Below are 115,343 nucleotides of genomic sequence, written 5' to 3'. Positions count from 1 at the left end.
CCAGCGAACCAGGTACTGCATGCAATGAACAGGGCAGGGGGGAGATCCGCAACCGGTGAACAACCTATATGCGCCAAGCCTTCATCAATATTCTCAGGAACAAAACCGGCATCGATTCGCATCACATACACGCTACACAGGCGCTCGTAGCTCAGCTGGATAGAGCATTGGATTCCGGTTCCAAAGGTCGGAGGTTCGAATCCTCTCGAGCGCACCATTCGCCCATCGCCGGTACAGCACGTCATTACAGCACCCCCCGATCCCGAGGCGCTGCGGTCACTCCGCGGGGCCTCGTGCTGTTTCAGGTGATGCCCCGCTGTTCGGAGGCCCGCCTTCGCCGTTCTCTGTCCTACCGACCCGCACTCCCATGATCCAATGTGGTCCCTACGCCCTGCATCCCCTTGAAACCGGCACCTTCAAGCTCGATGGCGGCGCCATGTTCGGCATCGTGCCGAAACCGCTCTGGGAGAAGCGGATCGCTGCTGACGATCGCAACCGGATACCGCTTGCCGCGCGCTGCCTTCTCATTCAGGGCGCAGGCCGCTGCATCGTCGTAGACACCGGCATCGGCGACACGTTTTCGGATAAAGAGCAATCGATCTTCGGGGTCGACCACAGCACCCACACCCTCGTCGGTAGCTTACGCGCAGCCGGGGTGGAGCCGGAAGATGTTACCGATGTCGTGTTTACACATCTGCACTTCGACCACAGCGGCGGAGCCGTAACGAAGCAGGGGGATGCGGTCGTGCCGCGCTTCCCCCAGGCCACCCACCACGTGCAGGCTGACCACTGGGAGGCCGCCCGCGCCCCAAATCCCAAAGAGCAGAACTCGTTTCGTGCTTCTATTTTGGATCCGCTGGCTGAGCGCGTTGCCTGGACGCTGCACGACGGGCCAGGACCGTTTATGCCGGGTATCGACCTGATTCGCGTAGACGGACACTCTCGTGCCCAGCAGCTGGTAAAGGTGCGGGGCGAGGACAAAACGTGCGTGTTCGTCGGCGACCTGCTGCCGACCCACCACCACCTGGGCGACGCCTGGACCATGGCCTACGACATCGATCCGCTACAGACGATCGACGAGAAGGCAAGATTCTTGCAGAATGCTACAGCGAACCACTGGCTCCTGCTCTTTGAGCACGACCCCGACGTAGCCGCTGGATACGTAGAGTCTGCCGACGATAGATTGCGCGTGGAGCCGGTGTCTGTGTACTAATTCCTCTCCCTTGTACGGTACCCCACCATGGAAGCGCCCGATCCCGACGAAATGCACGACGTGTTGAGCACGCTCTTGCATGATTTGAACAACCCTCTTTCCATCATTGATGGGAACGCTCAGTTCTTGCTTGAGGTAGCCCGCGACGAAGAGCAGGACGGACCGGTGCAGGAGGCGCTGCGTGACATCCATGACGCCACGGGCCAGCTCTCGCGCCGCCTGAAACGCCTGGAAGAGCTCCGCGACCGCTTTGCGCAGGAGGATAGCGCGTAGGGGCTGTGTCGTTATTCCCGGGGGGGCATTGCGAGGCGAGCGCGTGAGCGACCGACGTGGCGATCTTCGCGTCTCACGGAGGCAGTTCGGCCCGAACAGGGACGTATGAGATTGCACCTCAAGAGCACCTCCTCCCTACGATCGGGGCGCCGCGATCCATCCCCCTAAATCCCCCTCCGCCGAGGGGGACTTGATGGGTTCCTTCTCCGACCGTTCCTACAGAAGTGCCACGCTGCAGCGTCCCTCCTACCGGGCACCAGCCCGGAAAGGAGGGGTGCCCGAAGGGTGGGGGGGGGCTTCCCCGTACAAAGATCCCGGGTCTTCGCGCTGCTCCGCCCGGGATGACTTGTAGTTGTGGGTGTTTTCCGGATCTGTGCGTCTCACCAAGGAAGTCCAGCTCGAACAGGAGCGTATGAGATTGCGTCGTCCTGCGTCCTCGCAATGACAAGGTGAAGGGTGGTTCTTTCAGAGTTGCCATCGCGCAGAGAGAGCTTGCGACCGACGTGGCGAGGCTGTGCGTCCCACGAAGGTAGCCCGCCCCGAACAGAGCCGCATGAGATTGCCGCGCTCTCTTCGGTCGCTCGCAATGACAAGGTGGGGATTCTGCCGGGGTTGTTATCGTAGGGAGAAAGCACAGCGACCCATCCCCCTAAATCCCCCTCCGCCGAGGGGGACTTGATGGGTTCCTTCTCCGACCGTTCCTGCAGAAGTGCCACGCTGCAGCGTCCCCTCCTACCGGGCACCAGCCCGGAAAGGAGGGGTGCCCGAAGGGCGGGGTGGTGCTTGCTCGGATAAAGATCCCGGGTCTCCGTGCTGGTCCACCCGGGATGACGTGTGGTGTAGGTATTCCCCGGATTTGTCATCGCGAGGAGGGAGCCTGCGACCGACGCGGCGCTGTGAGCGGAGCGAACGAGTACTCCTGGGGTGCGATCTTTGCGTCCCATTGAGGCAGCCACTCCGAACAGGGCCGCATGAGATTGCGTCGTCCTTCGTCCTCGCAATGACAAGGTGGGGGCGATGCTGTGCGTTTTGCCAAGTTAGTTCGCTCCGAATTACTGATACCACCACCTAACGCCATGCGTATGATGGCCGTACGGACATACTACGTATACATCATGACAAACGCCGGATATACAGTTCTCTACACGGGCGTGACCAACAACATTAGACGTCGGGTCAATGAACACCGTACGGGGCAAGGCGGACGGTTTACGCGGCGCTACAACATCAAGAAGTTGGTATACGTGGAGCGCTATCACGACGTACATGCAGCCATCGCGCGGGAAAAGCAGATCAAGGCAGGGGCGCGCCGTAGCAAGTTAGACCTAATCAGGGATCAGAATCCGGACTGGGTGGATTGGGGGGAGCAGTTGGAAGGGTAGTGTGGCGCTGTGCGCTTCACAGAGGCAGTCCGTCTTGAACAGGGGCGCATGAGATTGCCGCGTCGCTGGCGCTCCTCGCAATGACAAGGTGAGGGATTCTCCCAGTGCTGTGCCTGTAGGCATGTACCAGGCGTGTACGGGGGCGCTGAGATCCTTCCGCGACCTTTCTTGCAGAATTGCGGCGCTACAGCGTCCCCTCCTACCGGCGCAGCCGGAAAGGAGGGGTGCCCGAAGGGCGGGGTGGTCCTTCCTCGGATAAAGATCCCGGGTCTTCGCTGCGCTCCGCCCGGGATGACTTAATCTATAGGCTTTTCTCAACTGGAGGGCCTTACGCTTTATCTTTGTGTTCTCTTCAGCATCAAGTCACCCCGGCCTACGAGCCGGGGTCTCCCCACATTTGTAGCCGCGACCGTTTTCAGTGCGATTACTATGTGTGCTGCTGGGCGAGAATCTCCGGCGGGGCGCTGTAATTTAGTGTGCTCGGTCTAAACAGGGGCGCATGAGATTGCACCCCAAGAGCACCTCCTCCCTACGATCGGGGCGCCGCGATCCATCCCCCTAAATCCCCCTCCGCCGAGGGGGACTTGATGGGTTCCTTCCGCGCCCTGTCCTGCAGAGGGGCTCCGAAGGGCGGGGTGGTCCTTTCCCAGAGAAAGATCCCGGGTCTTCGCGCTGCTTTGCCCGGGATGACTTAATCTATAGGCTTTTCTCAACTGGGGGCCTTACGCTTTATCTCCGTGTTCTCTTCAGCATCAAGTCACCCCGGCCTACGAGCCGGGGTCTCCCCACATTTGTAGCCGCGACCGTTTTCAGTGCGATTACTATGTGTGCTGCTGGGCGAGAATCTCCGGCGGGGCGCTGTAATTTAGTGTGCTCGGTCTAAACAGGGGCGTATGAGATTGCACCCCAAGAGCACTTCCTCTCTGCGGTCGGGGCGCCGCGTCGTCCTGCGTCCTCGCAATGACAAGGTGGGGGTGTTTCTCGGGGTTGTCATCGCGAGGAGGGCGCGCAAGCGACTGACGCGGCGATCTGTGCGTTCCATCAAAGCCGGCTGCTCCGAAATAGTGATGTACACGGTTTTCCGGATGCACTTCCTGAGAAAGACGGCCATACCCGGTTGGGGGCACCGGCTCCCTGGCTGGCGCCCATCCCTCCGAACAAAACAGGAGGCCCCGCATCCAACAGAAAACCAGGGACGAATGTGTTGTGAAACACGGTATAGTTTTGGCACAACATATTAAACAGAGCAAAAGGCCCCTGCGAGAAGGCGGTGCGTTCTTGCGTTTTACAGACGCGTTGCCTACTCTTTGACAGTACGTAGTCTTCTACCAGATACTCTGCGCTCTATCGACATATACCGATACGCACCCCCCATGGCTTGCTACGCCGCACCCCATGTGCACGGCCGCAAGCCGTTTGTACGTACCATCGATAACGCAGTCAGCCTGTGCTCATGACCCGACCTCCTGCCCGCCGGTTCATCCGTTGGATCGGCTTCCTTGGAACCGCCCTTCTCCTGTTTACGCTTACCACCACCGCCCAGGCACAGCTCGGACAGTCGTCCGCGCTCTTCCTGCGCATCGAACCCGATAGCCGGGGCGCGGGCATGGGCAACACCGGCGTGGCTATCGCCGATAACGCCAACGCCATGTTCTGGAATCCGGCTGGACTGGGGTTTCAGAACAATGCGCAAGTAGGAATTACCCATGCCAACTGGCTGCCCGAGTTCGACGCGGGGCTCTTCTATGAGTATCTTGTGGGGACCTACCACGTCGACGACATCGGTACCTTCGGTGCGAACCTCATCTTTCTGAACCTCGGAGAGCTGGAAGTGGTCGACGGCGACGGACAGGAAGTCCGCGTCGATAACGCGTTCGAAATGGCGGCCGGGCTCTCGTACGGGCGCCAGCTCAGCGAGACGTTTAGCGTGGGCGCAGGCGCACGCTTCATCTATTCGAAGCTGTCTGAGGGCGATGGCGACATCGACAGCGGCACCGCCACCACCGGTACGTTTGACCTGTCGGCGCTCTACCGCAGCAGGTCCTTTGACCTCTTAGGCGCTCCTACGACGTTCTCAGCCGGGGCCAACCTTGCAAACATGGGCACCTACATCCGGTACTCCGAGGAGAAGCAGGCCGTGCCTACAAACCTGCGTGTGGGATACGCCTTCACGTTTAACTTCGACGAGTACAACAGCCTCACGTTTGCGAACGACTTCAACCGCGAGCTCATCAGCGTCGACGAAGACGGCACGAACCCCGATCCATTCTACCAGTCGATCTTCAGCTCGTGGGGGGCGGTCCCCGGCGAGCGGCGTCCGGGCGATGACGAGGCATCCGAGCTGGGCGTAGTCGACCAGTTCACTATTGGCACAGGTCTTGAGTACTGGTATGCTGACCTGTTCGCTCTCCGTACCGGATACTTTTACGAGCATCCCGAGAACGGAAACCGGCAGTTTCTGACGTTCGGAGCGGGTGTGCGCTGGAATATCGTAGGAATCGACTTTTCCTACCTCTACACGCTCGAAGAAGATAACCCGCTCTCGGATACGTTGCGATTTAGCCTGTTGCTTTCGTTCCAGTAGATCCGTAGGTTCGTGGATAGCGTACGCCGCCCGGTACGGGGCCGGAGCAGATTCTTCGGACGTGTGCCAGGGCGGCCACACGCTCGGTGAGTAGCTGTCACGCAGCACTTTATCGTGCAGCCCCTGCCGTACAGCCCGCTGATCTGGTGTAATACATATTGAACGATCGCACCATCCACTTGTATTTATACGCCTCGTCGTCCACCTTACGGTGATTCCCAATTACACGCCCCTTAACGGTATGAAACGTTTCTACAGATACGCTACTGCTGCTTGCTGCCTTGTGCTCATGCTGAGCACGGGGCTCCTTGCCGCCCCCGCTACGGCCCAGTCGTCGTGGGGACCGGCCCCTGAGGCAGCCCCCGATGAGCGTACCTGGACCGACGAGCCCCGCACCTACGACGGCACTCCCCGCCTCGACGACCCCGCCTCCACCCGCACCCCCGACTGGGCGGACTCGGGGGCGTCTGAGTTCGAGAGCGGTATCGAGCGATACGATTTTGGGGCGGAGATGAACAACGTACCAACGCAGCCACCGCCAAACCCGGATGATCCTACACAGGAGATTCCTATTGATGGAGGGTTAAGTCTTCTTGCTTTGGCAGGAGCTGGATATGCAGTTAACCGGCTGCGCAAGCGTGGTGACGATGAGGACGATGAGGATACCATGCCGTAGTTATTCGGTTGCCGTTTGGTGAACTTCTACGAGAGCGTAGTTGCCTGAATGAGGGCTGCGCTCTTTTCTTTTCGGGGATGCGGGGCGTTGCGGCTACGTGATGGGCTGCTGCGAACAGGAAACGAGGTAGTTCTGTTGGAAGAGGGTCTTATTGCGGGCATTAAGGCAATCCATGCATGCTGGTTCGCTATTCCCGAAGCGCCACGCTGCAGAGTCCCCTCCTACTGGCGAAGCCGGAGAGGAGGGGGCCCGAAGGGCGGGGTGGTGCTTGACCGGGGAAAGATCCCGGGTCGTCGCTCCGCTTCGCCCGGGATGACTTGTGGTGTGGGAGGCGGTGCCTCGGAGTGTGAAACGCCACTCTCTTTTTCAGTCATGCTGAACGTAGTGAAGCATCTCAACGCCTTACGGTCGGGGCACCGCGCTCCCTTCGGTCGGTCGCAATGACGCGGTGAGGGCGTTTCCTGTTGCGATGATCTGCGACTTGCACATGCCCCGAACAGCACCGTCCAGGCCTCACACAATTCCATCCCTACCCACACCCCCTACAAAAATACACGTAGCATAGGATGGGTATTCCTTCAAATCCCATTACCAACTGTGAGGGGTACATTTGTGCAAGGTCTGTATGGAACGGTACGTTCTTTGTGCACTTAATACAGTAAGTCACAGAACGCTTGATTACGCCCCTGCAATCTTTTGGCAAAAGCACAAGATGAAGTGATAAAGCCACAGCAAAGGTTGCAGGTGTAAGCGCTACACGTTACATTAGCAATGTTGAACCCTACCGGCAGTCCCAGGCCGCTGCTAACAAACGTACACACAGCAACCTTTATGAAAGAGTATATAGCTGCTCTTTTAATGACCTCCCGCTCCTTCTGTCTAAAAGGCCCTTATGTTATGAACTATACCGATACGCGCCTCGCATCGCCACTGGCTATGAATCCACTCTCTTCGTTTCTGGGCAGCCTTCGTGCCCTCGTTCTACTCGTCGCGTTGGGGCTGTTTGCCTTTGTGCCTGGAGAGGCTCTGGGTCAGAATGCAACGTGTTACTCAATACCTTCAGGAGGGGGCACCATTGACTGGGATGATAGTGCTGCATGGTCTGACACGGATGGGGCAATATCGGGTGGGACCTGTAACGGGAATAATGGGAAAGGCTATCCCAATGAGAATGACAAGGCTGTCATCCAAGACGAATCACGCGTCAAAATCCCATCAGGTACTTTGGGGTTAGATTTATCATCTTCAGGTGAAGGACCACTCCATTCTATAGATATCCGAGGGGGAACTACGACGGAGGGAGACGGGGCAGCCCTCTTTAGTGGCAGTGGCACGGTGGATGTGACGAACGGAGTGGTTAACAATGCCGGTGGTCCGTCCAATGGACTATCCATACGTGTCGCCGGTGGGTCAAGTGGTACCCTCAATATAGGGGCAAACCTTGACAACACAGGTCGTGTGGAGCTGGCAAACAGTTCAGAACTTGACATATCAGGTAACATGAATGACATGTCTGGAACCATTGAGGGAGGAGGCTCCAGTTCTCAGATAATCGTTTCAGGGACGATCAATAACATGTCGGGCTTCATTGAAACGGGTGGGGGGGATCTCACTGTTGAAGGGCGTTTCGAGAATAAAGGGCGTATAGAGATGGAAGGAGGATCTCTCATTGCTAATGATCGCATTGTTAATAATAACGACCGAACTGTCACTAATGAGCGAATTAGGATAGGGTCAGGAGGCAGCTTAACAACTCCACTGTTCTTCGCTGAAGCGGGTTCAAATTTCGAACTGGGTGGTGGGACGGCTGATATAGATGGACTTACTATGCGAAGCGGCAGTGAAGGAGCTTCTCGTTTCGCCTTAGGTACTGACGGTGAGCTGACTATCCGAAAAGAAATGAATAGATCAGAAAACGCTGAATTTCGGGCTTCTGAAGGTAGTAGAGTTTTTTTCGATTTTGATGATGCTGATAAGAATCTCCCCCTCATCGGGTCATTCTTGGAAGACAATGCATTTCGAGATGTGGAGATTCGCCCAGGAACTACTCTTGACCCCAACAGCCAAATTCAAGTAGATGGTGACTTCAATGTCAAGGATACTGGCAGCTACGGTATTGATGACAGTGATGAGAATATCCCTGATGATGTAATATATGAGGGCACAAGCTTTACGATAGAAGAGGGGGGAAGCTTCTTTTCTGAGAGAGTTGTATTTGGGAGGAGATTTAACGATGACGAATCTAATGAAGTGGGTGTACAGGGAACCGTTTTTGCTGAAGTCCAAGTCACGAATAATGCAAAGGTTGGGCTGGCTGGCACATTTACGATAAATGGGAAGCTTGGAATTGCAGACGGTGTCTTAGCTATCCCAAGTGGACGTTTTTTACGTCTGACAAATGACTTGGATGTAGGAAATGATGGCGACATTGATCCAGGAGGTGGAACCATCATCTTCGAAGGTTCTGGCACGGAAACCGACAGCGGGAGCAATACCCAGACTGTGACTGGTGACACAATTATCAAGCTGGGAAATGTGACTGTTCAGAATAATTCAGAAGTGGGGGATGGCGACACCGAGGTTGACATCAGCATTAGTGGTGAAAGTGTAGAAGTGGGCGACCTTGAATTGAAGGAAGGTGTACTGGTCGACTCATCTCGACCGATACGAGTTGCAGGAGATATAACCAACGACGGTGGTGAAATCATCTTTGATGACCAGGCTGGAGCGAGCCAGCGCCGGATTATCCTTGATGGCTCGAGCCAGCAAACAATCTCAGGGGATACCCCATTCATTGTGGGTATCCTGGAAGTTGAGAACACTCGTGCACTTGACCTTACTCCCGCCGGAGTTCAGATTAATGATGTCGAGGTGAGAATTGAGGATAAGCTGGTGTTGACTTCGGGGCGGGTTCAGTCCAATGGAAATATAGTTCTCCGTTCAAGACCCGATGGACCGCTCCTGCGTGGCACGATTGAGTATAATACGGATGGGGGTGAGCTTCTCGGCTTTGTCGAAGACGAAGTTGTTGTAGATCGTTTCCTAGATCGAGATTCGGAGTCATGGTATCACATGACGGTGCCCACAGTCAGCGAAAGCTACAACTCATTCCTCCGGCAGGGAAATGCAAACAACCTTTGGATCCAGGGTCCAGCGAACTCGGACGCGCCAGCAGTAAACAATCAAGAGAATGGAAACCTCTTCACGTATGATCCAACCCTCAACACCGCGAACAAGGTGGATCGATGGGTGCCAGTAGATGATGTCACTAACAGCATATCTGCAGGTGCAGGATTTATTACCTATGTTTTCAGCAATGACGATCTCCGAGACGACAACAGTACAAGTGGGCTCCAAAAGGGCCTCAGTGTTACGGGGATACTTCAAGGAATGGATGATGCAAACAACCTTGATTCAAGCTTTGACTTTGCTCTCGATTACGATGATACTACCGATGGTTCTAATGAAGACGATGGTTGGAATCTGTTAGGAAATCCCTTCATGGCCAACCTCTCATGGGACGCCACAGATGGAGACAACAATCGGGTGATAACTCGTTCAAATGTGAACGATGTAATATACGGCTGGGATGGTACTGAATACAGAATCTATAATGGTCCTGATTCAGGTTTTGACGATCCGAGTAGTCCCAGCGGGGATTTTGAAACACAGGGGCTCATTCCACCCTTCCAGGCATTCTTCGTTCAGGCTACAGGTGCTAATCCCTCTGTAAGTATAAGTGACATCGGGGCGGCACAAGCAGACGGAAATCAGACCGATCCATTTTTCCAATCTGAAGGACCGCCTACATACCGTATTGCTGAATTGGGATTGAACATTGGTTCGATTGAGACGAGTACACGGCTCACCTTTCGCGAAAGTGGGGAGATCGGCCGCGATAGTCGCGATGGTCTTTTCCTGCGTTCATCGGGAAGCGGTAGCCAATCAGAGTCAGACGCCCTGCTTGAACTATACACGTTGCTTGAGGATGGTCTCGCCCTTGATGCGAACAACCTTCCGTTCAACCCTTCAGAATCTGTAGACATACCACTCGAGACAGTCCTCCGCGGATGTGACGGGAGTGACCCCTTTGTTGGAGATGTCACACTGTCAGCTAACCGTTTAGACAACATCCCAGAAGATTGGGGCGTGTTTCTGATCGATCAAGAAACTGGTGAGCAAGTTGCTGACCTGCGTGCTGAAGGAGGCTACACATTCACAATCGAGTCCGACACCCCAAGTGAGGAATGCGGCACCTCTTCGCTGCGCCTCGACGACTCGTCTCAGAACGGGCTTCAGCGTCCCATGCCGCAGAGTGTCCGCCACAACACCGAAGACGGCAGCACCCCCGACACCCGCTTCACCCTCACCATCGACCCCGAGGCCGGGCCGCTGCCCGTAGAGCTGAACAGCTTCCTCGGTCAGGTCGAGGAGCAGGATGCGCTGCTTGAGTGGGAGACGGCGAGTGAGACGGACAACGCCGGGTTCCATGTGCAGCAGAAGGTGCGTGATACCGAGCGCTTCGAAGACATTGCGTTCGTCGAAGGCGCCGGCACCACCGATGAGCCGCAGAGCTACAGCTTCCGCGTAGCTGACCTGCAGCCCGGCGAGCACACGTTCCGCCTCCGCCAGGTAGACCTCGACGGCACACCGACGCTCTCCGACCCGATTGACGTGCGCGTTGGCATGAGCGATGCCTACCAGCTGTCCACCTTCCCGAATCCGGTGCGCGACCAGGCTACGGTGCGCTTCGCGGTGCAGGACGCCCAGCCGGTTACGATTGAGGTGTACAACACCCTCGGTCAGCGGGTACGGACGCTCCTTGACGAAGGCGTAGAAGGCGAGAGCGTACGCGAGATCAGCCTCGACGCCAACGGACTGGCCAGCGGGCTCTACATCGTGCGCATGCGCGGTGAAGGCTTCAGCACCACGCAGAAGGTTACGGTTGTCCGCTAACGGCGCGGTCTTATACTTAAGACAATACCACATCGCCGGTGGGGCTCACGCCTCATCGGCGGTTTTTTTGTTGGGGTTTTTAGGGGTGGACGGGTGGATGTATGGGAGGGGGCTGCTGTGGTGGAGCGTGTAGATCGCTCCCCAGGAGTACTCGTTCGCTCCGCCCACAGCGCCGCAAAACACCCCCCACCTTGTCATTGCGAGCGACCGAAGAGAGCGCGGCAATCTCATGCGGTACTGTTCGGGGCAGACTGCCTTCGTGGGACGCAAAGATCGCACCCCAGGAGTACTCGTTCGCTCCGCTCACAGCGCCACGTCCGTCGCTCCGCTCCCTCCTCGCGACGACAAATCCGGCGAATGGTGCCACTGCCGACAGTTCCTGCCACCAGTCATCCCGGGCGGAGCGCAGCGAAGACCCGGGATCTTTCCCCAGTCAAGAACCACCCCTCCTTTCCGGGCTGGCGCCCGGTAGGAGGGGACGCTGCAGCGCGGCGCTTCGTGCTCCGAGGCAACGCCCCCACCAATGCGGGCCTGGCAAACGTGTGCTGGCAACGCGAGGAGCACTCGGAATGCGTTGAGAGTGCGCAGCGAGAGGCCGGGTGGGCGTTGCGAACGCCGCGGCGTCTTTGTATGATGAGAACACGTTTCCTCATAAATGATGTCCACCCGCATTCCCCTACCCCGACCATGATTAAACCCTTCCTGGGCGCTACGCCGCAGTACGATGCCACGAACTACATCGCGGAGACGGCGGTGGTGATTGGCGATGTGACCCTCGGTGCGAACGCCAGCGTCTGGCATCACTGCACGGTGCGGGGCGATGTGAACTGGATTCGCATCGGGGAGGCCTCGAACGTGCAGGACAATACGGTGGTGCACGTAACGCACGGCAGCGCGCCGACCGACATCGGGGCGTATGTGACGATCGGGCATGGGGCGATCATCCACGGGTGCACGATCGATGACACGGTGCTCATTGGCATGGGCGCGACGGTGATGGACCATGCGCAGATCGGATCGCACAGCATTGTGGGGGCCGGGGCGCTCGTTACAAAAGGCACCGAGGTGCCGCCGCGCTCGCTGGTGCTGGGCCAGCCCGCTACAGTGGTACGGGAGCTGACCGACGACGAGGTCGACACGATTCGTCCGTATGCCGACAACTACGTGCGCTACAGCGCAATTCACGACGGACGCGAAGCGCCGGATGCGAATCCGTACTACACGCCTCGGACCGACGAGGGGTAGCCTATGGCAAGCAGGCAAGCGCCCGAGGCGGTCGTGGTAGCAAATGCAACGGCGGGAGGCGGGGCGCAGGTGCCCCGGCTGCAGGCGTGGGTGGCGGATGCGGAGGCCGTGGACCTGTGCACGACGCACACCCTGAAAGAGGCGCGAGCCTGCGTCCGGGCCCACTGGGAGCGCGGCGTGCGGCGCTTCGTGGCAGCGGGCGGCGACGGCACCGTGCATTGCCTGCTGAACGCCCTCCACGCGGTGGGGCCGCTGTCTTCGTTGGAGGCGCTGGGCATTGTGCCGGTAGGGACGGGCAACGATCTGGCGCGGACGCTGCGGCTCCCCGAATCGCTTGCTGAGGCGCTCGACATGGCAGTCTATGGGGCGGCGCATCCGGTAGATGCGATCGACGTAGTGATGGCGGACACGCGTGTCCTGGCCCTGAACGTGTGCGCGGGCGGGTTTGGCGGATACATCGACAAGGTGGTGTCGGGCGATCCCAAATCGCTGCTTGGGCCGTTTGCGTACGTGATGGGCGCTGCCCGCGTGCTGCCTCGCCTGCGCCGCTACGACACGACGCTCACGCTCGATGGCGTGCCCGTGCGCACCGATCCGCTACTCAACGTGGTGGTGGCTAACGCGCAGTACGCCGCAGGCGGCGTCCACGTAGCGCCCGGCGCCGACCCGTGCGACGGGCTGCTCGACGTGGTGACGGTGCGGGCGGGGCGCACAGGCGCGGTGGCGGGCGTCATCGCACGGGTGCTTGGGGGCGACTACACCACGCATCCACTGGTCGACCACTATCGGGCGCGCCAGGTGCACATCGAGGCCGCCCCGCCGATGTGGTTCAACGCCGATGGCGAACTGCTCTCCAACGAGCCCGTCACGTTCACCGTGCGTCCGGGATGCCTCCCCGTTGCGCGTCCGCCCGAGGTCGAAAGAGAAGCGATAGCGCGCGACATGTAGCAATCCCGTTCCAAACCCACAGGCGGATGCAGGGTACAGACACACAGTGCAATTCCCTCAACCCTGCTATGCTGATGATCCGCCCCGTGCTCCGTCCTGTATTTCGCTCGTTCGCTGCGTTTGCCGTTCTCCTTGTTATTGCTGCCGGATGCACCGGCTGCGGGTCCATTCCGATCGCTGAAGAAGACGTGTTCATGCCGAAGCCGTCTATCACCCCGGCTACGTTTCAACAGGAGGGCGTAACGCTGCAGGAGCACACGATCATGTCGCCCGGCACGCAGCGCGACTCGGCTGCACTGGACGCCTGGTGGCTCGTGCCCGACGACGCCGAACCGGTCGTGCTGTTCTTTGGGGGCCAGGGGTTCTACCTGGTGCAGTCGAGTGGTTATGTGGATGCGTTTGCGTCGCTCCCAGCGCGGGCGCTGCTGTGGGACTACCGGGGCTATGGTAAGAGCGAAGGCGCGCCCGACGTGCGCACGGTAAAGCGGGATGCGCTCGCGGTCTACGACTACGTGGTGAACGAACTGGGGGTTGCCCCTGACCGGCTGGTGGTGCACGGGCACTCGCTTGGGGCGTTTGTGGCTACCTTTCTGGCGGAGCAGCGCACAGTGGGCGGCGTGGTGCTCGAAAACCCGGCCACGAACGTTAGCGAATGGGGCAACACGGTTATCCCGTGGTATCTGCGGGCCTTTATCGGGTTTGAGTTTGCGGATGCGCTGCGTCAGGAGAACAACCGGGCACGCATCGCCGACCTGCAGGGGCCACTTCTTATTGTAGGCGGGGCCAACGACATGATTACCGCGCCTGAGATGGCTGAGACGCTCTACGAAGACGCTACCACCTCAAGGAAGGAGCTGGTTATCGTAGAAGAAGGCGGACACAACGAGCTGTATGCCACCGAGGCGATGCAGGAGGCGTACCGGGCGCTGCTTGAAGCGGTGATGGAAGGGCACGCTGCGCAAGACGAAGTAGCAGGGGCCGGAGAATAGCGGGGTGATTGGTGCACCCTACCAAGGAAGCCCCGCCTGAACAGGGGCGTATGAGATTGCGTCGTCCTTCGTCCTCGCAATGACAAGATGGGGGTGTTTCCCCGCGCTATGCCTGTAGGCGTGTGCCCGGCGTGTACGGGAGGTGCTGCGATCCTTCCGCCTGCGGTGTCAGGATGACGTGTGTCGGAGCATGAAACGCCCCACTGCAAATTCCCCTCCTACCGGCGCAGCCGGAAAGGAGGGGTGCCCGAAGGGCGGGGTGGTGCTTTGCCGGACAAAGATTCCGGGTCTTCGCGCTGCTTCGCCCGGGATGACGTGTGGTGTTGGGGGATGTTGGCAGTGGCATCATTCCCTGGGTCTGTTGTCGCGGAATAGAAGAGGAGGTAAACGACCAACAAACAAGACGAAGCTGTGGTACTCAGTAGCTTGGTGACGTAGCATCTATACACCACCCCGCAAACAAACCGGCCCCCTGCCGAAGAGGCAGCGGGCCGGGCGTGCTTGTGTGTTACGGGTCTATTTGTGAAGGTGCGTTATGCGCGTCCGCGAAGCATGCCGTGCCAGTACATCTGCGGCAGGCCATATGCCTTGAGAGCGTACATGCTATAGCGCTCCTGGCTGGTGTCGAACGAAAAGCTTGGGTCCGGTTCGTTGTTATAGTCGAACTCGGCGAGCACCAGCTTGCCGTATCCGGTAACGAGGGGGCACGACGCGTAGCCGTTGTACTCCTTCGGATCCGCGATGTCGCCGTCGTGCATGAGCTGAAGGAGGTTGTTGACCACGGTGGGCGCCTGCTTGCGAACGGCAGCTCCGGTTTTGGCGTTGGGCGTGCTTCCGGCATCGCCTAACCCGAAGATGTTGTCGTACGTGTTGTGTTGCAGCGTGTGCTTATGCACATCAACCCAGCCATCTTCATTTGAGAGCGAACTCTCTTTGATGAAGTCGGGTGCGCTCTGCGGCGGAGTCACGTGCAGCATGTCGTACGAGACGACCTGCTCGGTAGGAGCGCTGTCGCCGCCGGTGGCGCGGAAGACCGCCTCGTTGCGGTCGGGACGAATCTCGATAAGTTCGCTGTACAGGTTCACGTCGATGCCGTAGCGGTTGACCACCTTACGGAGCGTGCGCGCAAACTTCTCGACGCCGAAGATAACCGTACCGGGCGTAAAGAACTGCACCGATACGTCGTCGAGGATGCCGCGCTTGCGCAGATGGTCGGCGGTCAGGTACATGATCTTCTGCGGAGCGCCGCCACACTTGATGGGCGTAGCCGGCTGCGTAAACAGCGCCGAGTCGCCGGGCTGCAGCTTCTGCATGACATCCCATGTGTCCTCGCAATACTCGTAGGCGTAGTTGCTTACCACACCTGAGCGGGGGTCTTCGATCGACTCGGCGAGTCCGGGAATGGCATCCCAGTCGAGCTGCAGACCTGGAGCAACAACCAGATAGTTGTACTCGACGGTCTCTCCGTTAGCGGTTGACACCGTATTGGCATCCGGATCGAAGGCCTGGGCGTAGTCCTGAATCCATGTAACGCCTTCAGGAATGAACTCGGCCATGGGCCGTTCAGAGATCTCCTTGTCGAAGACCCCGGCGCCCACCAGCGTCCAGATAGGCTGGTAGTAGTGCGTATCGGAGGGTTCGATGATCGCAATGGATTCGGGGGCGCGCTCCGCCTGTTGCAGTTGGGCGGCTACCGTGATTCCGGCAGTGCCACCGCCTACAATGACGACATCGTACTTGTGTTCTGTACTCATAGCGTTGAGTGACCTGGTAGTGAGGGCAAAAGGGAAGGTGTTGGGTATTGCAAATGCGGTGTTATATTTTAGCCCTTCAGTTTGCGGCCAAAGTGCTTACCAAAGGTTGTCAGGAAGCCGAGTGCGCGGCTTGTATCGGGATCGCGAAGTGCTTTGAAGAGGCCCCATATTCCGACCTTAGGCGGTTCGTCTCCGCACTCGCGTCGGCAGTCAGCGAGGGCATCACCGGCCTTACCGACAATCGATACGGCTTCGGGATCGAGTATGCCTGAGGTTTTAAGGGCGGTAAACTCATCGGAGGCCACAAAGGCGCTGAGTTCGCTCATGGCTTCGGCGGTGCGGCGCAAGACCAGTTCAGGATCGTGGCCTGAGGCTTCGGCGGCGCGATAGGCATCATCGAACATATCGACAACCATGTTTGCAAAGCCGGGCGCCTGGTCGGCGAGGTCGATGAGCTGGTCCACATCGTCCATGCGGTTGATGAGCCGCGTAAGCGTACCAACCGTTTCGGGCGCGGTGAGGCGCTCGGTAAGCTGCAGAGCAAGCTGCATCCGCTCATCGAGGTCCACGCCGTGTGCCTCGGCTGTACGATAGGTATCGTCGACCATATCGGTGACCATGTTAGCGGCCTGCGGGGCCTGGTCGACCGCTGTAGCGAGGCCGTCGACGGCCTCTTCGATTGCGTCGAGCCGGTCTAAGATGCGATGCAGCGCTTTCGTAGTCTGAGGGTCGTTGAGGCGCTCCTCAAGCGAGGCTGCGCCGTTGGTAGAAGCAGGAGATGTACTCATGGCATCAGGAGGGTGTGAGTAGGAGCGTGTGACAAGGGAGGATTCGGCAAAAGCGCTTCCGCGTCGAAAGCGATAATACGTGTCGAGCGTATCGGGGCCATGGAAGAAACAGCGGGAAACGGTGGCGAGAATCAGGGCAGCGAGGCATGCGCCATTAGACTATCGGACACGAACACCGCGTACAGTCCGCGCAGGTCGCCCGGCTCAAATCCGTATGCACGGTCGTCGGGGTATCCTTCCTTCACGAAACCAGGGCGGTTGGCTTCGGCGCCGTGGCAGGCCAGGCAGGTTTCCTCTACCGTGATGCGCTGGAAGAACCGTTGTCCTGAGGTGCCATTGAGCATCGTATCTTCGTGCCAGACACGCTTCAGATCAGGATTCTCAGCGAAGCGCTCGTGTACCGCGCGTGCCTCATCGTCGAGTGTATTATTGGGGTTGCGATTCCGGTCGGCCAGTTGCTGCACAACCCATCCGTTCGCCTGAGCCATCTGCTGCGCCCGGCGTCCGACCGGCTGGCAGACCTCAGCGAAGGTAGACCGGTCGACAGATTCCGGGTCATCGACCTGCTGAGCAAGTCCCGAGCGCATGGCATCGAGGCGTGCAATCTGCTCTTCCACCTGTTCCTGGGTTGGGGAGCGCTCATCGGTGTCGGGGGCGCTGGTGCAAGCAAAAAGCAGAAGCGGAGCGGCTATGAGCAAAAGTGCTCCTATTGCCGGTGATAAACGGGATGAGGCGGGGCAGTTTGTCGAGCACATAGCGGCATCCAGTCAGGGAGAGAGTTTGGGCACGCCTGCGAGTACGCACGCGGGGTACGCCGGGCAGTGCATGCATAACACCGTAGTCACAATTAGTTGTAGCTACAAGTGGTGCGGTTGTTTCGAGCGGTGTTTATAAAAAGTTGTCAGGCCTAATGGAAGAGGGGCGCTTCCCAGTGTTATGGACGTGGCGAGCGCGTGCACCACGATCATGTCTCTTTGCGGTCAGACCCCTTGCCAGACTCGTAGGAGGCTTGTAGAGCATGTCATGGTGAGCGGACGGCGAAGCCGGAGTCGAACCATCTCCTGCTCGGTAGGCAGGGGCCCACGCGTGCAAGGTCGTAGCGGACCTGTGCGTCCCGCCAAGGAAGTTCGCCCCGAACAGGGGCGCATGAGATTGCGTCGTCCTGCGTCCTCGCAATGACAAGGTGTGGGTGGTTCTTTCGGGGTTGTTATCGTGGGGAGGAAGCGCAGCGATCCATCCCCCTAAATCCCCCTCCGCCGAGGGGGACTTGATGGGTTCCTTCTGCGACCGTTCCTGCAGAAGTACCACGCTGCAGCGTCCCCTCCTACCGGCGCAGCCGGAAAGGAGGTGTGCCCGAAGGGCGGGGTGGTCCTGAGTTGGGCAAAGAGCTCGGGTCTTTGCTGTGCTTGGCCTGGGATGACGTGCGGTGGTGGGTGTTTCCCGGGATTGTCATCGCGAGGAGGGAGTTTGCGACTGACGCGGCGCTGTGAGCGGAGCGAACGAGTACTCCTGGGGTGCGATCTGTGCGTTTCACCAAGGAAGCCCCGCCCGAACAGAAACGCATGAGATTGCCACGTCGCTGGCGCTCCTCGCAATGACAAGGTGGGTGCGGTTCTTTCGGGGTTGTTATCGTGGGGAGGAAGCGCAGCGATCCATCTCCCTAAATCCCCCTCCGCCGAGGGGGATTTGATGGGTTCCTTCTGCGACCGTTCCTGCAGAAGTACCACGCTGCAGCGTCCCCTCCTACCGGCGCAGCCGGAAAGGAGGTGTGCCCGAAGGGCGGGGTGGTCCTGAGTTGGGCAAAGAGCTCGGGTCTTTGCTGTGCTTGGCCTGGGATGACGTGTGGTGTGGGGGGAAGCCAGCGTAAAAAGGATTAGCCGCCCAGCACCTGATCGATAAACGCATCGGTATCTTGCAGTGTGTCGAAGAGCACATTGGGATTGTACGACGAGAGGTCGTTACGGCTGTAGGATCCTGTGCAGACCCCGACTGAGAACGCTCCGATACCGCGTCCGCACTGAATGTCGTGCTGCGTGTCACCGATGATCACGACATCGCTACCAACGAAGGTGCGTCCGGTATGCTCTTTCGCGCGCCGCACAGCTACCGGTGGTAGATTGCGACGTTCGCCATCGTCTGAGCCAAAGGCGCCAAACGAGAAGTGTGGATCGAGTCCCACCGCTTTCAGCTTCCAGAAGGCGGTAGAGCGTATGTTGCCCGTGAGCAGTGCCAGCATTACATCCGACCGGTTGGAGAGGCGATCAAGCAGCGGCGGTACGCCGGGGATGAGCGTCACATCGTTGGGGTCACCGGTTTCAAGCACCAGCGATTCGTACGCCCCGATGGCCCGTGCGATGTTGGATGTGGTTGCAGCAACGCCATTCTGCGTAAGAATGTCGCGCATGATACCCGGATCGGTGCGTCCTGAGAACGTAATGTCCTCAGTCGAGATCGACCGGTCGAACACGTCCGAAAGCGCCTGCTCAAGGGCCTGGCGTCCAGACCCATTTGCATGAAGGAGGGTGCCGTCGATGTCGAAGAGCAAGAGTTTCATGGGCGCGCCATCTATGGTAGAGATACGTCTTATGTACGTGCAAGCTATGAATAAAAACCGTAAAAGTGAATTGATATACGGCTGTTGAGGCATTGTAACAGCTTAAGGAGACGACAAGCAGAGCGAAATGTACAGGTTCGTTGTAGCCGCAACGCGTGGCGAGTCCGTTATGTAAAAAGAACATACAGGCGGTAACTGAGACACGCGGTTGCCTCACCAGGTGCCAAGCGCATCTGGACACCAGATTTAACGAGAACGCTGCATCTGCCAGCCGATCGGGCTTGTGCATCCTTTCGAGAATCGATACGTTATCTGTGCTATACGCACTTGCCGCGTCCTCTATAGCCGTTATTGAAGAAAATATATGCCGGAAACCGAATCGATTTCGCTGCACGAGACCGCACGCAAACGGTATCTCAACTACGCATTATCCGTTATTACCAGTCGTGCGCTGCCTGACATCCGCGACGGACTGAAGCCCGTGCAGCGGCGCATCCTGTATGCGATGTTTACCAACTTGACCCTCTATCCTGACGGGCGCCACCGCAAGAGCGCCACTATTGTAGGGGAGACGATGGGGAAGTACCATCCCCATGGCGACACCGCCATCTATGACGCGATGGTGCGCATGGCGCAGGACTTCTCGCTGCGCGCGCCGCTGGTCGACGGACACGGCAACTTCGGCTCGCTCGACGGCGATAATCCCGCCGCGATGCGTTACACCGAGGCCAAGCTGCAGCCCCTGGCCATGGAACTGCTCACCGAGTTGCGCCAGGACACGGTGGAGTACCGCGATACGTTCGACGGTACGCTCCAGGAGCCGGTCGTGCTGCCCGCCAAGGTGCCCAACATGCTCGTGAACGGGGCCAGCGGCATCGCGGTCGGCATGGCCACGAACATCCCGCCGCATAACCTGGGCGAGGTGGTGGATGCGGGGCTCCACCTGATCGACGACCCTGATGCCTCTGTTGAGGCGCTCTGGCAGCATGTAAAGGCGCCCGACTTTCCTACAGGCGGAGCCATCTTGAATACCGAAGAGGAGCTGCGCGAGATCTACGCCACCGGCAAGGGCACCATTGAGATGCGGGGCAGCTACCGCATGAAAGGCAAGACGCGCGCGATTATCGAGTCGGTGCCGTACGGGGTAGATAAGAGCAAGATCGTGGAGTCGATCGCCGACCATATCGCCGATGAGAACGTGCCGCAGCTCTCAAACGTGCGCGACGAGTCGACCGACGATGTGCGCATTGTGCTTGAGCTGAAGCGCGGCTCCGACGCCGAGGCAGCTATGGCCTATCTCTTCAAGCACACGCAGTTGCAGCATCGCTTCCACGTGAACATGACGTGCCTGGTCCCGACCGAGCGGGCCGACGTGGGCACGCCCGAGCGCGTGAATCTGCGCACCATTCTGCAGCACTTCTTGCAGTTTCGGTTGCAGGTCGTTACGCGGCGGCTGAAGCACGAGCTGCAGAAGCTGGAGAAGCGCATCCACCTGCTGGAAGGCTTCGAGACGATCTTCGACGCGCTCGACGAAGCCATCGCTATGATCCGTGCCTCCACCAATAAAAAGGATGCGCAGGACCGACTCACCCGCCGGTTCGGACTCGACAACACCCAGGCCGATGCGGTGCTCGACACGAAGCTCTACCGCCTGTCACAAATGGAAATCGAGGCGATTCGCGACGAATTGGAGGCCAAGCAGACGCGTGCCCGCGAAATCCGCACCCTGCTTGATGACGAATCTGCGCGGTGGGATATGGTGCGCGACGAACTGCAACAGGTAAAATCTGATTACGCAGACGACCGCCGCAGCGAGATTCGCGGTCCCGATGCCGCCATCGAGTACACCGAGGCCGATTACATCATCGAGAGCGACGCCTACGTCATCGTGACGCGCGACGGCTGGGTGAAGCGGCAGGGCTCGTACTCCGACATTGAATCGATTCGCGTGCGTGATGGCGATGAGGTCGGCTGGGTGCTTGAAGGATCGACGCGCGCTACGGTGGGCTTCTTCACGAATTACGGCACCTGCTACACCGTGCGCATCAACGACATTCCGAGCACCACCGGCTATGGCGATCCGGTGCAGAAGCTCTTCTCGTTCGACGATGGCGAGCGCGTGGTGGGCGTGGTGGGCTTCGACGCCCGCGTGCTGCCGCCGGGGCGTCCGGAGGAGCCCGACCAGCAGCAACTCTTCGACGAAAACGGCGTGGCTGAGGACGAGGAGGCGCATCCGCCCTACGTGGTGGCCATCTCGAAGACAGGGCAGGCCACGCGCTTCACCGTTGAGGGATTCATGGAGCCGTCCACCCGCGCCGGGCGCATGTTTATGCGGCTGGAGGGGGACGACGAGGTCGTGCGTGCCATGCTGGCGCAGGGCCACGAGCACGTCTGCGCCGCTTCGCACGGCGGACGCGTGCTCATCTTTCCGGTCGAGCAGGTATCGGTCTACAAAGGACCGGCGAAAGGCGTTATTGGCATGCGGATCCAGGATGATGATCGCCTTCTGGGGGCTACGCTGTCGGATGCGGCACGTGAGGGGCTCGTGGTGGTCACCAACAACGGACGTGAGGAGATTGTGCGCACGACCAAGTACGACATCACCAATCGTGGCGGCAAGGGTCACATTGTCATCAAGCGCGGTTACTTTGCGGAGGTGCACTACGAGCCCATTGAGGTGAAGGTGGATTGAGCGGGCTTCTTGCTCGGTTGGCAGATGCCTGACGGGGTGCGAGGTGGTGCCCGGCATGGGGGAGATCCTTCGGCTGCGCTCAGGATGACAGCTTACAAACGACTGTCATGGTGAGCGAGCGGCGAAGCCGGGAGTCGAACCATCTCCTCCACCGTTGGCAAGCACCTGCGGGATGTGATGCCTACTCGCTACACGTACGGGCCCTGGATCGTCTGCAGCGTGGGGTTCTGGCGGCGGATGAGCGCCAGCTTCTTCGCGCGGGTCCACCGCTTGAGCTGTTTCTCGCGACGCAAGGCCTCATCAATGTCCGCATACGGCTCAGCGTAGATCAGATCGGTCACGTTGTAGCGCTTCGTGAATGCGCTTCCGGTGCCGTCTTGGTGGACGTGCACGCGGTGGGCCAGATTGCCCGTCACCCCGATGTAGAGCACGGTGCGGTGCCGGTTGCTCATGATGTAGACGTGGTACGTGCGGGCCATCGCGTGGGGCAGCCGTTGCTGACGGAAAGCGTGGAACGACATGACCCGACACGCCCGCAATCGTAACGTGCCACGACCCGCACCGTGGTGTCATGGTGAGCACGCAGAGCCCCGACGCAGGAGCCCCGACCGCTGCCGGGTGGTAGGCCGTGCCGGGCATGTAGGAGATCCTTCGGCTGCGCTCAGGATGACAACTTACAAACGACTGTCATGGTGAGCGCCCTGACCGGAGGGAAGAAGTGCTTTTAGAGTGTAAGCGAAGCGCACCGAACCATCTCCCACTCCGTTGGCAGCCGCCTGGCGGGATGCGAGGCGGTGCCGAGCGTGCGGGAGATCCTTCGACTCGGCTGCGCCTCGCTCAGGATGACAGCTTACGAACAACTGTCATGGTGAGCGTAGCCGAACCATCTCCCGCTCATGTGGCGGGCGCCTGGCGGGCTGTGTTGAGCGCGGGGGAGATCTTTCCTCCGACAGGAGTCGGAGCGACATTCGTCGGACGGTGCTCAGGATGACAGCTTACGACCGGCTGCGTGCTGTGAAGTTCCTCGTTATGGAGAAACTGATTATTGGTTCAAGGATGATAATGTCCAAGTATATGGATAATTAAGTAAGAAAGTAGAAAGGTAGGTGTAGAGTACAAAGGTTTTCTTTGTACTCATAGTTCTTTTTTTGTTTTAGAGGCTTCCGTTTGTTGTGTAGTACAACTGTAACATAAAATTCATATCCCTATTAGGAACAACTACGCCGCTACCTTCAACAGTATCATAGCCTTCAAAGAAGTCGTCTTTACCATTCATAGACTCATGGTACTCATTTGTGAACCTATTTGGATTATCTTCTCCTTCTACTACGTTAGCAAAAGAATTAGTCTTAAGATACTCATTTGGAGGACGTATAAGGTTACTTGGAGTTCCTTGATCCTTAAAATATACGTAGTTAATGTTCTGCGCTGTTTGAACATCTTCATCTGGAGATCTAGCTCTAAGAGCATTACCTATTTCCGCGAAGTCTCCTTCCCTCACCTCTACATCGTATGGGTACTCTGCACTTATGATTTCTACTGCGTCTCTCCACTTTTGCAGTTCCTCATCAGGAACAGCATTATCTGAGTTGAGGACTTCTGTTGAGATGTATGTAATCATGTTGTTTAGTTCTTCTCCATCTAATTCTCGAGGTATGAAGATTCCGCTTCGATTGTCTTCGGGGTCGTTGACAGCGAACGCATACGTATCCACTGTGTTCTTTCCTTCAGGGCTAACACTTGGCATGAGTTGTACTTGTAGTTCTTTTAGGTCTTCTATCTCACTACTTGGTATGATGATGTTTGGAGATGCGTCTGGGTTGTCAGCTGTTGGTCCTGCTGCGTAGTCGACTTGTCGAGGGATTTCTCCTCCTTTCCAGTCTTGTGGGATTGGTTGTCCGGGTATGTCTTGTCCGAGTTGTTCGTTGTATGCGCTGAATCGTTGGATGAAGTCCGTGCTTCCTTCATTGTTTAGTTCCACGCTGTATCCGTCCATGACTCGTAGTGTGTCTCCTTCTGGGTTGAGTGCGTACGTTGTCCCGTCGATTGTTGCAGTTACTTCATCTGTGAGTTGTGGTGCGTCTCCTGCTTCGTATTGTTGTTCTCCGACGACTCGTTGTGTGATGACTGGTCGTTTCATCGCGTCATCCAGAATGCCCACATGCTCGGCGATGTTATTGACAAACGTCGCATTCGGCGCGCCGAGAAAGGTCACGTCGTAGTCTTGCCCCTGCTGGGTCTGCCCGCCGTCGAAGGTATTTAGCACCACCGCATGCGCGGCCTCGCCTTCGATGTGCAACTGCCCGCCCACGCTGGCGGTATTGCCCACCAGCTTGCTCGCTTCCAGGCGCACCGTGCCGGCCGGCGCGGTTGCCCCCGACGCCACAAACAGCCCGCCGCCCGCTTCGGTCGCGGTGTTTTGCAGCAGTTGGATGCGCCGGAGCTCCACATCTGCGGGCGGGTCCTCAACGAGGATGCCCCCGCCACGCCGGGCCTGTCCGTTCTGGAAGGCCACGTTCAGCGCGCCCCCACCGTAGAACCGCACCAGCCCGGTCTGCCCCTGCCCGTCGAGGGTCGTCGCGTCCGTGTCCGGGTCGATGCTCGACGCCGTAGTCGGGTTCGGGAACGGGTCGAAGTCCTCCGCCTCATCGGCGCCCGGATAGCCGCCGATCAACTGCGCGGCGGTATGCAGGCGCTCGGTGAGCAGGTAGCGTCCCTTCTGCAGCTTGATGGTATCGCCGAGGCCCGCCTGGTCGGTGGCATCTTCGATGGAGGCGGCGTCGGCCCAGCTGGAGCCGCTGCCGGTGCCGCCGGGCGCGGCAAAGTAGGTGGTTTGTGCTGCAGCGGGGGCGGTGCCCATCACGCAAAGCACGAGCGCCCATCCCAGCATCCATACCGGGCGGAGCCATGCAAGACGACGGGACGTGCGGGTCGAAAGCATACGGGTAGCAAACCGAGTAGCAACCATGATAGGAGCGAGCGTGCTATGGAAAGAGGTTCGGGATGTAGGCATGAGATCGGAGGGATCTGTGCGTGGTGTGTTGGGGATGGTTGTTGGGGCGTGTCGGCGGTGCCGGGCGTGCGGGAGATCCTTCGGCTGCGCTCAGGATGACAATAGTGACAACAGGTCGAGAGGCGTATCTGCTACCGCACAGCGCTTGCTACCGCAGAGCGCTTGCTACCGCACAACGGTGAGGCGGCGGGTGTAGGCCTGGCCCGCCTCCGTTGTCATGCGCAGCACATACGTGCCCGAGGGCACCTCCAGCGTCCAGTCCGTCTGCGCGTGCCCATCGCGCAGGCGCACCGTGCGCTGCTGCACGCGGCGGCCCAGCAGGTCGTAGAGCGCGACCTCCGCCTCAGTGGCCTGCTCGGGCCCAGCGACCTGCACCGTCACCGCCCCATCGGTCGGATTCGGCCAGGCGTGCACCCCGGCCTCCGGGCGATACGGATTCTCCGCCTCCAGTTCGGCAATGACGGCGCGGGTGCCATCCAGGTCCGTCTGCACCACGCGGTAGTGTAGCTTCGGCCCGCGCACGTCCAGCTCCGTGTCGGTGGCCGTGTAGGTTTTCGGCTGGTCGGTGGTGCCGCGCCCCTGGATCTCCGCAATGGGCGTCCACTGCGCGGCATCAGAATCAACGGGGGCCTCGTCATCGGAGGCCGCTTCGTTCACATCCACGGTGAACCCCGCGTTGTTGGTTTCGCTGTAGACGGCAAATCGGATCTGGGCGGTGGGGTTGCTGCCGCCGCTGATCTGCAGCGAGGCCTCCGCCAGTTCCACCGGCAGCGGCGTGCCGATCGCGCCCGCGGCCCCCATCGCCGGATCGTCGGGGTCGAGCGCCTCGCCGTAGAGATTGATTTCGTCGCCGACAAACGACGGATCGGCGCGGTAGGCGTTCTGCGGAACGTGCTCGTCATCGAGGGTGCCCAAGGTCCCATCGGCCCCGGCGGGCGCGAGGTAGTTCGGGTCCTCATCAAACGCCGCCGTGCCCGGATACGTCCCGGTTACGTGATTCTCGCCCAGCGTCTGCGCTGACGCTGCGGGCGCAAGCAAGCCTCCTCCAATCAGCACGGCCCCGGCCAAACCCACGCGTGCTGCGCGGGGGGCCACTGCACAGCCAAGGGAGCGCAGCAACGTGAGAACTTGAAGAGCAGGCGAGAGGCGGCGCGCTGTTGCAACGAGGCGAGCGAGCACGCTGGGGGACGCATCGGTTGTAGCAGCAGTCATAGCAGCACATTGAGCTGTTTAAAGTGACGCTCCAGCGCGGGTCGTCTCAGCGCGATCGCCGCAGGAGATACGACGGGCTGGACGCGACGAGCTGGAGGCAACGATTTGTCAGATGTTTACATAGAATAAAGTAGGCGATATGTTGTTTATGTGCAAGCGCGCACTTGTAGAGCTGTATGCGTACAGGGCCGCAAGTGAGAGATCGTGCTGAAGGTGCGGGTATCCGCCGGGTGCGAAGTGGTGCCCGGCATGGGGGAGATCCTTCGGCTGCGCTCAGGATGACAGCTTACAAACGACTGTCATGGTGAGCGAGCGCAGGGCCCTCCAGGCCCGAAGCGCGCCGAACCATCTCCTGCTCAGTTAGCAGATAGTTCCTCGCCTTGCCCCGCTTGCGTCTTCGTCATGCATCATGCTAATCACCGTCCGATGAGTCCACAGGAAGTCTACAGACGGGGCAGAGCCCCTAAACAAATGCGTCACAAGGCAGAGTATCTGTTTAGCGGGCTTCAATGATCGCCCGGGATATCCGCACCCCAGGAGTACTCGGTCACTGCGTTCCCAGCGCTTCGCTCCTGATCCCGGGCTAAGGGGACCCATAGCCGGGGACCGCTCGCGTCCCCGGTGCCCTATCCGGCGAATGCTATCGAAACTGAACGCGTACCGGGCTACAAGTCGCTAAACACGCACAGGCAGAGCCTTGCGACGAGCGATAACCGGGTTGAAGTGGTCCCATTTTTGCGGATCCGATACAGCTTTCATACTACAACGCTGGACGACATTCGGCGATTAATCTCACAGTATCACAGGAAACCTGTCCGGTCGCATGCCCCCGGCCACCAGTCATCCCGGACGTGATCCGGGATCTCCTCCTCTCACTCGAAACCCGTACCGCTGGGGGCGTATCCTTCTGCGCTGCGCCGGACAGGCGGACCTGAAACGAGAGCTCGACTTGTGCGATTGGAGCCCCAATGCGGCGATGGAGCCCGCGCGGTGCGCATCCGTATGTCGGGATGGCACGATGATTCGCATCCCCCTGTATTCTGACTCACACGAACAGACGGTTCATGGCAGATACGACGACGTACACCGGCAAAGATATTCAAGTGCTTGAAGGGCTGGAGCCGGTGCGTAAGCGGCCCGGCATGTATATTGGTGGTACCGGCAAGCCCGGGCTGCATCATATGCTGTGGGAGGTGGTGGATAATGCCGTTGATGAGGCGACGAATGGCTATGCGTCGTATATCGACGTGGTGCTGCATGAGGATGGCCAGAGTATGACGGTGCGCGATAACGGGCGGGGGATTCCAGTGGATACGCATCCGGAGAAGGGCATTTCGACGCTGCAGTTGATTCTGACCACGCTCCACTCGGGCGGCAAGTTCGACGGCAGTAATTACATCACGTCGGGCGGACTGCACGGGGTGGGGGCGTCGGTTGTGAATGCGCTGTCGGTGGAGATGGTGGCGACGGTGAAGCGCGATGGCGGGGCGTTTCGGCAGCGGTACCGGGCGGGGACTCCGCTGGGGGACGTAGAGCAGATTGAGGACGACCCACACGGCACCGGCACCGAGATCTTTTTTCGTCCGGATTCGGAGATTTTTGAGTCGACCACGTTCGATCCGGCCTGGATCAGGGAGACGCTGGAGGTGAAGACCTTCCTGAATCGGTCGCTCAAGATTGTGTTCAAGGACGAGGTGAACGACGAGCGCCACGTCTTCCAGCATGAGGGCGGCATCGTGGAGTATCTTGAGCACATCCTGGAGGATCTGCAGGTGGCGCCGATCCACGACGATGTGTTTTCGCTGGTGGATGACGACTTTGAGGGCGACGGGCGGCTGGAGGTGGCCTTGCAGTGGACCGATGCGCCGAAGCCGAAGATTCTGTCGTACGTGAACGGCATCCCCACGCAGGATGGCGGCACGCACGAGCAAGGGCTGCGCCGCGCGGTGCGCACTACGCTGCGGGCGTACATGGACACCCACGATCTGGTGCCGCACCGGCTCGACATTGCCAGCGATGACACCCGCGAGGGGCTCGTGGCGATTGTGAACCTGTTTCATGTGGACCCGCAGTTTCAGGGGCAGACAAAGGACAAGCTCAACAACCCCGAGGTGCGCTCGCAGGTGAGCAGTTCGGTGCGTGTGGAGCTAGAGCAGTACCTGAACGACCATCCGACCACGGGCGAGGCCATTGCGACGCGTGTGATTCAGGCGGCCAAGGCGCGGAAAGCCAGCCGCAGCGCGGCCTCGCGAGCCCGCAAGAGCAGCAGCAGTTCGCGGCGCCTGAACCTGCCCGGCAAGCTGGCCGACTGCTCATCGGACGTCCCCAGTGAGTGCGAGCTGTTTATCGTAGAGGGCGACTCGGCGGGTGGGTCGGCCAAGCAGGCGCGCGACCGCGCCACGCAGGCGGTGCTTCCACTCCGCGGGAAGGTCCTGAACGCCGAGCAGGCCTCGCTGAAGCGGGTGCAGAACAACAAGGAGCTGTCGAACATCGTACAGGCGCTGGGATGCGGCCTGGGTGAGGGCTTCAACCTGAACCATCTGCGCTACCACAAGATCATTCTCTTGATGGATGCGGACTCGGACGGCCACCACATCTCAACCCTGCTCCTGACGTTCTTCTACCGCTATCTGACGCCGCTGATTGAGGGCGGCTATGTCTACATCGCCCAGCCGCCGCTCTACCGCATTGATGCGGGCAAGGAGACCCACTGGGCCCTCGACGACGCCCAGCGCGATGCGATCATCGAGGAGATCAAGAGCGACGGACGCAATCTGAATGTCGATATTCAGCGCTTCAAGGGTCTGGGCGAGATGATGCCGAAGACGCTCAACGCCACGACGCTCGACCGCGATAAGCGCCGCCTCCTGGAGGTGACAATTCCGGATACGGAGCGCCTGCACACGGAGCAGACTATCACCGACCTCATGGGCCGCGACACCTCCGCCCGCTTCAACTTCATCATGCAGCACGCGACGGAGGCGGATGAGTTGGATGTGTAGGGGGCTCCGCACGAATATTCCGATCTTGCCCGACACGACGGTGTTCGACAGAGGGACCTGGAAGCGTTGAGCATTACGGTGCTCCGCTTCACGACGAAAGATGTCCTGCAGGCACGGCATCCCGTCGTTGAAGCTATTGCGGGGCGGGTCGCTGAGCGAGTGGACTTGGAGTCTCATTTGCGAGGAAACCCCTCCATCCTACCCTTCCTCCCCTCGAGGCATCTGTTTAGCGGGCTTCAACGATCGCCCAAGATATACGCTTCGCTCCTGATCTCGGGTTACGGAGAGGTACGATGTTGGGCAACGCCCATAGCCGGGGCTCGATTACATCCCCGGCGGTCTTTAGTCTCAATTGCTATCAGCACCTCTCGCTGTCGGGGTGGGAAGTTGCTAATGCAAGGTCAACCCGTCTGTTTGGAGTAGTTTAGGTTACAGGCTTCATGCCTCCCCGCGGTCCTCTCCACGACATGGAAATGGACCCCGTGTAGGAAGCCCGTTGGGCCTCGAAGAAGTGGGCCGCCCGGACGAAGCCCGGAGGGACGCGCCCAAAATTGATCGTGTTTAAGCGAGCTTCGCGAGTGAGTTTGATCAATTTTAGCGGACCGAAGGGCGCAGTCAGGCCCAGTTCTTCCAGCCCTGATCTTTTTGGTTCGTTTTTAGCTCCCTACGGTCGTGAGTCGCTTCGCTCGTCTGCATCAAGGCAAAAATGAACGTGCCCCTCCAAGTTGGACGCGGCACCTTGTGCTACACACTCAAAAGAACATCTTGAGTATACACTAAACACACCCTACCCGGGGAAGAGGGGTATTTAGGGGAAAGGATTAGGATTAGCCGTCGCTAGGAGGCTCAAACACTATATAAATCAGTAGGATGCGGAAGCTGCCTTAAGATATAAAGCCTGCGTCCGGTAGCGCTAAGGCTCCGCACGAATATCCCGATCTTGCCCGACACGACGGTGTTCGACACGACGGTGTTCAACAGAGGGACCTGGAAGCGCTGGGCATCACGGTGCTCCGCTTCACGACGAAAGATGTCCTGCAGGCACGGCATCTCGTCTTGAAGGGCTTGCTTTATGTCTGCGAGGGTCGTTATGGGACTGGAGATGCCATGTTATGCACGCTTGTTCGTTGCCTCCTCTTCGATCGCAGCCGCAGAGTGTGACACTGAGGCGCTGAAGGCCTGCGGACGGGCTGCGAACATTGGTTTTACGGTCGCCCACGCCGCCTTGAACAGATCGCTCTGCCGGTAGGTCTGTAGAGCGGCATTGTCGGTCCAGTGGCTGTGGGTGATCATTACACTCGGATAAGAGGCGTCGGTCCACAGCTCCAGGTGGGTACATCCAGGCTGTTGGCGGATTTTCGGGGCTACCTCGGCAAAGTGAGCCTTGAAGTCGGCAACGCGAGACGGGTCGAGCGGCAGGCGTACGATGCGAATGAGCATGGCAAAAGCAAGTCAGTAATAATCATTGGGCGTGCCCATAAGATAGCCGCCCGTGCATACCAGGCGCTACGAATTGCCAGTGAGAATCGACGTGCCGATGTCACATTGTAGGCAGCGCCCCTCGGTGCAATACGCTCGATACAGCTCATGCATCCCCTGCGCCATCACCGTGTCGTCGGCCCGCGTGCCCAGCTCGCGATAGAGGCGCGTCACGCGGTCGGAGGCTACAGGCAGCGCATTGAGCGTGCGCCAGACCGGGTCGAGCGAGGCCCCAGCTGCACGGCGGTGGCGCAGCAGCACCGGCACCAGCGCGTTCAGGATGAGTGTGTCGCGGCGCCGCGTGCCGAGCGTGGGGCGGTACGGCTTGGATGTGCGATCGAGGCGCCGGTGGGTCTGCCAGAACGGACCGGGCTCGCTGGCAAGCATTGACTGTAGCGCAGCGCGCGGGTCGGGCGCCTCAAGCGCGCTGTTGGCTGTGTTTATGGGATGCGCACGCAGCCATCCTCCTGGTGCGATCCACTGAGCCAGCTGGGCAATTCGCAGGGGCGGCACGTTATTCGGGCGGAGGCGGAAGAACGTCCAGCGCTCGGTAGACAGCAGCGGTGCGTTGTGCGTCTGGCGCAGGCGGCGGAAGATGTCGCGAAGCTGCATGGCATAGTCTGCGGTGGGGCGGTCGGCCTCAACGAGATCTTCCGGACCGGGCAGGAGTCCGGCCCAGCCGAGCAGGGCCGCTTCGATGGTTTCGGCGTTGGGCAGCGTGCGCAGAAAAGAGAGCGGGCAGCGAGTCGCCAGGGCGCTCATGGCCTCATCGTTCTTCGCGTAGCCCATGCCAGCACAGACACGCTCAAACAGCGCCGTCTCCAGCGGGTCTGTGAGTGCATCGGCTTTCTGGCGGATGCGCGCGTGTCCGAGCTGGCGCATCCAACGAGCAGCAACGTCCGTATCCACCTGATCCCATTGCGAGGCGCAGAGCAGGGGCGCATCCGGCTGCGTTAGAAAGCGGTGCAGGGCCGACCGTAGGGGCACGTTCAAGGCCCGGTCGAGCACCATTTCGGGGAGCGGAGAGCCATCAGACCGCCGGAGCCGGCCAGTCCACATGTCGGTGGTAAGGGTTACGTGCAGGACTACGCTGTTGTAGCGTGGGTCGCGATCGTGCTTGTGGGCGATCCAGCCGTGCGATTGGTTGTGGATCTCGACATCGCCGCGCCAGGTCATGGTACCGATGCGAAGGTGGGCATCCCGAAAATCGGGGCCGGCATCGGTGTTGAGCGTGCCGGGATCGAGGACCTGAACGAGGCGTCCGTTCACGGTCTGGCACTGGTCCGGGTTGACCGATTGGCGGGCCCACAGGTCCTGCACGAGTGCTTCGGGAACGCGCTCTGGGAGCGACGGGGTAGGCTCGTGCAGCGTAACGGCGACCTTCGTGTCCTCGATGGTATACAGATAGGCGCGCGGTCCTGAGGACATAGAGGCGGGCGGAGGCGCAGAGCGGGGGTCCGTAGGTAGATTCATGATACCGGGAGGAGCTTTTTCCACATAGGGCTACTATGAAGACTCCAGGTATCTATAAAACGCAACGTTTCAGACCGCTACGACTTCACCCGGCTCACGAAGCTCACTCGGCGGCTCAACGGGGCGGTACCGGAGGCTGCGGCCTGGACTGCGACGGCGGCTCAATGCCGGGGCGGTCTTGGGAGGGGGGGTGATCGGCCAGGCGGAACGGGACAGTCAGCTCCATGGCTACGTAGGCCGGGTTGCCCTGATAGCGACCGGGTGTCCAGTCTACCTGCTGCAGCACGCGCATCGCCTCGCGGTCCAATCCGGGAGAGACCGACTCAACGACATCGGGCTCGTAGACCAGCCCATCGGGTCCTACGACAAACGAAACGAGCACGACGCCCTCCACGTCCGCATCATAATCGACACTGGGATAGTCAATCTCACGGATGAGTGCTTCGGTATCGCCGTCTATATCGGGCACCACATTGGCTTCCTCAGACGTATACACGGAGGCATCGTCAGGCACTGCGCGGTAGACGACCGGGGCGTTGTCGGCGGTGTAGGTCACATTGTCGGCGGAGCTTCCGCATCCCCCGATTGCGGTAGCAAGGCCAGCAAGGGCGATGCCGATAAGCAGTGGGATACGAGCGAGCAGGGTATGCATGGTAGAGAGCTTGGGGAAAGAGGACAAGCGGCAAGTGGGTACACGGAGGCACCGCTGTAGCGATCCGAGACGGGCTACTCGCTGTCAGTATTAAGAATCAGGTCATCGCGCAAAACAGGAAGCAACTGCGGCTCCCCCTGAAACTGTCCGACAACACCTTCATAGTCGAACGTTCCTTCCGGAATGGCCGTGCCGGGCAGTTCGGTTTCTGAGGGGCGCTGCACACGGAAGGTTGCGGTGCGATCGTCTTGTACGACCACGTAGTTGGATTGCTGCTCAAACGTTGGGCCGCCGGTGCGAAGCTGTAAGTTGCTGAGGCGCACGAGCACGCTTTCGTAGGCAAGTCCGTCGCCAGCAATCGTGGCAAGGTCGACCTCGATAGGCGCGGGGGTGTCGCCTGTATCGCCAACCTCATAGTCCTGTAGGTTCTGCTCGTTGATCTGGAGCAGGCCGTTGAAGTCGGAGAGCGTGCCGCTTACCCGCACGGCAGTGCCGGGAGCAAGCTCGCCGCTGTTTATGGCATCGTGAAACGGACCGGCGGTACGGCGCACCACGACACCGTTTGCGCCAAGCGGTCCGCTTTCATCCTACAGGCGCACGTAGTCGCCATACGCGCGTGTGATGATCCCTTCTACGGTGACCTCTACGGGCCGCTCGTCCTGGTAGGTAGCGTAGCATGTGCGGGCGTCGTTAATGGATACCGATGCAAACCCTGTGCACGCATCGGCTTCCTCACCGCCAAAGACCAGCCAGGCGGCGAGTCCGGCAATCAGCATCGCGGCTACGGCACCGATGAGAAGAGGGGTTTTGCTGCCCGCGGTGCTTTCTGCACTTCCTTCGCTAATCACGGTGGCTTCGGTGGGGCCACGGTCGTCTTTGACCGGCACCACAACGTATGCGTCGTCGGAATCGTCGTAGCGCTTGGATGCGCGGACGAGCGTCTCGCGCAGTGCGTCCGCCGACTGGATGCGCTTAGAGGGGTCGACCCGCAGCGCCTCCAGGAGCACATCGCGGACCTCGGGAGAGGTGAAGGCGTCGGCATCTTGCACGAGCAGTTCCATCGGGTCGGCAGTCTCTTCCGACAGCCGATCGGTGGCTTCGGGCGGGGTAGTGCCCGTTACCATCATGCAGATGGTGGCTGCTGCTGCATACACATCGGTTGCAGGACTCTGCTCGGCGCGGGGCGTGTACTGCTCGATGGCGCTCGTGCCCGGCTGAATAAATGCATCCAGCGTATCGAGGTCGCGAGCAAGCTGCAGATACGCACCGCGAAAGCCCGTAACGAGAACCTGTCCATCGGGTAGCAGCCGGATCGTCTCGGGCGAGATGCCGCCGTGGTAGAGGCCCTTCTGATGCGCCAGGTGCAGGGCTTCAAGCACAGGCACCATGATGGTGAGTGCAGCTTTTTCCGGGAGCGTGCCCTTTGCAGAGAGGCCCTCCGCAAGCGACATGCTCGGATGCTGGTCGCGCACCCGGTAGAGCGTACCGTTCGCCTCAAACACGTCATATCCTTTGGGAAGCGCCCGGTGCTGCAACTGACTCAGAACGGTAGACTCTTTCTCGAAGTAGTCGAGCCCTTGCTCGAACGCCTCTTGCTGGTCGCTTCCGGTAAGCTCAATGGAGGTTTTCCCAGCGCGGCGGCGCACCAGGGGAGCCGGAAAAAACTCGCGTATGATGACCTCCGCACTGCTGTTAAATCGCTCGCCCAGATACTTGTAGTCGAACGGGCTGGAATCTTCGAGGGTGCGCCGGACAGTGTACTTTTTGTCCAGTACGGTAAGCGGAGTCAGTTCCATGGTGGGTGGGTTAGATATACGGAAGGTCGGTTCGGGAATAGGGGGCCACGTGGTACATCCAGTAGCGAGTGCTGCCAGAGAATATCTCTATACAGCCGGTTGCAAGGCACAAGCCAGGCATCGAGCCAGTGGTGGGACGGGCAGAGCCCGGCGGGATGGCGCGCCAATGCAAGGGCCTATGTTAAAGTCTACAAATGTAAAGCCCACAAAAATAAAATGACCTCGCACGTTTTCACGCAGCGAGCAGCCCTGCTTTTTGCGAAGGAGCGTACAGGAGACGCCGCCTCAATACGTAAAAGTACCAAGTAGGACGTATAGGCTGTGTTAACAAACGGAAACGATCTGACGAGAGCGCAAGAAAGACCCATCAGGAAGGATCCATGGAGACCCACAGGGCAGCTCCGAATTTGTGTTAAATACGGGCATGGGTCATCCTTGAATCTCAGTAGACAGATCGATCTCCTTCAGTACAGATTGCACTTCGAAGCACGCCTGGAAGTCCCCTTCGTACACGCGGGCTTTGCCGTTGGTATGCACACGCCACGTGAGCGACTCCGCTTTCGCGCGTGAGCATCCAATGGCCTTTACGAGCTGCTGGGTAACCTCTTGAAAGGTATGCACATCGTCGTTATACAGGATGACCGACCAGGGCGAGTCGGTGCCGGTGCCATCATCTTCCTTTTCGATGACCTCCACATCGGGAGTCGCCGTTTCAGGAGCGGCACAAGCCAGCGAAAAGGCAGACGATAAGACGGGGTGTTCAGAAACACGCATAGAGATCAGGGAGCCAAAACCGAACAAGAGCGCCACACGCGCAGCGAGGACAATACGAAGACCACGGACAGGGGTGTCCGTGTGCGTTTGGTTATCGCGGCTGCCAGGGCCGAGACTATCAGGCTGATACTTCGGCGGGGGCTTCCACTTCGATGGCGTAGTTCTCCATCACCGGGTTCGCGAGCACGTTCTCGCATGCTGTTTCGGCGATGCGGTACGCCTCGCTCTCGGTGTCGGCTTCAATATCCATTTCAAAGCGTTTGCCCACCCGCACGTTGGCGATAGACGTCTGCCCCAGGTTCTGCAGGGCCTGGTGTACAGCCTTGCCTTCGGGGTCAAGAATCGACGGACGGAGCGTAACAGAGATCGTTGCGTGGTAAGTCATGCCAGGCACAGGGTCCAGAAAGCAGAAGGAGAAAACAGAAGAAAACCAGGAACTCATTTCAGCAATACGTTGCAACGGGCCCACACGTTCGCGGGGCAGACAGAGAGCGGCTACGATGCGCTTACCGGCGTCATGAGCGCCTTTCCAAGCCGATAGGCCGCTTGCCCCATGCCATGCATCACGTAAAGGGTTAGTGCAACCAGCAGGCCTACTTCTTGCAGCGCCATCACGAGCAGTCCGGCCAGCACGTAAGCGAGCACCTTCTGAGGGCGTTTGCGGATGTACGCTACGGTCGGGCGTGGAATGGCGTCGAATTCGATGCTCGACACCATGAGGGCCGACAGCACGATCACGGCGGGCACGATCACCTGAAGCTGGGCGAGCAGCGCCCCCCATGCGGCGTTCTCGGCGGTCAGAATAAAGGCGACCAGTGCAACCGCCTGCACAGGGATGGGCAGGCCCTCGAAGTGGTCTTTTTTCTCTCCGTCGAAGTTCATGTTATAGCGTGCCAGGCGTACCGCCCCACAGAGGGCAGGAAGCGCAGCCACGATAAACCCCAGCGGCCCAAATTCGTGCAGGCTGTACACGTACACCAGGAAGGCGGGCGCCACGCCGAACGAAACGACATCGCTCAGCGAGTCGAGCTCTACGCCAAACGGACTCACCGCGTTGGCCAGGCGGGCCATCATGCCGTCGAGTAGATCCAGGAAGCCGGCCATTACGATTAGCCAGCAGGCTATCACAAAATTACCCTCCCAGACCTGCGTAAGCGCAAGAAACCCGCAGAACAGGTTGAGCAGCGTAAAAAACGACGGCACCGCGACACGGGGCGGCGGCCGTTCGCTGCGCGATTCGCGCCGGGTCTCGCGGTACGCGTTAAATCGTTTTCGAATCTCCCGGCGACGCGACGCGCTGTCGGGCGAGGCACTGGGGGAGGCAGAGGCGGTGGCGCGCATGGGAGAGGCGCTGGTGATGAGCGGGTACAGAGACTATACAGAGACTACACGGAGAAGGGGGCTACGCCGACGATGCCGAGGCGCGTGGCGCGGATGCATCATCGGTTGCAGGAGCAGGCACATACCCGATGATCGTTTCGCCGGCGCGCACACGCGTCCCGATGTCAACCGTCCAGGACACCGAACGGGGGACCAGGATGTCCATGCGCGACCCAAACTTCACAATGCCGTAGCGCTCACCTGCCTCTACGTGGTCGTCGGCCTCCAGGTGAAACTCAATGCGCCGCGCCACCGCTCCGGCAATCTGCTTGAAAATGATCGGGATGCCTGAGGTATGATGCATTCCGATCTCGGAGCGCTCGTTCTTCTCGCTGGCCTTCGGATGCCAGGCCACCAGATACTCTCCCGGAATGTAGCGCGTCCAGGCAATGGTCCCCGTTGCCGGAGCCCGGTTCACGTGCACGTTCAGCGGCGAAAGAAAGATCGACAGGCGCCGCACGGGGCCCTCGATGAAGTCTGACGACTCATCCTCTACGATCTCAACGACTTTGCCATCGGCAGGGGCTACCAGCGCAGTGCCGGTGCGCGCCTCGCGGGGCGCTTCGCGCTCGGGGTCACGAAAGAACCACACCGTAAACGCCAGCGCGGCGCCTCCCACCGTGGCCAGCAGCACCAGCCAGATGCCACCCAGCCACAGCCCAATGCCAGTAAAAAACGCGGCGAGTGCCGTAGCACCGCCAATAAGAGAATAGCCTTCAGGAGCAAGACGCACAGAACCAGGAAGATCTTATATAGGAAAACAGAACGCGGGGCCTCCGGGGGCCAAGAGATTCCTGTACTCCCGAAGAGCCCCGCTATGTAGCTACGATACAAACGCAGCAGAGTTACCCGAGAGTTACTCGCTGGCCGGTGCATCAGTGATGCGCTCCACACGGTACGTGTTTTCGCTATCGATAGCCATATCGATCTCCATCACCTCGTCCTGGCCGGGCGCCGTAAACTCAGCAAACCCTGAGATCGATCCGCCCTGTTCATACGTCATCATAAGCCCCGACTGCAGGTCCACCGTCATCGTACCCGTCTGCGAACCGGTCAGGAACGCCTCGGCGGTGGCACCAGGCCCCAATTCCATGGGGGCTCCTTCCGAATCCATCTCGATGGTCACATCAAGGGTCGCGAGTCCGTCGTCGACCGATGTCAGCGTGTAGACGCTCACGACCGAAAAGGGAATGCCCACGTTCATCTCGGTGTCAGCGGTCCAGCTGTCGCCAACCGACACAGGGGCTTCGGTGTAGAACTGAAACTGACTCAGGATCGGGTCAATCAGCATATCCGCCGATACCATGACATTTTCACCCGCATCACCCATCATCGACGCGATCTCCGCCTCCAGCGTGTCGCGGTCGCCTACAAACGTACCTGATGCGCTAAGCTCCAGGCGGAGCGTCTGCTCGATCATCGGATCAAACTGCGCGGCGAGGGGACTGGCTTCGTCTTCGGCTGCGCTGTCGTATGAAGCGGTCTGCCCCATGCTGCCGCCTTCGGCCTGAATGCGCTCTATGGTGTTTTCGATCACGGTAATGCCGTCGGCCGTGTAGTCGGCAATATGCATCCGCTGGGTGATGGTCTGGTTCTGGGTCACGTCAATCTCGTTGCCCGCAACAACCATGTTCATGTCGCTCATCTGCTGCTGCGTAACGCGGTAGGCAGACGCTGCTTCGGGGGCAAGACGTAGCATGTACGTGCCATCCCCCAGATCCCAGGCCGGCCGCTCAGCAACAGGGGGCTCTGTCCCAGTGGCAGACTCTGTGCTGCTACAGGCCGTAAGTCCGATGAATAGAAACGCTCCAAGAAGCAGGGGAACGATGGATGTATAGGTCTGGGATAACCGTGTCATAAGAGGCTCGAAAAAATAATAGTATGTAATGGGTGCCGCACGCAATATAGGCGCTCGAAAGCAGAAAGTCAGAGTTCGTTATCGGAATATTTATAGAGGGATGCACACGCATCTGCTTCTTAGTATGAAGAAGCCGTATTCCGTCGCCTTACAGCCGAATAGAATGGCCCGTATCGCGCAGGTGCAGGCTCCCGCAGTGCAAAGAAAGAGGCAAAGCGAACAGGAGGCTTTCGAGAGCGCTTGCGATAAATAAAGTGCGGCCCCCTGACTTGCTCTTGGGGTAGAATCTTATACGTCGCTGTTCGGAGTGGAGCTGCCCGGGTGGAACGCACAGATCGCCACACCCCAAGTCGTCCCGAGCGAAGCGGAGCGGAGACCCGGGATCTTCCCGCGGCGAAGGACCACCCCGCCCTTCGGGCACCCCTCCTTTCCGGGCTGGCGCCCGGTAGGAGGGGACTCTGCAGCGCCGCAATTCTCTCTCCAATAGAAGGTCGCGAAAGAAGCCCATCACCTTCACCCACCTGCCCTCCACCACAAGTTATCCTGACGTCGCAGGCGGAAGGATCTCAGCGTCTCCGTACGCGACGGGCACATGCCCATCAGGCGTAGCGCGGAGCGGGTTGCCGTAGTGGGACGCACAGATCGCCGCGTCCGTCGAATTCGCTCTCTCCTCGCGATGACAACCCCGGAAGCTACGCTCACCATGTCATTGCGAGGACGAAGGACGACGCAATCTCATGCTTCGCTGTTCGGAGTGGACTGCCTTGATGGAGCGTAAAGATCGCCGCGTCCGTCGCATCCGCTCATTCCTCGCGATGACAACCCCGGGGAATGGCGGCTCACCATACTGGCACGTCCCCACACCCCAAGTCGTCCCGGGCGAAGCGGAGCGAAGACCCGGGATCTTCCCGCGGCGAAGGACCACCCCGCCCTTCGGGCACCCCTCCTTTCCGGGTTGGCGCCCGGTAGGAGGGGACTCTGCAGCGCCGCAATTCTCTCTCCAATAAAGGTCGCGAAAGAAACCCATCACGTTCTCTTCAGAGGAGAATGTGGGGGCATCGGTCGTGACGACCGCGACACGATCCTGAATCAGGTTGTAGGTCGGCGAAGGCAGTGGATGAAGGCCTGCCCATACCATTAGCAGGACGCTCCAGACAGGCGCTCACCACAGACGCTCACAATCGTTGCTCACGCCGCGTCGGCGACGGTCATGGTGCGCATCGGATACGGCTGCTTGAGATGCTCCTCTGTCATCGTGTCGGTGAAGACGATCGCCTCGCCGGTGGAGCGCATCTCGGGGCCGACTTCCTGCGCGACCTCCGGAAACTTATCCCACGAAAAGACGGGGCGCTTCAAGGCATAGCCCTGGAGCGTGGAGTCGAGCAGTCCCTCAGCACGAATGGTGGAGAGGGAGTCGCCGAGCATGACGCGGGTCGCGATGGCAGCGACAGGGGCGCCGGTGGCTTTTGCGACGAAGGGCACGGTGCGCGAGGCGCGCGGGTTGGCTTCGATCACGTAGACGGAATCATTCTGCACCACGAGCTGCACATTGAGGAGGCCGCGAACATCCAGTGCGCGGGCGATCTGGCCCACGTAGTCGCGAATAGTGTCCTGAATGCGGGCAGGGAGACTGTGCGGGGGCAGCACAGCGGTCGAATCCCCCGAATGCACCCCGGCGGGCTCCACATGCTCCAGGATGCCGCTGATCCACACGTCGGTGCCGTCGCAGATAGCGTCCACGTCGACTTCGATGCCGCCTTCGAGGAAGCGGTCGAGCAGGATGGCGTTGTCCGGCGTACGCTTTAGGATGCGAGCTACATGCTCCCGAACCTCGGCAGCCGTGTGGGCGATGCGCATGTCCTGCCCGCCCAGCACGTAGCTCGGGCGGATGAGCACGGGATAGCCGATGTCGGATGCGCGCTGCACGGCGTCGTCCACGGTCTGTGCCATGCCGTAGGCCGGAAATGGGATACTAAGCTCCTGCAAGAGTGTAGAGAAAGCACCGCGGTCTTCGGCGCGGTCCATGTCGGCGGGGTCGGTGCCCAGCACGCGGATGCCGTGCTCCTTGAAGCGCTCGGCGTACTTCAGCGCCGTCTGTCCGCCCAGCTGCACAATGACGCCCTCGGGCCGTTCGTGGTCGATCACGTTCATGATGTGCTCCCAGTAGACCGGCTCCACAAAGAGGCCGTCGGCCACATTGAAGTCGGTCGAAACGGTTTCGGGGTTGCAGTTGAGCATGAGCGCCTCGTAGTCCATGGCCTGCGCGGCCCGCACGCCGTGCACGCAGGCGTAATCGAACTCGATGCCTTGCCCGATGCGGTTGGGTCCGCTGCCCAGAATGAGCACCTTGTCGCGGTCGGAGGCGGGGCGCTCGTTGCCGGCGTCGTAGCTGGAGTAGTAGTACGGCGTGTCGGCGGGAAACTCGCCGGCGCAGGTGTCTACCACCAGAAACGACGGCGTGATGCCTGCTTTTTTGCGATGCGCACGCACGGTGTCGTCGTCGAGGTCGCCTTCAAGCAAGAAGGCAAGTTGCGCATCCGAAAAGCCGTAGCGCTTGGCCTCGCGCAAGAGGTCGGCGGGAAGTGTGTCGAGCGTATGCGTGGCGATCTGCCGCTCCATGGCGACGATGGATTCGATCTGCCGCAAGAACCACCGGTCGATCTTCGTAACGTCGTGAATCTCTTCGACTGAGGCGTCGTGGTAGAGCGCGTGGCGCACATGCAGGAGCTGATCCCAGTACGGCGCTTCGAGGCGTTCGCGTACGGTATCGCGGTCGGGAATCGGGCGGTCGGCGCCGAGCCCGTGGTAGCCAATCTCCAGGCTCTGCCACGCTTTCTGCAGGCTTTCGGGGAAGGTGCGTCCGAGCGCAAGCACCTCGCCGACCGCCTTCATCTGCGTGGTGAGCGCCTCGTCGACGCCCTCGAACTTGTCGAAGTTGAAGCGCGGAATCTTGGTGACGACGTAGTCGATCGATGGCTCGAAGCAGGCGCTCGTGCCGGTGATCTCGTTCGGCAGTTCGTCGAGCGTGTAGCCAACGGCCAGCCGGGTGGCGACCTTTGCGATGGGGTAGCCTGTCGCTTTTGAGGCCAGTGCAGAGGAGCGCGACACGCGCGGGTTGATCTCAATCACGATCATGCGCCCGGTCTCCGGATCCACCGCAAACTGGATGTTGCATCCGCCCGCAAACGTGCCGATGGAGCGCATCGCCTTGATTGCGGCGTCGCGCATGGCCTGGTACTGGCAGTCGGTGAGGGTCTGCTGCGGAGCGACGGTCACGGAGTCGCCCGTGTGCACGCCCATCGGGTTCACGTTTTCGATAGAGCAGATGATGACGACGTTCTCGTTGGCATCGCGTAGCAGCTCCAGTTCGTACTCTTTCCATCCGAACAGGCACTCCTCGATAAGCACCTGATGCACCGGACTCATCTCCAGCCCGCGCGATACCATGCGCTCGAACTCGTCTTCGGTACGTACAATGCCGCCGCCCGAGCCGCCCAGCGTGTACGACGGGCGAATTACGACGGGTAGTCCGCCCAGGTCGCGGGTCACGGCGGCGGCTTCGTCGACGGTCTTGGCCGTCTGACTGCGGCCCTGGTCGAGGCCGACTTTTTCCATCAGATCGCGAAAGCGCTGGCGGTCTTCCGTGCGCTGCACCGCGTCGAGGTCCACGCCGATCAGCTCCACGCCATGCTCAGCCCACACGCCCGCCTTTTGCACGTCCTCGGTCAGATTCAGCGCGGTCTGTCCGCCCATGGTGGGCAGCACCGCATCCGGCTGCTCTTTTTCGACGATGCGCGTAATGGATTCGACCGTGAGCGGCTGTAGATACACCGCATCGGCCATCATGGGGTCGGTCATGATGGTGGCGGGATTGGAGTTTACCAGCACCACGCGGTAGCCTTCGTCCATCAGCGCCTGTGCGGCCTGGCTACCGGAGTAGTCGAACTCGCACGCCTGGCCAATGACGATGGGGCCAGAGCCGATGAGCAGGATGGTGTCGATGTCGGTGCGTTTGGGCATTGGGGGATTCGGAGGCGGTAGTCAGAGAATCAGAGTTCGGGCGTAGGGGAAACGTAAGTGCATCCCAAAAATTAACCCGTAACGGTGAGACCGTGGCGGGCAGTGCGAAGAGCGGGAGCGTGATTGGGAATCATCTCCAGGAACGCGTCGAAGAGATAATCGCTGTCGTGCGGGCCGGGTGATGCCTCAGGGTGGTACTGCAGTGAGAACGCCTTATGCTGAGGATAGCGCAGCCCCTCGATGGTATCGTCGTTCAGGTTGCGATGCGTGACGATGGCACCTTGGTTGGGAATCGACGCTGCATCGACGGCAAATCCGTGGTTCTGCGTGGTGATCTCAACACGGCCCGTCGTGAGGTTCTTGACCGGATGGTTGGCGCCGCGATGGCCCACGCGCATCTTGTAGACCTGCATGCCCTGTGCCAGCGCCATAAGCTGATGGCCCAGGCAGATGCCGAGCACCGGCAGGTTGGAGTCGAGGCAGGTTCGGGCGTGTTCGACCGCTTCGGGCATGGCACGCGGGTCGCCGGGGCCGTTCGATAGGAAGAGCGCATCAGGCGCATAGGAGCGCAGCTTGTCGAGCGGTGTAGCGGCGGGCACCACATGCACCGTGCAGCCGCGTTGCGCAAAGGCTTCGAGCAGGCTGCGCTTGGCACCGTAGTCGACGACCACAACTGTGGGTCCGTTATCTCGGTTGTATGTGTAGGCGTACTGGGTAGTTACCTCGTGCGCGCAGGCACGTCCAGCCATATCGGGGCAGTTCCGGGCGCGGGCCACAAGCGTATCGGCGTCGGCCCCGCTGCTATCGATGACCGCGTTCAGCACGCCGTCGGTGCGAATCTGCCGGACGAGGGCACGGGTATCGATATCGGTGATGCCTACCACACCGTGTTTAGCAAGGTAGTCGTGCAGCGCCTCGCGGCGGGGCGGTCCGCTCGGCGTGTCGGTGCACGAGCGCACGATGAGTCCGGAGGCCTTGGGCACATGCGACTCGTTCTCGGCAGGCGTGGTGCCGTAATTGCCGATGTGCGGGTACGTCATCATCACCAGCTGGCCGTAGTACGAGGGATCCGTAAGGATCTCCTGGTAGCCGGTCATGCTTGTGTTGAAGCACAGCTCACCGCGTGTGGTGCCTCGGTGCCCGATTGCACGGCCCGAGACTACCGTTCCGTCGGAAAGGGCGAGCGTGGCGGTAGGTTGGATTGGCATAGCCAGAGGGTGGTTGTTGGCGAGAGGGAGTAGCGAGAAGACAGCTGCTGCACTCTTGCGCCAACCGTGCATGTGGACCTACCGCACATAAAAAAACCTTTCCGCCAATGACGGAAAGGTTAATAAAACGAGGCAGGTAGTTGCTCTGTGTTCTGGACAGAGCACGCCACAATAGCAGGAGCCGGTTGGGGGGCGCAGGTATAGACATTACAGGGTGTCTTCGATAATTTCCATCACAAAACGTAGAAGATAGCCCGACGTTCCGCAAGCTACCCCTTTCGCATTAGCGGTTTGTTCACATAAGTGTGGGGGAGGGGCGAGTCTTCATGTGCTGGTGCACACCAGATAGTCACGTAGACAGCTTATACAGGCTGTGTATTTCGTGCCGTGCCACTACGCTCTGGAATAATGACTGCTCCACGTCGTACCCTATGGTGCTACCATGCAACCGGCAAGTGCAGCCGGCACACATCCGGATGAGTCCAGCCCTTGCCCAATCGCGCACTGCTTTCCCATACACGATTCTACTCCTGTGAGCGTCGTTTTCCGAGATTCCTCGTGGCGATCGTCGCCAACGTACCGGCTCCGTGTACTATGGGGATGCGTGGCGGCACTGCTTCTGTGCATCGGGGTCGTGCGATACTGGCCGTCTGGTACGGTTCCGGCTGAACGTCTATACAGTGACGCAGGCAGCGACCGAATCGAGCTGGAGGAGGTGCAGCCTACCGACCATGACCTGCGCCGCCAGCCGCCGCCACCTGCTCCACTGCCGCCAGTAGTCGTTCCCGAAGATGTGCTCGTCGATGTCGAGATTGACTGGAGCGACACCGCGCTCGATGTCGACGACCCGGGCGACGACGCCGAGCGGCGCGACGGACTTGCTGAGGAAGCGGTTGCACGGGCTGTTCCCACAACCTCGGCCCGACTGGTACAGGCGCCACAGCCTGCCTACACCGATGCCGCACGTGGAGACGACGTTCGGGCGCGGATTGAGGTGATCGTTGACGTGAATGCGCGCGGGGTGGTGGAGTTTGCACGTATCCGCAGCCGCTGGTACGTAGAGGACGACGGGCGTGAGCGCGAGGTAGAGATGCTCGGGTATGGATTGGAAGAGGCCGCGATTGAGGCGGCCCGCCGTGCCCGATTTCGTCCGGCAACAGAAGCAGGAGAGCCGGTTCCTACGCAGACGCTACTCACGTTTCGATTTGGGCCAAGCGACTAATGCCAACTCCGCATGCTTCGTTGGCATATGGGATGTATTGGAGGGATGAGCGAGCATAACGCCCCGTTTCATCGATCCATTAGGTAGCGTCTGAAAAGTGGGCGTGCAGGTGAGCGTCGAGCGAGAGCCGCTCCGTAGCCCAAATTAAGAAATCAAAACAGGTTCTTAGTTCATCTTCCGGCGGAATGAGGTGCGCTTCATCTTGTAGCAGGACCACGGGTTACAAGCTGAGGCTATGACTTGATGGTGTCGTTTGGGTCTTCGTCGGGCAGATCTTCCCAGGACACATCTTCTACGTCGCGGCCCCAGAATCGAGGTGAAGCTTCGTCTTCTTGCAGCATGCGGTCGGCATGGCCGTTCCGTCGTCCGAAAGAACCGCTGCCAGGCTGTCCCCCGTATCCACGCCAGATGCGCACCAGGTTGGCGGCCACCTGCAGGATGAAGTAGATAATGATGCCAATGATGACGTATTCCATAAGGGGCAGGGCAGCAGGCACAGCATGAGGAGTCAGAGGTGCCGACGGAGGCCCCGGGTAACCTCTCGAGCGGCACACGCCACGGGCAGGAGATCCGCTATGTGAATGTATTACAGAGTATTGCGGCAGAGTTGTTACGGATAACGAGTTACGGATGGCGCACGTGCGTCGTGCCCTGCGTTTCTGCGGAGGTAATGTGACCGATTAGAGCATCCAGGTCCTTTTCGTGCTTTACAAAGTCGATGTCAGTTGCGTTCACGATCAGAAGGGGGCTCTTCGAGTAGTGAGAGAAGTAGTGGTCGTAGGCCTCGTGGAGCGACTTGATGTAGTCGGGGTCCATGTCTTCCTCATACGGGCGCCCTCGTTTCGCAATGTTCTGCAAGAGACGTTCGGTTGAAGACCGTAGGTACACGATCAGGTCGGGCGTGGGGGTGTTCGGCTCCATGTGTTCGTAGAGCGTTTCGTAGAGCTGCAGCTCATCGCCGGAGAGATTCTGGTGGGCAAAAATGCGGTCCTTATCAAAGGCATAGTCGCTGACCGTGAGGCTATGGAACAGGTCACGCGCGCCAAGCTCTTTCTGCTGACGGAAGCGACTGGCGAGAAACGCAAGCTGCGTCTGAAAGGCCCAGCGCTCCCGATTCTCGTAGAAGCGCTCCAGAAACGGATTGTCATCAAACTGTTCAAGCACCAGGCGCCCGTCGAAACGCTCGGCCATCAGGCGGGCCAGGGTGGTTTTGCCTGCACCGATAACACCTTCAATAACAACGTAGTTAAGATCATCAGGCAATGCAGTCACAGACGCGAGGGGGGTGTTTCTGGGAGTGAGAGATACGTTGAGAGCGATCGGTCGACCCGGCGAATAGCGTGCGGGTCGGCACAAGCCCGGTACAGACTTTCAACGGTAGCGTCGAACGGGTCGGGCACCCACAGGTTCGGGGCAAGTTCGGCCCAGGGAGCAAGCACGAAACGCCGCTGGTCCAGGCGGGGATGCGGAAGAGTGAGCCGTTGTGTAGTCTGCGTGGAGGCCCCGACTACGAGCAGGTCGATGTCGAGGGGCCGGGGAGCCCAGCGTGCCGCCCGTACGCGCCCGGCATCGGATTCGAGGGCTTGCGTGCGATGCAGGAGCGCCTCGGGGGAGAGGGTTGTACGTATGTGAGCAACGGCGTTCAGGAAAGACGGCACCGGATCCTGGTCGGGCAGGCGGTGCGCTTCCGTCTCGTAGGGCGAAGACACCCGCCGCACAGAGATATCGTTCTGGGCATCCAACTGTGCCAGGGCACGGCCTACCTGCTCGTACCGCCGGCCAGTATTAGCGCCGAGTCCGAGGTAGGCGTTCGTCCATGAAGAAACAGAAGCAGACATAAGTTGAAAGACCGCCGTGGGTCCGACGTTCTGTATGAGAGATGTTCGTTACAGCAGGCGCTACAGCACCACCTATCAAAAGAACGCAGTTGGGCGCATGTGGGGCCATGAAAAATGGGCGTATGGAGACGTGGATTACTTGTAGTCTTCCATAGCCGTTACAGCCAGCGAATCCACGTAGTTGTTGAGTGCATTGTCGGCATGTCCTTTGACCCAGACCCACTTAACGTCGTGCCGTTCGTTCTCAGCATCCAGTGCTTCCCACAGGTCTTTGTTTTTGACTGGTTTCTTAGACGAGGTGCGCCACCCATTCTTTTTCCACCCAGCAAGCCATCCATCGTTGAAGGCACGCGACACGTAGGCACTGTCGGTATGCAGCTCCACTTTGGAGGGCGCTTCAAGCGACTGAAGGGCCTTCAGCGCTGCGGTTAGCTCCATGCGGTTGTTCGTCGTCTGCAAGGCCCCGCCAGTAAGCTGCGTGGCATTGTCGCGATCGCCATCGGGCATGAGCAGCGCACCCCAGCCTCCGGGTCCTGGATTGCCGCTGCATGCGCCGTCGGTATACACAGTTATCGTGTCCATCCTCAAAAGTAAAGCCAAGTCGAGAGAGTAAGCAAAGCGTGCCTTGGTACAGCCGGCCTGATTTAGCGTTAGCACCGTTGTAACCTATGGGGCAGAGCTCCACCGATGCAGCGCAGCGCCGTCAAGCCCCGGTGAAAACTATTGGGGAGACGTATCGTTGCGTATCCAAATGCATACAGGCGCTTCCAACACACGTTGCATTTACGCAGTGACATCTGTCTACCAGATACGCTATGTCTTGCGTCAGAAGCAACGCACTCCTTCAGCTATCCAGTTTAGGCACAGACACGCCATGAAGTTTGTAGATCACGTTGTAATTACAGTGCGCAGTGGCGACGGTGGGCGCGGCCTCGTATCGTTCCGCCGCGAGAAGTTTGTTCCTAAAGGCGGTCCGGCCGGAGGAAATGGCGGGGAGGGAGGATCGGTATATGTAGAGGCAGATCCGCATCTCTATACGCTCATGGATCTGCGGTACAACACGCGTCACGAGGCCGGCGACGGCCAGCCCGGGGGCAGCAACAATAAAACGGGCAAAGACGGCGACGACGTTGTGCTGCGCGTGCCGCCTGGAACGGTAATCCGCGACCGCACCAACGATACGTTAATTGGCGAGGTGGTCGAGCCCGGCGACCGCCTGTTAGTGGCTGAAGGGGGGCGTGGAGGGAAAGGAAATACCTTCTTCAAGTCCTCAACCAACCAGACGCCCCGCCATGCGCAGCCAGGCGAGCCGGGTGAAGAGAAAGAAATTGCACTTGAGCTGAAACTCTTGGCGGATGTCGGCCTGGTCGGTTTTCCGAACGCAGGCAAGAGCACGCTTGTGTCGTCGATTTCGGCAGCCAAGCCTGAGATTGCCGACTATCCGTTTACGACGATTACCCCGTCGCTGGGGATGGTCTATCTCGATGAGTATACCTCGTTCGTGATGGCCGACCTGCCGGGCATTATCGAAGACGCGCATGAAGGGCGAGGGCTCGGACTCCAGTTTCTTCGCCACATCGAACGCACAGCGGTCCTGTTGTTCGTCATTCCTATAGATGCCACCGACCTGGGGGCCACCTACGAGCAGCTGCTGCACGAGCTGCGCGAGTACGACGCCTCGCAGCTTGACAAGCCGCGCTTTGTCGCGCTCTCAAAGATCGACCTGCTACCGCCCGAAGAGCGGTCGCTGCTTCCGGAGGTCGTCGAAGAGCACTTTCCTGAGGACGTTGAGCTGTTTCCCATCAGTGCTGTAGCACAGATGGGACTCGACCCGCTGAAGCGCCGCCTCTTTGAAACCGTAGATGCTCACAAGCGCCGTACTGCGGCGGAGGTGACCCGCTCCTAATGCTGTTCGATGCCGATTCGCTGCCTGATGCTGATGCGCCTGACGTGGACTCCGATGCGGAGCGGCGTGCGCTTGTGGCGCTGATGCTTGTGCCCAGAGTAGGGTGGCAGCGCACCCGCATGCTGATTAACTATCTGAAGCGCCCGACTGCAGTCTTTGCAGCGTCGCGATCGGTGCTTACGAACGTACCCGGCATCGGTCCGCACACGGCTGAAGCCATTCGGGCATTTCAGGACCACGAAGCGGTCGACCGGCAGTTTGAGCGCGCTGCGGCAATGAACGTGCGTCTCCTTACGCTGTGGGACGATGCCTACCCGAAGCGACTGCGCCATACCTACGATCCGCCGCCGTGCCTGTGGATGCGGGGCGCGATGCAGGCGGCCGACCGGCATGCCATTGCGGTAGTCGGCACGCGGCGGTGCACCGACTACGGCAAGCGGATAACACGTATGCTGACTGCTGCGCTTGTGCAGAACGGCTACACCATTGTAAGCGGCCTTGCATTCGGAATTGACGCTGTCGCACACAAAACGGCGCTTGCAGAAAACGGCCGCACCATTGCTGTACTGGGATCAGGACTTGCACGAGTGTATCCGCAGCAGCACACGCGCCTGGCCGACGCTATCGCAGAGTCGGGGGCCGTGCTTTCTGAGTATACGCTTGACGAGGACCCGAACGCATCAAACTTCCCAGAGCGCAACCGCATCGTGAGTGGGCTCACGCTTGGTACACTTGTCATCGAGTCGCATGAGAGAGGAGGCGCACTCATCACCGCGCGCCTCGCTGTGGAGCAGAACCGGGAAGTGTTTGCCGTACCGGGTCCGGTCGGGTCCGGGGCGTCGGAAGGTACGAACCGGCTGATCCAGCGCGGACACGCGAAGCTTGTGCTGGACGCAGACGACATCCTCGCCGAGTTGCCTCCGCTTCCCCATAGCCACGAACGCCGCAGCTCCGCGAAGAGCGACGGGGAGAGTTCCGCAGGCCCCGCATCCCCAAAGCGCCCTATGCCCGATCTGACAGAGAAAGAGGCCCAGCTTTACAATATACTGACGCGCACCCCGATGCATATCGACGTGCTGTGTGCACGAGCCGGGGTTCCTGCGTCGGAGGCGCTCGTCCATCTGCTCCAGTTAGAGTTTAAGGGCATTGTAGAGCAGACCGCGGGCAAGCAGTTTCTGCGTCGCTAATGAAAGCTCAGGAAGGTGCTGTTGCAGGGGTAGCGTAGAGCGACGAGACAGCCTACACAGCCTGATTGTATTGCCTACACTGCTTGCACAACGTGCCCTTCGGCAGGCAAGTCCACCCTCTTACTCTTTCACTGTCAACGATCGTTTACAGTTTGAGGAGCAGTTCTCGTTATCCGATCAAAGAGCCTGTATCCCCGGGTAAGGCGCATCTCCGTCAAAGTGCAATTAAATGGCAACGGAGGCGCTCGATTCAGGAACGCCCCACTCCAGTCCAGGTTGTAATCCTGTGTTTACACCATGGGCCCCGGTCGTAAACTTGCGTTTACACAGGCAAGATTCACGCATCGTAGGCCTTAACTCCTTCGCGCCCTGTACGATCACGTATTCCGAAGCCCCATGAGTACCTCCGAAACCGAGTATCTTCAAAGCGTAGCCGACCAGGAGTACGAGCATGGTTGGCGTACCGACATTGAGTCTGAAACGCTGCCGAAAGGACTCGACGAAAACATTGTCCGCTACATCTCTGAGCGTAAGAACGAGCCGGAATGGCTGCTGGAATGGCGCTTGAAAGCATTTCGCTACTTCGAAAGCCAGGTCGAAGCCGGTAACTATCCGGACTGGGCCCATCTCGACTATGTGAAGCCCGACTTTCAGGACATGCGCTACTTCTCGGCGCCGAAAAACAAGGCCAACTACGATAGCCTTGATGAGGTGCCCGACGAGATTCTTGAAACGTTTGAGCGTCTGGGTATTCCGCTCGACGAGCAGAAGGCCCTGACCGGCGTGGCCGTCGACGCGGTCATGGATAGCGTGTCGGTTGCTACGACCTTCAAGAAGAAGCTGAAAGAGGCCGGCGTCATCTTTATGTCGTTCGGCGAAGCCGCCCGTGAGCATCCCGAGATCGTGAAGAAGTATCTCGGTCGCGTGGTGCCTTACACCGACAACCTGTTTGCCGCGCTCAACTCGGCGGTCTTCAGCGATGGCTCGTTCGTCTACGTGCCCGAGGGCGTCACCTGCCCGATGGAGCTGTCGACGTACTTCCGTATCAACGAGCAGAACACGGGGCAGTTTGAACGCACCCTGATCATTGCGGAGCCTGATAGCTACGTGAGCTATCTTGAAGGCTGCACCGCGCCGATGAACCAGGAGCACCAGCTGCACGCTGCGGTGGTCGAGCTCATTGCCCACGAGGACGCCGAGATTAAGTACTCCACGATCCAGAACTGGTACCCCGGTACCAAAGAAGGAGAGGGCGGCGTTTACAACCTTGTGACCAAGCGGGGTATCTGCGAAGGCGATCGTTCCAAGATCAGCTGGACGCAGCTCGAAACCGGCTCTGCCGTCACGCAGAAGTATCCGTCCGTTATCCTGAAAGGGGATGAGTCGGTCGGCGAATTCTACTCGGTGGCATTCACGAAAGGCCATCAACAGGCCGATACGGGTACGAAGATGCACCACATCGGCAAAAACACAAAGAGCACAATCATCTCGAAAGGGATCTCGGCCGGGGTTAGCAACAACAGCTACCGCGGACTGGTGAAGGTTGGCAAGAATGCCGAGGGGGCACGTAACTTCTCGCAGTGCGACTCGCTGCTCCTGGGCGACCAGTGTGGCGCGCACACCTTCCCTTACATCGAGATCGGCCACCCTTCCGCAAAGGTCGAGCATGAAGCAACCACCTCGAAGGTGGGCGAAGACCAGATGTTCTACTGCCATCAGCGCGGCCTGGGCGAGGAAGAAGCGCTCAAGCTGATCGTGAACGGCTTCTGCCAGGAAATTCTGGCTGAGTTGCCGATGGAGTTCGCCGTAGAGGCGAAAGAGCTGCTCGCAATTGAGCTCGAAGGCAGCGTCGGGTAACCCAACCCGCGGCTACGCCACGCATCTACGTGGCTTCGCACACTGATGATACCGAACATGCGCAGCGGTCAGGGGCCGGAGAAAAGCTGCCGGCCCTGGCCGTGCCTGCGCATCCAACATTCCCACTACCACGTACCAACCGATTATACAGCACATGGCACTCCTCGAAGTAAAAAACCTGCACGTAAGCGTGGAGGACGAAGATATTGAGATTCTGAAAGGCGTCGACCTCACCATCAATGAAGGCGAGGTCCACGCTATTATGGGTCCAAATGGATCAGGCAAAAGTACCCTGGCTGCGGTGCTTGCCGGACGTGAAGAGTACGAGGTCACAGAGGGCTCGATTCGCTATAAAGGCGAAGACCTGCTGGAGCTGGAAGCAGAAGAGCGCGCTGAGGCAGGTGTCTTTCTGGCATTTCAGTACCCGGTCGAGCTTCCGGGCGTAAGCATGACGAACTTCCTTCGCGAAGCCGTAAACTCGGTGCGCGAGGCGCGCGGTCAGGACGAGTTGAGTGCGGCGGACTTCTTAAAGCTGGTGCGTGAGCGCTCGAAGCTGGTTGACCTTGACCCCAGCCTCGTGAAGCGCTCGGTGAACCAGGGCTTCTCAGGCGGCGAGAAGAAGCGCAACGAGATCTTCCAGCTCGCTATGCTGGAGCCGACGCTCGCGGTGCTCGACGAGACCGATTCGGGGCTCGACATCGACGCCCTCCGGACGGTATCGGACGGGGTGAACAAGCTGCGCGCCAACGACCGCTCGTTCCTCCTCATCACGCACTACCAGCGCCTGCTTGACTATATCGAGCCGGATCATGTGCACGTGATGGTCGACGGACGCATTGTCGAGTCGGGCGACAAAGATCTCGCCATTCGTCTCGAAGAAGAAGGCTACGAGCGCTTCCAGCACGAGCCTGCCGCCGCTTAACGGATGCTGCTGACACCTACCTGGGGGCGTATGCTGCCAGGTAGGGTCTCTGTATCGCCACCCGTTATACCAGCATTCCCCAACTATTTATGTCTACGACTACCCTTGATACCAGCGCCCAGCCGATCGACCGATTCGTGTCGGCTTTCCAGGTCAACCATGGCCAGGCGCTTAACGGCACCAACGCTTCCATCGCCAAGCACCGCACGGCCGCCATCGAGCGCTTCAAAGAGCTCGGCGTGCCCACGCGCAAGCAAGAAGCCTGGAAGTACACCGACATTGCTTCAGTACTCAGCCGCCCTTACACGCTGCCACTGGGAGCCGGTGAGGCTGCGGTTTCGGCTGCGGATCTGGATCCGTACTTCATCGACGATCTCGATGCGCACGTGCTCGTGCTCGTAAACGGGCGCCCCGATCTCTCGCTCTCGCAGCTGGACAACCTGCCTGATGCGGTTACGGTAGGTGCGCTGAAAGATGCCGGCGAGCATCCAGCCTTCGAAGCACACTACGGCGCATACGCCAATACCGAAAAGGAGGCGCTCACGGCGCTCAACACGGCTTTTGTACAGGATGGTGCGTTCATCCACGTGCCCGAAGGCGTTACTGTAGAGCAGCCCATTCTGCTACTGCACGTAAACGCAGCACAGGAAGATCTCTTCATGCAGCCGCGCCACCTGTTTGTGATAGAAGAGGATGCGAAAGCCCATGTCATCGGGCGACAGGTCAGCCTCACCGATGCACGTACGTTCACCAACACGGTGATGGAGATGTACGTCGGCGAGCGTGGCTTCCTCGACCACTACCTGATTCAGGAAGAGGGCGAAGGCGCCTCGCAGGTTCTGAGTCGCTTCGGCTACCACAAGGATAACAGCACCCTGTCGACCGATACCTTTACCTTTAGCGGTGAGGTGGTGCGTAACAACATGACGCTGACCCCCGACGGGGCCCACTGCGAAACCAACCTCTACGGGCTTGTTATCGGATACGGCGACATGCATGTCGATAACAACACACTGGTCGACCACGTGCATGCCGACTGCGTGAGCAACGAGCTGTACAAGCACATCCTGAACGACCGCTCCACGGCGGTCTTCAACGGGAAAGTGTTTGTGCACCGCGACTCACAGCGGATCGACGCCTACCAGTCGAACGACAGCCTGGTGCTGAGCAACGAAGCCGACATCTATACGAAGCCCGAGCTGGAGATCTATGCCGACGATGTCGTCTGTAGCCATGGCGCTACGGCCGGACAGCTCGACGAGGAAGGGCTCTTTTACCTGCGCTCGCGCGGCCTCGACCAGAAGCGCGCTCGCATCCTCATGATGCAGGCCTTCGCACAGAAGGTAATCGACGTTGTCGATGTTGCACCGCTGAAAGCGCTCATCGAAGACCGTGTGCAAGAGCGTTTGCGCACATTTTCGTCGTAAGATGCGCACCGTACGTCTCGCATCTGTGGGTCGCTTACGCGGCCCACGATGTTTTTCTCTCGACCGACTCCTGCTTTTGCTATGCCTGTTTCTGCGCCTACACGGTTCAACGTATCTGCTATGCGCGATGCATTCCCCGCACTACATCAGACGGCGTACGATGAGCCGCTGGTCTATCTCGACAATGCGGCAACCACGCAGAAGCCGAAGGCGGTGCTTGATCGCTTAGAACGATACTACGCCCGCGAAAATAGCAACGTGCACCGTGGGGTGCACAAGCTGAGCCAGGAGGCGACCGATGCGTTTGAAGAAGCGCGTTCTGCTGTGGCTCGCCTCATCAACGCGCCATCGTCCGACCAGGTCATCTTTACGCGGGGATGCACCGATTCGTTAAATGTCATCGCTCACACGTTTGCACGGCCGCGCCTCGGCCCCGACGACACAGTGGTCGTAACGCACATGGAGCATCACTCCAACATCGTGCCCTGGCAGATGGCTTGCGAGGCTACCGGCGCGACGCTCAAGGTGTGGCCCATTCACGACGACGGCACGCTCGATATGGAGGCTGGCATGCGCCTCATCGAAGAAGAGCCGTTCTTGCTGGCTATCGGACACGTGTCGAACGCGCTGGGTACAATCCATCCGGTTAAGTTCATCATTGAGACAGCCCACAGTTACGGCGTACCCGTCGTGGTCGACGGGGCTCAGTCGATGGCGCACCTGCCGGTTGACGTGCAGGCGCTGGATGCTGACTTCTATGTGTTCTCTGGGCACAAGATGTTTGGCCCCACAGGCATTGGGGTGCTCTACGGGAAGTACGACCTGCTGGATAGCCTGCCACCGTACCAGGGCGGGGGCGATATGATCGACGAGGTCTCCTTCGATGGCACGACGTACGCCGATCTGCCCCACCGGTTGGAGGCCGGTACGCCCCACATTGCGGGCGTAATCGGCCTGGGCGCAGCAGCAGAGTTCATCCAGCAACTCGACCACGAAGCTGTGCAGGCCCACGAAGACGACGTGCTGCAGTATGCCCACGAGCAGCTCTCCGAGATTGACGGACTCCGCCTGATAGGCACCGCCCCGCACAAGACAAGCGTATGCTCGTTTGTGTTCGACGATATCCACCCCTACGATGCCGGCACGATCCTCGACCGCCTGGGGATTGCTGTGCGTACAGGGCATCACTGCACCCAGCCTCTCATGGAACGGCTTGACCTACCCGGGACGATTCGGGCCTCTTTCGCGCTGTATAATACCCGCGAAGACGTGGATCGCCTCGTTCAAGGGCTGGGCCGCGTGCAGACTATGTTTGGATGAGCCAGTGAGCGCAGGATGCGTAGCGGATCGCCTTCGGTAGGTGACCCGTTTGTGTGCGTTGTGCACCCTGCTGTGCGTTCCCGAAACGAAACCCTGACAAGCTATCTCTACGCCAAAGAAAAGTTGCTCATGGCAAACAACGGTACAAACACAATTGAAGAACGAGCCCGAGCGGTTGTTGACGACTTTGCGCTCTTTGACGACTGGATGGGCCGGTACGAGTACATCATCGAGATAGGCAAAAACCTGTCACCGATGGATGAAGCGTACAAGAATGATGATACCCGTATTCACGGCTGCCAGTCCAAAGTGTGGATTCATACCGCGCTTGACGCCAACCAGATGCATCTTGAAGGCGATAGCGATGCCATGATCACAAAGGGCCTCGCGGGCCTGCTCATCCGCGTGCTTGACGGACAACCGCCGGAAGCCATTCGAGATACCGATCTGGCGTTTATAGACGAGATCGGGATGCGTGAGCACCTTTCGTCAACCCGCAACAATGGACTGCATGCCATGATTGAGCAGATCCGCAATCGAGCTGATCAGCATGTCAGAAAGACGAACTCCGCTGCCGACGCCTGATGGCGTTTTGCACTGCACGCCATCGCATCACACACCGCGCCCAACCTGCGCCATACAACCTACCTCGTTATGTCTGAATCCGAAGCTGCCGACCCACGTCTCGACGAAAACCGCGAGCTGGAGCGCCCCGAAACTATTCCTGCTCACATGCAGGAGCCCCCAGAGACACACACGGAGCTGTACAATCGCATCGTGGAGTCGCTCTCTGAGATCTATGACCCCGAGATTCCGGTCAATATCTTTGACCTGGGGCTCATCTACAATGTCGACATCCACGACGACAAGCATGTTGACGTGCTTATGACGCTGACTGCGCCCAACTGCCCGGCTGCAGGTATTCTGCCAGGCCAGGCTGAAGACGCAGTGCGTTTTACCGGTGGGGTAGAGAGCGTTTATCTGGAGCTTACGTTCCACCCACCGTTCACCCCACAGATGATGTCTGAAGAAGCACAGCTGGAGCTGGGATTCATGTAGCAGGAGGGCTTCACGCAGCCCGGCTGCGCGCAGCCTCGTTACGTTGCAAGCATCGCGACCAGACCTTACGCACTGTACCCACACCACACCGCACGCAACGCCGTGAAATATGCATCTACCATTGCGATGGCATCGAGCCTGCTCGCTGACGGGCGGGTTGATGATGTCGTACACATGGTGGAGCCCCTGGTGGATGCGAGTACACGCGGCGAGGCAGACAGCGCATTTCACATATCCGGCCAGCCGTCTGGGACCGTGCGTCTGCATGCGCTCTGGGCACAACTGCTCTGTACCGCACGATTTGCCCCCACTGAAGCACGTCAGCACCTGCCAACTCCGGACGAGGACCTGCAAGAGCACCCGCCTCGCGTGCAGGCCGACGTGGCGCTCTGGCAAGGCTGGACCGACGTGCTCCAGGGCGACACCAAAGATATTCTGGCGCGCGGACTCGCACGCCTCGATCGGGCCGATCGCCTGTTCGAAGCCCTTGCTCACCGTCCCGGACGCTCCTGGGTGCGCCTGGGGCAGGCACAGGCCTACTTTGCTCTCGACGAGTATCACCTCATGCGTCATATGCTCGACGAGGTGCACGAGCTGGGGCAGCACCGGACTGACCGGGTGGCCAGGCTATGGCTGCATGACATGTACGCCCCTGCGCTCCGTTTCCAGGGACGCTACGACGATGCAGAGGTGCACGCAGCACGCTTGAAGGAAACAGCCCATCGCATGGGGCGCTCCCGATGGGTTGGGCATGCGCAGGCGCAGGAGGCGGCGCTGGCGTACGACAAGGGAGCCCCGCCCGACGTTGTGATCGACCGGGCAACTACAGCAGAAACGCGCTTGCAGGGCGCAACCGACTGTCGCCCCTACCCGCTGCTCGCTGCATATCATGCTCACGTCGGGGCGCTTCTGCGCGCTGGGCGGTGGGACGAGGCAGGCGCGTGCATTGGCGACGCGCTCTCGGCGATGCGCGGATACGCTCTGGGAGAGGCGCACCTGCACTCGCTGCGCGTTCGCCTCTCGCTGCGTCAGGGCGCTATCGAGCAGGCCCGCACGCAGCTCGACGAGGTTATAGAACGTGCCGAACGTCTTCCGCACGGGCTGCACCGCTCGCATCTCGCCCTCCTGCGGGCCAACGTAGCCCACCGCACCGGACAGGCCGACGCGGCATACACCTGGATACGCCGCGCCCACAAAAACGCACGCGAAACAGGGCACCGAGGCAATCAGGTGCAGGCCCTGCTTACGGAAGCACGTGTTGCGGCGAGTAGGGGACTTCTCGAAAAAGCCGAGCGAGCGCTTAAAAAAGCAGACACCTACACGGTATACCGAAGCGTTCTTCCATTCGCTGCCGTGTGGAGTGAGAGCGAAGCCGCTCTCGCGGTCGCATACGCCACACATCCCCAAGACGCCCCCAGAGACGAGCAGGCGGCCCGGTATGCAGTAGAGCAATATGCACAGGCGCATACGTCGTACCGGCTGTACGGCGACCGCGTGTCTGCGTCGGAGATGGCGTTGCAGGCTGCGGAGCACGCTCCAGAAGGACACCGGCCCGATACGCTGCGCCCTATGCTGGAAGAAGCAGAGCAAACGTTTAAAACGCTCGGCTGCGATGAGCAGCGCATGCGTACCCATGCTGTGCTGCAGGAATGGCCTGAATACGATTCCAGCGATCTCTCACATTGGAGCGTTACGCTCTGCACGGCATGGGCCGAGGCGCCTCCCGAACAGCGAAGCGTAACCGCTGTGTGTGAGGCTCTGCTGGGAGCCCATCCCGATGTTGAAGGGGTCCGGATCACGCATCGCCTGCGACAAGCCCAGGCATCCTGCGTTGTAACCGATATGGGTACGATGAAAGGCCACATTACCACACTCCACTATCCGGCGCCCTCGAATGCCCGGCTTGTGGTATCCTACGCCTCCAGTACGTCCTTGCCCGCTGTAGAAGAGACACTGCAGCCCTATCTGCCGGTGCTTCTTATGGCCCTTGACCGCGCGTCGAAGGCGCCTGCCAGCCCGCTCGACCTGCCCCACGAGAGCCGCTTCCCTGATGGATTCGTTGCGGAAAGCGCTTCGATGAAAACGCTAAAGCGGCACATTGAGCGGATCGGGTCGAGCCATAGTCCGGTGCTGGTTACCGGGGCACCGGGTACGGGCAAGACGCTTGTAGCCCGAGCCGTACACGCGCTGAGCGAGCGGCGCGACGCTCCACTCATGGTCGTGGAGCGGATCGACGTGCAGCAGCGAGACTGGGCCGCCCACCTGTTCGGACGCCTTGAAAACGAGACCTATGTGCCTGGAGTGCTCGACAAGGCAGAAGGGGGATCGGTTTTGCTCAAGGCGGTACACCGGCTCCCGCACGCCGTTCACGAACAGCTGCTACGTATGCTCAACACAGGGTGTGTCTTTCCGGTTGGAAGCGACCGCTGCCGTTCTGTAGACGTGCGGCTGCTATCGACCGCGCCCAGCGATGAGACACTTCCGTCTACAGACGGAATGCCTGATGCGTTGGCACACCGGCTTGGGATCATCACCCTTCAGGTTCCTTCTTTAGAGCAACGGTGCGAAGACATCCCGGTACTCGTACAACACGTACTCGACGAGCTACGCACGCCCCGCACCCCTCTTGCAACCATCACGCAGGAAGCGCTCGACGCGCTGCTGGCATACGAATGGCCGGGCAACGTGCGTCAGCTTCGCAATGAGGTGGAGCGCGCCTTTCAGAGCGTGCGAAGCGAGCCGGCTCCACAGGTTACGCTGGATGCCTTCGCTGCGCCCATCCGCGAGGCCGCTCGCCCGCACGCCGACACGCCACACCCGTACGACACGCTTTTGAACGACGACTCGCTCGCGCTGCGCGAAATTTTGGCGCGCACTGAACGCGCAGCGATTGAGCATGTGCTGCGCGCTCACGACGGCCATATCTCTGCATCTGCAGAGGCACTCGGCATATCACGACAAGGCCTGTACAAAAAGATGAAGCGCTTAAACGTAGATGCCGACTCGGCTATCGCTTCCTCATGACGAAGCTCCTGTTCAACGATCTATTTTCGAAGTACCCTACGCGCTTATGATACGCCTGGACCACGCCTCCATTATGACCTCAGACCTCAACGAGGCCGTTGACTTCTACGTCGACGTGCTCGGGCTTACGCTGCGCGTTGTTGAGGATGATCCTATTCGTGAGGGCCGCCGCCGCGCGATGCTCACCGACGACGAAGAGCGCGACATTCTCGAGATTATGGAGGTGACCGATATGGAGCATCCAACCGTGCCGGGGCGCGGTGGTATTCACCACCTTGGGTTTGCGTTGCCTACAGACGCGTGGCACGCGCTGCGCAGTCGCCTCGATGCAGAGTCGTACCCGTACCAGGAGATGCAGGATTGCCTCTTCATCCGCGACGCAGACGGCCTGGTGCTCGAAATCGAGTCGCGCTGAGATACGTTGCGATACGCTGAGATACCCAAAGCGAGTACTACCAAGGCCACCTGCTTCATTTAGGAAAGCGATAGGCGTGGGGACGGCTAAACGCGTACAACGTCCCCCTGCATTTCTCTGTACGTCTACGCTCAAACACAGCGTGTCCCATAGAAACAGCCTGGCAAAAAAGCATCCTTCCCAAAGATTTAACCGGCTCAAACGTACAGAAGGGATAGCCTGCAATTCCACGATGCCCCTACAAGGCTTCTACCGGGTACCTGTCTGGAAGAGTTGTGGCGCTACGGCGACTCTGGTGCTTCCTCAGAAGCACGCTCTTTGGAAGGACCCTCTGCAGTGCCGGTTTGATGCTGATTGTGTCGTTGGTGCTGCGCATCATCATCGCTGTGAGAGGTGGTGTTTGCCCTATCCGGTCCACTCGCGTCTTCTTTGGTATGGGACGATTGCTCACGTTTGGCGTCGATCCGCGACGGGATCTCGCTTATGCGGCGTGCAAGCGGGCCTTTCTCACGCTCACTGTAAGTAGGCATCCGGCCCAACAAAAAGCCAAAGGGCTTAAGCGATTCTACCTCATCGCAAACAACCTTAAGAATGGCTCCAAGCGGAATGAACAAGATCATACCTGCCAATCCCCATATCTGCGCGCCTGCAAACAGCAAGAAAAGAGTCACCATTGCATTCATGCTCACCTGGCTTCCCACAATAGTCGGTGTAAACAGGTTGCTTTCGAACAGTTGAATGACGTAGAACCCACCCAGAATGAGGACCGGATATATGAGGGAATCCATGGTAAGCAGCGCGTAGAGGATAGGCAAGAACGAACCCAGGATAGGTCCCAGAAAGGGAATAACGTTCAGGAGGGCTGCGAAGACGGCAAAAAACACAGCGTGCTCAACGCCGATAGTCAGCAGCAGAATAGAGTTGAGGAAGGCCAGAATGGCGATGACGATCAGCATACCGGTAATGTAATGCTGCACAACGCTTTTTACCTTACCAAGAATGGCAGAGACCTGCCTGGTGCGTGCATGGTCACCGCGTCCGAAGATTTGCAAGAGGAAGGTTCTTAAAAAAGACCGTGATATCAGAAAGAAGAAAATAAAGACAGGTACCAGAAAGACAGCTGTGATGGTACCCGCTGCTCCGGCCAGTCCACGGGCTAAGTCGGCGGCGTTGTCGCTTATATATTCAGCGACTGTGTTTCCGATGGTGCTGAGGTCAATTAAGTCCTCCACGCCGAGCCAAGTAGCCAGCAAAGGTTCGACGCCAGCGAGCATCTCCTCAGAGCGTGCCCGAATGCGATCAGCATCCTCAACGAACGAGGCAAACTGCGTGTAGAAGAAAAAACCGATGCCTACGAGCGCCATAGTTGCCACCAGCATCGCAAGCAGCGAAGAGACAATGCGTGGCATCCCATAGCGCTCCATCCAGCTGCTTACAGGGGCGAGCAGAATGGCAAGAAAGCCTGCGAAAAGCAGCGGGATGAGCGCGGATTTCGCCACGATCATAGCATATATCGTGAGCACACCGCCTGCCAGGGCGATGGTGTATTTAGCATACCAGGGATAAGGGGCAGACATGGGGGCAGGAGCGTCATGAATAATGAAAATGAAAAGCCTCCTTTGCCTGTAAACCAGTCAGGGTAGATGCAGGTTGCCTTGCATCTACCCTGACCTGCTTATTCCGAATACAGGTTGCCCTCTAATATAGCTAATACAGCAACAGGCTGCTCCCGGGTCAACGCCCTGTGTTAAGGAGTCGGAAATGCAGGGACATCGCCTTCGGTGTCGCCATTAGGGGTCGGGCTGGGCATGCCTTGAGGCGGAGCGCCGCCCTCTTCGCGTACGCGCTCTTCTTCTTCGCGTGCAAGCGTGATGGCCCGGTCGGCGCGCTCATAGTACGGCGATCCTTCCCCGACGATGCGCTTTACCTCCTCAAACTCAGCCACGGCCTCATCCACACGGCCGATGTACAGCTGCATAATGCCTTTATTGAAGCGCGCTTGGAAGTGGTCCGGATCTTCGTCGAGGACGCGGTTGATCTCGTCGACGCCGCGCATCGGCGATTGCGTCTGTAGCAGGGCCGTAGCCATGTCTGTGCGAACGTCAAGGTTGCCGGGCTCCTGGTCGAGTACTGCTTCATACGCTTCAACTACATGAGGGGCTACCTGCGGGATGGCTTCGCCTGCCCCTTGCTGGCCAAGCTGTTCCATCCAACTGTAGAGCAGGTCGCCGGTGCGCCGCCAGGCGTCGGGACTGTCTACCGACTCGGCAAGCCGTTTTTGCTCCTGCGCGGCGCGGCCAAGTTCGCCGTTTCCAATGTACAGATTGATAATCTCCTGATGCAGGCTCTGTGCCATGATGCCGTTTTCAGACTCCATCTCGGCGCGGAGTTCTTCAATTTCAGCTGTTAGCTCCTCTGAGGGCTCATCGCTGTAACGCCCGACCAGCGCGTCGACCGACACGTTCGCGACATTTGCAGGGCCGCCTTCGTTCGACTCCATGCCGATGTTGTCTCCGGCATTGCGCTCGGCTGCGGTGCGGGCCAGCGGGTCGCCGCCACGTTCGCTCAGGAGCGTGCCGACAAAAAGAAGGGCGATGACTGCCACGGCTCCACCTACAAGCCACCCCAACTTGCGATTGACGGTCGACTCGTCTAAGCCACCGTCTTCATCGGGTTCAGCGTCGGCTGTGTCCGCATCAGAGGGGGCCTGTGCAGCAGCGCCTTTGGGCAACTCGGCAGCTACCGGACGAGTGCCCTCCTCGGCCAGCTCCTTGGTGCCATCAGCGGGAGCGTCCGTGTCTTCCTGATGACGCGGGGTGCCACACTCGCTACAGAACTTGTCGGTAGGGCCAAATGCGCTGCCGCACTGGGTGCAGTACGAGACGCCATCCGCTGAAGCTGGCGGTTCGTCGGTAGGGGAATCGTCGTTGTTGCCGGGCGATGATGAGCCAGAGGCATCACTTAACGCATATCCGCAGAGGTCACAGACGCCTGCATCAACAGGGATGCGTGCGCCGCATGAAGGGCAGGGGATTTCAGAAGCCATCGGTACACAGCCGGATCGATACAAAGAGAAAAGAGCCAAAGCGACTCCGAAGAGTACGACGCTGCAGAGCAACCTTGCCTACATGCATAGAAACGAGTCCTGCAAGTCCTTGATTCCGAATGTTGTGCAAATCCGAAGGCGCACCAGGGCAGGCGTAGCCGATCGGTCAGAATTGCATGGATACGCCAATCGTCGGGATGATCATGTTGGTTGTAGAGCGACGGACATCCGGATTGTCGGGGTCGTAGCCTTCGCTCACATACAGATACTCAGCTTCGCGACCAAGTACATACTGAAAGCCAAGATTCAGGTAAATGCCTCGGAAAGGGGTTTCTGCGTTTGGTGGAGCGCGAAGCAATCGGATGTCGGTGCCCGCTCCGGCGCCCCCGCTTAGCGTGAAGTCATCGAAGTTGCGCGAGCTGGCGATCTCTTCGCGTTCACGCCGCTCATCCTGCACCCTTGTATCAGTGAAGAGGTACTTGAATCCAAAGAGCCCTTCAAGGTAAGGGCGAACCATCCCTTCGTCAGGCTGCATCCGAAATACGAGATGGGGCTGTACAATGCTACTTGTCGTAATAACATCGACCCGAACGGCCCCCCCAACGGTTTCGCTAAACGGTACGTTGCGGGTGCTACGTCCGAATGTGAAAAACGAAAAGTCGAGGCCAATCCCAAAAGGGGAGCCCGCAAATGCGGCGCCGATGTACGCATTGATCCCGTAACCGAGGTTCTCCACGTTCTGGTTAAACGCGCCAGTGGGAACGCCCAGTGCAAACCCCAGGCTGCCCTGTGCTGTCACCGGCGACTCGGTGGTCTCCTGCGACTGGGCGTGCACAGGAACCGTAGCGGTGAGCGCTAAAACGCATAAAACAAGTGCAAGGGATGCGAAACGTTGTATCATGTTGATATAGCAAGCGTGAGTACAAAGGGGTTTCCGGAAAATACTGCTCTACGTTACAATGCTTAAAAGGTACGCTGATAGAGCTGCAAAAGTAACATAGTAGAGAACGGGCAGATAAGCTACATGGCCAATAAGCTATACAAGCAATGAGCGTGAGCGCGCCTGAACGGATGCATCCGATAGAACCCAGCAGAACCCGGGGCAAGGGGGGCACTAAACGATGCGCAATGCATCGCCCGCTCCGGACACCAGATTCGATTGGGGGAGGTAGTCCGTTCTTCAGGAGGGGCCCGAGTAGGGCTGTTACGCTACCGGCTACAGGACTCGCCCGCCATAAAAAAGATGCCTCGTGGCGTGTGGTTTATCTTTTGCATCCACCAAAAAAATACGGTGCGAGCTACTTCACTTTAGGCGAAAACGCGGGCGATGTGCGGACATCCTTTCCGGGACGTACGGGTAGATCCGTAGGCAAAACAGAGAAAAGAGTACAGTGTCATCAGTTCCACCGTCTGCTATATCGAATGCATTGCACCTATGGTACAGCCTCCCTATGTTAGGGAGCGTAATCGCCACGGATACTGCGTGGGTTTGGCTTCAAGACGGGCGCAGATGAAGCCAGACGCGCGCATCCCCCAAATTTTTAGCAGACCCCACAGACGTATGCAATGCAAGAGGATAGGGCTGGTGCTGCTTGCAGCGGTCGGCCTCCTGGGCTGGATGGCCGTCGACACGCTGCACGCACAGGATCAGCCGCACGTATTTCAAGGAGCTACGCTGTACCCAACCAGCAGCGAACCCATTGATGAAGGCGATCTCGTTATTCACCAGGGCGAGATCGTTGCGGTTGGACCGACAGGCACGGTCGAGATACCGGCGGATGCGGTCGCGATCGACGCGTCGGGCCAGGTCATCATGCCGGGACTTATTGACACGCACTCGCACATCGGCGGCGTATCAGGCGGAGACGGCTCTGACGCGCTCCACCCGGACGTGCGCACCATTGATGGGATCGACGTACGGAATTCGGGCATCATGCGAGCGCGGGCAGGTGGCATCACGACAGTGAACGTGCTGTCGGGTTCAGGCCACCTGATGAGCGGGCAGACGACCCATCTCAAGCTGCGCGACGGCCGCATCATTGACGACCTGCTTCTCTGTTATGACGATGCGCCGGAGATCTGTGGCGGGATGAAGATGGCCAACGGCACGAATCCGCAGCGGAGCGCAGCGCCCTTCCCGGGCACACGCGCCAAAGCCGCCGCACAGGCCCGTGAGCTGTTTCTGGAGGCTGAAGCCTATCGCGAGCAGCTTGATGCGGGCGAAGCGCCCGACCGCGACCTGCGCATGGAGGCGCTTGTTGAGGTGCTCAACGGCGACCGGATTGTGCACTTCCACACGCATCGCCACGACGATATCATCACGATTCTGCGTCTGCAGGAAGAATTCGGGTTCGAGGTCGTCCTGCACCACGTCAGTGAAGGCTGGCGCGTAGCCGACGAAATCGCCGAGGCGGGGGTGCCGGCTTCAATTATCACGCTCGACTCGCCGGGTGGTAAGCACGAAGCGGCCAAGCTCTACTTCAAAAACGGACGCGTGCTTAGCGAGGCAGGGGTAGACGTATCGTACCACACCGACGATCCGATTACCGACTCGCGGCTCTTCCTGCGCTCGCCTGCTATTGGCGTGCGTGCTGGCATGGACCGTGCCGCGGCGCTTGAGTCCGTCACACTGGCGGGCGCGCGCCAGTTGAGACTCGAAGACCGCATCGGCTCGCTGGAGTCCGGAAAAGACGCCGACTTCATCCTGCTCTCTGGCGACCCATTGAGCGTCTACACCCGCGTTAACGAGACGTGGATCGAAGGCGCGCGCGTCTTCGACCGCTCCAACCCCGACGACGACGCCTACTTTACGGGCGGCTACCGCATCTTCGATGGCACCATGCACCATGTCCATGACATCCATGAGTAACCTACCTTGTAACACCGCATTAAACGACTTCACGTTTTGGGGGATGCGTGGCGCAGCTGCGCTTCTCGTAGGGCTCCTTGCGTGGGTGGCAGTTGCTGCGCCGCTGTCGGCTCAGGTCGCCGTGCGCGCCGATACCGTCTACACCATGAACGGCGATCCGATCGTGGATGGAGTCGTGCTCATTGAAGGGCGCACCATCACAGACGTAGGCCCGGCCGACGCGGTCACTATTCCTGCGGGAGCTACGGTCTATGAGGGGACCGTTGCCCTGCCTGGCCTGGTCGATCCTCGGGGTACCGTGGGGCTGAGCGGCATCTACAACGTCGAATCTGATCAGGACCATCTCGACACGTCGGCTCCGATGCAGCCTGAGCTTCGCGCTATCGACGCCTATAACGCGAAGGAAGAGCTGGTCGAGTTTGTGCGCGACCAGGGCATCACCACCGTACACACCGGGCACGGTCCGGGGGCGCTCATCAGCGGGCAGATGGGCACGTTCAAGACAACCGGCGCCACCGCCGACGCGGCTGCACTGGAAGCGTTCTCAGCGCTTGCGATGACGCTCGGGCCGGCTGCCTCGCAGCAGTTCAGCTCGCCGGGTACTCGTGCCAAAGGGGCCGCCATGCTTCGCGATATGCTGCTGCAGGCAGAGCGCTTTCAAGCTCAGGATGAGGAGGAGCGCGGACGCAATATAGGCATGGAGACCTTGGGCCGTGCTCTCGATGGAGAGGTGCCTGTCTTTATTCAGGCGCACCGCAGCCACGACATCCTCACAGCGATACGCATTGCCGAGGAGTTTGGGCTCGACCTCGTGCTAGAAGGGGCCGCTGAGGCCCACCTCGTTGTCGATGAGATCGCGTCAGCCGGTGTCCCCGTCGTGTTGCATCCGCCCATGATCCGTCCGTTTGGGGCGGCTGAGAATGCGCAGCTTACGACCGCCGCGCAGCTCCACGAGGCAGGCATCCCTGTCGCTATCCAGAGCGGATACGAGGCCTACGTGCCCAAGACACGGATCGTGCTCTTCGAGGCAGCCATCGCTGCAGCAAACGGGCTACCCCGCGATGCTGCGCTTGCGAGTATCACGCGTACAGCGGCTGATCTCATCGGGCAGGGCGACACCATTGGCACGCTCGAACCCGGAAAGCACGGCGATGTGGTTCTCTATAACGGCGATCCGTTTGAGTATGTGACCAATGCCTGTACCGTGATCATCGAAGGCAACGTGGTCAAAGAAGACGGCTGTCCGTAACTCCAGTAGCAACGCCGCTTGGACGGGCATCTATGCGGATACGGTCTTTCGGTAGTGGATAGACGCTAAGTGGTAAAACTAAGGGGCATCGCACCCTCTTTTTGTTCGAACCCCCTCTCCCTGCGGGTGTCTCCCCCTTTTCCAAGGGAGAGATGTCGACAGACAGAGGGGGTTGAGTGGACGACGATGATGTAGCCGACATCACAATCACTTACCATTGAACCACTACCGGTCTTCCTATGCTGTATACGCCGCAGTAGGGCGTGCCCCAGCGGCGCGCCCTACACGCGCTTACGCCCAGAACGCACCCGCCTGGAACGCATCCGCTCAACGATTCCACGTACTCACCGACCTAACCAATTATGTTTCGTGCTCTACTGCTTCACGACACCGACGACGGGGTAACCCCTCGGCTCGACGAATGCTCAGAAGGCGACCTGCCACCTGGTGACACGCATGTGCGCGTCCTGTATTCGAGCATCAACTACAAAGACGCGCTGGCCGTGTCGAACCGGGCACCGATCATTCGGGGTGACTTTCCGATTGCTCCCGGCATTGATCTGGTGGGGGAGGTGCTCTTCAGCACCAGCGACCGGTGGGAGGCAGGCGACCGCGTGGTCGGCACCGGATGGGGCCTTGGCGAGAACGTGTGGGGGGGCTACACCGAAGAGGTGCGGGTACAGGCTGATCAGCTTGTTGCGCTCCCCGAAGGCCTCTCCCCGCAGCAGTCGATGGTGATTGGCACCGCCGGGGTCACCGCTATGCTTTCGGTGATGGCGCTCGAAGACCATGGGCTTACGCCCGAGGGCGGCGAGGTGGCCGTGACGGGCGCGTCGGGCGGAGCCGGGAGCATGGCCGTTGCACTACTGGCTCGGGCGGGATACGAAGCCGTCGCCTCAACTGGAAGCGAAAATGCGCACGCTTACCTCAGGACCCTCGGAGCCAGCCGCATCGTGCATCGAGACGCGTTTAGCGGAGGGCCATCGCGTCCGATGGAGTCCGGGCAGTGGGCCGGAGCCGTCGATGCAGTTGGAGGAGATACGCTGGCTACGCTCATTGCGCAGCTGAAGCGGCATGCGAGCGTGGCTTCATTCGGAAACGCAGGTGGACACGAGCTGCATACGACAGTGCTCCCCTTTATTCTGCGTGGCGTAAACCTGCTGGGCATCGACTCGAACACGTGTCCGAACGATCGCCGCCGCGCGGCATGGGCCCGTCTTGACGCCCTGCTCACCGATGAGCTGCTGGAGCGTATGACGTACGAGGTCGTGAACCTCGGCGACGTGCCTGAGGCCGTCCACGAAGTGCTCGACGGCGCCTCGCGCGGACGCATCGTGGTCGATGTGCAGGGCGGGTAACGATCAGGAGTAACGCGTAAGGGTAACGCGTAAGGGTAACGCGTAAGGGTAACGCGCAGGATTCATGAGCAGCGCAGCTTTCTCTGGCGCAGCTTTCTCTGGCGCAGCTGCCCGGCACGTTCAAGGTCAACTGGAGACGAAGATCGTCCTTTCGCGAACTGCGTGCAGCCAGTAGGGGAAGAGCGCTACGGACCCGCATCCACATTGGGTGTAGTAGCGACGGGGGCCTTCGCCTGAGCGATACCGGGCCAGCGGGCAGGCAATAGGCGGGGCGAGATGGCGACGCATTGGCCGTGGAGGCACGCCGGCTGCGTATCCCTCCTGCACCTCCTGTCCTGCACCTCTTCCTGCACCTCTTGAAGACAGGCACGTGGTGTGGGCCTGGTGCGCTGGCTGGCATGCCCTGTAACAGGAACGTAGCCTTGCATGGCTCAGTACACTACACTTGAAAACGCACCCCCTTATATTGCATCTGGATGTATTGCATCTGAATACAGGATGGAAGCGCTTTCACCCTTTCGTATCTTCTCATCATCAACCGTTTAGCCTGGTATGCCTGATCCTTCTACCGCAGCGGCCCCTGCTGCTACAGAGCCCGAAGACTTTCTGCCGATTCAGGGCACCGACTATGTCGAATTTTACGTAGGCAACGCCCGGCAAGCGGCGTTCCATTACGCGTATCTGTTTGGTTTCGACATCGTCGGGTATCGCGGCCCCGAAACCGGTCATCGCGAGGCGGCCAGCTATCTGCTTCAGCAGAATAAGATTCGTTTTGTGCTGACTACCGCGATGCACCCCGATTCGATGATTGCGGAGCACGTGCACAAGCACGGCGACGGCGTGCGCGACATTGCCCTCTGGGTTGACGATGCGACCAAGGCGTTCGAGGAGGCGACCGCACGCGGTGCGGTGCCGGTGCAAGAGCCCCACGAGTTGTCGGACGACGAGGGTGCGGTTGTGCACGCGGCCATCGGTACCTACGGCGACACGATCCACTCGTTTATCGAGCGGGATGCGTACGACGGTCTCTTTCTGCCCGGCTTTGAGCGCTGGGAGAACCCCGACTGGCAGCACCCCGGTCCGGTTGGCCTGAAGTACGTGGACCACTGCGTAGGGAACGTGCGCCGTGGCGAAATGGACAAGTACGTGCAGTACTATGCCGACACGATGGGCTTTTACAACATGCTGCAGTTCACCGACAAAGACATTTCGACGGAGTACTCTGCGCTGATGTCGAAGGTGATGGCCAACGGCAATGAGCGCATCAAATTCCCGATCAACGAGCCGGCTGATGGGAAGAAGAAGAGCCAGATTGAGGAGTACCTGGAGTTCTACAATGGGCCGGGTGTGCAGCACGTGGCGATGGCGACCGACGACATTATCAGTACGGTAGCGGAGCTGCGCAGACGCGGCGTGCAGTTTCTCGACATTCCGGATAACTACTACGACAAGGAGGTGCTGCGCGAGCGCGTAGGCGATATTGACGAGCAGATTGATCAGCTGCAGAAGCTTGACATCCTGGTCGATCGCGACCCGGAAGGGTACCTGTTGCAGATCTTCACGAAGCCGGTGCAAGACCGTCCCACTGTCTTTTACGAGATCATTCAGCGCAAGGGGGCGCGTACCTTTGGCGAAGGCAACTTCAAGGCGCTCTTTGAAGCGATTGAACGCGAACAGGACCGTCGCGGTAACCTGTAGCATTGTCCTCCGAATCCGAAATCCTCCAATCCAACACCCCAAATCATCATGCCCCACTACACTCGCATGGGCGAGGTGCCCGACAAGCGCCACGTCCAGTTTCGCCGTCCCGATGGAGAGCTCTACACCGAAGAGGTGATTGGTGCTGAGGGGTTTAGCGGCATCTCATCGATCGCCTATCATATCCATCCGCCTACGCTGGTGGAGAAGGTCGATGACCCGGTTGAGTATGGCATTACCTACGCCGACGACGAGGCGCTGAAGCACCGCCACATTGAGGGGTTCAACCTGGAACCTGGGGGCGACTGGCTTTCGGGGCGTACGTACATCATGGGCAACCAGGATGTACAGCTGGCGCTCTGCCGTCCGACCGATGCCATGGAAGGCTATTTCTACCGCAATGCGGCTGCTGATGAGGTGGTCTACGTGCACGAAGGCGCGGGTACGCTCGAAACGCCGCTCGGCAATGTAGACTTCACGGATGGCGATTACGTGCATGTGCCACGCACGCTGGCGCATCGCTGGTCGTTCGAAAACGATGTGCAGCCGCGCCTGCTGGTGATCGAGTCGAACTCGGGTGTGCAGTTTCCGAGCAAGTACATGAACGAGTTCGGGCAGCTCTTAGAGCGGAGTCCGTTCCACGAGCGCGACGTGCGTCCGCCCACCGAGCTTAACGTGATCGACGAGGAGGGGCCGTTCGAGCTGCGCATCAAGAAGCACGGAAAGATCCATTCCTACTGGATGCGCTATCACCCGTTCGACGTGGTAGGATGGGATGGCTACATGTATCCGTATGCGATCTCAATTCACGACTTCGAGCCGATTACGGGCCGCATCCACCAGCCGCCGCCGGTGCACCAGATGTTCGAGGCACGCAACTTCGTGATCTGCTCGTTCGTGCCGCGCCTGTTCGACTACCACCCGAAGTCTATTCCGGCGCCATACAACCACTCGAATATCGACTCAGACGAGGTGCTGTTCTATGCAGAAGGCGACTTCATGAGCCGGAAAGGCATTTCGCGCGCATCGTTTTCGCTGCATCCGGGCGGCATTCCGCACGGGCCGCATCCGGGCTCTACCGAGGCTTCGATCGGTAAAGAGGGAACCGAAGAGCTGGCCGTGATGGTTGACACGTTCCGTCCGCTCAAGCTTACGCAGGCCGCGCTCGACTTGGAAGACACCGGCTACATGGACTCGTGGAAGCCAGAGCTGCATGCGGGCGGGGATGGACAAGCCCGCACAGAGGAGCCTGCGCAGCCGTAGGGTCGAAGACCCAGGTTACCCAGGTTTGTAGATTCAAGTTTTGCAGACAACAGGGCAGGAGCGCTGCTCATCTGTATACTGCATAAGAAAGCCCGGAGGCCTTTCACGGCCTCCGGGCTTTTCTTGCGTTGGTAGTAGGTTTTGCGTAGCACGCGTTCCGCGTGGGGCCATGCTACGTCGTGCCGCTGTTACGAAGCGGGCTTCTGGATGGCCGTAACGAGCATCGTGCCCTGGCCGTCCATGATGCGGAGGCGAAAGCTCTGGCCCTCCTCGACTGAAGCGTAGACCTCTGCGAAGGCCTCAACCGAGGGCGTAGGCTGCCCAGCGGCCTGCACGATGAGCTGGCGGGGCTGAAGACCGGCGTCGCGCACAGCCGGGTTGCGCACGTCTACGCGCTCGATTAGTACAGCGCCGTCGAGGTCGAGTCCGAGCTGTTCGAGATCACTTTCGGATACGGTTGAGAGCGAGAGCCCGAGTTCCTCCTGCAGCATTTCGGCTGATGAATCGCCCGGACTACCGGAGTCCGACGGATCAGCATCGGCAACGGCCTCGTCGTCCTCAAATCCGCCAAGTGTGACGTCCATAGTCATCGTTTCGCCATCGCGGTTAATCGTCACCTCAACGGTATCGCCGGGCTGCTTAGCTCCGATGATGTTGCTGATCTGCAGCGCATCATCGAGCTCCTGACCGTCAATGGCCGTGATGAGATCGCCGGCTTCGAGTCCGGCTTCCTCGGCTGCGGTGCCGTCCATCACTTCACTAACCTGTGCGGTACCGCGCGGGAGGTTCTCGCTGCGAATGAGCGACTGGCTGGCACCCATGTACTGCACGCCGAGACGGGCGCGCTGCACGCTGCCCCGCTCAATAAGCTGATCGGTGACGCGCTTCACCGTGTTTGAAGGGATCGCAAAGCCGATTCCCTGAAACTGACCGGTGCGCGTTGCAATGGCTGTATTGATGCCTACGAGACGCCCTTCAAGGTTTACAAGTGGCCCGCCCGAGTTACCGGGATTGATGGAGGCATCGGTCTGGATGAAGTTCTGCACGCCGTAGTCTTGCTGGCCGGAAGGCTGCAGCCGGCCCTTTGCGCTCACGATGCCAGCCGTAACGGAGTTGCTGAGCCGCTCGTTCAGAGGTGATCCAAAGGCCATAACCCACTGGCCGGGACGAATCTCTTCGGAGTCGCCAAAGCTTATTTCGCGCAGGTTGTCAGCATCAATCTTGATTATAGCAAGATCGCTGAAGTCGTCGGTACCTACGACCTCGGCATCATACACCTCCCCATTGAACAGGCGTACGCGGAGTTCGTCGGCTCCCTCTACGACATGGTTGTTTGTGATGATGTGCCCGTCGGCGCGTGCAACGACGCCCGATCCAAGCCCTTGCTGGCGGAACTGCTGCCCGTCACCGTTGCCAGGGGGGCGCCCGAAGAAGTCCTCGAAGGGGGTGCCTTGAAAAGGGCTGCGGCGCTCTTGCACACGCGCGGCGCGAATCTGCACCACAGCGGGATTCACCGACTCAGCAACATCCATGAACGCCTGCTCCAACGAGATAGCGCGCTCGAACCCATCGCTATTGCTGATCGCGGTTGTGCCGCCTGGGCCTGAGGCACGGCTTTCGGTGCCTACGCTGTCGCCCAGACCAAAGAGGTTGGCTCCGGCGGTCGTAAAGAGCACGCCGGCAATGAATGCAGCTGCCAGGAGGACAGCTACCGATGCTTTTCCTTTAGCACTCATGAATGGCTCGGAATTGGTACATGAAAACAACTCTGTCAGTTACAACGGATGCATATGTACGGCCTGCCGTTCTACACGTGTGTGAGCTATACGAGCTATACGTATGTGAGGGGGCAAGAAGAACATCTGCACCACATGGAAAACAACGTGTGAAGCCACGGTTTCGTATAGATGCGTATACATATGTAATCGTTTGGCGCTTATCACGTTTGAAGCCAGCTAAAGTCCCTCCATGGCTGCGGTCTACACATGGTAGCCGAAACGCCCCGTGCCGACACAGGGCGGGGGCCCGGCGTCGGCACGGTGTGGAGAGAGCACGCGTTAAGCGTACATACCCGGTCTGTTACGCTGTTACGCTGCAGGATACGTAGCGCCTGTGGGCGCGCGCAATGGCAATGTCCGTCTCTGTCTATGCTATTATGTGTTAGGCTATGTGGCCATGTGGTTAGGCTGTGTGGCTTGTCTACCTACGTTTGTTACTCACCAGGCACGCCAGGCTCGGTCATCGCGCGAATATCCAGGTAATCGTTGAGCTCCTCTTCGCTCAGCAAGTCCATCTCCTGCACCACCGTACGCACGGTTTTGCCCTCTTTGACCGCTTTCTTTGCGACTTCAGAGGCTTTATCGTAGCCAATGGCACTGTTCAGGGCGGTGGCAATGGATGGATTGAGCTCAAGCAGCTCCTGGCAGCGTGCGCGGTTGGCTTCGATGCCCGTCACGCACTTCTCCGTAAAGGCGGTGACGCTTCCGGTGAGGATGGAGATGCTCTCAAGCATGGCATGGGCCATAACCGGCATCATCACGTTTAGCTCGAAGTTGCCGTGCTGTCCGCCTACAGTGATAGTGGTGTGGTTACCCATCACGCGAGACGCAGCCATCATCACTTGTTCGCTCTGCACGGGGTTTACTTTGCCCGGCATGATCGACGAGCCCGGCTGAATCGTTGGCAGCGTGATCTCGGCAATGCCACTGGTTGGACCACTCGACAGGAGCCGCAGGTCGTTGGCGATCTTGAGCAGCGCCGTGGCAGTCGTGTTTAGAGCGCTGTGAGCCTGCACATACGCGTCCTTGCCGGCCTGTTCGGCAAAGTGGTTGCTCGTCTCTTCGAACGGGACCCCGGTGAGTCCGCTAATGTGGGCAATGGCGCGCTCGGGAAACTCGGTGTGCCGGTTGAGTCCTGACCCGGTGGCGGTGCCGCCCAGCGCCACCTCGGTAAGCTCATCGGCCCCTTGCTGCACACGTGCGATGCATTTCTGCACCTGCGCGGCGTACCCTCCGAACTCCTGACCGAGCCGGATCGGCGTAGCATCCATCAGGTGCGTGCGGCCGCTCTTGAGCACATCGTCGAACGCCTCGGCCCGGTCGAGCAGGGCACTGTGCAGCTTAGCAAGGGCTGGCACAAGCTCGTCGAGCAGGGCCGTGCGAGCGGCCACGTGCATGGCGGTGGGAATCACGTCGTTCGACGACTGCGACATGTTTACGTCGTCGTTCGGGTGAACGGCTTTGCTGCCTCGTTCGGCACCAAGCATCTCGGAGGCCTGATTCGCAATGACCTCGTTGGCGTTCATGTTGGTTGATGTGCCGCTTCCGGTCTGAAAGATGTCGAGCACAAACTCGTCGTCGAGCAGGCCTGCAATGACGTCGTGGCCAGCCTGCTCAATGGCAGCAGCCTTGTCGTCGTTAAGCAGCTCCAGTTCGTTGTTAGCACGGGCTGCAGCGACCTTGACGATTCCCAGTGCGCGAATGAAGGCACGCGGAAAGCGGAGGTCGCTGACAGGGAAGTTGTCGCGGGCGCGCTGTGTCTGAGCGCCGTAAAGCGCATCCGACGGCACCTCGACGGCACCCAGTGAGTCGTGTTCGGTGCGAAAATCATCAGCCATGGCGTATCTGGAGAATGTGGAAGTAGAACGAGCAAACTAGAGTGATTGTCTGTACGGTAAAAGATAGCCGATAGCACGCGATGCTGCGCGCATCCAAAAGAAAGATTTGGTCATTTATGGAAGCGGTGCCAAACGGCCAAATGCAGTACAATAGCAGTATAATGGCAGTGCAGTGGGCAGCAACTGGCCGAAGCATGCATTACAGCACTGAATGCTCCATACATTTGCAGTGATCGTGTGGTGATCGTAATAAGGCGTTATGCCGAGTGTTGCGCGTCATGCTTGCGTCCGTTAGATTACAACGCCCGGTACAGCCGGGGGCCCACCCGCCTATTTCTTTCCTTGTAAGTTCTGGTTCTTCATGAATGTTATCACCGACGTGTCGGCTATGCAGGCGTGGTCTGACATGCAGCATAGAGATGAGCGTACGGTCGCGCTCGTGCCGACCATGGGAGCGCTCCATCAAGGACACCTGGCGCTGGTCGAAGAGGCGCAGGAGCAGGCGGATGCGGTGGTCGTGTCCATTTTTGTGAATCCCACGCAGTTTGCTCCCGACGAAGACTATGAGGCATACCCACGTACGCTGCAAGCAGACCGCGAGGCACTTGAAGCATATGACGGGGTGGAAGCGATTTTTGCACCGACGGTTGAGGCCATGTATCCGTTCGGGGCGTCGACCACCGAAGACCCCTACATATCGGTCGATGTGCACACGCTGAACGACCACCTCTGTGGCAGGTACCGTCCGGGGCATTTCGAAGGCGTCGTAACAGTCGTAACCAAGCTGCTTAACGCGAGCAAACCCGATGTGGCGGTATTTGGGCGGAAGGATGCCCAGCAACTCGTCATCCTGAAGCATCTGGTGCGTGCCTTGCGGTTTGATGTCGACGTGGTGGGCGTACCTACGGTGCGTGAATCTGATGGACTCGCATGCTCCTCGCGCAACGCGTACCTCAGCGAGGCCGAGCGTGCTGAGGCGCCGTGCGTCTACACAGCAATTCAAGCCGGAGTGCGGGCGATTGAAGGTGGGGAACAGCAGGTAGATGCTGTGGTTCGAGCGATGCGAAAACCGCTCTCCGCAGCGGAGCATGCACGCATCCAATACACGTCTGTCGTTGATGCGGAAACGCTTCAACCCAAAACTCAGTTGCATGCAAACGACGATGTACTAATCGCTGCTGCCGTGTTCTTTGGCGATACACGGCTCATTGACAACGCCTTTGTACGCGTCCCCTCTTCGTTGTAAGCTGACTGACTGCTTTCTTTCTGATGACCATCACGATGTTCAAGGCGAAGCTGCACCGGCTTCGTGTTACCGAAGCTGACCTGTACTATGAGGGCTCCATCACCATCGATCGGGAGCTGTTGGATGCGGCGGGTATTCTACCGCATGAAAAGGTTCAGGTGGTGAACGTTAACAACGGCGCCCGTCTTGAAACATACACCATCGCCGATGAACCCGGATCGCGCACCGTGTGTCTGAACGGTCCGGCTGCGCGACTTGCGGCCAAAGGCGACCAGGTTATCGTGATTGCGTACGCCGAAATGACGCCCGAAGAGGCGGAAGCCCACACGCCCAACGTGGTCCTCGTTGGCGAAAATAACGATCCCAAAGAGCAGATCGAGGCCGAGCAGCCGGGTACCGTGCGCGACGATATGCTGATTGCGTAACGGTCTGCCTAGCAGGCGATGGCATCAGTCCGTGGCATCGGGCGGTGGAACGTATCCACGCCCGTGCGACGAGCTCTACAGGGACACCACAGGGACACCACAGGTGCGATCTGCAGGATGCAAATTTCTGTATGCAGGTCTCTACCAGTTACTTTCGCGCATTCTTTGGTGGATTCAAGAACGCCCCTTTCCTACGTTGGAAGCACATTCGCTGAAACCGCTTCCAACTAATCGACGCTATGTCTTTTTCTACCACTGCTGTTGTTGGCGCCGGTACCATGGGAAATGGTATCGCCCATGTGCTTGCTCTAAACGGGCTTGACGTTACGCTTATCGATGTAAGCGAAGACGCTCTCGACAAAGGGACCGACACCATTGCAGCAAATCTTGCGCGCCAGGTCAAAAAAGAGCGCATCACCGCAGACGAGCGTGAGGCTACGCTCGACCGCATCCGCACGCACACCGACCTCGCAGAAGGCGTAGCTGATGTCGATCTCGTTATCGAAGCTGTGACGGAGACGACGGAGGTGAAGGGGCCCATCTTTGAAACGCTTGATGAGGCTGCGCCTGACCATGCGATTCTGGCGTCGAACACGTCGTCGATCTCCATTACATGGCTGGCCGCACAGACCAGCCGCCCTGAGCAAGTCATCGGCATGCACTTCTTCAACCCGGTGCCTGTCATGAAGCTGGTGGAGGTCGTACGCGGTCTTGAAACGAGCGAAGGTACGCACGACGCGGTCCAGGCGCTCGCCGAAGATCTCGGCAAAACCCCGGTCGAAGTAAATGACGCTCCCGGGTTTGTCTCCAATCGCGTACTGATGCCGATGATAAACGAGGCGGTGTTCTGTCTGATGGAGGGCGTGGCCAGCGAAGAGGACATCGACACGGTCATGACGCTCGGCATGAATCATCCGATGGGCCCCCTCACGCTGGCTGACTTCATCGGGCTCGATGTGTGTCTTGGCATCATGGAAGTGCTGCACGGCGAACTGGGCGACGACAAGTACCGTCCGTGCCCACTGCTCCGCAAAAAAGTGACCGCCGGTCATCTCGGGCGTAAGTCCGGACAGGGCTTCTACACCTATGACGGTTAAAGCGGCCTACGAGGACGTACCTGTTGCGGTGCCAAAATTGTACGATGCCCGAAGCCCGGGGCTGTCCCCTTGACAGCCCCGGGCTTTTAAACGTTTAAGGCGGCTTTTATGCCGGACTTTGTGCTGCTATATCGGTCTCGGTATTTTGAGATGAACGAATATCTGAAAGCAGGAGCGCTGGGCCAGTGGTAGGTTGAACCAAGGTGGAAAAGGAATCAGGACGCGCCACAGTTCAGCGCCATAGTCCAGGGCGAGGGCTCAGCGCCACAGCTCGGCGGCAAGCGCCCAGAGTCGTCGGAGCAAGGAAGGGGCGAGCATCCACACAAGCATTGTGTAGAGAAAGGCGCCTGAACCAATCGCCAGCGTGACCCAGAGGCCAAGCGCGAGATCGGGCAGCAGGATCATACGGGCCGCCACGAGTCCCGTAGCCATGACGATAGCTGCTGTGGCCGGCGCGGCGATGTTGCGCAGGTACGTGCGTACCCGAACGTTGATGAGGCGGCGGAGCATCCACAGTTCGAGGGGGGCCAGTACGTAGCCACGAATCACGAACGCTGCAGCTACGGCGACGATGCCGAACTGCACGGCGATCGTGTATGCAACGACATTGGCTACCGCGTTAAGCGCGTTTAAGGCAAGCCGCCACGACGGCTTATTGCATGCCAGAAGCACCGCTGGATTGAAGTAGAAGAGCGCGTGCAGCGTCCCGATGAGAGCGAGCACCTGAAAGACGTGGGCGCTCTCGGGCACCCACTGCGTGCCAAACACCAGCTCGATGAGCGATGGGGCGATCGCCGCGGCACCCAGAAACGCCGGAAACGCCACCACGCTGGCGGTCTGCGTGCCCTTGTAGAAGGCTTCCCGCATCTGGTCGCGGCGGTGCTGAAGCTTCGAAAACGTTGAAAAGGCGACCGATGACACCGTTTGCGTAACGAGGTCGACCCCGGCGGTGTACAGCTTGTAGGCTACGTCGTAGAATCCGAGTGCCGTGGGCCCCAGCACATAGCCGATGATGAGGTTGTCGGCCCGGCGGTTCACATAATCGAGCAGGTTGGAACCGACGAGGTGAATGCCAAACGAGAAGAGATCTACAAAGTGGCGCCGGGTAATCGTGCGTCCGGGGCGCCACGGACTGGCTGTCCACAGTACGACGACGGCGGCTGTGCGCTCAGCGAGGAACCATCCAACCAGGCTCCACACGCCCCAGCCGTAGAGAGCCATACTTACGCCAACGATGCCGCCGGTCAGGCTCGCGACAAACTCTCGGATGGCGAGCACGCGGTACTGCATCCGCCGTTCAAAGAGCGCCTGTTGTACCCCAGCCAGCGCTGCGAGCAGAAAAGCCGGGGCCAGCGCCTGAATGACGGGAGCCAGGAGCGGGGTGCTGAAGAGATCTGCAATGGGGGCGGCCAGTGGAAGGCTCGCCAGCATCAGCACCACGCTGCCGACCAGATTGACTACAAACGCAGTATCGAGATGCCCGGCCTCCAGTTCATCGCGCTGGATGATTGCAGCGGCAAACCCTTGGTCAACGAGTACGCGCAGCAGGGCGATGTACGTGCCCGCAAGCGCCAGCACGCCAAACGCCTCCGGATCGAGCAGCTGAGCCAGCACCGCAAACACCACAAACGTGATGAGGCGGCTCCCCCAATTCTGCACGGCCGACCACGCCACGCCCCGAAGCGCACGGTCGCGCAGATTCGACCACGAGCTATCCACGCGTTTGCAGCACCTGACGATACAGGTCGATGGTGCGCTCAGCCAGCACGTCCCAGCCGAACAGGTCGAGCGGAGCCTCGCTGTCGCGCGGCGTATGCATCGCCCAGTTGAGCCCTTCAGAGAGCTTCGACGCCAGGAGGCGTCCGTCAAACGTATGCACCCACTGCGAGCCTACGTACTCCTGCAGTTCGCGCATCGCGCCGCGGGCAGGCACCATGACCGGACGGTTAAACGAGAGCGCCAGCAGTGCTGCGCCTGAGTGCAGGACGTTGTCGTAGGGCAGGGCAACCAGGTCGGTCGCAGCCATGTAGGTGGGAACCAGATCGGGCGGAATGAAGCGCAGGTCGAGTCGCACCCGCGGGTCGGAGGCGGCGACGTACTGTAGCGACTCGCGAAGCGAGGAATCGACCGGGTTGCCGGCGACAACAAGCCGCGCCTTCGGACGGTCCATCGTTTTGAATGCACGGATGAGCCGTCCTACGTTCTTGTACGGGCGGATGCGACCGATGTACAAGATCACGGGCATGTCGGATTCTAACCCGAGGGCTTCGCGCCCCTCAGCACGAGAAATCGGGTCCGGGTAGGCCGCTCGGTAGTGGCCGTGTGGCACGACCTTCGAGGGGATCTCATTGAGCATCGGGTGCTGCGCCCGCGCCATCTCGCGCCCCGTAGCGCTGAGGCTGATGAAGCCATCTACCTGCGGAATGAAGCCGTTCCAGAAGATGCGCTCCAGTAACGGGTGGTAGTTGTCGTGCGGGCCCAGGTCGTGGACCGTCCACACGATGCGGGTGCCGCGTATCCGTGCCCAGGCCATCAGGGCCAGCACGGCGCTCATCATTCCAGCAGCACGTGCGGTAGAAGGGTAGCTGAGGACGTCATCGGGCCAGTGCATATGCCACAGGTCGTAGCGTCCTTTCAGGGCACGCTCGGGCGTAAACTCGTGCACGTCTACGCCCTGCGCTTCCAGCGCGTCGCTAAGCAACCGGTTGTACGGGTTGCCCGTGGTGTTGGCGTATGCCGGCCAGGCCAGAATCTTCATGGAGCTCGAAAACAGATGAGTAGAGCAGTGGGGCGCTGCAGGGTGCTGCGAGAAGTACCACACAGCGTTCTGCAACTTCGATCTTGCATCGCTTAAACGCAAGCCGCTTGTGCGCCCCAGCTCTGATTTGTGATGAGTGTTCACCTGTAGAGAGGATCGCGGGGGCCTCTGCTGGCGGATCAGATGAAGTGCCTCTGTTCTACACCGATGTGTTACGCTGCAGCGCTTTCGGAGAGGGCAGACGCACGAGCCGGTTGGAATCCCTGGCTGCGCAGGGCATCCTTGCCGCGCACTGTCAGATCGGTGATAAAAGGAAACTGGTCGCGAGGGTCGACCGGATACGCTTTCAGCCGGTAGTGGGTACCCCACGGTTTTTCCTGCACGACAACCGCGATGGGCTTTGTAACCTGCAAGTAGGGGCTGGTCAGGGCTACATCATGGAGTAATTGTCGGGCGTGGACGGCTGAGTGGTCTGGATCCAGGTAGAAGTTGGCCACGCACTGTAGGTTCTGGGTGCCGTTGTTACCGTTGTAAATTAGCTCCGTCCAGAGCTTTTGATGAGGCACTACCACAACCGTGTCGTCGGGCGTGATCATTTTCATGGATCGCATTCCAACCGACTGGACCTCACCGTAGCCGCTCCCGACAGATACCCAGTCTCCGGGGCGGTAAGCGGCTTCGTATACAACGACGATCCCGGCGATCAGGCTGCTTGCGTAGTCCTTCAGCGCGAAGCCGAGTGCCAGGCCAGCAGCTCCCAGAAATGCTACAAGATTCTCGAATGTAGGATCGATCACGATAGGAACAATCAAGCCGATTGTCACCACCAGGATCACGAGTCGGAAGAGGGGTACCGTGGCCAGCACAGGAAGGCGATAGCGCCCGGGTACCTGTTCGGCAAAACGAGGCACAAACCGCTGGATCAGCAGCGTAAGGCCGACGGCCGCAGCAACGATCAATATAATCCCGAGGACGCTTTCCCATCCGACGTCGCGAAGCATACCTACCGCATCTGAGCCCATTGCAGCAATCAGGGTGAGGAGAAAGAGTTACGTGGCGTGTGGGTCGGGGAGGTACGCGTCCTTGCGTAGCATGTCGCATGCTGCGGCATAGCCGACGGGTGTAAGATGCCACTCGGCGCCTCTCTGTGTGATGATGCCCGCGGTGTGCATGTGATGCAGGCGGTGGCGCACAGCGTACGGATTCATCGGGAGGAGCGGGCAGAGCTGATCTGCAGATAGCCCACCATGCAGAAGGAGCGCATGTAAGACAAAGGTATCACGCTGCGTGGCATCATGCGAGAGCTTTGGGTGCTCTGCATCGCTCCAGGGGGGGACCCATATGATCGGCCTCGGCTCTGACTTGGGATCTGGCGCGCGCCCTATCTTTTCTGCTGTTTGTTCTGCGTCTTCTGTGTTTAGCGGCAAGGCGTCGGCCGGTGTGAGCAGGCTCTGGCGCCACAAGAGCCATGCAATATTCGGGTCGCCCTGGCTGTAGGCAGCTAACATGCGCAGATAGGGGCTGGGGGCCTCATCACCAGATACGTCGGTACTGGTGCTATGCTCTCTTTCATGCCGTTCAGGAAGCACTGGAGAGTCTCGATCTGCCATGTGGAAAGAAACTGGAGGGGCACCATCTGGGCGGTTCAATTCAGCAAGGGTGCGGAACCACCGGGCGAGCATGTTGGCGGAGAAGGGCTTCAAGACGAAGCAGTGAGGGATTGCTCCGGCCCACACCTGCTGAAGGTAGGTCCAAGCATGTGGATCACAGCCGATGATTCCTCGACCAAGAGAGCCCCCAGTCCAGTGGTCAAGTAGTCGACGCACAAAAGCGAGTCCGCTCGGGGTCCGTATGTAACATCGCTCCAGACGTGGAAGGACCCAGGGTGTTTGGCTGTTTGCCCGCTCGATAAACCAGCTTTCGACTGCTTCAGCGGACTGCATAATGTGGGGCCGTGGTACCGGGGCGATGGTCGTCCATGTATGGACCTCGGCCCAAAGCTTTAGAAGAGGAGGCGCATTGTGGTAACCCGGCATGAGTACAAGAGCCGGTACGTCATCGGAGCCGGTTGTCCATGGTCTGAGGGCAGTATCAAGTGCTGACACTGCCTCAGACCAGTCCGGTGGGGGCGCGATGCGGTCCAACAAGGCGTCTGGAGCGGGGCGGAGCCTGTTCTCTTCGGGCAGCGCCTGAAGGGCTTTGTCGCTGTTAGAGCTCGTCTCACTACCCGTCCATAAGCGCGAAAGCGCCTCTGGCAACGTACGGATCCATGTCCGCAGCACCGAGACCCCCTCTTGCACACGCATATCCATCGAGGAATCAGGGCGGGCGATGGAATCTGGCGAGACAAACGCCCATATCGACTCCGAATCTGATGACTCAGGGATAGCCACTGCTATATTTGGAAGGGGGGTATATAGACAACCTGTGCACAGATTTATTCAAACCGCGATATGGCTCTGTCGAGAGCGTCGTCGAGCGCCTCCCAAGCATCCGCTGCACCTGCTCGTATATCGTTCCAGGCATCACCGCTCGCATCTTGCAGCTCACTGACTTTTTGCTCAAGTGTCTCCCGATTTGATTTTAACGTTTGGAGTTGCTCTTGGTACTCTGCGCGTGCTTCCATGTCGGTCGCTTCAAGCTTGGTCTCCAGCTCATCAATTTTTTCGTTCCACTCGTCGAGCTTCGACTTGAGCTTTTGGGTGTATTCCTTACGGGTAGTCATAGTCAGTTTAGCTCGTTTGAAGAAAAGGTTGAGCAAATAAAATGCAACTGAGGTGCCACACCCATATGTGAATCACTTGTTTCATGCATACAGATGTTCGGTCGTGTTAAACGCATAGCCTTGCGCAATCATGGGGCAGAGAATGAGCGTCTCTTCCGTTCACTCCTCCAGTCACCACGGCAACATGCGGAGTTGGTGCTATCCGTAGCCGGGGCGCACTACTTCCGTAAACCACTTCCGTAAATCACTTCCGTAAAAAGAAAGCCGGTTCGTATCCCCCAAACACAAAAAGCCTCTGCCAGGGCAGGCAGAGGCTTTGCTGTATAGCGTATGCAGTGCGTACAGCATGTAGCGCGTTATACGCAGCGCCTTACAGATCCAGCTCAACAGGCACGCCGCCCTCGGGCTGGTGCACCGTGATCGTGTCGTCGATCTGGGTGATGTGCTCGGCCATCCAGGCGCGGGCATCGGGCTCGCCATGCACGAGGATAACTTCGCGGGGGGCCATCCGTTTTACGACCTCCAGCAGCTCGTCGCGGTTGCTATGACCCGAGAACCGGAAGTCGTCGACCGTGCAGCGTACAGACTGCGAGCCGTGGTCGGGGTTTAGCACCACCTCGGTGCCGTTGCCCTGCTCCGCGGCCTCAAGCAGGCGGGCAGCCGGCGAGCCTTCTTTGGAGTAGCCCACCATCAGAATGGCGTTCTTCTCGTCTTCGACCAGGCGCCGCCCGATCAGGTTCGACAGCGTGGGCTCGAACATCATGCCGCTGCTAAGCACGTGAATCGCAGGCCCTTCGAGCGCTTTCGCCTTGCGCTTCTCGCTCCGGGGCAGGCGCTTCTGATCCACGCCAAACACCCGAAAGTCCGAATCCACTCGGGGCGTAGAGGTGCGTGTCTGGTCGTAGAGGTCGGCAATGGCGCGCATCGATCCGGCGGTGTAGACCGGCACGTCGTCGTCGATCTTGCCCTCATGTTTCAGGCGGTCGATCACAGCAAGGGTCTCCTGCGCACGGCCCATCACAAACACCGGGATGAGCGCCGTTCCTCCGCGCTCCAGCGTCTTCTGCAGCGTCGCCGTAAACTTCTCAAGCTCCTCCGGGCGACTCGTCTGCGCCGCTTCGGGGTCGTTACCGGCGGTCGACTCCAGAATCAGCACGTCTGCAGCGTCGGGGTAGTTGGCTCCGGGTAAGATCGACTGCGAGGTCAGCTTCGTGTCGCTGGTATAGAAGACGCGTTTGGCATCGTCTCCGGCGCCGATCGTTAGCTCCACGCCTACGCCGCCGAGGATGTGCCCGGCGGTGTAGAAGCGCGCTGTAATCTCTGCATCCCCCTTCAGCCCCGTTACCTTGAAGGGCTTCTGCAGGTCGTGCGTCAGGTAGAGGTGACCGAGCGGATCGACCTCGTCTTCGGTGAAGAGCGGGTCGGCCTGGGTGCTGCCTTCGCGCACGCGCCGCCGCTGCAGGCGGGCCGAGGCCGGCAGCAGAAACTCCAGCAGCCGACGCGTGGCATCGGTCATGTGGGTCATGATGTGCGGGAACTCGCGGTAGAGCACCGGCACGGCTCCCATGTGGTCGTGGTGCGCATGCGTAACAAAGGCATGATCCACGAACCGGTCGGCGGTGTTGTGGACCAGGTCAAAGTTGGGGAGCGACTCCTTCCCTTCTTTGCGCGGGTCTACCCCCGCATCCAGCAAAAGCCCGGTGCCGTTAATGCCCAGGTAATGACAACTCGCGGCGATGTCATCGGTATCGCCAAGCGCTACAAATTCCATAAGAGATCAGGTGCAGTACGACAAAAGCAGACAATCCCACTGCGCCGCGCAACGGCTGCGCAGCAGGAAACGGATGGCAACGAGCAGAACGAGAAGCTAGGCCACTTCAGCGGCAAGCTCCTCCTGGTAGGCGTTCCAGTCATCGAGGAAGCGCTGCAGTCCGCGGTCGGTCAGCGGATGCTCCAGCAGCTTCTGAATGGTGCCGAACGGAATCGTGGCGACATCGGCACCGGCCAGTGCAGCTTCTTTCACGTGCATCGGGTGGCGAATCGACGCAGCCAGAATCTCCGTCTGGAAGCCGTAGTTCGCGTAGATCTGCACGATCTCCTCAATCAGTTGCATGCCGTTCGACGAGATGTCGTCGATGCGCCCGATGAACGGACTGATGTACGTGGCTCCTGCCTTGGCAGCCAGCAGCGCCTGCATCGGCGAGAAGCAGAGCGTGCAGTTCGTCCGAATGCCTTCGTCAGAGAGCGCCCGAATCGCTTTGATGCCCTCACGAATAAGCGGCACCTTCACGACCACGTTCTCGTGCAGCTGCGCCAGCTCGTGCGCCTCTGTCATGATGCCCGCAAAGTCCGTCGCCGTAACCTCAGCCGACACATCGCCGTCCACGATGTCGCAGATCTCCTGCACCCGCTCGTGAAAGTCGATGTTGCCCTCTTTCTTAACGAGCGACGGGTTCGTCGTTACGCCGTCAAGCACGCCCAGGTCGTTGGCCTCGCGGATCTCTTCGAGGTTGGCGGTGTCAATAAAAAATTTCATGGTTCAGGTAGGAGTTCGTGATGGAAACGGTCGTGAATGGTTGTCAATATGCAGTGTGTGCATAGCAATGCTAATATGAACATTTCAACATAGAGTTCGTCATCAGCACATCCACCTGCATTATTCCCAGAGGTTTGTTCAGTTCAGACCCTTAGAGCCTGTTTTGATTTCTTAATTTGGGCTCCGAGCGGCGGCGCTGGACTGGGGCCGAAGGTCATGCCCCTGGTGCAAATTGCCCCCGACGTCGGCCCGTAGCCCCGGCTACGAACCTCCATCGTGGTCCAATTTTCGCCTCAGCGGCGCTCGCTCTCGCCTACAAACCCAAACCAAACAGGCTCTTACAGGGAAGCATTCAGGGGAATGCGGGGCGCCATCGCCTCGCTGCCTGCTTCGGCACAACTGCGTGGGCACGTTCGTACGTACAACGTTCGCTCTCGTAGGCGCACCGCCTACGCTCTCTTCCCGGTCTGATCACGCTTCGATGAGTTCGTTCCCGCCCGACTACCACGACGCCCCCGACCCGCTTCCCGATGCCGTGCTGCAACGCGCCATAGAGGCCCTGCATCCCCACGCCGAGGCATCGCTGCAGCGCAACGTGCCGCTTGCGCCCTACACCACCTTCAAGATCGGCGGCCCTGCCGATCTCTTCTGGGAGGTGCACTCGGCCGATGAGCTCGCTACCGCGCTCCAGATTGCCCGCACCCTCGACGTGCCGCACCACGTGCTGGGCACGGGCGCAAATCTCGTGATTGGCGACTATGGCGTGCGTGGACTCGTCATCCGCAACGCAGCCAACGGGCTGCAGATCGACCGCGATGCGCACCAGCTCCGTGTCGGAAGCGGCGCCACCATGTACCCCGACGTCATCCATGCCGCGGTCGATGCCGGACTGTCGGGACTGGAGCACTACGTGGGCATCCCTTCGACCGTCGGAGGGGCGCTCTGGCAAAACCTGCACTTTCTGTCGCCAGCGCCCGAGCGCAAGCGCACCATGTTCATCGAAGAGGTGGTGCATGCGGCCGACATCCTCACCGAAGAGGGGGAGCGCCGCACCGTAGGCGTAGACTACTTCGATTATGACTACGACTATTCCATTCTGCACGACCGCAACGACATAGTGCTATCGGCTACGTTTCAGCTTGCGCCCGGCAGCCGCGAGCGGATGCGGCGCATCATGGAAGAGAACCTGGAGTGGCGCGCGCTACGTCACCCGCCCCTCGATACCGAGCCCAGCGTCGGTTCCATCTTCAAGAAGATCGAGGGCGTTGGTGCCGGGCGCCTGATCGATGGCTGCGAGCTCAAGGGGGTACGCGTCGGTATGGCAGAGGTGACGCATCGCCACGCGAACATCTTCGTGAACCGGGGTGGGGCCACGGCCGCTGATGTGTGCGCGTTGATTGCGCATGTGCAGCAGACCGTCGAGAAAGAGACGGGCTACCATCTCGATACTGAAATCACCTTCGTTGGGCAGTTCGCCCCGCCGTCGAGCAGCGATCCGTATCGTGTCCCCAAGCCCGAAGGCATTGTGACCGCCGCCGAGCGCGCGAAGATGGCTGCAGAATCGTAAAACAGATCGTAAAACAGATCGGCGGTATAGCTGCTGCCCATGCGCGTCGCATGTTAGGCAGGTACAAACACGTACAAAAGAGCCCCCGGCTCAGGGCCGGAGGCTCTTGTACGGTATAGCATTTGAGTAAGTCGGCGAAACTACGTTTACACCGTGTCATCGCGAGGAGGGAGCCTGCGGCCGACGCGGCGATCAGCAAAGGAAGAGGGAAACCTGCACAACGCGTTACTTAGAACCTGTTTTGATTTCACACGTCGCGAGTGAAAACGAACGGGAGTCCGCCTCGTTTTCGGTGGTGAACAGACGTTTCACCGAAAGCGACACCGAAGCTATGCGCAAAGACTATAGCTCCGATTTGACGGACTCCCAATGGCACAACATTAAAGCGGTTCTCAATACCTCGCGCCACCGCCAACATGACCTGCGCCGCGACATTCTGGATGCGATTTTCTACGTGGTCAAAACGGGATGTCAGTGGCGAATGTTGCCTGGTGGATTTGCGCCGTGGCAGACGGTGTACTACTACTTCCGAACGTGGAAACAGCGCGGCGTAATCGCACGTCTGCTCAGCATAGCCCGGCGAGGCGCACGGCGAGAAGCCGGGCGCGAACCCGAGCCCAGCGTGGTAATTATTGACTGCCAATCGGTTTCGATCACCCGCTCAGGCGGTCTGTGCGGCTTTGACGGCAATAAAAAAGTCAAAGGGCGCAAACGGCACATACTCACGGACACGCAGGGCTGGACGTGGGCCGTCGGCATTCACGCCGCCAATGAGCACGAAAGCCAGCACGCCTTCAAGCTCATTGAACGGGCTGAACAGCGAAGCGAACGTCTTGAAGCGGTCTTCGCTGACAAGGCCTACCGCGGCGATCTCGAAGACGACCTTGAGGAAGCGCTTGGGCTTCGGCTTGAGATCACCGAATCCGACTCCGAAGAGCCGGGCTTCTCCGTCGAGCCGAAGCGCTGGATTGTCGAACGAACACTCGGCTGGTTGGGGGGCTGGCGGCGACTTGCGAAGGAGTACGAGCGCCTGGCCGAGACGAGTGCCGCCATGGTCCGGCTCGCGTCGCTACGATTGGCCCTCAGCCGCCTCTAACGGCATATCAAAACAGATTCTTAAGACCTGTGCGACAGAAGCACGCAAGTCTGAGTTACGGATCAACACGCTACGCTTGCTTTACAGCAATGGGCGCCTGCAGGCAGGCATTGGGGATCGCGAACGCGTCCACCAGCGGCTCAGCTATAGGACGGACCTCGCTGCAGAGCGCATTCACCTCGTGCCGAATTGCCTTGGCCTTGTTGCCCTCAATGTAGTTCTGCTCCAGGAACCAGCCTCGGTCCGACTCAATCGCCTCCAGCACAAAGAGCGTGCAGAGCGTGCGGAGCACCTCGCGCACCGCTGTATCGTCGACCTCACGAATGGATGCATCGAACCGGTCGAAGACGATCTGTTCAGATTTTGCTTTCGCGAGCGTGACCAGGTGGTCCTGCACCTCGATAAATGCGTCGTAGGTGTCCATTCCGTCGCCGATACGCTTTTTGAGGCGCCGTGCAGCGGATTGCAACAGCGCCTCGCTGCGGTAGCGGAACGCCTTTGCGTGAAACTCGGGGTCGCGCAGGTGGCCCGAGTCAGTGTTGCGGCGCACCAGCGGGTTCTTTTCAGTAAGCCGCGTGCCAAGATCCGACGCCACAAACTGCACGATATTGAAGACGTTCATATCCCGAAACTCCCGCTGGAAGTCCGATAGCAAGCCCTTGGCGACCTGCAGCAGCAGGACAGTGTTGTCGCCCTCAAAGGTCGTATACACGTCGGTATCGGCCTTCAGGTCGGCGATGCGGTTTTCGGCGAGATAGCCCTTGCCGCCACAGGCTTCGCGGGCGGTCTGTAGCACATCGGTGGTGTGCCAGGTGCTGTAGGCTTTGAGTGCATTGGCCGCCGCCTCTACATCTTCAAGCGAGTCGTCGGGGCCGCGCGCGCCGAACTGCTCCGTCAGGTTCTCCAGTGCGGCATGAATGGCATAGGTTTTCGCCAGACGGGGCAGCAGGCGGCGCTGATGCGTACGGTAGTCCAGAATAGGCACTTCGGGCTCATCTTGCGGGCCAAACTGGCGCCGCCGGTTGCCGTAGCGCACTGCAATGGCAAGACCCGACTTCGCAGCGCTGCAGGACGACCGTGCTACGCTGATTCGACCGCCTACGAGCGTGCTCAGCATCGTAAAGAACCGACGCCCGGCGCTGGGGATGTCGCTCTCGTAGGTGCCATCGGGGTGCACGGTCGCGTAGCGATCGAGCATGTTTTTGCGGGGGATGCGCACCTGGTCGAACCACACGCGTCCGTTGTCGACGCCGTTAAGCCCCATCTTCTCGCCGCAGTCTTCGATGCGTACGCGCGGCTGGGGCGTACCATTAGATCGGCGGATCGGCACGATGAACGCATGCACGCCATAGCACTCGTCTTTTGTATGCAGTTGAGCAAATACGGTAGCGAGGCGTCCATGCTTTGCGGCGTTGCCTATCCACTCCTTGCGGGCGCCATCGTGCGGCGTATTGATGACAAACTCCTCGATGTCGGGGTCGTAGGTGGCCGTCGTTTCGAGATCGCGCACGTTCGAGCCATGATCGAGCTCGCTCATCGCAAAGCAGCCTGGTAGTTCGAGCGAGCCGATGTCTTCAAGGTATTCCTCGTGGTGCCGCTGGCTTCCCAACCGGTGAACGCTCCCCCCGAAAAGGCCGAACTGCACGCCGAACTTGACGACGAGGCTTAGGTCATGATACGAGAGCGTCTCAAACGCCGCGATAAACTTTCGGATATCGCCTTTACCGCCGTGTGCCTCCGGAAACGCGAGTGCGCCGAGCCCTTCATTGGCAAGCAGCTTGCACCAGTAGAGCACGCGCTCGCGATGCGCGTCGGTGCCGAGCGACGGGTCGTAGCTGAAAACCGGGTCGGAGAGCAGCGTGCGAATGCGGTTGCGCAGGTCGGCATGCGGTCCGTCAAGGTAGGCCTGCAGGGCGTCGGGCGAGCAGGGCAGCTGCTGCGGGGCGTCGTCTTCGGGCGCCGGGCGGTCGGCGCGCAGCTCGTCAACGATCTCATCGCCGGCTACGCCGAGGGTGGCTTCCAGGTCGTGCAGCGCCTGTCGCGCCTCGTCGGGAAGGCCCGGGGCGCCATCGCCGCCTACCGACGCCATCTCGGCGCCCAGCGTAGCCAGTGAGGTGCGACCGGACTGCGGGAGGTCGGCTGCGGCGCGCCGCAGGGCACGTCGCCACTGGTTGTACTCGGTGGCCGATGGGGGATTAGACGGGTCGAGCCATGCCTCGATGGTCTCGCGGTGCTCTGGGGCAATCCAGTCCAGCTCGTGTAACCGCTTCCGCAGCTCTTCATGCTCAGTCGGCGTAATCATGCCGTCGGCCCAGGCCACGTAGAGCAGGGGGAGCACTGCCAGCACGTCGAATGGTAGCTCGTTGATTTTGGTGCGGAGGGGAGACGTTTCCATGGTAGTAGGGGGCGTTAGGGAAGACGGAAAATCAGCGAATGAGAAAGCGGGAGGCAATCGGCAAGCGGTCAGGCAGCACGCATTGTTTCGGAGAGCTCGTGCACCGCGTCAATGAAGACGCCGGCATGAGCGGGGTCGTGATCGGGGTGCATGCCGTGCCCGAGGTTGGCAATGTGGTTGTGTGGACCGAAGGCGGCCAGCATGTGCTGCACCTCGCGGCGGATGTCATCGGGCGATCCGTAAAGCGCGCACGGGTCCAGGTTGCCCTGCAGCACAATGTCAGTGCCAACCTCCCCCCGAACCGGTTCAGGCGACATCGTCCAGTCGAGGCTGAGCGCGTCGTATCCCGCTGTAGCCAGTGCAGGCAGCGCATACGGGGCGCCCTTGGCAAACGCGATGAACGGGACATCGGGATGCGTATCTTTCACCGCGCCGACGATAGATTCGAGGTAGGGAATGCCAAAGGTGCGATACAGTCCGGGGCCAAGCAAGCCGGCCCACGAGTCAAAGATCTGCAGCGCCTGGGCACCGGCTTCGACCTTGTGAATCAGATAGTCGGCAATGAGCGAGGCGAGCGTATCCAGCAGCTCGTGGCTGGCTTCGGGGTGTTCGTAGAGCCAGCGCCGTGCGTTGCGATACGACTTGCTTCCACCGCCTTCAATCATATACGCCATCAGCGTCCACGGGGCTCCAGCAAACCCGATAAGCGGCACACGCCCGTTCAGGTCAATACGCGTCTGCGTAACAGCATCGTACACCGGCTGAAGGACGGTGTCGGCCACCGAAGGATCGAGGCGGTTGAGCGCGTCTGGGGTTTCGAGGGGATTCGGAAAATGCGGCCCCTTACCCGACACCATCTGCACCTCCAGTCCAAGAGCCTGCGGAATAACCAGGATGTCGGAGAAGATAATGGCTGCATCGAGCGGAAAGCGGTCGATGGGCTGGATGGTGACCTCGGAGGCCAGCTCGGGCGTGTTCACCACTTCAAAGAATGGATGGTCGGCACGCACGGACTGGTATTCGGGCAGGTAGCGTCCAGCCTGTCGCATCATCCAGACGGGCGTGCGCTCGGTCACTTCGCCGCGTGCAGCGCGCAAGAACAGATCGTTTTTGAGTTCAGGAAAGTTGGGCATGCAAGAGAGAAAATACAGAAAACAAAGTGCGTAGGGGAGGACGGCAGAGACTGCATGCGTGCATTAGCGAAGATCAGTATGCCGCTCACAGATGCTATACAGGCGTATGGGCGGGGCAGTGGACACCCGGTAGAACGTCGGAGGATGACGTTGCAGGCGAGACCTGTACGCTACCTGCTTGCACGCAGGGTTGAATCCAAAAAAGCAAGCGTACGCTCCCATGCGTCTTCTGCCGCTTCGGGAGCATAGCGCGACCCAGAGGGACTCGCAAACGCATGGTCGGCCCCCTCGTAGATGCGAATGTCAGCCGGTACGTTGCCACGCTCCAGTTGGTCGGCGAACGCTTCTACCGTTGGTACGGGAATGCTCTCATCTGCACCGCCAAAAATGCCAAGCACCGGCATGTTGAGAGCGCCCACGGCCTCCTCGTCGGCTTCCTCAACGGAGCCGTAGTAGATCACAGTGCCGTCCCAGCTGTCAGGGGCCTCAAGCGCGGCTCGCAGCGCCCAGTGACCGCCAAAGCACCATCCCATGACAGCCACGCGGGGGGCGTTGCGCGTCTCAGACAGGTATTCGCGGGCGGCCTGCAAGTGGGCATGCAAGACCGCTGGGCGATCCATAGCGTTTCGCATCAGCGAAGCGGCCCGTTCCGGGTCGCTGGTGATTGCGCCTTCGTACAGGTCTACAGCAAGCACCTGGTAGCCCTTGCTCGCGATCTGCTCGGCCATACGCCGGATGTTTTCGTTGAGTCCCCACCATTCGTGGATGAGCACGACCGCCGGCTTCCAGTGATCATCGTCTTCTAAGGTCGCATAATGACCGTTCCACACCTTGCCGTCATCGGTGGTTTTGTACGTAACCGACCCGGAGGAAATAGGGGCGTCGGGCGTACGCACCAGCGGCGAGGGCTCCGGGGCATCGCCTTCGTGCGCTGCAGCCATGTCCTCCACATAAGAGAGGCTCACGGTAGACGTTTCCTCAGCAGGGGCGGCATCGGGGGCCTCTGACGTAGAAGTCGCTGAGGCAGATTCACCACCATCGACATCAGACGCTCCAGCGCATCCCCCTGCCAGCGTAGCAAGCAGTAGCACAACGGCAAAGGCGAATGGAGAGAGCGTGCGCATGGGCATGAGACGTTCGGTGAGAAGATCGGGGTAGTGTAGAAAGACACAGGAAAGCCAGCGTTCCTGCACGCCGTGGTATCCACGGAACCGTTACGCGCGCCAGAAGATACCGGCGATGCTACTTCACTGGCTCTTTCTCGCTCGAACAGGCACTGTTGCAATGGCGTCGCCGACTTCGTTTTCCATGCGTGCTGAAGAGGCACGCAAGGCCTTGCACCTGCTGGCGCTCAGCATTCCACTGGGGATGCTCTGGATAGGAATGCCCGAGGCGCTCTGGATTGTAGGTGTGGGAGCCGCGCTGGGCGTGCTGGGCGACACACTGCGCGTGCGGTGGGGGGCATTCCGCGCATGGGTGGTGCAGATCTTCGGGGCGCTAATGCGACCGTCAGAGTGGCCCCCTCTGGGCGGGCGCGTGGTGCTGAACGGCGCTACGTCGGTGCTGATTGCCTGCGCGCTCGCTGCGGCGCTGTTTCCGCTCAACGTGGCGGTGCCGGTGCTCTGCGCTGCACTCATCGGCGATGCAGCGGCAGCACTTGTCGGGCGCCGGTTCGGTCGGCACGCCTGGGGAGCACACGGGCGCACCGTCGAAGGGTCGGTGGCGTTCTGGGGATGCGCAGCGGCGGTGCTGGCCGTGTCTGGCGAAGCCGGCCTTGCGTGGGCAGCTACAGCGCTTGTAGGCGCTGTTCTGGAGGCGCTCCCCCTTCCGCTAAACGACAACATCGTCGTACCCGTGGGGATGGGAGCCGTCTTGCTCGTTATCGGGTAATCAGGGCAGTACAGGCAGATCTCTGCTACTATTACATAAAGCACACTTGGTATGAAGAGCGATTGCCGCCGGGCCTGGGAGTCGCCTGCGATGCAAAGAGGGCGATCGAGAGCTTACCGCACTTGTGTACCGCACTTGTATACCATACAGCAACCAAAAAACAGGAGGCCCCTCCGTGTGTACGAAGCGGCCTGCGGCTGTTTGCTTTGAGAAGTAGTTGCACCCGTCGGGGGCGATCTTATCGGCGTCCGGCCAGTGCGTCGCGCATCGAAAGGGGCTCGGCGTTGCGCTGCTGGCGGTAAATCAGCGGCTCGGTATAGGCCTCGGCTTCGCGCATGACCTGCGTGGGCACATCGCCACCGGTTGCGACCGCGTACACACGCTCGGTCGTGAGGCGATACGCCTGCCGCACCATCCGCTGCTCTGTAATGATGCGGCGGTACTGCCGGCTCAGCGTGCGGTAGTCGGTCGACGGGCTCAGCGAAGCCTCCACATCGCGGTGGGTGTCGAGATGCTCGCGGTGCTGCTCGAGGATCGTCTCGAAACGCTCGGCCAGCGGCTGCAGAGCGTCGTTGGTTCGGGCGGCGTCCTGCAGATCCTCAAGGTCGCCCTCGGCACGCGACAGGTCGCTTGCAAATCGTTCATTGGCTTGCTGCATCTGCGCGTGGGTGCGCTCCTCGGAGTCATGACCGCCGTACGTGCGGCACCCAGAAAAGACAATCAGCAGCGCCAGCGCGCTGAAAAGAACGGAGCGAGAGAGCAGCGGGGGGGAAGGCATAATAAGCAGGTCGTCGAAGACAATAGATATACGCTTGAACACACTATACACACAAGGCCTGTAAGGTGTCGAATCAGCCAGAACATTTCAGCGTGTTTTTCACGTGTTCGGGCGCAGAGCCTGTCCGAATAGGAGGTACGCCGGATCCCGTACTAAGAACCTGTTTTGATTTCTTAATTTGGGCTACGCGCGGCGTCGCTCGCTCTCGCCTGCAAACCAAAACCCAAATAGGCTCTAAGAGCCTTTCCAGTAGATGGATAGCGACCTACAGAAACACCCTTCCACAGGGCAGGGTACCTTAACAATAGATACACGAACTGTACATGAGTGGAGTACCTATGGATCATCCTGATGCCTCTGTTGCCACGCTACGCGGCCGCTTACGCCGTGCATACCGTCGCGATGCATTGCTGCAAGCCGTTGCCCGGCTCTTCTGGACGCTCGCGGTTGGTGGTGGAGCGATTCTGGCGTTTCTCCTGCTGGAGGCATTGATCTGGATGCCGGCGGCGGTACGGGTTGTGCTGCTGAGCGGCGTGGCGCTTGGAGGCGGACTCTACCTGGGCGTCCGCGTCGTGCCGCCGTTATTGCAATGGATGAACATCTGGCCGCTTCCCTCCGACGAAGCCCTTGCTCGCACGGTTGGACGCCTCACTCCAGCCATTGCCGATCGCCTCGTCACGTTGTTTCAGTTGGATGCAGGGCGTACCAGCCACGCGCCCGCTGCTGTGCGTACCACGGCTGTTCAGCAGCTCAGCGAAGCGCTCGACGCGCAGTCGTTTGATGCGCTCGTGGATGCAGACCGCGTGCGCCATGCGCTGCCCTGGCTGTTGCTGCCCGTGCTCGCAGTAGCCATCGGCTGGACCGTGCTACCCGACGCCTCGGCGCGTCTGCTCGCGCCCGGTACCTCGTTTGAACGCCCGGCGCCGTACGCGCTCCAGGTTCAGCCGGGAGATGCCGAGCGCGTGCAGGGCGAAGAGCTATCCATAGAGGCACGCCTCGTAGATCGCATTGATGCGACCCGACCAGACGAGGTCGTTGTAGAGATGGATACGCCCGATGGCCTTCGCACGCAGCGCATGACCGCCCGGGGCGACGAGAACACATGGACGCTCAACCTGCCGAATGTCCGCGAAGGGTTCACCTACCGCGTGCGTACCCCGCAGACCAGCTCATCCTACTACACCGTCGACGTGGCCGCCCGGCCTGTGGTGCGCGGACTGCAGGCTGTGGTCACTCCGCCTGCGTACACCAACCGGACAACAGAGCAGCTGTCGCCTAATCGGGGCGATGTAACCGCGCTGCGAGGAAGCAACGTGGAGCTAACCCTGCGCCTCGGGGGCGGGCCCATCACCGAAGCCGTGGTACGCTTCGAAGATGGAAGCGAACGTCCGCTTGAGGTTGACGACGGCACAGCAACCGGCAGCTTTACCGTCGACCGGTCGACCACGTACCGCATCCACCTGCGCAATGACGACGGTGTAGCAAATCCCGATCCGGTGCGGTACGAGGTGCAGGAGCGGGCCGACCAGCCCCCTCGTATTGAGTTTGAGGCGCCCGAGGCCCGCGCGAACCTCGGCTCCGACCGGGTCGCCGACCTGCAACTTCGGCTGCGCGACGATTTCGGGTTCTCGCGCCTGCGCATCCACTACCGTATGGACAACGGCGACGATAGCGACGCTCCCTACGAATCGTTTGATATTCCGCTGAGCGAGCCGCGCAATACCGACCAGCGCGTTGCGCATACTTGGATGCTCGTGCAGGACAGCGGACTCGACGTGCTGCCGGGCGACGAGGTTGTGTATTACGCCGAGGTGCAGGACAACGACGCCTACGCCGGATTCAAGTCTGCAGAAACCCCGACGCGCCGGCTGCGCATGCCCACCGCTGCCGACCGCTACGCCGATCTCGATCGCTCGCAGGACGACACCGAACGGGCGTTGGACGAGGTGCGCGAGCGGTCGAGCGCGATGCAGCAGCAGTTCGAGCAGCTCCGTGACGAGGTGCGTCGCACGCAGGAAGCCTCGTGGGAGGACCAGTCGGCCGCGCAGCAGCTGAGCGAGCAGCAGCAAGCCATGAGCGAGCAGGTCGAACAGGCGGCTCGTCAGCTTGAAGAAACGACCCGTCAGATGGAGCGCGACGGGCTCGCCCGCGAAGAGACGCAGCAAATGTATCGCGAGCTGCAAGACATTGTAAGCGAGATCGACGACCCGGAACTGCAGCAGGCACTTCGCGACCTGCAAGAGGCCATGGAGTCGATGGACTTCCGCGACATGCAGGAGGCGATGTCAGACGTCGACGACCAGATGCAGGACTACCAGGAGCGGCTGGAGCGCGCTATGGAGCTTTTCAAGCGGCTGCGCACGCAGCAGAAGCTCGACGAGATGAGCGACCGCGCACAGCAGCTCAGCGACCAGCAGCAGGCGCTTCTTGAGGATACGGAGGCTGCCGAGCAAGACGCAGCCGCCAGTTCAGACGCTGAAACAGACGCCGCCCCCGAAGCGTCTGCCGATCTGAGTCGCCGCCAGGGTGACCTGCAGCAGGAGATGGATGCGCTGGAGCAGGCTCTCGATGAGCTGGCCGCAAACTTCGAGGACACCCAGGGGGCGCCCACAGAAGATCTGGAGGCGATGCGCGAGCGCATGGAAGAAGCCGGCATTCAGGACCAGATGGAGGCGGCGGCTGAAGCGCTCCAGCAGCAAGACTGGCAGCCCGCACAAGATTCCCAGGAGCAGGCCAGTGACGGACTCGGCGACATGTCGTCCTCGCTCAGCCAGATGCAGGAGGGCATGAGCCAGCAGCAATCCGATATCAACGCGGCGGCTATCTGGTACGCCCTTGAAAATACGCTGTGGCTCTCTAACGAACAAGAGCGCCTGCGCGGCGAGGTCGAGCAGTTTGCAGCTGACGGTGCGCAGCTACGCACGCTCGTCGGAGATCAGCAGCGCCTGCGCACTGGACTGCAGTCGGTTGGCGACTCGCTGTCGGCTGTAGCCCGCAACACGCCTCAGCTCTCGCGGGTGGTGCGCGACCGGCTCGGCGCCGGGCTAAACGCCATGCAGCAAGCCGTGCAGCATCTTGATGAACGCCAGGGCCACCGTGCACGTCCGCAACAGACCCGGGCCATGACGCACCTGAACGAGCTGGCGCTGCTGCTTTCGGAAGTGCTCGACCAGATGGATGGCAGCGGGGGCGGTCAGGGCGGCATGTCGATGGATCAGATGATCCAGCAGATGCAAGAGATGACCGGCGACCAGCAGTCGCTGAATCGCGCCCTGCAGGAGCACCTGCAGAACGTGGCGGGCGAGCGTCTGAGCGTTGACGAGGAAGCGCGTCGCGAGCAGATCGCCGCCGAACAGCAGCGTCTGCAGGAGGCGCTGCGCAGCCTCAGCGAAGAAGACGCTGCCGACCAGCTGATGGGCGATCTGGATCGCATTGCCGACGAGATGGAGCAGTCGCTTCGTGACTTGGAGAACCCGCGCAACGAGCGCGACCTGCTCGACCGGCAGCAGCGCATCGTATCCCGCATGTTGGAGGCGCAGCGTGCTCTGCAGGCCCAGGGCCAGAGCGACGACCGCGAAGGCGACACCGTCACCGACTTCGAGCGCCGCGCCTCACCCGATGAATTGCCACCTGAAGACGCCGCCGACATCTTGCGCCAGGGTCTGTTGGATGCGATGGAGGGCGGGTATAGCCCCGATTACGAGGCGCTGATCCGGCGGTACTTCGAAGCGCTGGAAGAGGAGTAGGGGGAAGCAGAATAAGACTAAGGACTACTTAAGGAGAGCCAAATCCATACGAGCCGCGGCGGAGCAGGGCAAGGAAGAACGGCACGCCACACAGCGCGGTCAGGATGCCAACGGGCAGCTCCTGCTCGGGCAGCAGCGTGCGCGCCGCGAGATCGGCCCACGCCAGAAAGAGCGCCCCTCCGATGAATGCGACCGGCACCACGCGGCGATGTGACACGCCAATCAGCAGCCGCACGGCATGGGGGATGATGAGCCCCACGAATCCAATTGCCCCAGCCACAGCGACCAGGGCCCCCGTTACGAGCGCTGCCAGTCCGATTAGCAGCCGCTTCAGTGCCTCTACGGGAATGCCCAGGTGGTACGCCGATTCTTCTCCGACCAGCATGGCATCGAGTGGACGCGCAAGCACAAAGAGGAGCATGCTTCCAGATGCGGTGGTAACGAAAGGCCAGATCAGGTCGGTCCACTGCGTGCCGCTGAGCGAGCCCAGGAGCCAGAAGAGGACCGCGCGTAGCTTACCTGGATCGGGCGAGGAGAACGTGATGAACGAGGTGACCGACGCCATCAGGGCCGACATGGCGACGCCTGCCAGCAGCAGCCGGGCCACGCTGAGCCGCGAGCCGGTGTAAGCAACCAGGTAGACGATCGTGATAGAGAGCAGGCCGCCCAGGAACGCAGCGAGCGGCATGGAGAGCGCTTGTCCAAGCAGCGGCGGTAGAAACCCGAGATAGAAGAGCGAGGCGCCCGCCGAGGCGCCGCTGGAGATCCCCAGAATGTACGGCTCCGCAAGCGGGTTGCGTACCAGCGCCTGCATCGCCACACCGATCACGCTGAGTCCGCCTCCCACCAGCAGCGCCAGTAGCACTCGAGGCAAGCGCAGGTGCCACACAACGCGCTCCGCAATAGGGTCCGGGACACCAAGCGACGACGAGGCCCCGAACCCATCTGCCACACGGTAGGCTACAACGTGGTAGGCATCACCAAACGAAACGGCGGCGCTACCAAACGAAAGCGCCGCACCAACGGTAACCAGAAGAGCCCCAAGCAGTCCAAGCGAAAGCAGCGCCGTGCGCATAAAACGTGTAAAAGGGGAAGAGAAGAGTCTACTCAGTCAGGGTGGGTGGGGCAGGCAGGTCGAGGTCGGGGTGCAACAAGGCTGCGATGCGATACGCGCCCTGCACGACGCGCGGTCCGGGCCGCGATACCAGGTCTGGAGAGATAGAGTACACACGTCCTGTCTGGATGGCTGGCACGACATCCCAGGTGGGATGCAGGCGCGCGAGCCGGTGGGTGTCGTAGTCGTCGCCAAAGAGCCCGATGATCACGTCTGGGGCGGCATCCAGCACGAACTCCTCGCTGAGCGTTGGAGCGGCCGTTTCGAAGTGATCCGTTACGCTTCGTCCGCCTGCCGCCTCAACGAGCGTATGCACGTAGCTCGGTCCGCCAAAGGCATACAGGGTTTCGTCGCCCACCAGCACCAGCACGCGCGGTGCATCGCGAGACGCAGTACGGGTCCGGAGCGTGTCGAGCGCCGACGTAAGACGGTCGGCAGCGGCCTCTGCCTGAGATGATGTGCCGAGCAACGTGCCCAGCGTGCGAATCCCTTCAAAAATGTCAGTGACTGCGTTGAACGAGAAGAAGTAGACCGGCACGTCCATCTGCTGAAGCGGGGCGGCATCGTCGGGCGTGTTGACCTGATCGGTAGCCAGGACCAGGTCGGGGGCGTGCCCTACGATCGCCTCATAGTCGAGGGGCAGCGTCTGCACCCGGGGGAGCGGATCGACTATCGTGGGAGGGAAGTCGTCAGACACGGTAACGGCCGCGAGGCGATCGCTGCCGCCCGCGGCAACAGTAAGCTCGGTGAGATTGGGAGCCAGCGGAACGACGCGGGCCACCGTATCGGGCACCATGACCGGACGGTCGAGCGCATCGGTTACCGGCGAAGTGCTGGATCCTGGGTCGGTACATCCGGCGCATACCAGTAGAAAGGTTAGGAGTACCCATGTGTGCGCTAAGGGATTAAATACACGGAGGCGGAAAAAAACTCTCATAGCTCTGAACAATAGCGATATAAAGAGGTAAACTTTTCAGCATCTATACACGGTGTGAAACGCGCGGAGTGCCGATAAGAGGTAATCGATTCCTAATGGGTGCTTTCTTCTTTCCATATTAGCGAGTAAGCCATGCAAGAGCGTATCTTTGTCGTTGACGACGAGCCCAAAATAGGAACATTATTTTCCAATGTATTGGCCCGTGACGGATATGAGGTCGAGGCCTTTGTGAATCCGGTCAGCATGCTGGATCAGCTCGACGAGGACCGGTTGCCCGACGTTATCCTTGCGGACATGATGATGCCGCAGATGACAGGGGTTGAACTGCTGGATGCGCTCAATGATCGGGCGCCGAGCGTTCCGGTCATTATCATGACAGCGCACTCGTCGGTGCAGACAGCCGTTGAGGCGATGCGTCAGGGGGCCTTTCATTACCTGCAGAAGCCCGTCAACCTCGAAGAGATGCGGGCGCTGATCGACAAGGCCATCCGGCTGTATGGGGCGCAGCAAGAGCTTGACCAGATCAAGGAGAAGCAGCAGGCTGAGTATCCAATTTCGGGTATCCTCGGCGAGAGCGATCCGATCGTGCAGGTGCGCGAGACGATCCAGACGCTAACCGGCGCTTCCAACACGACCGTGCTGTTCTCTGGCGAAACCGGTACGGGCAAGAACCTGGCAGCCCAGACGCTGCACTACAACTCGGCGCGCTCGCGCAAGCCGTTTACGGAAATCAACTGTGCGGCCCTGCCCGACAATCTGCTGGAGGCGGAGCTGTTCGGATACGAGAAGGGCGCCTTCACTGATGCCCGTACTGCGAAGCCGGGCATGTTCGAGATCGCTGATGGAGGAACGCTCTTCCTCGATGAGATCGACTCGATGAGCCTTGCACTGCAGGCGAAGCTGCTCTCGTTTCTGGAGAGCCGCACGTTTCGGCGCCTTGGTGGCGTGGAAGACCGCACCGTGAACACACGCGTGCTGTGTGCGACGAATGCCAACCTCGAATCTAGCGTCAAAGAAAAAGAGTTTCGCAAAGACCTTTTCTTCCGCATCAACGTGGTGAATGTGAAGATGCCCGCGCTGCGCCATATGGAGCGCGATGTACTGCGTATTGCGGATTCGCTCATCACGCGTTTTAACAACGAGCTAAAGCGCTCCATCGGGGGCCTCACCGAGGCGGCACAAGAAAAGATGCTTGAGCACATGTGGCCCGGTAACGTACGTGAGCTCCGCAACGTACTGGAGCGCGCCATGATCTTTGCGCAGGGCGATATCATCGACGCCGAAGACCTGACGTTGGCACCGCCCAGCCAGATTGGAGACGTATTTGGCACGGCTGGAGCGTTTCAGTTTCCACTTGGACGTACGATCGAGGATCTGGAGAAGGCATACATCCTGCGCACGCTGCAGACCCGAGATGACAGCTATGCGAAGATCGCAGACTCGCTTGGCATCTCTAAGAAAACGCTCTGGGACAAGCGCAAGCGCTACAACCTCGACGAGCAGGTAGAACGCTAACCCCCACGCATACAGTCAGGTATAACTAATACCCTGTCACATCTGAACGATTGGGTTTCAGGGGGTGTTTTCCCCTCCATTTTAGCCTTCCTCCCCTGTACGTGTTTAGCGACTTAACACAGATCGCCGGGGACGCAAGCGGTCCCCGGCAATGGATTTTACTCACATCGCACCGTTCCGTAGCCCGAGATTAGGAGCAAAGCGGATATTCCGGGTGGCAATTGAACTGCGCTAAACAGATATCTTCCCCGGAGAAGAAGGAACCAGAGGGCGCTCTTATAAAGTCCCTCTCGGAGGGGAGATGTAGGGGGAGGGATTCTGCACTCTCAAACAACCCAAACAATAGCGTGTGACACAGCACGAGCCCCTCGTGCTGGCAATCACAACGACACCGATTCGCAAGTACGTCCCCAATTACGTTCCAAATACAGATGCCTATGCGTATTCACCGTGGTGTGCTCGGCGCCCCAAGCCTGTTGCTGAGCCTGTTACTCATCGTAATGCTATCAGCCTGTGCCCCCGAGGACGCCCCCATACGCATCGGTGCTACGATGTCGGAGTCCGGTGCCTATAGCACGCAGGGTACGGCAGCGCGCAATGGATACCAGCTCTGCGCGGACCACCTCAACGACAACGGTGGACTGCTCGGACGTCCCGTCGAGTTCGTGATCTATGATGACGAATCCGACAGCGACACGGCAGTGCGCCTCTACGAGCAGCTGATCACCGAAGACGACGTTGATGCCATCATGGGGCCCTATGGGTCGACGCTTACCGAAGCAGTGGCGCCGGTCACGGAAGAACACCAGATGGTGCATGTGTCGCCCTTGGCCGCTACCTCCTCGATCTGGGAGCAGGGGCGCGAGCACCTATTCATGGTGCTTCCGCCCGCTGAGCTGTTTTTAGCCGGACTCATCGACCTCGCCGATGAGCGCGAGCTAACCCGTGTCGCGGTCGTGCACGAAGACGAACTCTTTCCAGAAGCAGCCGGACAGGGGGCTGTGCAACTCGCTGAAGACGCCGGGCTTGAGGTGGTTGTAGAAGCCACCTATCCTACCGGCACCGAGGACTTCACCGACATTCTGGCCGAGATCGATGCCGCCAATGCCGAGGTGGTCGCGATGGCCGCGTCTCCGCTTGACGACTTCATCACGATGGTCGAGCAGATGCGCGATGCCGCAGTGGATGTGCAGATGTTCGGCACCTCGGGTGCGGTCGATGAGTTCCAAAATGCCCTCGGCGACGATGCCGAATACGCCTACGGCCTCTCCGCGTGGGAGCCCAGTCTTCCGTATCCCGGCGTAGACGAATTTGTGGATGCGTATGAAGCCGCCTTCGACCGCGCGCCAAGCTTCCACGCCGCCGGAGGATACGGCAGCTGCCAGCTCTTTGCCGAAGCCGTTGAGGAAGCCGGTACCCTGGACGCGGATCCCGTTCGCGACGCCCTGCTTGCGCTGGAGACAACCACCGTGTTTGGTCCGTATGCCGTTAATGAGCGGGGCTACCAGACCGCCAACGAGGGCACGTTCATTCAGTGGCAAGACGGCGAGCGCGTGGTGGTGTGGCCCGAAGACGTTGCCGTGGCCGAGCCCCGCTTCCCCACTCCACCCTGGAGCGACCGATAAGCCCTCCTTTTCCTGCTGTCTCTCTGTTCAAATGACACGAATCCACACCATGAATCTTGGACTCACCGATCACGTCGCGTTTGTAGCAGGCGCCAGTGCCGGACTCGGCTACGCTGTAGCTGAGCGATTGGCCCACGAAGGGATGCAGGTGGCGCTCTGCTCTCGCAGTCAGAAGCACATCGAAGGCGCGGCAGCCTGCATTGCCGAAGGAATGGAGCAGCCGGATGCGGAGGCGCGTCTGCACCCGGTCGTCTGCGACGTAACCGATCCGGCGGCGGTGGATGCGGCCGTCACCTCTACCGTAGAGCGCTTCGGGGCCCTGCACGTGCTGGTGCCCAACGCCGGCGGCCCGCCATCGGGCACAGCGAGCAGCTTCTCGCTCGACGACTGGCAGGAGGCGCTGGACCTGAACCTGAAGAGCACCATCTCGATGTGTCAGACGGCGCTTCCGCACCTGAAAGACGCCGCTGCAGAGACGCTGGCTCGCATTGTGATCGTCGCCTCCGTATCCGCCAAGCAGCCCATTCCCACGCTGGCGCTCTCGAACACCGCCCGTGCGGGCGTGCTCGGCTACGCCAAAAGCCTGGCTGCCGAACTCGGTCCGACCGGTATCACCGTCAACACTGTGCTGCCCGGCTACACCAAGACCGCCCGCCTCGACGAACTGGCCGAGTCGAAAGCGGCGAAGACGGGGCAGTCGCGCGACGCCATCGAAGCCGACTGGGCCGATGCAAACGCCCTCGACCGGCTGGGCCGCCCGGATGAGTTTGCGGCAGCAGTCGCCTTTCTCGCGAGCCAGTGGGGCGGATACATCACCGGTACGGCTCTCCCCGTAGACGGCGGACGGTCGCAGCATCTGTTGTAACATCTGCTACGACACGCGTCCCGCCCACCCTGCAACCCAAAAAAACCTGACAGGTTGAGTCGTGTGATCTTGTTTGTGGGAGGCAGACAATTACTCCTCCTGCATCACGAACGAAGGCGACGGGGAGGACGCTTCGGGCAGCTCTTCGAGCGCATCCAGCACGATCTGGGGAGTGAGTACTTCGGGGAGTACCTTGGGCTCACTGCCATCGCCGGGGTAGAGCACATAGAGTGGCACGCCATTGCGATTGAAACGCCCCAGAGCCTGGGTGATTTCCGGATCGCGGTTGGTCCAGTCGGCTCGGATGAGGTGTACGCTGTTCTCTTCGAACGCCTCCTGCACGGCACGGGTCTCAAGGGTTGTGCGCTTGTTAACCTGGCATGTGAGGCACCAGGCAGCGGTGAAGTCGATGAAGACGGGTTCGCCCTCGCTCTGCAGGGCATCGACCTGCTCGGTGGAGAAAGATTGCCAGGTTGCGTCTGCTGCTTCGCCCGGAGCGGCGGGCGCCGACGCGTTTGCGCCCATGAGCGAAAGACCAATAGCCCCCGCGGCTACGAGTCCGGCAACGACGCGCGAGGCGGTCCAGGCACGGTTGCTCACCTGAAAAGCGGGCCAGCGGCCAATCACCCAGCCGGCGATGCCAAGCAAGAGAAAGCCGCCGAGCAGCAACGCCACGCCGTCGATGCTCACCTGCTGGCCAAAAACCCAGACGAGCCACAGCGCGGTGGCGAACATCGGGAAGGCGAGCACCTGCTTGAACGTCTCCATCCACGGACCGGGACGCGGCAGGCGCTTCAGCATACTGGGTGATGCAGAGAGCACAAGATACGGAGCGGCCATGCCCAGGCCCAGCGCGGTGAAGATGCCCATCGCCTCTGGTGCGGTGAGCGTGATAGCAAACCCGAGTGCCGCTCCCATGAACGGCGCTGTGCAAGGCGTCGCGACGATCGTAGCCAGCACCCCCGTCAGAAACGACTCGCTGTACCCGGACGCCTTCTGCTGCACGCCGCTGCCAACCGACGTGAGCTTGAGCCCCACTTCGAAGAGCCCAGCGAGGTTTAGCCCGATGCCTACAAAAAGTAGGGCCATGAGCGCAATAAAGCCGGGCGACTGCAGCTGAAAGCCCCACCCGATCGACTCGCCGGCTGCGCGTAATGCCAGCAGTAACCCGGCCAGCACCCAGAACGAGGCGATCACACCCAGGGCGAAGAGTCCGCCGTGGCGACGCATGATGCGGGGCGTTTCGCCGGCTTTCTTGGCAAACCCCAGTATCTTGAGCGAGATCACGGGAAAGACGCACGGCATCAGGTTCAGGAGCAGTCCGCCCACAAAGGCAAAGCCCAGTGCCCAGAACAGCGTCATGCCGCCCGAGGCGGTTGTTACTTGCAGTGCTGCAAGGTCGCCCTCGAATGCGCCCTCAACGGATGGATCTATAGCCAGCGCCCGGTGGCGGCTGTCGTCGGTCCAGGCAAATCCTTCGGGGGCAACGACCACGCCACGCAGCGCCTCGGTGGAGCCATCGGCGCGTTCAGAGGCTTGCAGGGCCAGGTAGAGCGCATCGCCGTCGCGCACAGTGGGCTGCGGAGCCGTATTTGAGATGACCTGCTTCTCTTTAGGAAAAAACAGCACGTCGTCCTGCGGAAGATCAGCGCCGGTCAGCTCCAGCACGAAACTGCCGTCGCTGTAATAGGCGGTCGCCTCCACCTGATCTGCGCGCTGTGGGAGCTGTGCTCGCGTTTCGGCAAACGCATCGGCCCACGTGTCGCTGAGCGCGGACGCCTCCGCATCCACCTGTAGCGTCGTGCTGATTTCGTCATATGCAGGCAGGCAGACATCCTCGCAGATCAGCCAGTCGGCACGCCCCGAAATCGTGACCTCGGTGCCGGGCTCCAGGGCGGCAGGCGGGGTGATGTCGACCAAGAGCATGACCTCATCAGAATACCCATAGGTCATGAGCGGACCTTCCTGCTTACGGTCCGGATAGGGCCACTGAATATCGCTCGCGGTAAACCCCTCGGGCAGGTCCCAGCTGATCGACGTAGCGAGCCCCGAATCGCCTGCGTTCTTCCAGTAGCTGTGCCAGCCCGGATCCATCTCCAGGTGCAGGGCCACCGTAAACGGCTCGCCCGGCACAACGGTCTCCACCTCGCTTACAAGCGTACCTTCGCTGTAGGGACTCGTGTCGCTGTCCGTATTGCTGCTCTGGGCCAGCGTGTGGGGAGCGGCAGCAAAGACCCAGGCCAGAAGAAGGGCGCTAAGCCTGGCTACGCGTAACAGGTGGGGAATACGTTTCATGGGAGCCGATCGCGTCAGGAGCTAAAGATGCACATACACAACACGTTACGATACTGAACATATTCGGTTCAGGGGTGGGTGTATGCTTCATGAGACGTACATGTCAAGATGGTGCGCTTACAGTTCTGGCAACATCATAACGCGCATCCGAAGCCACATCGGGTCCCGTTTGTGAAAGACTGTATGCGTTTTGTGGAATGCATTGTGTCGATACGTAAAAGCAAAGAAAGCTGAAGGAGGCTGGCAAGCATCATCGGCTGTTGGCATTTCTTTATTGTGCATCGTACCATTCAACCGTTACACGATTTCTAATGTGGCTTCTAATGCGGCATAACTGTATACACGTCGTATCCACGTATAGTCGCACCCACAATGCAGTAATCATCCGTCCCAATCGTCAGTCCTCGATCAGCTTATGCGCCGCTTGCTTCTGCTTCCGCTTCTTTATCTGCTGCTTCTGCCTGGTCTGGTGGATGCGCAAGAGACTCCGTTCGAGCGAATGGACGTATTCGAACTGGAATGGGTCACCGATCCGCAAGTGAGCCCGGATGGCGAGCGCGTTGTGTACGTACGGCAGGGCATGGACGTGATGAATGACCGTCGCACGTCGGCACTCTGGATCATGAATGCCGACGGCACCGAGCACGTAAAGCTCACCGATCGCGACGTGAGCGAATCGAGTCCGCGCTGGTCGCCCGACGGCACGCAGCTTGCCTACATCGGGGACACCGAGGACGACGGCGCGCAAATCTTTGTGCACACCTTCGCCCCGCGCACCAACGCACAGCGCACCACGCTTGACAACCGTCCCAGCGATCTGGCGTGGAGTCCCAGCGGCAGCCATCTCGCGTTTTCGATGCACGTAGACGCCGAGCCGCCGCAGATGGTCGAACCGCCCGAAGCGCCGGAGGGCGCCGACTGGGCCGACCCGCCCCGCGTCGAAACGCGACTGAACCATGAGCAGGATGGAAGCGGCATTCGTCCTTACGGACACCAACACATCTTCACGATCACGGCGGACTCAGATAGCGACCCCGAGCAGCGTACCACCGGCGACCACGATCATTCGGGGCCTATTGCCTGGATGCCTGACGGGGAGGCGCTTGTGGTATCCGGCAACCGGCACGACGATGCGGAGCACGCGTTTCGCAACATAGAGCTGTACCGCGTCGATATGGAAGACGGAGCCATCACGCCCCTTACCGACCGCTTTGGCCCGAACCATACGCCGCGCGTATCGCCAGACGGGGAAACGATTGCCTACCTGGGCTACGAAGACCAGATACAGACCTACCAGCGCACGCGGCTCTACACGATGACCCCGGACGGAAGCGAGGTGCAGGAGGTCGAGACCGGACTGGATCGCTCTATTAACGATATGGTCTGGGATGAGGAGGGGAGCGGGTTGTACGTGCAGTACGATAACGAAGGCGTAAGCTACCTTGCACACACCACGCTCGACGGCGCGGTGACGAACGTAGCAGACAGCCTCGGCGGCACAGCACTCGGGCGCCCCTACCGCGGCAGCGCCGACTTCTCCGTTGCGGAGAATGGCGCTATCGCATTCAACGCGAGCAGTCCGGCCCACCCTGCTGAACTGGCCATGACCAGCCGTGGCAACGAGACCCCCTCCCGCCTCACCACGCTGAACGAGGCGCTCACAGCCAACCGTGCACTCGGACAGGTGGAGGCGATGCGCTATACCTCGACCGAAGACGGGCGCGACCTGCACGGTTGGGTGATGACCCCGCCCGACTACAACCCCGACCGAGCCTATCCGTTGCTTGTCGAGATCCACGGCGGACCGATCAGTCACTACGGGCCCCACTTTGCCGCCGAGCTACAGCTGTATGCGGCCGCGGGATACGTGGTGTTCTACCCGAATGCGCGCGGCAGTACCAGCTACGGCGAGGAGTTCGGCAACCTCCTGAAGAATGACTTCTCTGGCGGGGAGTATCAGGACATCATCGACGGCGTGGACGTGCTGGTCGAAAACGGCACTGTCTCTGAAGACAGTCTCTACGTGACGGGAGGAAGCGCAGGCGGCACCTCGGCCGCGTGGATCGTGGGGCAGACCGACCGCTTTCAGGCAGCGGCTGTGCAGAAACCCGTGATCAACTGGATCAGCAAGACGCTGGCGGCCGATAACTATTACGCCTATGCCGACTACCGCTATCCGGGGCAGCCGTGGGAGAATCCGATGGCGTACTGGGACGTGTCGCCCATCTCGCTTGTTGGCAACGTCGAAACGCCCACGCTGCTGATCGTAGGGCAGGAAGATCTGCGCACGCCCACCTGGGAGGCCAAGCAGTTTTACCATGCGCTGCAGCTGCGCGAGATCGACACCGCGTACGTTGAACTGCCAGGCTCCTACCACAACATGGCGGCCCGCCCGAGCCAGCTCATCGCCAAGGTCGACCACATCCTGGCCTGGCTGGAGGGGTACCGGTAGCGCAGCAGGATAGTGAACGTGTTGGAGCGTCTGAAAAATTCAGGGCGGCGAGTGCTTCTATGAGGCGCTCGCCGCTTTGCGTTTGCATACCTAACACTACTGGGTACCCCGGCGAACTTTTCTACATCACAATCAGCGAGGGCGAAGTGTGTATGTAGTGTGGTCGACATCTCTTCGAGACATCTTATATGCGAGTTCCGTGCCGAATTTTAGACGCTGACCCTAACATCCTTGTCCCTTATTTTTGTGCTAAGTAAATACTATTCAAGCTTCTGAGCCCATAAATAAAGAGAGCATAGAAAACGCCTTCTTTCATTTCGGCATACACACTACCCTCAAGGTTTCTTAATTACTTATTCAATGGTGCGTACTTGCAATGTGTACGCACAGTATGTGTATTAAGTGTGTGTAGTACCCATAACGTCTCGTAATGTAGTGCTGTGGCCGCCTCGTTTCATCCGTTCCGTCTTATTTCGCTTGCGCTGTGTATCCTGCTACAGGCCGTTCCTGTTTCGGCGCTCAGCCTCGACCATGGCGAGGTATGCGGCCATGTTGTAGATGCCGATACCGGAGACTCTCTCGTTAGCGCTACGGTGCATCTCGCTGCGCTAAACAGACATGCGGTGGTAGATGGAGAAGGCTACTTCTGCATCGCCCGCGTTCCTGCAGGTACCCATGAGCTGGAAGTCCGGCACATTGGAATGGCTACGGTGAACCGAACCATCACGGTGTATGCTGGGGAGTCAACTGAGGTGCGCGTTGAGATGACCAGCGAAGTACTTCAAGCGGCGGGGGTTGTGGTAACCGCACAGGAAATAGGACGCTCCTCTGCGGTAGGCACGGCTTCGCGCATCGATCGCTCTGCGATTGAGCATGTGCAGGCGTCAAGCCTGGCAGACCTCCTGGAGCTTGTACCTGGCCAACTGGCGAGTAATCCGAGCCTGGCCTCCCCGCAAGAAAGTCTGTTGCGCCAGGTGCCGACCACCGGCGATGCGGCGCGTGCTAATGCACTGGGCACATCGCTCGTGATAGACGGAGCACCTGTATCCAACAATGCAAACCTTCAGGTTGACGTACCAACGCCTCTGCGTGATGCTGCGTCAGACCGCCCCTCCTTTGCATCAACAGCGGGAGGAGGCGTTGACCTGCGCCGCGTAGCCCCAGATCAGATTGAGTCTATCGAGGTGATTCGGGGCATCCCATCTGCACGCCATGGCGACCTTACGGCGGGTATGCTGCTTGTGAACACACGGGCCGGCGCCATGCGCCCGGAGATCCGGTTACGCGCCAACCCAACGACACTTGACCTGGGCACAGCGGCTGGGTGGGAGACAGGAAGTCATACGGGATTGAGCGTGACCGGTAATCTGGCGGCGTCTCAGAACGACCCGCGACAGACTCGCGACAGTTTTGAGCGCCTAACGCTGCAGAGCACGTGGAGTCAGTCGTGGTTAGATAACGAGCGTCTGCAAACTACCGTGCGGTTTTCCGGGCACCGGACCCTCGATGAGCGGCGCCGTGCCCCCGATGACGACCGATATGACCGGACCCGGTACAGCCTTGACCAAGGGATACGCGCCCACCTGTCTGGAAACTGGCATCCAGACGCCCAACGGCGCACCGAAATCTCGTGGGATGCCAGCGTAGACTACAGCGAACAAGAGGGCTACTTACAGGAACGCGTTACGCAGCAAGGGGTGTTTCCGCTTTCCGACGCGCGGGTGGATACCACGCAGCGCGCAGAGTTTGGACCGCTGTCGTATCTCAGCGAAGTGACTGTACACGGCCAGCCGCTTGATGTGTATACGCGCCTCGAAGCCGAACATACTGCCTTCGCGGGGGATTGGGCGCTCGTGCCGCAGATCGGAAGTGAGTTGCGCTACAGTAACAACTATGGGCGCGGCCGGCAATTCGACCCACTACGTCCGCCCCGTATGCACTACTCCATGGGCGATCGCCCGCGCAGTTACCGCGATGTACCCGGACTGCCCATCTGGTCAACATACGCTGAGCTGGCAACGCACGGATCGCTTCTTGGGCGTCGGTTTGCGCTGCATACCGGGCTGCGCTACGACAACATCTCGCCAACATCGCTACACAGCGGACGGTTCGGTGCGCTGCTCTCTCCGCGTCTTAACGTACAACTCGAAGTGGTCGATGACTGGGCCGTGCAGGCAGGATACGGACGCATGGCCAAGGCGCCGTCAATGAACTTCTTGTATCCGGGGCCGCGATACTTCGACCTGGTTAACTTCAACTACTACCCGCAAGAACCTGAAGAGCGTCTGCTGATCCTGACAACCCGTGTGATAGAGCCTGACAACACATCCATGCGGGCTTACACCAACGATAAAGCGGAAATCGGGCTTTCCGGAACGCTTGGAAATGCAGATCTCTCGGTAACTGGCTTCAACGAGCAAACACGAGGGGCTTTCGGCCTCACACTGCTGCCTATCACGTTTACGCTTGATCGCTTCGATATCGATGAGTTTCGTGATGGATCGCCCCCTGTTGTGAGTGAGTCTTCGGCACCGCCCGACACACTTGTGCGGGCGTATCACGCCCTGCAAGCTACGCGTGACATTGACTCCTGGGGCATTGAGTTCACTGCCGACCTGCCCGAGTGGTCTACCCTTCGCACCTCACTACATGTTACCGGAGGCTGGACGGTGACGCGCTTCAACGACCGGGCGCAAGATGTTGACACCGGTGCATTGTTCCGGACCCAACCGCCGCCTGAGCGCATCGGCGTCTACCAAAACCACGGCACCGAACGCGATCGTCTGGTGACGAGCCTGCGCTTCGTGCACCGCGTCCCCGAGGTGGGGCTGGTCGTGTCTATGCTCGCCCAGACGCTGTGGTGGGATCGAGAGCAACGCATTAACACAAACGACCGCCCAATCGCTTATCTCACACGCGAGGGGGACTACGTGCCGTTGTCTCAAGAAGAGGCTGCTGCAGCGAAATACGACAACCTGGAGCGGATGCGGAGCGACTCGTACTATCGCACCGAAGACCCCCCACCGCTCTGGCTCTTCAATATGCGGCTCTCTAAGTCGCTGCCTGCCAACCTTGAACTGTCTTTCTTTGCGAACAACGTGTTCGCGAATCGCCCGCTCTATGAGCGGGGTCGCACCACAGGGCTGAGCCGACGTAATCCGCCTCTTTTCTTCGGCGTCGAACTCGTGGCTCGCCTGTAGTCTTCTTTCTTCCTACGACATTGTCCCCAATACACTATGCACAAGCTGAAACTACTTCCTACATTTGCTCTGGCGCTCTTGCTGCTTGTTGGGCTCACTGCCTGCGACAGCGGAATGGACGAGGTCACTCCGTTTGAGGTCGATGTACGTGTCACGTTCCCCGAGGACTACCCGGTATCGGAAGCCGAGGGGGTTACTGTTACCGCTACGAACGACGAACGCGGAGGTACCCAGACAGCGGAAACCAACGCTGCAGGAATCGCGACGTTTGAAGAACTGGTGCCCGGCCCCTATGCCTTTTCGGCCACCCTTTCGATAAAAGGGGAGCGCGCAGCTGAGTTGACAGGTTCGCCCGCTCCACGTACGCTCAACGCGAATCTCCCGCTCCAGAATCTGGATCGTCCGCCAGCGGAAGCAATCGAGCTACAACTCAATGTAGCCGCAGCGGGCACGTTCGTTATCAAGGAGGTTTATTACACCGGCTCAGAAACGCCTGAAGGCGATACCTATTTTCGGGACCAGTTCATCGAGATTTACAACAACACCGATGAGCTGCTCTACGCCGATGAGCTCTACATAGCCAGCATATATGGAGCGTCGGGCCAAATCAATCCCAATACTGAGCCTACGCCATTCCAGGATAACCAGGATGCTGCATACGCCAGCAACGTGTGGCGCGTGCCAGGAGGCGGAACCGATGTTCCGGTTGAGCCGGGCGAGAGCCTCGTGATTGCGCAGCATGGTATCGACCATGCCGATGATCCGGACGGAAATCCGGCTAGCCCTGTCAATCTTGGCGACGCGGACTTCGAGATGTACACCGGGCGCGAGCAAGATATTGATGTGGCGGGCGTTCCCACCATGGAGCGGACGTACTTCACCGGAGGATTCTACTCGCTCGTTCCTGTTTTTGGACCGGCCTGGGTGCTTTTCGAAACTAATGACTTCGGTAGCCTGGAGCAGGTACCCGTCCCTGACCTCGATTTTCTGGATCCGCGAATTCGCGTGCCGAATGAGCTGATCCTTGATGGGTTCGAAGCGCTGCAGACCCCAACAAGCGACGATTTCAAGCGCCTCCCGTTGGACGTAGATGCTGGGTTCGTTGCTGCATCGGGCACGTACACGTCGGAGAGTGCACGACGCCTGGTGCAGCGTGAAGTCGACGGACGTCGCATCCTGAAGAACACCAATAACACAGGGAGCGACTTCGAGATCATTGGTACGCCTACGCCGCGTAGCTTCGACTAAACGCTTCGCAAAACACGCCCGGTGCACCCGCCTGATACACGGACACGCCTTTACAGGGCATGTTCAGGCAGATGCGCCGGGCGTACTTGTTTTCTGTACGTGGTTTATGTAGTTCATCATGCGCTTTGCTTTTCAAATCGGACTCACATGCGTTCTCCTGATAAGCGGGCTGTCACTGACGTCTGGACTTTCCCATCCGGTCGGTGCGCAGCCTCTGACGTTGTCTGATGCAGTGTGGCATAGCCCAACATCAGTCCCTCACTTCGAGCGGTACGGCGCGCCTGTGGATGCCGACGGAGGCCTCTGGCGGGCAACGAAAAACCCGGCCGGACTCGCTTCCGCTGTACTCCCGGATCAAGGATGGGCGAGCCTCTCGTTTGCCGATATAGACGGCCCGCTTCATCGTCCACAGCATCCGTCGGGCCTGCAACTGGGACAACTGCAATCAGAAGGCACGGCTACGCTCTCGGGATGGAAGGTCTACGGCGCGTTTGTGTACACGCGTCGCAACGACCGGCGGGTAGAGTGGTCGGCCATTTCGGATCCGCACGACCACCGCGCCTACGTGTGGGCTGACTCTATCGGAGGCGCGTGGTATCGCAACCACGTCGACCTGGAGGCCGCATTCGCGTCCCCCAAGCTACTCGATCGCATTTACGGCGGGGTGCGCATCCAGTACAGCGTAGGGCAAGGCGCCCGGCGTAACGACCCCCGCCCGCAGTATCGAACACGCACGGTAGACGTGCAGCCGGGGGTATCCGTTGAGGTGGGGGCGCAGCACGAAGTTGGAGCGCAAGCCGTGTTGCGCTGGCAAATGGAAGAGAATGAGTACGGGTTATTTACGACCGACGACCCGTTTGTGTATCGTCTCAGAGGCTATGGCACGTTCGACCGCGCTCAGATCGTACGCGGGGAACGCAGAACGTCGGGCCCACGCTACGGAGGGGCCGTGCAATATGCAGGCGCTGCGTCTGCGTGGCAGTGGGATGCAGGCATCACCTACGCGGCAGGAGAAGACGAGGTGCGGGATGGAATCCGGGCTCCTGCTTTTGGGGGCCGTCACAACGTGCAGGAGTTCCAGTTCAGCGGAGCGGCACAACGCAGCCGCCCGGCGTTATCTTTGCGGCTGCGCGCCGACGCCGGCTGGTGGGAAGGACGTGGGACCGATCCGGTGTTTCGTGCGGTCAATGTGATATCGGAGGATGCTCACCTGCAGCTTGAGGCCTCCCTGTGGCCTGGCGAACGGCGCGCGCAGGCCAGCTGGGGCATTGGAGCGGCGATCCGGGGCGATGAGGTGCTGCGCCGGGACGTCGTGAGCCAGACGGAGTGGGCTGCAACAGCTCTGCAGACAACGGTTCGGGGATGGATACAGCATCAGATAACCTCTTCGTTCGTGGCTCGTGTTCAGCCACAGGTTGGGTACTATCAACCGGTTGCCCACCGCTATGAAGCACAGTCTCCCACGCGTCTGACCTCCGAGATTGTCTACCCGGACTACGCCTA

83 protein-coding genes and 1 tRNA gene (1 of these 84 running past the window's edge) are annotated in these 115,343 nt (G+C 59.9%); 42 read left to right on the top strand and 42 right to left on the bottom strand.

What is annotated here, in order from left to right; all coding sequences use genetic code 11:
- The first annotated feature begins 140 nt into the window (after positions 1-140).
- From ACZ48V_RS11365 to ACZ48V_RS11320, 10 genes are all read left to right on the top strand, one after another.
- Positions 141-217 (top strand) — tRNA-Arg (locus ACZ48V_RS11365).
- 150 nt (positions 218-367) lie between these two features.
- Positions 368-1,213, top strand: a complete 846-nt coding sequence (locus ACZ48V_RS11360; RefSeq protein WP_464539234.1) for an MBL fold metallo-hydrolase — start codon at positions 368-370, stop codon at positions 1,211-1,213.
- A 27-nt stretch (positions 1,214-1,240) separates the two neighbouring features.
- Positions 1,241-1,486: a histidine kinase dimerization/phospho-acceptor domain-containing protein gene (locus ACZ48V_RS11355; RefSeq protein WP_353563719.1), complete on the top strand. Its 246-nt coding sequence runs from the start codon at positions 1,241-1,243 to the stop codon at positions 1,484-1,486.
- Positions 1,487-2,562: 1,076 nt separating this feature from the next.
- Positions 2,563-2,868 carry a GIY-YIG nuclease family protein gene (locus tag ACZ48V_RS11350; RefSeq protein WP_464539232.1) on the top strand — a complete coding sequence of 102 codons (306 nt, stop codon included), beginning with the start codon at positions 2,563-2,565 and terminating at the stop codon, positions 2,866-2,868.
- Between the two features lie 1,453 nt (positions 2,869-4,321).
- Positions 4,322-5,452, top strand: coding sequence for a type IX secretion system outer membrane channel protein PorV (gene porV, locus ACZ48V_RS11345; RefSeq protein ID WP_464539230.1), 1,131 nt, complete (start codon positions 4,322-4,324; stop codon positions 5,450-5,452).
- A gap of 289 nt (positions 5,453-5,741) precedes the next feature.
- Positions 5,742-6,128, top strand: coding sequence for a PID-CTERM protein-sorting domain-containing protein (locus ACZ48V_RS11340; RefSeq protein ID WP_464539228.1), 387 nt, complete (start codon positions 5,742-5,744; stop codon positions 6,126-6,128).
- Positions 6,129-7,586: 1,458 nt separating this feature from the next.
- Positions 7,587-11,084 (top strand): T9SS type A sorting domain-containing protein, encoded by a 3,498-nt coding sequence (locus ACZ48V_RS11335; RefSeq protein WP_464539226.1) that lies wholly within the window; start codon positions 7,587-7,589, stop codon positions 11,082-11,084.
- A 687-nt stretch (positions 11,085-11,771) separates the two neighbouring features.
- A complete protein-coding gene (locus ACZ48V_RS11330) occupies positions 11,772-12,329 on the top strand; it encodes a gamma carbonic anhydrase family protein (RefSeq protein WP_464539224.1) in 558 nt (185 codons plus the stop codon).
- Positions 12,330-12,332: 3 nt separating this feature from the next.
- Positions 12,333-13,277 (top strand): diacylglycerol/lipid kinase family protein, encoded by a 945-nt coding sequence (locus ACZ48V_RS11325; protein WP_464539222.1) that lies wholly within the window; start codon positions 12,333-12,335, stop codon positions 13,275-13,277.
- A gap of 68 nt (positions 13,278-13,345) precedes the next feature.
- A complete protein-coding gene (locus ACZ48V_RS11320; protein WP_464539220.1) occupies positions 13,346-14,266 on the top strand; it encodes an alpha/beta hydrolase in 921 nt (306 codons plus the stop codon).
- 533 nt (positions 14,267-14,799) lie between these two features.
- On the opposite strand, the gene ACZ48V_RS11315 is transcribed toward ACZ48V_RS11320, so the two are convergent.
- The 4 genes from ACZ48V_RS11315 to ACZ48V_RS11300 form a co-directional block, all read right to left on the bottom strand.
- Positions 14,800-16,020 (bottom strand): NAD(P)/FAD-dependent oxidoreductase, encoded by a 1,221-nt coding sequence (locus ACZ48V_RS11315; RefSeq protein ID WP_464539218.1) that lies wholly within the window; start codon positions 16,018-16,020, stop codon positions 14,800-14,802.
- A 68-nt stretch (positions 16,021-16,088) separates the two neighbouring features.
- A complete protein-coding gene (locus ACZ48V_RS11310; RefSeq protein WP_464539216.1) occupies positions 16,089-16,808 on the bottom strand; it encodes a helical membrane plugin domain-containing protein in 720 nt (239 codons plus the stop codon).
- A 131-nt stretch (positions 16,809-16,939) separates the two neighbouring features.
- Positions 16,940-17,506, bottom strand: coding sequence for a Tll0287-like domain-containing protein (locus ACZ48V_RS11305; protein ID WP_464539214.1), 567 nt, complete (start codon positions 17,504-17,506; stop codon positions 16,940-16,942).
- A 1,175-nt stretch (positions 17,507-18,681) separates the two neighbouring features.
- Positions 18,682-19,362: an HAD family hydrolase gene (locus ACZ48V_RS11300; RefSeq protein ID WP_464539212.1), complete on the bottom strand. Its 681-nt coding sequence runs from the start codon at positions 19,360-19,362 to the stop codon at positions 18,682-18,684.
- A gap of 364 nt (positions 19,363-19,726) precedes the next feature.
- On the opposite strand from ACZ48V_RS11300, the gene ACZ48V_RS11295 reads away from it, so the two are divergent.
- Entirely contained in the window at positions 19,727-22,054 is a 2,328-nt protein-coding gene (locus ACZ48V_RS11295) for a DNA gyrase/topoisomerase IV subunit A (protein ID WP_464539210.1), read from the top strand.
- A gap of 188 nt (positions 22,055-22,242) precedes the next feature.
- Here ACZ48V_RS11295 and ACZ48V_RS11290 read toward each other — a convergent pair whose 3' ends face one another.
- The 3 genes from ACZ48V_RS11290 to ACZ48V_RS11280 form a co-directional block, all read right to left on the bottom strand.
- Positions 22,243-22,575: a GIY-YIG nuclease family protein gene (locus tag ACZ48V_RS11290; RefSeq protein ID WP_464539208.1), complete on the bottom strand. Its 333-nt coding sequence runs from the start codon at positions 22,573-22,575 to the stop codon at positions 22,243-22,245.
- Between the two features lie 632 nt (positions 22,576-23,207).
- On the bottom strand, positions 23,208-25,067 hold the full coding sequence (locus ACZ48V_RS11285; protein WP_464539206.1) for a hypothetical protein: 1,860 nt from the start codon (positions 25,065-25,067) through the stop codon (positions 23,208-23,210).
- A gap of 165 nt (positions 25,068-25,232) precedes the next feature.
- Positions 25,233-26,279 carry a T9SS type A sorting domain-containing protein gene (locus tag ACZ48V_RS11280; RefSeq protein ID WP_464539204.1) on the bottom strand — a complete coding sequence of 349 codons (1,047 nt, stop codon included), beginning with the start codon at positions 26,277-26,279 and terminating at the stop codon, positions 25,233-25,235.
- A gap of 1,064 nt (positions 26,280-27,343) precedes the next feature.
- Here ACZ48V_RS11280 and ACZ48V_RS11275 point away from each other — a divergent pair.
- Positions 27,344-29,281: a DNA gyrase/topoisomerase IV subunit B gene (locus ACZ48V_RS11275; RefSeq protein ID WP_464539202.1), complete on the top strand. Its 1,938-nt coding sequence runs from the start codon at positions 27,344-27,346 to the stop codon at positions 29,279-29,281.
- A 1,110-nt stretch (positions 29,282-30,391) separates the two neighbouring features.
- Here the strand turns inward: ACZ48V_RS11275 and ACZ48V_RS11270 are convergent.
- The 12 genes from ACZ48V_RS11270 to carA form a co-directional block, all read right to left on the bottom strand.
- Positions 30,392-30,721: a putative quinol monooxygenase gene (locus ACZ48V_RS11270; RefSeq protein WP_464539200.1), complete on the bottom strand. Its 330-nt coding sequence runs from the start codon at positions 30,719-30,721 to the stop codon at positions 30,392-30,394.
- A 66-nt stretch (positions 30,722-30,787) separates the two neighbouring features.
- Positions 30,788-32,233, bottom strand: coding sequence for a DUF2851 family protein (locus tag ACZ48V_RS11265; protein WP_464539198.1), 1,446 nt, complete (start codon positions 32,231-32,233; stop codon positions 30,788-30,790).
- A gap of 115 nt (positions 32,234-32,348) precedes the next feature.
- Complete coding sequence (locus ACZ48V_RS11260) at positions 32,349-32,885, bottom strand: energy transducer TonB (RefSeq protein WP_464539197.1); 537 nt, start codon at positions 32,883-32,885, stop codon at positions 32,349-32,351.
- A gap of 74 nt (positions 32,886-32,959) precedes the next feature.
- Positions 32,960-33,439 carry a hypothetical protein gene (locus ACZ48V_RS11255; RefSeq protein WP_464539195.1) on the bottom strand — a complete coding sequence of 160 codons (480 nt, stop codon included), beginning with the start codon at positions 33,437-33,439 and terminating at the stop codon, positions 32,960-32,962.
- A 33-nt stretch (positions 33,440-33,472) separates the two neighbouring features.
- Positions 33,473-34,681, bottom strand: a complete 1,209-nt coding sequence (locus tag ACZ48V_RS11250) for a serine/threonine protein kinase (protein WP_464539193.1) — start codon at positions 34,679-34,681, stop codon at positions 33,473-33,475.
- 429 nt (positions 34,682-35,110) lie between these two features.
- The gene (locus ACZ48V_RS11245; protein ID WP_464539191.1) at positions 35,111-35,455 is read right to left on the bottom strand and encodes an ATP-dependent Clp protease adaptor ClpS; all 345 of its coding nucleotides are present in this window, start codon (positions 35,453-35,455) and stop codon (positions 35,111-35,113) included.
- 118 nt (positions 35,456-35,573) lie between these two features.
- The gene (purS, locus tag ACZ48V_RS11240) at positions 35,574-35,840 is read right to left on the bottom strand and encodes a phosphoribosylformylglycinamidine synthase subunit PurS (protein WP_464539189.1); all 267 of its coding nucleotides are present in this window, start codon (positions 35,838-35,840) and stop codon (positions 35,574-35,576) included.
- A 110-nt stretch (positions 35,841-35,950) separates the two neighbouring features.
- Complete coding sequence (gene pssA, locus ACZ48V_RS11235) at positions 35,951-36,796, bottom strand: CDP-diacylglycerol--serine O-phosphatidyltransferase (protein WP_464539187.1); 846 nt, start codon at positions 36,794-36,796, stop codon at positions 35,951-35,953.
- Between the two features lie 61 nt (positions 36,797-36,857).
- A complete protein-coding gene (locus tag ACZ48V_RS11230) occupies positions 36,858-37,568 on the bottom strand; it encodes a phosphatidylserine decarboxylase (RefSeq protein WP_464539185.1) in 711 nt (236 codons plus the stop codon).
- A gap of 123 nt (positions 37,569-37,691) precedes the next feature.
- Positions 37,692-38,693, bottom strand: coding sequence for a DUF6263 family protein (locus ACZ48V_RS11225; protein ID WP_464539183.1), 1,002 nt, complete (start codon positions 38,691-38,693; stop codon positions 37,692-37,694).
- A gap of 1,188 nt (positions 38,694-39,881) precedes the next feature.
- The gene (gene carB, locus ACZ48V_RS11220) at positions 39,882-42,713 is read right to left on the bottom strand and encodes a carbamoyl-phosphate synthase large subunit (protein ID WP_464539181.1); all 2,832 of its coding nucleotides are present in this window, start codon (positions 42,711-42,713) and stop codon (positions 39,882-39,884) included.
- A gap of 71 nt (positions 42,714-42,784) precedes the next feature.
- A complete protein-coding gene (gene carA, locus ACZ48V_RS11215; protein ID WP_464539179.1) occupies positions 42,785-43,921 on the bottom strand; it encodes a glutamine-hydrolyzing carbamoyl-phosphate synthase small subunit in 1,137 nt (378 codons plus the stop codon).
- A gap of 532 nt (positions 43,922-44,453) precedes the next feature.
- Between carA and ACZ48V_RS11210 the strand changes: the two genes are divergently transcribed.
- Positions 44,454-45,143, top strand: coding sequence for an energy transducer TonB (locus ACZ48V_RS11210; protein ID WP_464539177.1), 690 nt, complete (start codon positions 44,454-44,456; stop codon positions 45,141-45,143).
- Positions 45,144-45,376: 233 nt separating this feature from the next.
- On the opposite strand, the gene ACZ48V_RS11205 is transcribed toward ACZ48V_RS11210, so the two are convergent.
- The 4 genes from ACZ48V_RS11205 to rnhA all read right to left on the bottom strand — a co-directional run bounded on the left by ACZ48V_RS11205 (position 45,377) and on the right by rnhA (position 47,563).
- Positions 45,377-45,619 (bottom strand): hypothetical protein, encoded by a 243-nt coding sequence (locus ACZ48V_RS11205; protein WP_464539175.1) that lies wholly within the window; start codon positions 45,617-45,619, stop codon positions 45,377-45,379.
- 148 nt (positions 45,620-45,767) lie between these two features.
- Complete coding sequence (locus ACZ48V_RS11200; protein WP_464539173.1) at positions 45,768-46,415, bottom strand: deoxynucleoside kinase; 648 nt, start codon at positions 46,413-46,415, stop codon at positions 45,768-45,770.
- Positions 46,412-46,981 carry a 2-amino-4-hydroxy-6-hydroxymethyldihydropteridine diphosphokinase gene (folK, locus tag ACZ48V_RS11195; RefSeq protein WP_464539171.1) on the bottom strand — a complete coding sequence of 190 codons (570 nt, stop codon included), beginning with the start codon at positions 46,979-46,981 and terminating at the stop codon, positions 46,412-46,414. Before folK ends, ACZ48V_RS11200 begins: the two co-directional genes overlap by 4 nt.
- A 135-nt stretch (positions 46,982-47,116) precedes the next feature.
- Positions 47,117-47,563, bottom strand: coding sequence for a ribonuclease HI (gene rnhA, locus ACZ48V_RS11190; protein ID WP_464539169.1), 447 nt, complete (start codon positions 47,561-47,563; stop codon positions 47,117-47,119).
- A 292-nt stretch (positions 47,564-47,855) separates the two neighbouring features.
- On the opposite strand from rnhA, the gene obgE reads away from it, so the two are divergent.
- The 10 genes from obgE to ACZ48V_RS11140 all read left to right on the top strand — a co-directional run bounded on the left by obgE (position 47,856) and on the right by ACZ48V_RS11140 (position 60,098).
- Positions 47,856-48,887 carry a GTPase ObgE gene (gene obgE, locus ACZ48V_RS11185; RefSeq protein ID WP_464539167.1) on the top strand — a complete coding sequence of 344 codons (1,032 nt, stop codon included), beginning with the start codon at positions 47,856-47,858 and terminating at the stop codon, positions 48,885-48,887.
- The gene (dprA, locus tag ACZ48V_RS11180) at positions 48,887-50,074 is read left to right on the top strand and encodes a DNA-processing protein DprA (RefSeq protein ID WP_464539165.1); all 1,188 of its coding nucleotides are present in this window, start codon (positions 48,887-48,889) and stop codon (positions 50,072-50,074) included. Before obgE ends, dprA begins: the two co-directional genes overlap by 1 nt.
- Before the next feature lie 396 nt (positions 50,075-50,470).
- Positions 50,471-51,931 (top strand): Fe-S cluster assembly protein SufB, encoded by a 1,461-nt coding sequence (sufB, locus tag ACZ48V_RS11175; protein ID WP_464539163.1) that lies wholly within the window; start codon positions 50,471-50,473, stop codon positions 51,929-51,931.
- A gap of 154 nt (positions 51,932-52,085) precedes the next feature.
- Positions 52,086-52,853 (top strand): Fe-S cluster assembly ATPase SufC, encoded by a 768-nt coding sequence (sufC, locus tag ACZ48V_RS11170; RefSeq protein WP_464539162.1) that lies wholly within the window; start codon positions 52,086-52,088, stop codon positions 52,851-52,853.
- Between the two features lie 89 nt (positions 52,854-52,942).
- Positions 52,943-54,280 carry a Fe-S cluster assembly protein SufD gene (gene sufD, locus ACZ48V_RS11165; protein ID WP_464539160.1) on the top strand — a complete coding sequence of 446 codons (1,338 nt, stop codon included), beginning with the start codon at positions 52,943-52,945 and terminating at the stop codon, positions 54,278-54,280.
- A gap of 81 nt (positions 54,281-54,361) precedes the next feature.
- Positions 54,362-55,600: a cysteine desulfurase gene (locus ACZ48V_RS11160; protein WP_464539158.1), complete on the top strand. Its 1,239-nt coding sequence runs from the start codon at positions 54,362-54,364 to the stop codon at positions 55,598-55,600.
- Between the two features lie 72 nt (positions 55,601-55,672).
- Positions 55,673-56,185 (top strand): SufE family protein, encoded by a 513-nt coding sequence (locus tag ACZ48V_RS11155; protein ID WP_464539157.1) that lies wholly within the window; start codon positions 55,673-55,675, stop codon positions 56,183-56,185.
- A 69-nt stretch (positions 56,186-56,254) separates the two neighbouring features.
- Positions 56,255-56,659 carry a DUF59 domain-containing protein gene (locus tag ACZ48V_RS11150; RefSeq protein WP_464539155.1) on the top strand — a complete coding sequence of 135 codons (405 nt, stop codon included), beginning with the start codon at positions 56,255-56,257 and terminating at the stop codon, positions 56,657-56,659.
- A gap of 102 nt (positions 56,660-56,761) precedes the next feature.
- Complete coding sequence (locus ACZ48V_RS11145; RefSeq protein ID WP_464539153.1) at positions 56,762-59,683, top strand: sigma 54-interacting transcriptional regulator; 2,922 nt, start codon at positions 56,762-56,764, stop codon at positions 59,681-59,683.
- Between the two features lie 46 nt (positions 59,684-59,729).
- Positions 59,730-60,098, top strand: coding sequence for a VOC family protein (locus ACZ48V_RS11140; RefSeq protein WP_353562779.1), 369 nt, complete (start codon positions 59,730-59,732; stop codon positions 60,096-60,098).
- Between the two features lie 281 nt (positions 60,099-60,379).
- Here the strand turns inward: ACZ48V_RS11140 and ACZ48V_RS11135 are convergent, their stop codons facing one another.
- The 3 genes from ACZ48V_RS11135 to ACZ48V_RS11125 all read right to left on the bottom strand — a co-directional run bounded on the left by ACZ48V_RS11135 (position 60,380) and on the right by ACZ48V_RS11125 (position 64,045).
- Entirely contained in the window at positions 60,380-61,675 is a 1,296-nt protein-coding gene (locus tag ACZ48V_RS11135) for an AI-2E family transporter (RefSeq protein WP_464539151.1), read from the bottom strand.
- A 170-nt stretch (positions 61,676-61,845) separates the two neighbouring features.
- Positions 61,846-63,144, bottom strand: a complete 1,299-nt coding sequence (locus tag ACZ48V_RS11130) for a double zinc ribbon domain-containing protein (RefSeq protein WP_464539149.1) — start codon at positions 63,142-63,144, stop codon at positions 61,846-61,848.
- A gap of 166 nt (positions 63,145-63,310) precedes the next feature.
- The gene (locus tag ACZ48V_RS11125; RefSeq protein WP_464539147.1) at positions 63,311-64,045 is read right to left on the bottom strand and encodes a hypothetical protein; all 735 of its coding nucleotides are present in this window, start codon (positions 64,043-64,045) and stop codon (positions 63,311-63,313) included.
- A gap of 660 nt (positions 64,046-64,705) precedes the next feature.
- Here ACZ48V_RS11125 and ACZ48V_RS11120 point away from each other — a divergent pair.
- The 5 genes from ACZ48V_RS11120 to ACZ48V_RS11100 all read left to right on the top strand — a co-directional run bounded on the left by ACZ48V_RS11120 (position 64,706) and on the right by ACZ48V_RS11100 (position 71,581).
- Complete coding sequence (locus tag ACZ48V_RS11120; protein WP_464539145.1) at positions 64,706-66,013, top strand: amidohydrolase family protein; 1,308 nt, start codon at positions 64,706-64,708, stop codon at positions 66,011-66,013.
- Entirely contained in the window at positions 66,006-67,262 is a 1,257-nt protein-coding gene (locus tag ACZ48V_RS11115) for an amidohydrolase family protein (protein WP_464539143.1), read from the top strand. Before ACZ48V_RS11120 ends, ACZ48V_RS11115 begins: the two co-directional genes overlap by 8 nt.
- Before the next feature lie 362 nt (positions 67,263-67,624).
- On the top strand, positions 67,625-68,620 hold the full coding sequence (locus ACZ48V_RS11110; RefSeq protein ID WP_464539141.1) for an MDR family oxidoreductase: 996 nt from the start codon (positions 67,625-67,627) through the stop codon (positions 68,618-68,620).
- A gap of 552 nt (positions 68,621-69,172) precedes the next feature.
- Positions 69,173-70,318, top strand: coding sequence for a 4-hydroxyphenylpyruvate dioxygenase (gene hppD, locus ACZ48V_RS11105; RefSeq protein ID WP_464539139.1), 1,146 nt, complete (start codon positions 69,173-69,175; stop codon positions 70,316-70,318).
- Between the two features lie 48 nt (positions 70,319-70,366).
- On the top strand, positions 70,367-71,581 hold the full coding sequence (locus ACZ48V_RS11100; RefSeq protein WP_464539137.1) for a homogentisate 1,2-dioxygenase: 1,215 nt from the start codon (positions 70,367-70,369) through the stop codon (positions 71,579-71,581).
- Between the two features lie 188 nt (positions 71,582-71,769).
- On the opposite strand, the gene ACZ48V_RS11095 is transcribed toward ACZ48V_RS11100, so the two are convergent.
- Both ACZ48V_RS11095 and ACZ48V_RS11090 read right to left on the bottom strand, forming a co-directional pair.
- Positions 71,770-73,317, bottom strand: coding sequence for a trypsin-like peptidase domain-containing protein (locus ACZ48V_RS11095; protein ID WP_464539135.1), 1,548 nt, complete (start codon positions 73,315-73,317; stop codon positions 71,770-71,772).
- A 476-nt stretch (positions 73,318-73,793) separates the two neighbouring features.
- The gene (locus tag ACZ48V_RS11090) at positions 73,794-75,197 is read right to left on the bottom strand and encodes a class II fumarate hydratase (RefSeq protein ID WP_464539133.1); all 1,404 of its coding nucleotides are present in this window, start codon (positions 75,195-75,197) and stop codon (positions 73,794-73,796) included.
- Between the two features lie 361 nt (positions 75,198-75,558).
- Here ACZ48V_RS11090 and panC point away from each other — a divergent pair, with 361 nt between their 5' ends.
- The 3 genes from panC (at position 75,559) to ACZ48V_RS11075 (ending at position 77,965) form a co-directional block, all read left to right on the top strand.
- Positions 75,559-76,443: a pantoate--beta-alanine ligase gene (panC, locus tag ACZ48V_RS11085; RefSeq protein ID WP_464539132.1), complete on the top strand. Its 885-nt coding sequence runs from the start codon at positions 75,559-75,561 to the stop codon at positions 76,441-76,443.
- A 23-nt stretch (positions 76,444-76,466) separates the two neighbouring features.
- Complete coding sequence (panD, locus tag ACZ48V_RS11080) at positions 76,467-76,868, top strand: aspartate 1-decarboxylase (RefSeq protein WP_464539130.1); 402 nt, start codon at positions 76,467-76,469, stop codon at positions 76,866-76,868.
- 239 nt (positions 76,869-77,107) lie between these two features.
- Positions 77,108-77,965, top strand: coding sequence for a 3-hydroxybutyryl-CoA dehydrogenase (locus ACZ48V_RS11075; protein WP_464539128.1), 858 nt, complete (start codon positions 77,108-77,110; stop codon positions 77,963-77,965).
- Positions 77,966-78,223: 258 nt separating this feature from the next.
- Here ACZ48V_RS11075 and ACZ48V_RS11070 read toward each other — a convergent pair whose 3' ends face one another.
- The 7 genes from ACZ48V_RS11070 to fsa all read right to left on the bottom strand — a co-directional run bounded on the left by ACZ48V_RS11070 (position 78,224) and on the right by fsa (position 85,984).
- Positions 78,224-79,684, bottom strand: coding sequence for a lipopolysaccharide biosynthesis protein (locus tag ACZ48V_RS11070; protein ID WP_464539126.1), 1,461 nt, complete (start codon positions 79,682-79,684; stop codon positions 78,224-78,226).
- The gene (locus ACZ48V_RS11065; RefSeq protein WP_464539124.1) at positions 79,677-80,723 is read right to left on the bottom strand and encodes a glycosyltransferase family 4 protein; all 1,047 of its coding nucleotides are present in this window, start codon (positions 80,721-80,723) and stop codon (positions 79,677-79,679) included. The genes ACZ48V_RS11070 and ACZ48V_RS11065 overlap by 8 nt, the downstream gene beginning before the upstream one ends.
- A 212-nt stretch (positions 80,724-80,935) precedes the next feature.
- The gene (locus tag ACZ48V_RS11060) at positions 80,936-81,724 is read right to left on the bottom strand and encodes a mechanosensitive ion channel family protein (protein ID WP_464539122.1); all 789 of its coding nucleotides are present in this window, start codon (positions 81,722-81,724) and stop codon (positions 80,936-80,938) included.
- 48 nt (positions 81,725-81,772) lie between these two features.
- Positions 81,773-83,116: a hypothetical protein gene (locus tag ACZ48V_RS11055; protein ID WP_464539120.1), complete on the bottom strand. Its 1,344-nt coding sequence runs from the start codon at positions 83,114-83,116 to the stop codon at positions 81,773-81,775.
- A gap of 44 nt (positions 83,117-83,160) precedes the next feature.
- Positions 83,161-83,448: a sll1863 family stress response protein gene (locus ACZ48V_RS11050; RefSeq protein ID WP_464539118.1), complete on the bottom strand. Its 288-nt coding sequence runs from the start codon at positions 83,446-83,448 to the stop codon at positions 83,161-83,163.
- A 370-nt stretch (positions 83,449-83,818) separates the two neighbouring features.
- A complete protein-coding gene (locus ACZ48V_RS11045; protein ID WP_464539116.1) occupies positions 83,819-85,219 on the bottom strand; it encodes an MBL fold metallo-hydrolase in 1,401 nt (466 codons plus the stop codon).
- Positions 85,220-85,315: 96 nt separating this feature from the next.
- On the bottom strand, positions 85,316-85,984 hold the full coding sequence (fsa, locus tag ACZ48V_RS11040; RefSeq protein ID WP_464539114.1) for a fructose-6-phosphate aldolase: 669 nt from the start codon (positions 85,982-85,984) through the stop codon (positions 85,316-85,318).
- Between the two features lie 481 nt (positions 85,985-86,465).
- Here fsa and murB point away from each other — a divergent pair, with 481 nt between their 5' ends.
- On the top strand, positions 86,466-87,551 hold the full coding sequence (murB, locus tag ACZ48V_RS11035) for a UDP-N-acetylmuramate dehydrogenase (protein ID WP_464539112.1): 1,086 nt from the start codon (positions 86,466-86,468) through the stop codon (positions 87,549-87,551).
- A gap of 241 nt (positions 87,552-87,792) precedes the next feature.
- Complete coding sequence (locus tag ACZ48V_RS11030) at positions 87,793-88,647, top strand: IS5 family transposase (protein ID WP_464538143.1); 855 nt, start codon at positions 87,793-87,795, stop codon at positions 88,645-88,647.
- A gap of 70 nt (positions 88,648-88,717) precedes the next feature.
- On the opposite strand, the gene ACZ48V_RS11025 is transcribed toward ACZ48V_RS11030, so the two are convergent.
- The 3 genes from ACZ48V_RS11025 to ACZ48V_RS11015 all read right to left on the bottom strand — a co-directional run bounded on the left by ACZ48V_RS11025 (position 88,718) and on the right by ACZ48V_RS11015 (position 93,299).
- A complete protein-coding gene (locus ACZ48V_RS11025; RefSeq protein WP_464539110.1) occupies positions 88,718-91,042 on the bottom strand; it encodes an acyl-CoA dehydrogenase family protein in 2,325 nt (774 codons plus the stop codon).
- A gap of 68 nt (positions 91,043-91,110) precedes the next feature.
- The gene (hemE, locus tag ACZ48V_RS11020) at positions 91,111-92,175 is read right to left on the bottom strand and encodes a uroporphyrinogen decarboxylase (protein ID WP_464539108.1); all 1,065 of its coding nucleotides are present in this window, start codon (positions 92,173-92,175) and stop codon (positions 91,111-91,113) included.
- Between the two features lie 170 nt (positions 92,176-92,345).
- The gene (locus ACZ48V_RS11015; RefSeq protein ID WP_464539106.1) at positions 92,346-93,299 is read right to left on the bottom strand and encodes a dienelactone hydrolase family protein; all 954 of its coding nucleotides are present in this window, start codon (positions 93,297-93,299) and stop codon (positions 92,346-92,348) included.
- A 160-nt stretch (positions 93,300-93,459) separates the two neighbouring features.
- Here ACZ48V_RS11015 and ACZ48V_RS11010 point away from each other — a divergent pair, with 160 nt between their 5' ends.
- A complete protein-coding gene (locus ACZ48V_RS11010) occupies positions 93,460-94,065 on the top strand; it encodes a diacylglycerol/polyprenol kinase family protein (RefSeq protein WP_464539104.1) in 606 nt (201 codons plus the stop codon).
- Between the two features lie 238 nt (positions 94,066-94,303).
- On the opposite strand, the gene ACZ48V_RS11005 is transcribed toward ACZ48V_RS11010, so the two are convergent.
- Positions 94,304-94,843, bottom strand: coding sequence for a hypothetical protein (locus ACZ48V_RS11005; protein WP_464539102.1), 540 nt, complete (start codon positions 94,841-94,843; stop codon positions 94,304-94,306).
- A 338-nt stretch (positions 94,844-95,181) separates the two neighbouring features.
- Between ACZ48V_RS11005 and ACZ48V_RS11000 the strand changes: the two genes are divergently transcribed.
- On the top strand, positions 95,182-98,589 hold the full coding sequence (locus tag ACZ48V_RS11000; protein ID WP_464539100.1) for a DUF4175 family protein: 3,408 nt from the start codon (positions 95,182-95,184) through the stop codon (positions 98,587-98,589).
- A gap of 28 nt (positions 98,590-98,617) precedes the next feature.
- Here ACZ48V_RS11000 and ACZ48V_RS10995 read toward each other — a convergent pair whose 3' ends face one another.
- The gene (locus ACZ48V_RS10995) at positions 98,618-99,664 is read right to left on the bottom strand and encodes a FecCD family ABC transporter permease (RefSeq protein WP_464539098.1); all 1,047 of its coding nucleotides are present in this window, start codon (positions 99,662-99,664) and stop codon (positions 98,618-98,620) included.
- A gap of 28 nt (positions 99,665-99,692) precedes the next feature.
- Positions 99,693-100,640 carry an ABC transporter substrate-binding protein gene (locus ACZ48V_RS10990; RefSeq protein WP_464539096.1) on the bottom strand — a complete coding sequence of 316 codons (948 nt, stop codon included), beginning with the start codon at positions 100,638-100,640 and terminating at the stop codon, positions 99,693-99,695.
- Between the two features lie 132 nt (positions 100,641-100,772).
- Between ACZ48V_RS10990 and ACZ48V_RS10985 the strand changes: the two genes are divergently transcribed.
- The 3 genes from ACZ48V_RS10985 to ACZ48V_RS10975 all read left to right on the top strand — a co-directional run bounded on the left by ACZ48V_RS10985 (position 100,773) and on the right by ACZ48V_RS10975 (position 104,645).
- Complete coding sequence (locus tag ACZ48V_RS10985) at positions 100,773-102,155, top strand: sigma-54-dependent transcriptional regulator (RefSeq protein WP_464539094.1); 1,383 nt, start codon at positions 100,773-100,775, stop codon at positions 102,153-102,155.
- Positions 102,156-102,592: 437 nt separating this feature from the next.
- Complete coding sequence (locus ACZ48V_RS10980; RefSeq protein ID WP_464539092.1) at positions 102,593-103,780, top strand: amino acid ABC transporter substrate-binding protein; 1,188 nt, start codon at positions 102,593-102,595, stop codon at positions 103,778-103,780.
- Positions 103,781-103,829: 49 nt separating this feature from the next.
- Positions 103,830-104,645, top strand: coding sequence for an SDR family oxidoreductase (locus ACZ48V_RS10975; protein WP_464539090.1), 816 nt, complete (start codon positions 103,830-103,832; stop codon positions 104,643-104,645).
- 90 nt (positions 104,646-104,735) lie between these two features.
- On the opposite strand, the gene ACZ48V_RS10970 is transcribed toward ACZ48V_RS10975, so the two are convergent.
- Positions 104,736-106,940, bottom strand: coding sequence for a protein-disulfide reductase DsbD family protein (locus tag ACZ48V_RS10970; protein WP_464539088.1), 2,205 nt, complete (start codon positions 106,938-106,940; stop codon positions 104,736-104,738).
- 415 nt (positions 106,941-107,355) lie between these two features.
- Here ACZ48V_RS10970 and ACZ48V_RS10965 point away from each other — a divergent pair, with 415 nt between their 5' ends.
- From ACZ48V_RS10965 to ACZ48V_RS10950, 4 genes are all read left to right on the top strand, one after another.
- Positions 107,356-109,392, top strand: coding sequence for a prolyl oligopeptidase family serine peptidase (locus ACZ48V_RS10965; RefSeq protein ID WP_464539086.1), 2,037 nt, complete (start codon positions 107,356-107,358; stop codon positions 109,390-109,392).
- A gap of 440 nt (positions 109,393-109,832) precedes the next feature.
- Positions 109,833-112,592 (top strand): TonB-dependent receptor, encoded by a 2,760-nt coding sequence (locus ACZ48V_RS10960; RefSeq protein WP_464539084.1) that lies wholly within the window; start codon positions 109,833-109,835, stop codon positions 112,590-112,592.
- Positions 112,593-112,628: 36 nt separating this feature from the next.
- On the top strand, positions 112,629-113,840 hold the full coding sequence (locus tag ACZ48V_RS10955) for a DUF4876 domain-containing protein (RefSeq protein WP_464539082.1): 1,212 nt from the start codon (positions 112,629-112,631) through the stop codon (positions 113,838-113,840).
- Between the two features lie 118 nt (positions 113,841-113,958).
- On the top strand, positions 113,959-115,343 hold the 5' portion of the coding sequence (locus ACZ48V_RS10950) for a DUF6850 family outer membrane beta-barrel protein (protein ID WP_464539080.1). It continues 175 nt past the right edge of the window; only the first 1,385 of its 1,560 coding nucleotides appear in the window; its start codon is at positions 113,959-113,961; the stop codon falls past the right edge of the window.

It is taken from the genome of Longimonas haloalkaliphila (assembly GCF_055379825.1).
This window is presented reverse-complemented; position numbering and strand designations above follow the sequence as displayed.

Bases quoted from the DNA above. Each gene is read 5' to 3' on its own strand.
- obgE (WP_464539167.1), top strand. From the start codon at position 47,856: ATGAAGTTTGTAGATCACGTTGTAATTACAGTGCGCAGTGGCGACGGT.
- ACZ48V_RS11245 (WP_464539191.1), bottom strand. From the start codon at position 35,455: ATGCGTGTTTCTGAACACCCCGTCTTATCGTCTGCCTTTTCGCTGGCT.
- ACZ48V_RS11325 (WP_464539222.1), top strand. From the start codon at position 12,333: ATGGCAAGCAGGCAAGCGCCCGAGGCGGTCGTGGTAGCAAATGCAACG.
- rnhA (WP_464539169.1), bottom strand. From the start codon at position 47,563: ATGGACACGATAACTGTGTATACCGACGGCGCATGCAGCGGCAATCCA.
- ACZ48V_RS11000 (WP_464539100.1), top strand. From the start codon at position 95,182: ATGGATCATCCTGATGCCTCTGTTGCCACGCTACGCGGCCGCTTACGC.
- ACZ48V_RS10985 (WP_464539094.1), top strand. From the start codon at position 100,773: ATGCAAGAGCGTATCTTTGTCGTTGACGACGAGCCCAAAATAGGAACA.
- panD (WP_464539130.1), top strand. From the start codon at position 76,467: ATGACCATCACGATGTTCAAGGCGAAGCTGCACCGGCTTCGTGTTACC.
- ACZ48V_RS11205 (WP_464539175.1), bottom strand. From the start codon at position 45,619: ATGGAATACGTCATCATTGGCATCATTATCTACTTCATCCTGCAGGTG.
- ACZ48V_RS11260 (WP_464539197.1), bottom strand. From the start codon at position 32,885: ATGCATACCCTGCTCGCTCGTATCCCACTGCTTATCGGCATCGCCCTT.
- sufB (WP_464539163.1), top strand. From the start codon at position 50,471: ATGAGTACCTCCGAAACCGAGTATCTTCAAAGCGTAGCCGACCAGGAG.
- ACZ48V_RS11010 (WP_464539104.1), top strand. From the start codon at position 93,460: ATGGCGTCGCCGACTTCGTTTTCCATGCGTGCTGAAGAGGCACGCAAG.
- dprA (WP_464539165.1), top strand. From the start codon at position 48,887: ATGCTGTTCGATGCCGATTCGCTGCCTGATGCTGATGCGCCTGACGTG.
- ACZ48V_RS11270 (WP_464539200.1), bottom strand. From the start codon at position 30,721: ATGCTCATTCGCATCGTACGCCTGCCGCTCGACCCGTCTCGCGTTGCC.
- ACZ48V_RS10975 (WP_464539090.1), top strand. From the start codon at position 103,830: ATGAATCTTGGACTCACCGATCACGTCGCGTTTGTAGCAGGCGCCAGT.
- ACZ48V_RS11330 (WP_464539224.1), top strand. From the start codon at position 11,772: ATGATTAAACCCTTCCTGGGCGCTACGCCGCAGTACGATGCCACGAAC.
- ACZ48V_RS11125 (WP_464539147.1), bottom strand. From the start codon at position 64,045: ATGATACAACGTTTCGCATCCCTTGCACTTGTTTTATGCGTTTTAGCG.
- fsa (WP_464539114.1), bottom strand. From the start codon at position 85,984: ATGAAATTTTTTATTGACACCGCCAACCTCGAAGAGATCCGCGAGGCC.
- ACZ48V_RS11015 (WP_464539106.1), bottom strand. From the start codon at position 93,299: ATGCGCACGCTCTCTCCATTCGCCTTTGCCGTTGTGCTACTGCTTGCT.
- ACZ48V_RS11290 (WP_464539208.1), bottom strand. From the start codon at position 22,575: ATGTCGTTCCACGCTTTCCGTCAGCAACGGCTGCCCCACGCGATGGCC.
- ACZ48V_RS11120 (WP_464539145.1), top strand. From the start codon at position 64,706: ATGCAATGCAAGAGGATAGGGCTGGTGCTGCTTGCAGCGGTCGGCCTC.
- ACZ48V_RS11130 (WP_464539149.1), bottom strand. From the start codon at position 63,144: ATGGCTTCTGAAATCCCCTGCCCTTCATGCGGCGCACGCATCCCTGTT.
- ACZ48V_RS11340 (WP_464539228.1), top strand. From the start codon at position 5,742: ATGCTGAGCACGGGGCTCCTTGCCGCCCCCGCTACGGCCCAGTCGTCG.
- ACZ48V_RS11360 (WP_464539234.1), top strand. From the start codon at position 368: ATGATCCAATGTGGTCCCTACGCCCTGCATCCCCTTGAAACCGGCACC.
- sufD (WP_464539160.1), top strand. From the start codon at position 52,943: ATGTCTACGACTACCCTTGATACCAGCGCCCAGCCGATCGACCGATTC.
- ACZ48V_RS11135 (WP_464539151.1), bottom strand. From the start codon at position 61,675: ATGTCTGCCCCTTATCCCTGGTATGCTAAATACACCATCGCCCTGGCA.
- ACZ48V_RS11320 (WP_464539220.1), top strand. From the start codon at position 13,346: ATGCTGATGATCCGCCCCGTGCTCCGTCCTGTATTTCGCTCGTTCGCT.
- ACZ48V_RS11300 (WP_464539212.1), bottom strand. From the start codon at position 19,362: ATGAAACTCTTGCTCTTCGACATCGACGGCACCCTCCTTCATGCAAAT.
- ACZ48V_RS10990 (WP_464539096.1), bottom strand. From the start codon at position 100,640: ATGAGAGTTTTTTTCCGCCTCCGTGTATTTAATCCCTTAGCGCACACA.
- ACZ48V_RS11060 (WP_464539122.1), bottom strand. From the start codon at position 81,724: ATGCTTCGCGACGTCGGATGGGAAAGCGTCCTCGGGATTATATTGATC.
- ACZ48V_RS11310 (WP_464539216.1), bottom strand. From the start codon at position 16,808: ATGAGTACATCTCCTGCTTCTACCAACGGCGCAGCCTCGCTTGAGGAG.
- sufC (WP_464539162.1), top strand. From the start codon at position 52,086: ATGGCACTCCTCGAAGTAAAAAACCTGCACGTAAGCGTGGAGGACGAA.
- ACZ48V_RS11350 (WP_464539232.1), top strand. From the start codon at position 2,563: ATGCGTATGATGGCCGTACGGACATACTACGTATACATCATGACAAAC.
- ACZ48V_RS11275 (WP_464539202.1), top strand. From the start codon at position 27,344: ATGGCAGATACGACGACGTACACCGGCAAAGATATTCAAGTGCTTGAA.
- ACZ48V_RS11095 (WP_464539135.1), bottom strand. From the start codon at position 73,317: ATGAGTGCTAAAGGAAAAGCATCGGTAGCTGTCCTCCTGGCAGCTGCA.
- ACZ48V_RS11295 (WP_464539210.1), top strand. From the start codon at position 19,727: ATGCCGGAAACCGAATCGATTTCGCTGCACGAGACCGCACGCAAACGG.
- ACZ48V_RS11355 (WP_353563719.1), top strand. From the start codon at position 1,241: ATGGAAGCGCCCGATCCCGACGAAATGCACGACGTGTTGAGCACGCTC.
- ACZ48V_RS11050 (WP_464539118.1), bottom strand. From the start codon at position 83,448: ATGACTACCCGTAAGGAATACACCCAAAAGCTCAAGTCGAAGCTCGAC.
- purS (WP_464539189.1), bottom strand. From the start codon at position 35,840: ATGACTTACCACGCAACGATCTCTGTTACGCTCCGTCCGTCGATTCTT.
- ACZ48V_RS11045 (WP_464539116.1), bottom strand. From the start codon at position 85,219: ATGGAATTTGTAGCGCTTGGCGATACCGATGACATCGCCGCGAGTTGT.
- ACZ48V_RS10970 (WP_464539088.1), bottom strand. From the start codon at position 106,940: ATGAAACGTATTCCCCACCTGTTACGCGTAGCCAGGCTTAGCGCCCTT.
- murB (WP_464539112.1), top strand. From the start codon at position 86,466: ATGAGTTCGTTCCCGCCCGACTACCACGACGCCCCCGACCCGCTTCCC.
- carB (WP_464539181.1), bottom strand. From the start codon at position 42,713: ATGCCCAAACGCACCGACATCGACACCATCCTGCTCATCGGCTCTGGC.
- ACZ48V_RS10965 (WP_464539086.1), top strand. From the start codon at position 107,356: ATGCGCCGCTTGCTTCTGCTTCCGCTTCTTTATCTGCTGCTTCTGCCT.
- ACZ48V_RS11285 (WP_464539206.1), bottom strand. From the start codon at position 25,067: ATGCCTACATCCCGAACCTCTTTCCATAGCACGCTCGCTCCTATCATG.
- ACZ48V_RS11150 (WP_464539155.1), top strand. From the start codon at position 56,255: ATGTCTGAATCCGAAGCTGCCGACCCACGTCTCGACGAAAACCGCGAG.
- ACZ48V_RS11140 (WP_353562779.1), top strand. From the start codon at position 59,730: ATGATACGCCTGGACCACGCCTCCATTATGACCTCAGACCTCAACGAG.
- porV (WP_464539230.1), top strand. From the start codon at position 4,322: ATGACCCGACCTCCTGCCCGCCGGTTCATCCGTTGGATCGGCTTCCTT.
- ACZ48V_RS11100 (WP_464539137.1), top strand. From the start codon at position 70,367: ATGCCCCACTACACTCGCATGGGCGAGGTGCCCGACAAGCGCCACGTC.
- ACZ48V_RS11025 (WP_464539110.1), bottom strand. From the start codon at position 91,042: ATGGAAACGTCTCCCCTCCGCACCAAAATCAACGAGCTACCATTCGAC.
- ACZ48V_RS11075 (WP_464539128.1), top strand. From the start codon at position 77,108: ATGTCTTTTTCTACCACTGCTGTTGTTGGCGCCGGTACCATGGGAAAT.
- ACZ48V_RS11110 (WP_464539141.1), top strand. From the start codon at position 67,625: ATGTTTCGTGCTCTACTGCTTCACGACACCGACGACGGGGTAACCCCT.
- ACZ48V_RS10955 (WP_464539082.1), top strand. From the start codon at position 112,629: ATGCACAAGCTGAAACTACTTCCTACATTTGCTCTGGCGCTCTTGCTG.
- pssA (WP_464539187.1), bottom strand. From the start codon at position 36,796: ATGCGCGCCACCGCCTCTGCCTCCCCCAGTGCCTCGCCCGACAGCGCG.
- ACZ48V_RS11250 (WP_464539193.1), bottom strand. From the start codon at position 34,681: ATGGAACTGACTCCGCTTACCGTACTGGACAAAAAGTACACTGTCCGG.
- carA (WP_464539179.1), bottom strand. From the start codon at position 43,921: ATGCCAATCCAACCTACCGCCACGCTCGCCCTTTCCGACGGAACGGTA.
- ACZ48V_RS10995 (WP_464539098.1), bottom strand. From the start codon at position 99,664: ATGCGCACGGCGCTGCTTTCGCTTGGACTGCTTGGGGCTCTTCTGGTT.
- panC (WP_464539132.1), top strand. From the start codon at position 75,559: ATGAATGTTATCACCGACGTGTCGGCTATGCAGGCGTGGTCTGACATG.
- ACZ48V_RS11160 (WP_464539158.1), top strand. From the start codon at position 54,362: ATGCCTGTTTCTGCGCCTACACGGTTCAACGTATCTGCTATGCGCGAT.
- hemE (WP_464539108.1), bottom strand. From the start codon at position 92,175: ATGCCCAACTTTCCTGAACTCAAAAACGATCTGTTCTTGCGCGCTGCA.
- ACZ48V_RS11280 (WP_464539204.1), bottom strand. From the start codon at position 26,279: ATGACTGCTGCTACAACCGATGCGTCCCCCAGCGTGCTCGCTCGCCTC.
- hppD (WP_464539139.1), top strand. From the start codon at position 69,173: ATGCCTGATCCTTCTACCGCAGCGGCCCCTGCTGCTACAGAGCCCGAA.
- folK (WP_464539171.1), bottom strand. From the start codon at position 46,981: ATGTCTGCTTCTGTTTCTTCATGGACGAACGCCTACCTCGGACTCGGC.
- ACZ48V_RS11115 (WP_464539143.1), top strand. From the start codon at position 66,006: ATGAGTAACCTACCTTGTAACACCGCATTAAACGACTTCACGTTTTGG.
- ACZ48V_RS11225 (WP_464539183.1), bottom strand. From the start codon at position 38,693: ATGACACGGTTATCCCAGACCTATACATCCATCGTTCCCCTGCTTCTT.
- ACZ48V_RS11265 (WP_464539198.1), bottom strand. From the start codon at position 32,233: ATGAATCTACCTACGGACCCCCGCTCTGCGCCTCCGCCCGCCTCTATG.
- ACZ48V_RS10980 (WP_464539092.1), top strand. From the start codon at position 102,593: ATGCGTATTCACCGTGGTGTGCTCGGCGCCCCAAGCCTGTTGCTGAGC.
- ACZ48V_RS11315 (WP_464539218.1), bottom strand. From the start codon at position 16,020: ATGAGTACAGAACACAAGTACGATGTCGTCATTGTAGGCGGTGGCACT.
- ACZ48V_RS11090 (WP_464539133.1), bottom strand. From the start codon at position 75,197: ATGGCTGATGATTTTCGCACCGAACACGACTCACTGGGTGCCGTCGAG.
- ACZ48V_RS11065 (WP_464539124.1), bottom strand. From the start codon at position 80,723: ATGAAGATTCTGGCCTGGCCGGCATACGCCAACACCACGGGCAACCCG.
- ACZ48V_RS11005 (WP_464539102.1), bottom strand. From the start codon at position 94,843: ATGCCTTCCCCCCCGCTGCTCTCTCGCTCCGTTCTTTTCAGCGCGCTG.